The sequence below is a fragment of the Amycolatopsis silviterrae genome (assembly GCF_042684085.1).
GTDB classification, from domain to species: Bacteria; Actinomycetota; Actinomycetes; order Mycobacteriales; family Pseudonocardiaceae; genus Amycolatopsis; species Amycolatopsis silviterrae.
Window position 1 is genome coordinate 75,417 of the sequence record NZ_JBHUKS010000008.1, and the last position, 112,217, is coordinate 187,633.

At 68.8% G+C, this 112,217-nt stretch carries 106 protein-coding genes and 2 pseudogenes (1 of these 108 only partly in view); 62 read left to right on the plus strand and 46 right to left on the minus strand.

The window, feature by feature from the left end; genetic code table 11:
* Positions 1-31: 31 nt before the first annotated feature.
* Complete coding sequence (locus ACFSVL_RS12285; protein ID WP_378303535.1) at positions 32-2,323, minus strand: (Fe-S)-binding protein; 2,292 nt, start codon at positions 2,321-2,323, stop codon at positions 32-34.
* Between the two features lie 169 nt (positions 2,324-2,492).
* Here ACFSVL_RS12285 and ACFSVL_RS12290 point away from each other — a divergent pair, with 169 nt between their 5' ends.
* From ACFSVL_RS12290 to ACFSVL_RS12320, 7 genes are read left to right on the plus strand one after another with little or no spacing between them, the layout of a single operon-like run.
* Positions 2,493-2,819: a DMT family transporter gene (locus tag ACFSVL_RS12290; RefSeq protein ID WP_378303537.1), complete on the plus strand. Its 327-nt coding sequence runs from the start codon at positions 2,493-2,495 to the stop codon at positions 2,817-2,819.
* A complete protein-coding gene (locus tag ACFSVL_RS12295) occupies positions 2,816-3,376 on the plus strand; it encodes a TetR/AcrR family transcriptional regulator (RefSeq protein WP_378303539.1) in 561 nt (186 codons plus the stop codon). The genes ACFSVL_RS12290 and ACFSVL_RS12295 overlap by 4 nt, the downstream gene beginning before the upstream one ends.
* 22 nt (positions 3,377-3,398) lie before the next feature.
* The gene (locus ACFSVL_RS12300; RefSeq protein WP_378303541.1) at positions 3,399-3,824 is read left to right on the plus strand and encodes a GNAT family N-acetyltransferase; all 426 of its coding nucleotides are present in this window, start codon (positions 3,399-3,401) and stop codon (positions 3,822-3,824) included.
* Between the two features lie 55 nt (positions 3,825-3,879).
* Positions 3,880-4,284, plus strand: a complete 405-nt coding sequence (locus ACFSVL_RS12305) for a GntR family transcriptional regulator (protein WP_378303543.1) — start codon at positions 3,880-3,882, stop codon at positions 4,282-4,284.
* Entirely contained in the window at positions 4,281-5,162 is an 882-nt protein-coding gene (locus tag ACFSVL_RS12310) for an ABC transporter ATP-binding protein (RefSeq protein ID WP_378303545.1), read from the plus strand. The genes ACFSVL_RS12305 and ACFSVL_RS12310 overlap by 4 nt, the downstream gene beginning before the upstream one ends.
* Positions 5,162-6,142, plus strand: a complete 981-nt coding sequence (locus tag ACFSVL_RS12315; RefSeq protein WP_378303547.1) for a transporter — start codon at positions 5,162-5,164, stop codon at positions 6,140-6,142. The genes ACFSVL_RS12310 and ACFSVL_RS12315 overlap by 1 nt, the downstream gene beginning before the upstream one ends.
* Before the next feature lie 17 nt (positions 6,143-6,159).
* Positions 6,160-7,302, plus strand: coding sequence for an alpha/beta hydrolase family protein (locus ACFSVL_RS12320; protein ID WP_378303549.1), 1,143 nt, complete (start codon positions 6,160-6,162; stop codon positions 7,300-7,302).
* On the opposite strand, the gene ACFSVL_RS12325 is transcribed toward ACFSVL_RS12320, so the two are convergent.
* Both ACFSVL_RS12325 and ACFSVL_RS12330 read right to left on the minus strand, forming a co-directional pair.
* Positions 7,254-7,757 carry an NUDIX hydrolase gene (locus tag ACFSVL_RS12325; protein ID WP_378303551.1) on the minus strand — a complete coding sequence of 168 codons (504 nt, stop codon included), beginning with the start codon at positions 7,755-7,757 and terminating at the stop codon, positions 7,254-7,256. The genes ACFSVL_RS12320 and ACFSVL_RS12325 overlap by 49 nt on opposite strands.
* A gap of 1 nt (position 7,758) precedes the next feature.
* The gene (locus tag ACFSVL_RS12330; protein ID WP_378303553.1) at positions 7,759-8,298 is read right to left on the minus strand and encodes a YbhB/YbcL family Raf kinase inhibitor-like protein; all 540 of its coding nucleotides are present in this window, start codon (positions 8,296-8,298) and stop codon (positions 7,759-7,761) included.
* Positions 8,299-8,875: 577 nt separating this feature from the next.
* Here ACFSVL_RS12330 and ACFSVL_RS12335 point away from each other — a divergent pair.
* From ACFSVL_RS12335 to ACFSVL_RS12365, 7 genes are all read left to right on the plus strand, one after another.
* Entirely contained in the window at positions 8,876-9,652 is a 777-nt protein-coding gene (locus ACFSVL_RS12335; protein WP_378303555.1) for a DUF4097 family beta strand repeat-containing protein, read from the plus strand.
* Between the two features lie 19 nt (positions 9,653-9,671).
* Complete coding sequence (locus ACFSVL_RS12340) at positions 9,672-9,887, plus strand: hypothetical protein (protein ID WP_378303557.1); 216 nt, start codon at positions 9,672-9,674, stop codon at positions 9,885-9,887.
* On the plus strand, positions 9,884-11,290 hold the full coding sequence (locus ACFSVL_RS12345; RefSeq protein WP_378303559.1) for an alpha/beta hydrolase: 1,407 nt from the start codon (positions 9,884-9,886) through the stop codon (positions 11,288-11,290). The genes ACFSVL_RS12340 and ACFSVL_RS12345 overlap by 4 nt, the downstream gene beginning before the upstream one ends.
* A gap of 187 nt (positions 11,291-11,477) precedes the next feature.
* Complete coding sequence (gene dnaK / locus ACFSVL_RS12350) at positions 11,478-13,346, plus strand: molecular chaperone DnaK (RefSeq protein ID WP_378303561.1); 1,869 nt, start codon at positions 11,478-11,480, stop codon at positions 13,344-13,346.
* Positions 13,343-14,050, plus strand: a complete 708-nt coding sequence (gene grpE, locus ACFSVL_RS12355; RefSeq protein WP_378303563.1) for a nucleotide exchange factor GrpE — start codon at positions 13,343-13,345, stop codon at positions 14,048-14,050. Before dnaK ends, grpE begins: the two co-directional genes overlap by 4 nt.
* Positions 14,051-14,083: 33 nt before the next feature.
* Positions 14,084-15,268, plus strand: coding sequence for a molecular chaperone DnaJ (dnaJ, locus tag ACFSVL_RS12360; protein ID WP_378303565.1), 1,185 nt, complete (start codon positions 14,084-14,086; stop codon positions 15,266-15,268).
* A gap of 5 nt (positions 15,269-15,273) precedes the next feature.
* Positions 15,274-15,708 (plus strand): heat shock protein transcriptional repressor HspR, encoded by a 435-nt coding sequence (locus ACFSVL_RS12365; protein ID WP_037808901.1) that lies wholly within the window; start codon positions 15,274-15,276, stop codon positions 15,706-15,708.
* 505 nt (positions 15,709-16,213) lie between these two features.
* On the opposite strand, the gene ACFSVL_RS12370 is transcribed toward ACFSVL_RS12365, so the two are convergent.
* Entirely contained in the window at positions 16,214-16,780 is a 567-nt protein-coding gene (locus ACFSVL_RS12370) for a TetR/AcrR family transcriptional regulator (RefSeq protein ID WP_378303567.1), read from the minus strand.
* Between the two features lie 83 nt (positions 16,781-16,863).
* On the opposite strand from ACFSVL_RS12370, the gene ACFSVL_RS12375 reads away from it, so the two are divergent.
* On the plus strand, positions 16,864-17,796 hold the full coding sequence (locus ACFSVL_RS12375) for an SDR family oxidoreductase (RefSeq protein ID WP_378303569.1): 933 nt from the start codon (positions 16,864-16,866) through the stop codon (positions 17,794-17,796).
* Here ACFSVL_RS12375 and ACFSVL_RS12380 read toward each other — a convergent pair.
* Positions 17,793-18,452 (minus strand): response regulator, encoded by a 660-nt coding sequence (locus tag ACFSVL_RS12380; RefSeq protein ID WP_378303571.1) that lies wholly within the window; start codon positions 18,450-18,452, stop codon positions 17,793-17,795. The two genes, ACFSVL_RS12375 and ACFSVL_RS12380, sit on opposite strands and share 4 nt — an antisense overlap.
* Positions 18,445-19,503, minus strand: a complete 1,059-nt coding sequence (locus tag ACFSVL_RS12385) for a sensor histidine kinase (protein ID WP_378303573.1) — start codon at positions 19,501-19,503, stop codon at positions 18,445-18,447. Before ACFSVL_RS12385 ends, ACFSVL_RS12380 begins: the two co-directional genes overlap by 8 nt.
* A 134-nt stretch (positions 19,504-19,637) precedes the next feature.
* Here ACFSVL_RS12385 and ACFSVL_RS12390 point away from each other — a divergent pair, with 134 nt between their 5' ends.
* Positions 19,638-20,336: a hypothetical protein gene (locus ACFSVL_RS12390; RefSeq protein ID WP_378303575.1), complete on the plus strand. Its 699-nt coding sequence runs from the start codon at positions 19,638-19,640 to the stop codon at positions 20,334-20,336.
* On the opposite strand, the gene ACFSVL_RS12395 is transcribed toward ACFSVL_RS12390, so the two are convergent.
* Positions 20,315-21,022, minus strand: a complete 708-nt coding sequence (locus tag ACFSVL_RS12395) for a dienelactone hydrolase family protein (protein WP_378303577.1) — start codon at positions 21,020-21,022, stop codon at positions 20,315-20,317. The genes ACFSVL_RS12390 and ACFSVL_RS12395 overlap by 22 nt on opposite strands.
* Before the next feature lie 4 nt (positions 21,023-21,026).
* Entirely contained in the window at positions 21,027-22,205 is a 1,179-nt protein-coding gene (locus ACFSVL_RS12400) for a globin domain-containing protein (RefSeq protein ID WP_378304252.1), read from the minus strand.
* Positions 22,206-22,550: 345 nt separating this feature from the next.
* Here ACFSVL_RS12400 and ACFSVL_RS12405 point away from each other — a divergent pair, with 345 nt between their 5' ends.
* The 4 genes from ACFSVL_RS12405 to clpB all read left to right on the plus strand — a co-directional run bounded on the left by ACFSVL_RS12405 (position 22,551) and on the right by clpB (position 29,212).
* Positions 22,551-23,039, plus strand: coding sequence for a MarR family winged helix-turn-helix transcriptional regulator (locus tag ACFSVL_RS12405; RefSeq protein WP_378303579.1), 489 nt, complete (start codon positions 22,551-22,553; stop codon positions 23,037-23,039).
* A gap of 38 nt (positions 23,040-23,077) precedes the next feature.
* Positions 23,078-25,198 (plus strand): MFS transporter, encoded by a 2,121-nt coding sequence (locus tag ACFSVL_RS12410; protein ID WP_378304254.1) that lies wholly within the window; start codon positions 23,078-23,080, stop codon positions 25,196-25,198.
* A 138-nt stretch (positions 25,199-25,336) separates the two neighbouring features.
* Positions 25,337-26,524 carry an MFS transporter gene (locus ACFSVL_RS12415; protein ID WP_378303580.1) on the plus strand — a complete coding sequence of 396 codons (1,188 nt, stop codon included), beginning with the start codon at positions 25,337-25,339 and terminating at the stop codon, positions 26,522-26,524.
* 93 nt (positions 26,525-26,617) lie between these two features.
* Positions 26,618-29,212, plus strand: a complete 2,595-nt coding sequence (gene clpB / locus ACFSVL_RS12420) for an ATP-dependent chaperone ClpB (RefSeq protein WP_378303582.1) — start codon at positions 26,618-26,620, stop codon at positions 29,210-29,212.
* Between the two features lie 263 nt (positions 29,213-29,475).
* Here the strand turns inward: clpB and ACFSVL_RS12425 are convergent.
* Positions 29,476-30,156: pseudogene (locus ACFSVL_RS12425) on the minus strand (hypothetical protein); the annotation flags it as partial.
* Positions 30,157-30,438: 282 nt separating this feature from the next.
* On the opposite strand from ACFSVL_RS12425, the gene ACFSVL_RS12430 reads away from it, so the two are divergent.
* Complete coding sequence (locus tag ACFSVL_RS12430) at positions 30,439-31,587, plus strand: glycoside hydrolase family 88/105 protein (RefSeq protein ID WP_378303584.1); 1,149 nt, start codon at positions 30,439-30,441, stop codon at positions 31,585-31,587.
* Positions 31,588-31,644: 57 nt separating this feature from the next.
* Here the strand turns inward: ACFSVL_RS12430 and ACFSVL_RS12435 are convergent, their stop codons facing one another.
* Both ACFSVL_RS12435 and ACFSVL_RS12440 read right to left on the minus strand, forming a co-directional pair.
* Positions 31,645-34,827 carry an arabinosyltransferase domain-containing protein gene (locus tag ACFSVL_RS12435; RefSeq protein WP_378303586.1) on the minus strand — a complete coding sequence of 1,061 codons (3,183 nt, stop codon included), beginning with the start codon at positions 34,825-34,827 and terminating at the stop codon, positions 31,645-31,647.
* 240 nt (positions 34,828-35,067) lie between these two features.
* A complete protein-coding gene (locus tag ACFSVL_RS12440; RefSeq protein WP_378303587.1) occupies positions 35,068-35,937 on the minus strand; it encodes a hypothetical protein in 870 nt (289 codons plus the stop codon).
* Positions 35,938-35,998: 61 nt separating this feature from the next.
* On the opposite strand from ACFSVL_RS12440, the gene ACFSVL_RS12445 reads away from it, so the two are divergent.
* The 12 genes from ACFSVL_RS12445 to ACFSVL_RS12500 all read left to right on the plus strand — a co-directional run bounded on the left by ACFSVL_RS12445 (position 35,999) and on the right by ACFSVL_RS12500 (position 45,916).
* Positions 35,999-36,766: an SDR family NAD(P)-dependent oxidoreductase gene (locus ACFSVL_RS12445; RefSeq protein ID WP_378303589.1), complete on the plus strand. Its 768-nt coding sequence runs from the start codon at positions 35,999-36,001 to the stop codon at positions 36,764-36,766.
* A gap of 78 nt (positions 36,767-36,844) precedes the next feature.
* Positions 36,845-37,591, plus strand: coding sequence for an ABC transporter ATP-binding protein (locus ACFSVL_RS12450; protein ID WP_378303591.1), 747 nt, complete (start codon positions 36,845-36,847; stop codon positions 37,589-37,591).
* Positions 37,591-40,029 carry an ABC transporter permease gene (locus ACFSVL_RS12455; RefSeq protein WP_378303592.1) on the plus strand — a complete coding sequence of 813 codons (2,439 nt, stop codon included), beginning with the start codon at positions 37,591-37,593 and terminating at the stop codon, positions 40,027-40,029. The genes ACFSVL_RS12450 and ACFSVL_RS12455 overlap by 1 nt, the downstream gene beginning before the upstream one ends.
* Positions 40,030-40,069: 40 nt before the next feature.
* The gene (gene pyrE, locus ACFSVL_RS12460; protein WP_378303594.1) at positions 40,070-40,633 is read left to right on the plus strand and encodes an orotate phosphoribosyltransferase; all 564 of its coding nucleotides are present in this window, start codon (positions 40,070-40,072) and stop codon (positions 40,631-40,633) included.
* A gap of 92 nt (positions 40,634-40,725) precedes the next feature.
* Positions 40,726-41,280 (plus strand): RNA polymerase sigma factor, encoded by a 555-nt coding sequence (locus ACFSVL_RS12465; RefSeq protein ID WP_378303596.1) that lies wholly within the window; start codon positions 40,726-40,728, stop codon positions 41,278-41,280.
* Positions 41,271-41,828, plus strand: coding sequence for an Asp23/Gls24 family envelope stress response protein (locus ACFSVL_RS12470; protein ID WP_378303598.1), 558 nt, complete (start codon positions 41,271-41,273; stop codon positions 41,826-41,828). Before ACFSVL_RS12465 ends, ACFSVL_RS12470 begins: the two co-directional genes overlap by 10 nt.
* On the plus strand, positions 41,825-42,187 hold the full coding sequence (locus ACFSVL_RS12475) for an Asp23/Gls24 family envelope stress response protein (RefSeq protein WP_378303600.1): 363 nt from the start codon (positions 41,825-41,827) through the stop codon (positions 42,185-42,187). Before ACFSVL_RS12470 ends, ACFSVL_RS12475 begins: the two co-directional genes overlap by 4 nt.
* Positions 42,184-42,486, plus strand: a complete 303-nt coding sequence (locus ACFSVL_RS12480) for a hypothetical protein (RefSeq protein WP_378303601.1) — start codon at positions 42,184-42,186, stop codon at positions 42,484-42,486. Before ACFSVL_RS12475 ends, ACFSVL_RS12480 begins: the two co-directional genes overlap by 4 nt.
* A gap of 62 nt (positions 42,487-42,548) precedes the next feature.
* Positions 42,549-42,821 (plus strand): hypothetical protein, encoded by a 273-nt coding sequence (locus ACFSVL_RS12485; protein WP_378303603.1) that lies wholly within the window; start codon positions 42,549-42,551, stop codon positions 42,819-42,821.
* A 344-nt stretch (positions 42,822-43,165) separates the two neighbouring features.
* Entirely contained in the window at positions 43,166-43,564 is a 399-nt protein-coding gene (locus ACFSVL_RS12490; RefSeq protein WP_378303605.1) for a DUF2784 domain-containing protein, read from the plus strand.
* A gap of 16 nt (positions 43,565-43,580) precedes the next feature.
* Entirely contained in the window at positions 43,581-44,240 is a 660-nt protein-coding gene (locus tag ACFSVL_RS12495) for a TrmH family RNA methyltransferase (RefSeq protein WP_378303607.1), read from the plus strand.
* Positions 44,241-44,938: 698 nt separating this feature from the next.
* Entirely contained in the window at positions 44,939-45,916 is a 978-nt protein-coding gene (locus ACFSVL_RS12500; protein WP_378303609.1) for a glycoside hydrolase family 76 protein, read from the plus strand.
* Positions 45,917-45,920: 4 nt separating this feature from the next.
* Here ACFSVL_RS12500 and ACFSVL_RS12505 read toward each other — a convergent pair whose 3' ends face one another.
* Positions 45,921-46,787: a LacI family DNA-binding transcriptional regulator gene (locus tag ACFSVL_RS12505; protein ID WP_378303611.1), complete on the minus strand. Its 867-nt coding sequence runs from the start codon at positions 46,785-46,787 to the stop codon at positions 45,921-45,923.
* Between the two features lie 148 nt (positions 46,788-46,935).
* Positions 46,936-47,955, minus strand: a complete 1,020-nt coding sequence (locus tag ACFSVL_RS12510) for a LacI family DNA-binding transcriptional regulator (protein WP_378303613.1) — start codon at positions 47,953-47,955, stop codon at positions 46,936-46,938.
* A 131-nt stretch (positions 47,956-48,086) separates the two neighbouring features.
* Between ACFSVL_RS12510 and ACFSVL_RS12515 the strand changes: the two genes are divergently transcribed.
* From ACFSVL_RS12515 to ACFSVL_RS12550, 8 genes are all read left to right on the plus strand, one after another.
* Complete coding sequence (locus ACFSVL_RS12515) at positions 48,087-49,106, plus strand: substrate-binding domain-containing protein (protein WP_378303615.1); 1,020 nt, start codon at positions 48,087-48,089, stop codon at positions 49,104-49,106.
* A complete protein-coding gene (locus tag ACFSVL_RS12520) occupies positions 49,103-50,101 on the plus strand; it encodes an ABC transporter permease (protein ID WP_378303617.1) in 999 nt (332 codons plus the stop codon). Before ACFSVL_RS12515 ends, ACFSVL_RS12520 begins: the two co-directional genes overlap by 4 nt.
* On the plus strand, positions 50,098-50,922 hold the full coding sequence (locus ACFSVL_RS12525) for an ATP-binding cassette domain-containing protein (RefSeq protein WP_378303619.1): 825 nt from the start codon (positions 50,098-50,100) through the stop codon (positions 50,920-50,922). Before ACFSVL_RS12520 ends, ACFSVL_RS12525 begins: the two co-directional genes overlap by 4 nt.
* A gap of 7 nt (positions 50,923-50,929) precedes the next feature.
* The gene (locus ACFSVL_RS12530; RefSeq protein ID WP_378304256.1) at positions 50,930-51,796 is read left to right on the plus strand and encodes a PfkB family carbohydrate kinase; all 867 of its coding nucleotides are present in this window, start codon (positions 50,930-50,932) and stop codon (positions 51,794-51,796) included.
* Positions 51,793-52,428, plus strand: coding sequence for a nucleoside/nucleotide kinase family protein (locus ACFSVL_RS12535; RefSeq protein WP_378303621.1), 636 nt, complete (start codon positions 51,793-51,795; stop codon positions 52,426-52,428). The genes ACFSVL_RS12530 and ACFSVL_RS12535 overlap by 4 nt, the downstream gene beginning before the upstream one ends.
* Positions 52,429-52,446: 18 nt before the next feature.
* A complete protein-coding gene (locus ACFSVL_RS12540) occupies positions 52,447-52,965 on the plus strand; it encodes a hypothetical protein (protein ID WP_378303623.1) in 519 nt (172 codons plus the stop codon).
* Between the two features lie 12 nt (positions 52,966-52,977).
* Positions 52,978-53,721: an SDR family oxidoreductase gene (locus ACFSVL_RS12545; protein ID WP_378303625.1), complete on the plus strand. Its 744-nt coding sequence runs from the start codon at positions 52,978-52,980 to the stop codon at positions 53,719-53,721.
* Between the two features lie 131 nt (positions 53,722-53,852).
* A complete protein-coding gene (locus tag ACFSVL_RS12550; protein ID WP_378303627.1) occupies positions 53,853-54,263 on the plus strand; it encodes a VOC family protein in 411 nt (136 codons plus the stop codon).
* Between the two features lie 4 nt (positions 54,264-54,267).
* Here the strand turns inward: ACFSVL_RS12550 and ACFSVL_RS12555 are convergent, their stop codons facing one another.
* The 4 genes from ACFSVL_RS12555 to ACFSVL_RS12570 all read right to left on the minus strand — a co-directional run bounded on the left by ACFSVL_RS12555 (position 54,268) and on the right by ACFSVL_RS12570 (position 59,077).
* Positions 54,268-54,945, minus strand: a complete 678-nt coding sequence (locus tag ACFSVL_RS12555) for a DedA family protein (RefSeq protein WP_378303629.1) — start codon at positions 54,943-54,945, stop codon at positions 54,268-54,270.
* Positions 54,946-55,110: 165 nt separating this feature from the next.
* Positions 55,111-55,935 carry a YceI family protein gene (locus tag ACFSVL_RS12560; protein ID WP_378303630.1) on the minus strand — a complete coding sequence of 275 codons (825 nt, stop codon included), beginning with the start codon at positions 55,933-55,935 and terminating at the stop codon, positions 55,111-55,113.
* Positions 55,932-58,553, minus strand: a complete 2,622-nt coding sequence (locus ACFSVL_RS12565) for an MFS transporter (protein ID WP_378303632.1) — start codon at positions 58,551-58,553, stop codon at positions 55,932-55,934. The genes ACFSVL_RS12560 and ACFSVL_RS12565 overlap by 4 nt, the downstream gene beginning before the upstream one ends.
* The gene (locus ACFSVL_RS12570; protein ID WP_378303634.1) at positions 58,550-59,077 is read right to left on the minus strand and encodes a MarR family winged helix-turn-helix transcriptional regulator; all 528 of its coding nucleotides are present in this window, start codon (positions 59,075-59,077) and stop codon (positions 58,550-58,552) included. Before ACFSVL_RS12570 ends, ACFSVL_RS12565 begins: the two co-directional genes overlap by 4 nt.
* A 251-nt stretch (positions 59,078-59,328) precedes the next feature.
* Here ACFSVL_RS12570 and ACFSVL_RS12575 point away from each other — a divergent pair, with 251 nt between their 5' ends.
* On the plus strand, positions 59,329-59,754 hold the full coding sequence (locus tag ACFSVL_RS12575) for a PPOX class F420-dependent oxidoreductase (RefSeq protein ID WP_378303636.1): 426 nt from the start codon (positions 59,329-59,331) through the stop codon (positions 59,752-59,754).
* A gap of 390 nt (positions 59,755-60,144) precedes the next feature.
* Here ACFSVL_RS12575 and ACFSVL_RS12580 read toward each other — a convergent pair whose 3' ends face one another.
* The gene (locus ACFSVL_RS12580) at positions 60,145-60,609 is read right to left on the minus strand and encodes a TetR/AcrR family transcriptional regulator (RefSeq protein ID WP_449224373.1); all 465 of its coding nucleotides are present in this window, start codon (positions 60,607-60,609) and stop codon (positions 60,145-60,147) included.
* A 205-nt stretch (positions 60,610-60,814) separates the two neighbouring features.
* On the opposite strand from ACFSVL_RS12580, the gene ACFSVL_RS12585 reads away from it, so the two are divergent.
* The gene (locus tag ACFSVL_RS12585; RefSeq protein ID WP_378303638.1) at positions 60,815-62,332 is read left to right on the plus strand and encodes an MFS transporter; all 1,518 of its coding nucleotides are present in this window, start codon (positions 60,815-60,817) and stop codon (positions 62,330-62,332) included.
* Between the two features lie 524 nt (positions 62,333-62,856).
* Positions 62,857-63,804 carry a cold-shock protein gene (locus ACFSVL_RS12595; RefSeq protein ID WP_449224374.1) on the plus strand — a complete coding sequence of 316 codons (948 nt, stop codon included), beginning with the start codon at positions 62,857-62,859 and terminating at the stop codon, positions 63,802-63,804.
* 245 nt (positions 63,805-64,049) lie between these two features.
* Here ACFSVL_RS12595 and ACFSVL_RS12600 read toward each other — a convergent pair.
* A pseudogene (locus ACFSVL_RS12600) lies at positions 64,050-64,665 on the minus strand (transposase); the annotation flags it as partial.
* A 470-nt stretch (positions 64,666-65,135) separates the two neighbouring features.
* Between ACFSVL_RS12600 and ACFSVL_RS12605 the strand changes: the two are divergent.
* Complete coding sequence (locus ACFSVL_RS12605) at positions 65,136-65,741, plus strand: class I SAM-dependent methyltransferase (protein ID WP_378303640.1); 606 nt, start codon at positions 65,136-65,138, stop codon at positions 65,739-65,741.
* Between the two features lie 50 nt (positions 65,742-65,791).
* Positions 65,792-67,186, plus strand: a complete 1,395-nt coding sequence (locus tag ACFSVL_RS12610) for an FAD-binding oxidoreductase (RefSeq protein ID WP_378303641.1) — start codon at positions 65,792-65,794, stop codon at positions 67,184-67,186.
* A 64-nt stretch (positions 67,187-67,250) separates the two neighbouring features.
* Here the strand turns inward: ACFSVL_RS12610 and ACFSVL_RS12615 are convergent, their stop codons facing one another.
* From ACFSVL_RS12615 to ACFSVL_RS12630, 4 genes are all read right to left on the minus strand, one after another.
* Positions 67,251-67,955 carry a DedA family protein gene (locus ACFSVL_RS12615; protein WP_378303643.1) on the minus strand — a complete coding sequence of 235 codons (705 nt, stop codon included), beginning with the start codon at positions 67,953-67,955 and terminating at the stop codon, positions 67,251-67,253.
* 540 nt (positions 67,956-68,495) lie between these two features.
* The gene (locus ACFSVL_RS12620; protein WP_449224376.1) at positions 68,496-68,900 is read right to left on the minus strand and encodes a hypothetical protein; all 405 of its coding nucleotides are present in this window, start codon (positions 68,898-68,900) and stop codon (positions 68,496-68,498) included.
* 254 nt (positions 68,901-69,154) lie between these two features.
* Complete coding sequence (nagA, locus tag ACFSVL_RS12625) at positions 69,155-70,345, minus strand: N-acetylglucosamine-6-phosphate deacetylase (RefSeq protein WP_378303645.1); 1,191 nt, start codon at positions 70,343-70,345, stop codon at positions 69,155-69,157.
* 52 nt (positions 70,346-70,397) lie between these two features.
* Positions 70,398-70,973, minus strand: a complete 576-nt coding sequence (locus ACFSVL_RS12630) for a SigE family RNA polymerase sigma factor (protein WP_378303647.1) — start codon at positions 70,971-70,973, stop codon at positions 70,398-70,400.
* 197 nt (positions 70,974-71,170) lie between these two features.
* Between ACFSVL_RS12630 and ACFSVL_RS12635 the strand changes: the two genes are divergently transcribed.
* Complete coding sequence (locus tag ACFSVL_RS12635; RefSeq protein WP_378303649.1) at positions 71,171-71,446, plus strand: YciI family protein; 276 nt, start codon at positions 71,171-71,173, stop codon at positions 71,444-71,446.
* A gap of 50 nt (positions 71,447-71,496) precedes the next feature.
* Here the strand turns inward: ACFSVL_RS12635 and ACFSVL_RS12640 are convergent, their stop codons facing one another.
* The 4 genes from ACFSVL_RS12640 to ACFSVL_RS12655 form a co-directional block, all read right to left on the minus strand.
* Positions 71,497-72,495, minus strand: a complete 999-nt coding sequence (locus ACFSVL_RS12640) for a PDR/VanB family oxidoreductase (protein ID WP_378303651.1) — start codon at positions 72,493-72,495, stop codon at positions 71,497-71,499.
* Positions 72,492-73,352 (minus strand): metal-dependent hydrolase, encoded by an 861-nt coding sequence (locus ACFSVL_RS12645; protein ID WP_378303653.1) that lies wholly within the window; start codon positions 73,350-73,352, stop codon positions 72,492-72,494. The genes ACFSVL_RS12640 and ACFSVL_RS12645 overlap by 4 nt, the downstream gene beginning before the upstream one ends.
* Entirely contained in the window at positions 73,349-74,818 is a 1,470-nt protein-coding gene (locus ACFSVL_RS12650) for a flavin-containing monooxygenase (RefSeq protein ID WP_378303654.1), read from the minus strand. Before ACFSVL_RS12650 ends, ACFSVL_RS12645 begins: the two co-directional genes overlap by 4 nt.
* A 75-nt stretch (positions 74,819-74,893) precedes the next feature.
* A complete protein-coding gene (locus ACFSVL_RS12655; protein ID WP_378303656.1) occupies positions 74,894-75,661 on the minus strand; it encodes a helix-turn-helix transcriptional regulator in 768 nt (255 codons plus the stop codon).
* 69 nt (positions 75,662-75,730) lie between these two features.
* Here ACFSVL_RS12655 and ACFSVL_RS12660 point away from each other — a divergent pair, with 69 nt between their 5' ends.
* Positions 75,731-76,792, plus strand: a complete 1,062-nt coding sequence (locus ACFSVL_RS12660; RefSeq protein ID WP_378303658.1) for a zinc-binding dehydrogenase — start codon at positions 75,731-75,733, stop codon at positions 76,790-76,792.
* Here ACFSVL_RS12660 and ACFSVL_RS12665 read toward each other — a convergent pair.
* Positions 76,779-77,672 (minus strand): SDR family oxidoreductase, encoded by an 894-nt coding sequence (locus ACFSVL_RS12665; RefSeq protein ID WP_378303659.1) that lies wholly within the window; start codon positions 77,670-77,672, stop codon positions 76,779-76,781. The genes ACFSVL_RS12660 and ACFSVL_RS12665 overlap by 14 nt on opposite strands.
* 82 nt (positions 77,673-77,754) lie before the next feature.
* Positions 77,755-78,669 carry an aldo/keto reductase gene (locus tag ACFSVL_RS12670; RefSeq protein ID WP_378303662.1) on the minus strand — a complete coding sequence of 305 codons (915 nt, stop codon included), beginning with the start codon at positions 78,667-78,669 and terminating at the stop codon, positions 77,755-77,757.
* 62 nt (positions 78,670-78,731) lie between these two features.
* Between ACFSVL_RS12670 and ACFSVL_RS12675 the strand changes: the two genes are divergently transcribed.
* The 3 genes from ACFSVL_RS12675 (at position 78,732) to ACFSVL_RS12685 (ending at position 80,892) form a co-directional block, all read left to right on the plus strand.
* The gene (locus ACFSVL_RS12675) at positions 78,732-79,553 is read left to right on the plus strand and encodes an LLM class F420-dependent oxidoreductase (RefSeq protein ID WP_378303664.1); all 822 of its coding nucleotides are present in this window, start codon (positions 78,732-78,734) and stop codon (positions 79,551-79,553) included.
* A gap of 104 nt (positions 79,554-79,657) precedes the next feature.
* Positions 79,658-80,689 carry a class II fructose-bisphosphate aldolase gene (fbaA, locus tag ACFSVL_RS12680; protein WP_378303665.1) on the plus strand — a complete coding sequence of 344 codons (1,032 nt, stop codon included), beginning with the start codon at positions 79,658-79,660 and terminating at the stop codon, positions 80,687-80,689.
* Positions 80,690-80,751: 62 nt separating this feature from the next.
* Positions 80,752-80,892 carry a hypothetical protein gene (locus ACFSVL_RS12685; RefSeq protein WP_378303667.1) on the plus strand — a complete coding sequence of 47 codons (141 nt, stop codon included), beginning with the start codon at positions 80,752-80,754 and terminating at the stop codon, positions 80,890-80,892.
* Here ACFSVL_RS12685 and ACFSVL_RS12690 read toward each other — a convergent pair.
* Positions 80,889-81,779, minus strand: coding sequence for an alpha/beta fold hydrolase (locus ACFSVL_RS12690; protein ID WP_378303669.1), 891 nt, complete (start codon positions 81,777-81,779; stop codon positions 80,889-80,891). The two genes, ACFSVL_RS12685 and ACFSVL_RS12690, sit on opposite strands and share 4 nt — an antisense overlap.
* Positions 81,780-81,860: 81 nt before the next feature.
* Positions 81,861-82,778 carry a LysR family transcriptional regulator gene (locus ACFSVL_RS12695; protein WP_378303670.1) on the minus strand — a complete coding sequence of 306 codons (918 nt, stop codon included), beginning with the start codon at positions 82,776-82,778 and terminating at the stop codon, positions 81,861-81,863.
* Between the two features lie 111 nt (positions 82,779-82,889).
* Between ACFSVL_RS12695 and ACFSVL_RS12700 the strand changes: the two genes are divergently transcribed.
* Positions 82,890-84,218 carry an MFS transporter gene (locus tag ACFSVL_RS12700; protein ID WP_378303672.1) on the plus strand — a complete coding sequence of 443 codons (1,329 nt, stop codon included), beginning with the start codon at positions 82,890-82,892 and terminating at the stop codon, positions 84,216-84,218.
* 49 nt (positions 84,219-84,267) lie between these two features.
* Here ACFSVL_RS12700 and ACFSVL_RS12705 read toward each other — a convergent pair whose 3' ends face one another.
* The 3 genes from ACFSVL_RS12705 to ACFSVL_RS12715 form a co-directional block, all read right to left on the minus strand.
* The gene (locus tag ACFSVL_RS12705; RefSeq protein ID WP_378303674.1) at positions 84,268-84,672 is read right to left on the minus strand and encodes a type II toxin-antitoxin system VapC family toxin; all 405 of its coding nucleotides are present in this window, start codon (positions 84,670-84,672) and stop codon (positions 84,268-84,270) included.
* A complete protein-coding gene (locus ACFSVL_RS12710; protein WP_378303676.1) occupies positions 84,665-84,943 on the minus strand; it encodes a type II toxin-antitoxin system Phd/YefM family antitoxin in 279 nt (92 codons plus the stop codon). Before ACFSVL_RS12710 ends, ACFSVL_RS12705 begins: the two co-directional genes overlap by 8 nt.
* Positions 84,944-85,050: 107 nt before the next feature.
* Positions 85,051-86,484 (minus strand): alpha-L-fucosidase, encoded by a 1,434-nt coding sequence (locus ACFSVL_RS12715; protein WP_378303678.1) that lies wholly within the window; start codon positions 86,482-86,484, stop codon positions 85,051-85,053.
* A gap of 178 nt (positions 86,485-86,662) precedes the next feature.
* Between ACFSVL_RS12715 and ACFSVL_RS12720 the strand changes: the two genes are divergently transcribed.
* The gene (locus tag ACFSVL_RS12720; RefSeq protein ID WP_378303680.1) at positions 86,663-88,438 is read left to right on the plus strand and encodes a hypothetical protein; all 1,776 of its coding nucleotides are present in this window, start codon (positions 86,663-86,665) and stop codon (positions 88,436-88,438) included.
* A 33-nt stretch (positions 88,439-88,471) separates the two neighbouring features.
* Here ACFSVL_RS12720 and ACFSVL_RS12725 read toward each other — a convergent pair whose 3' ends face one another.
* The gene (locus ACFSVL_RS12725) at positions 88,472-89,650 is read right to left on the minus strand and encodes a hypothetical protein (protein ID WP_378303682.1); all 1,179 of its coding nucleotides are present in this window, start codon (positions 89,648-89,650) and stop codon (positions 88,472-88,474) included.
* Positions 89,651-89,883: 233 nt separating this feature from the next.
* On the opposite strand from ACFSVL_RS12725, the gene ACFSVL_RS12730 reads away from it, so the two are divergent.
* Both ACFSVL_RS12730 and ACFSVL_RS12735 read left to right on the plus strand, forming a co-directional pair.
* Positions 89,884-90,294: a DUF3151 domain-containing protein gene (locus ACFSVL_RS12730; RefSeq protein WP_378303683.1), complete on the plus strand. Its 411-nt coding sequence runs from the start codon at positions 89,884-89,886 to the stop codon at positions 90,292-90,294.
* Between the two features lie 108 nt (positions 90,295-90,402).
* Positions 90,403-91,296, plus strand: coding sequence for a helix-turn-helix domain-containing protein (locus tag ACFSVL_RS12735; RefSeq protein ID WP_378303685.1), 894 nt, complete (start codon positions 90,403-90,405; stop codon positions 91,294-91,296).
* Here ACFSVL_RS12735 and ACFSVL_RS12740 read toward each other — a convergent pair.
* The 3 genes from ACFSVL_RS12740 to ACFSVL_RS12750 all read right to left on the minus strand — a co-directional run bounded on the left by ACFSVL_RS12740 (position 91,283) and on the right by ACFSVL_RS12750 (position 94,607).
* Positions 91,283-91,771, minus strand: coding sequence for a GNAT family N-acetyltransferase (locus ACFSVL_RS12740; protein WP_378303687.1), 489 nt, complete (start codon positions 91,769-91,771; stop codon positions 91,283-91,285). The two genes, ACFSVL_RS12735 and ACFSVL_RS12740, sit on opposite strands and share 14 nt — an antisense overlap.
* A gap of 68 nt (positions 91,772-91,839) precedes the next feature.
* Positions 91,840-93,024, minus strand: a complete 1,185-nt coding sequence (locus ACFSVL_RS12745; protein WP_378303689.1) for a sensor domain-containing diguanylate cyclase — start codon at positions 93,022-93,024, stop codon at positions 91,840-91,842.
* Between the two features lie 323 nt (positions 93,025-93,347).
* Positions 93,348-94,607 (minus strand): MFS transporter, encoded by a 1,260-nt coding sequence (locus ACFSVL_RS12750; RefSeq protein WP_378303691.1) that lies wholly within the window; start codon positions 94,605-94,607, stop codon positions 93,348-93,350.
* 317 nt (positions 94,608-94,924) lie between these two features.
* On the opposite strand from ACFSVL_RS12750, the gene ACFSVL_RS12755 reads away from it, so the two are divergent.
* On the plus strand, positions 94,925-96,802 hold the full coding sequence (locus ACFSVL_RS12755; RefSeq protein WP_378303693.1) for an FAD/NAD(P)-binding protein: 1,878 nt from the start codon (positions 94,925-94,927) through the stop codon (positions 96,800-96,802).
* Here the strand turns inward: ACFSVL_RS12755 and ACFSVL_RS12760 are convergent.
* The 3 genes from ACFSVL_RS12760 to ACFSVL_RS12770 all read right to left on the minus strand — a co-directional run bounded on the left by ACFSVL_RS12760 (position 96,792) and on the right by ACFSVL_RS12770 (position 99,200).
* Positions 96,792-97,691, minus strand: coding sequence for a glycosyl hydrolase family 18 protein (locus ACFSVL_RS12760; protein WP_378303695.1), 900 nt, complete (start codon positions 97,689-97,691; stop codon positions 96,792-96,794). The two genes, ACFSVL_RS12755 and ACFSVL_RS12760, sit on opposite strands and share 11 nt — an antisense overlap.
* Before the next feature lie 47 nt (positions 97,692-97,738).
* Positions 97,739-98,377 (minus strand): HNH endonuclease family protein, encoded by a 639-nt coding sequence (locus ACFSVL_RS12765; RefSeq protein ID WP_378303696.1) that lies wholly within the window; start codon positions 98,375-98,377, stop codon positions 97,739-97,741.
* Positions 98,378-98,528: 151 nt separating this feature from the next.
* Positions 98,529-99,200, minus strand: a complete 672-nt coding sequence (locus tag ACFSVL_RS12770) for a hypothetical protein (protein WP_378303698.1) — start codon at positions 99,198-99,200, stop codon at positions 98,529-98,531.
* Positions 99,201-99,276: 76 nt separating this feature from the next.
* On the opposite strand from ACFSVL_RS12770, the gene ACFSVL_RS12775 reads away from it, so the two are divergent.
* Together ACFSVL_RS12775 and ACFSVL_RS12780 are read left to right on the plus strand one after the other, a co-directional pair.
* Positions 99,277-100,563, plus strand: coding sequence for an adenylosuccinate synthase (locus tag ACFSVL_RS12775; RefSeq protein ID WP_037808782.1), 1,287 nt, complete (start codon positions 99,277-99,279; stop codon positions 100,561-100,563).
* Positions 100,564-100,769: 206 nt separating this feature from the next.
* The gene (locus ACFSVL_RS12780) at positions 100,770-101,882 is read left to right on the plus strand and encodes a pentapeptide repeat-containing protein (RefSeq protein WP_378303700.1); all 1,113 of its coding nucleotides are present in this window, start codon (positions 100,770-100,772) and stop codon (positions 101,880-101,882) included.
* A 9-nt stretch (positions 101,883-101,891) separates the two neighbouring features.
* Here the strand turns inward: ACFSVL_RS12780 and ACFSVL_RS12785 are convergent, their stop codons facing one another.
* Entirely contained in the window at positions 101,892-102,389 is a 498-nt protein-coding gene (locus tag ACFSVL_RS12785) for an OsmC family protein (protein WP_378303702.1), read from the minus strand.
* Between the two features lie 149 nt (positions 102,390-102,538).
* Here ACFSVL_RS12785 and ACFSVL_RS12790 point away from each other — a divergent pair, with 149 nt between their 5' ends.
* Positions 102,539-103,441: a TIGR03564 family F420-dependent LLM class oxidoreductase gene (locus ACFSVL_RS12790; RefSeq protein WP_378303703.1), complete on the plus strand. Its 903-nt coding sequence runs from the start codon at positions 102,539-102,541 to the stop codon at positions 103,439-103,441.
* On the opposite strand, the gene ACFSVL_RS12795 is transcribed toward ACFSVL_RS12790, so the two are convergent.
* A complete protein-coding gene (locus tag ACFSVL_RS12795; protein WP_378303705.1) occupies positions 103,422-105,059 on the minus strand; it encodes a Na+/H+ antiporter in 1,638 nt (545 codons plus the stop codon). The two genes, ACFSVL_RS12790 and ACFSVL_RS12795, sit on opposite strands and share 20 nt — an antisense overlap.
* Before the next feature lie 949 nt (positions 105,060-106,008).
* Positions 106,009-107,544 carry an amino acid permease gene (locus ACFSVL_RS12800; RefSeq protein ID WP_378303707.1) on the minus strand — a complete coding sequence of 512 codons (1,536 nt, stop codon included), beginning with the start codon at positions 107,542-107,544 and terminating at the stop codon, positions 106,009-106,011.
* A 332-nt stretch (positions 107,545-107,876) separates the two neighbouring features.
* Here ACFSVL_RS12800 and ACFSVL_RS12805 point away from each other — a divergent pair, with 332 nt between their 5' ends.
* Both ACFSVL_RS12805 and ACFSVL_RS12810 read left to right on the plus strand, forming a co-directional pair.
* Complete coding sequence (locus ACFSVL_RS12805) at positions 107,877-108,380, plus strand: nucleotidyltransferase domain-containing protein (protein ID WP_378304262.1); 504 nt, start codon at positions 107,877-107,879, stop codon at positions 108,378-108,380.
* A 56-nt stretch (positions 108,381-108,436) separates the two neighbouring features.
* Complete coding sequence (locus ACFSVL_RS12810) at positions 108,437-109,096, plus strand: hypothetical protein (RefSeq protein ID WP_378303709.1); 660 nt, start codon at positions 108,437-108,439, stop codon at positions 109,094-109,096.
* A gap of 5 nt (positions 109,097-109,101) precedes the next feature.
* Here ACFSVL_RS12810 and ACFSVL_RS12815 read toward each other — a convergent pair whose 3' ends face one another.
* Positions 109,102-109,674, minus strand: a complete 573-nt coding sequence (locus tag ACFSVL_RS12815; protein ID WP_378303711.1) for a TIGR03086 family metal-binding protein — start codon at positions 109,672-109,674, stop codon at positions 109,102-109,104.
* 119 nt (positions 109,675-109,793) lie between these two features.
* Positions 109,794-110,930, minus strand: coding sequence for a glycerophosphodiester phosphodiesterase (locus tag ACFSVL_RS12820; protein WP_378303712.1), 1,137 nt, complete (start codon positions 110,928-110,930; stop codon positions 109,794-109,796).
* 254 nt (positions 110,931-111,184) lie between these two features.
* Here ACFSVL_RS12820 and purD point away from each other — a divergent pair, with 254 nt between their 5' ends.
* A protein-coding gene (purD, locus tag ACFSVL_RS12825) for a phosphoribosylamine--glycine ligase (RefSeq protein WP_378303714.1) crosses the window boundary here: on the plus strand, positions 111,185-112,217 show its 5' portion. The gene runs 227 nt beyond the window's last position; 1,033 of the gene's 1,260 nt are visible here — the first part of the coding sequence; it begins with the start codon at positions 111,185-111,187; its stop codon lies beyond the right edge, outside the window.

The window sequence follows — 112,217 nt, forward strand, 5'->3', positions numbered from 1 at the left end:
ATGCCAGGGGCCGTCGTCAGGGAACAGAACCTCAGTCGTCGCCCTCGGGAAGCGGCGTTCCGGTCGGCTTCTCGTCGGTCGGGACGTCCGGCTTGGCCGACAGCTCCGCGTCCGATTCGTCCAGCGACGGCGCGCCCGAGGCGACCAGCGCCGGCTCCGGCTTGCGCTTCACCGCGGTGAGCAGCAGCTGCGCGACGTCCACGACCTCGACCTTCTCGCTCGCCATGCCGTCGCTCTGGCGCGAGGTGACGCCGTCGGTGAGCATCACGCGGCAGAACGGGCAGCCGGTCGCGATCTTCGACGGGGCGGTGCCGAGCGCCTCGTCCACGCGCTCGACGTTGATCCGCTTGCCGATCTTCTCTTCCATCCACATCCGCGCGCCGCCCGCGCCGCAGCACATCGAGCGGTCGCCGTGGCGCGGCATTTCGCGCAGCTGCGCGCCGGACGCGCCGACGAGTTCACGCGGTGCGTCGTAGACCTTGTTGTGCCGGCCCAGGTAGCAGGGGTCGTGGTAGGTGACGTCCTCGGCGACCGGCGCGACCGGTGTCAGGTGCTTCTCCCGCACCAGGCGGTTCAGCAGCTGAGTGTGGTGTACGACGTCGAACTGGCCGCCAAGCTCCGGGTACTCGTTGGCGAGGGTGTTGAAGCAGTGCGCACAGGTGACGACCACCTTGCGCGCCTTGCGTTCCCGGCCCTCGAACACCGAGTTCAGCACCTCGACGTTCTGCTGTGCCAGCATCTGGAACAGGAACTCGTTGCCGGCGCGGCGAGCCGGGTCACCGGTGCAGGACTCCTCCGAGCCGAGCACGGTGTACTTGACGCCCGCGATGTGCAGCAGTTCGGCCACCGCGCGGGTGGTCTTCTTCGCGCGGTCCTCGAACGCGCCGGCGCAGCCGACCCAGAACAGGTACTCGGCGTCGCCCAGGTCGCCGTCGAAGACCGGCACCTCGAAGTCGAGGTCCTCCGTCCACTGCAGACGGTCCTTGGCGTTCTGGCCCCACGGGTTGCCCTTGTTCTCCAGGTTCTTGAACATGCCGTTCAGCTCCGTGGGGAACGACGACTCGATCATCACCTGGTAGCGGCGCATGTCGACGATGTGGTCGACGTGCTCGATGTCCACTGGGCACTGCTCGACGCACGCACCGCAGGAGGTGCAGGACCACAGCACGTCCGGGTCGATGACGCCGCCGTCGTCCCCGACGAGCGCCTTCTGCGACTCAGCGATCGCGAGGACGTCGATGCCCGCGTACATGTTGTCGCCGGACAAGCCGACCTCGTCACCAGCCATGTCGCGCTTGCCGCCTGCGAGCAGGTACGGCGCCTTCGCGTAGGCGTGGTCGCGAAGCTGCGTGATGAGCAGCTTCGGCGACAGCGGCTTGCCGGTGTTCCACGCCGGGCACTGCGACTGGCAACGGCCGCATTCGGTGCAGGTGGAGAAGTCCAGCCAGCCCTTCCAGCTGAAGTCCTCGATCGCGCCGACGCCGAAGGTGTCCTCGTCCGGGTCGGCCTCTTCGAGGTCGAGCACCTTGCCCTTGCTCATCATCGGCTTGACCGCGCCGAGCGCGACGCCGCCGTCGGCCTCGCGCTTGAAGTAGATGTTGAAGAACGCGCTGAACCGGTGCCAGGCGATGCCCATCGTCATCGTGCGGGCCACGACGATCAGCCAGACCGTGGCGCTCATCAGCTTGATGAAGGCGAACACCGACACCATCGCGGCGCTGGACGGCAGCAGCTCGCTGAGCGGGTTCGACACGAACGCGGCCCAGGTCGGCGTCTCGTGGACGTGCATCGCGGCCTTGCCCGCGCGCACGCCGATGATGCCGATGCCCTCGACGATCACCACGGCCTCGACGAAGTAGGCCCACTTGAAGTTCGAGCCCGCGAAGCGCGACAGCCGGTCGGCCCGGCGCGGGTGGTTCAGCTGCCGGATGATCGCGAGCGCGACGCCGCCGACGACCGTGCCGACGCCGAGCAGCTCCATCAGGAGGCTCCACAGCGACCAGTCCTCGAGGATCGGCCAGCCCCAGGTCGGGACGAACACCTCGCCGTAGGCCTCGAACAGCGCGAGCGACCCGATCAGGAAGCCCCACATGACCAGCCAGTGCCACGGGGCTACCTGGCGGAACTTCGCCATCCGCGTGTGCGCCGCGAACTCCTTGACCAGGGTGATCATCCGCGGCACAAACGGGCCGTTGCGCGTCGCGTCGGGCTGGCCGAGCTTGATCACCCGCACGAAGCGGGCAATGGTCGCGATGAACATTCCCCAGGCGACGATGCCAAGGAGGACGGAGATCCCCCCGAGCGTCAGCTGTACAGCGCCCATCGTCGGGTGCCTTTCGTCCGGTGTGGTGGTGCCGCCGCGCGAGCGCGCCGGTGCCGAGCAGGGTAACGCTTCTTACTGATGGGTAACCGGTCCGACGGTCCCAAGTCCCACCGATGTGGTGCACGCCTCGCTAGCAAGTGGGACGATCGTTCAGGTACTTTGTTGAGCTATGGGTGCTTACTTGTACCTCGCTTTGGCCATCGCCGCAGAAGTGACCGCCACTGTTTCGCTCAAGCTGTCCGAGGGCTTCTCCAAGGTGACGCCGTCGATCCTGGTGATCGTCGGGTACGGGCTGGCGTTCTTCGCGCTGTCGCGGGTGCTGAAGCTCGGGCTGCCGATCGGGGTGGCCTACGCGATCTGGGCCGCGGCGGGCGTGGCGCTGGTCGCGCTGGTCGGCGTGCTGTTCCTGAAGGAGCCGATCAACCTCGCGGTGATCTCCGGACTGGTGCTGGTGGTCGGCGGGGTGGTGCTCATCGAGGTCGGGAGCCAATCGTGAAAATCCAGACCGACGGCCGCAAGGTCCGCGGCGAGAAGCGGCGGACGGAGATCATCGAAGCGACCCTGCGGGTGATCGAACGCGACGGCGTCGCCGGGGTCACGCACCGCACGGTCGCCGCCGAGGCCGGCGTGCCGACCACGTCCACGACGTATCACTTCTCCTCGCTGGACGACCTGCTCGTGGCCACGCTCATCTCGTGCGCGCGCGACATGGCGACCGAGGTGTACTGGATGATCGACCGCGCCCGGTCCCGCGGCAGCCGCGGTGCCGAGGAGGTGGCCGGCCTGCTCGCGGAGGCCCTCGGCCCCCGGCGCGGCCGGACGATGGCGGAGTACGAGCTGTACCTGCTGGCCGCGCGCAAACCCGAGCTGCGCCCGGCCGCGCGGCGCTGGCTGGACGTGCTGACGTCGATGGTCCGGCACGACGACGAGGTCGCCTTCCGGGTGTTCCTCGCGGGGATCGACGGCCTGCTGATCCAGGGCCTGATCGACGACGAGCCGCCGTCCGCGGACGAGCTGCGGCCGGTGGTGGATTACCTGCTCAAACCCGCTTGACGCCGCTGATTACGTTGCGGCCATGAGGACTGTGGGTGCTTACGAGCTGGACGACGACGTGTCCCGGGTGGATCTCGATGTCGTGTGGGAGTTCATGGCCACCGAGGCGTACTGGGCCCGGTGGCGGACGCGGGAGCAGGTCGAGCAGCAGGTGCGGACGGCCTGGCGGGTCGTCGGCGTGTACGAGACGGCAAGCGGTCGTCAGGTCGGGTTCGCGCGGGCGTTCTCCGACGGGGTCGCGATGGCGTATCTCGCGGACGTGTTCATCGCGGCGGACGCGCGCGGCGCCGGGCTGGGCAAGGAGATCGTGCGGGAGATGATCGACAACGGGCCAGGCGTGAACTTCCGCTGGATGCTGCACACGTCGGACGCGCATGACCTGTACCGGAAGTTCGGCTTCGCCGAGCACTCCGAGGGGCGGTACCTGGAGCGCGAAGGGGTCCACTGAGCAGGCTGGTCGACACGGTTCCTCCATTTATCTATAGTGCTAGGTAGATAGATAAATGGAGGAACTAGTGATCGAGTTCCATCTGGACGCCGCGTCGCGGCTTTCGCCCTATCAGCAGCTGGTCCAGCAGGTGCGGCACGCGCTGCGGCTGGGGCTGCTGAACGAGGGCGAGCAGCTGCCGAAGGTCAAGGACGTCGTGGCGCAGCTGGTCATCAACCCGAATACGGTGCTCAAGGCCTACCGGGAGCTGGAGCACGACGGACTCGTCGCGGCCCGCCCCGGCGTCGGCACCTTCGTGACGGCGACGCTCGCCGGACCGCCGCCCGCCGTCGTCGGCTCGTTGCGCCGGGACCTGCAGAAGTGGCTGGTCAAAGCCCGGCTGGCCGGTCTCGACGGCGAGGGTATCGAGGCGTTGTTCACGACTACCTTGCACGGCACCGCCAAGGGCGAAACGGCGTGACGGCCGCACTGGGGGCACGGACGCTGGGCAAACGGTACGGCCGGAACTGGGCGTTGTCCGGCTGCACGCTGGACATTCCGGCGGGCCGGGTCGCCGGGCTGGTCGGTCCGAACGGTGCCGGGAAGTCGACGCTGCTGAACCTCGCGGCCGGGATGCTGACGCCGACGACCGGCACCGTCGAGGTGTGCGGCGGCGTGCCCGGCAGCGGGCCGGAGCAGCTGGCGAAAGTCGCTTTCGTCGCGCAGGAAACGCCGGTCTACCCGGGGTTGACCGTCGCCGAGCACCTGCGGCTCGGGGCGCGCCTCAATCCGCGGTGGGACGACGCGCTGGCCCGGGCTCGGATCGAACGCTGGGGGCTCGACCCGAGCCGGCGCGCGGGGAAGCTGTCCGGCGGGCAGCGGGCCCAGCTCGCGCTCACCCTCGGCATCGCGAAACACCCCGAACTGCTGTTGCTGGACGAACCGGTGGCCGCGCTCGATCCGCTGGCCCGGCGCGATTTTCTGGCCGGACTGATGGAGATCGTCGCCGAGGACGGCGTCAGCGTGGTGCTGTCCTCGCATCTGGTCGCCGATCTGGAACGCGTCTGCGATCACCTGGTCGTGCTCGTCGGCGGCGAGGTGCGGCTGGACGGCGAGGTCGACGAGATCCTGGCGACGCATCGCAGGCTGAGCGGGCCCCGGCGCGACGTGGCCACGCTGCCGGCGGATCAGCACGTCGTCTCCGCGAGCCATACCGACCGGCAGTCTACCGTGCTCGTCCGCACTTCGGAGCCGATTCTTGATCCACAGTGGACGGTCAGTGAACTCGGTCTCGAAGACGTCGTGCTCGCTTACCTGAGCGGCGATGCCGGGCGTCGGCCAGCATTGGCGGCGCTCTGATGATCTGGCTTTCCTGGCGGCAGTTCCGGCTTCAAGCACTCGCGTTGTACGGCCTGCTCGGTGTCCTCGCGGCGATCCTCGTGCTCGTCGGACGGCCGAGCCCGGGCGACGGACCGCTCGCGGCCACTGACGGCCTGCTGTACTACGGCGGGGTCATCGTGCTGTACGCACTGCCCGCGGTCATCGGTGTTTTCTGGGGCGCGCCGCTCGTCGCCCGCGAGCTGGAGGCGGGCACGCATCGCCTGGTGTGGAACCAAACCGTCACCCGGACGCGGTGGTTGAGCACGAAGCTCGCCGTCGGTGCGCTTGCCGCGGCGATCGCGGCTGGGGCGCTCAGCCTGGCCGTCACGTGGTGGTCGAGTTCGATCGACAACGTGGTCACTGATGCGCGTACGTACTCCGTGCGTCTCTCGCCCGCGATCTTCGGCGCTCGTGCCATCGTGCCGATCGGCTATGCCGTTTTCGCCTTCGTGCTCGGGGTTGTGGTCGGCGTGCTGGTGCGCCGGACGCTGGTGGCGATGGCGGCTACGTTGGCGATCTTCGCGGTCGTCCAGCTCGCTGTGCCGTTCTTTGTGCGCCCCCACGTCTTTCCCGCGACTGAGCAAACCGTGCCGATCACCGCGTCGAACATCGCGCGGATGGGGCTCACCAACAAGGGCGAGTTCGAATTGCTGACTGTGTCCGGGCCCAAGGGTGCATGGATGCTGTCCAACGAGACTGTCGACCGAAGCGGTCAAGTGGTCAAGCCGCCGTCCTGGCTCGCGGAGTGCGTTCCGCCGCCCGGCCGCACCGCTAATCGCCCGCTGCCGTCCGAGGAGTGCTTCGCCAAACTCGCCGGAGACGGTTACCGGCAACGGATCGTTTACCAGCCCGCAGAACGGTTCTGGCTGTTGCAGGACATCGAGACGGCGCTCTTCCTCGCGGTTTCCGCGCTGCTGGCCGGGCTCGGCCTCCGCTGGATCCGCACTCGGCTTTCCTGAACGGACAAGGAAATCTCATGAAAAAAGCGCTCTACGGATTGGCGGTTGCTGCCGTGTTGCCGCTCGTGACCGCCGCCGCGGACCCGGCACCGGCGGCGTTGCCCGCGCCGACCGGCCAGTCCCCCGTCGGCACCACCTCGCTGTACCTCAAGGACACCTCCCGCCCGGACCCGTGGGCGAGCGGGGTGAACGCGCGGGAGCTGATGGTTTCCCTGTGGTACCCGGCGAAAACGGCGACCGGGCGGCCTGCCGCGTACCTCACTCCCGACGAATCCCGGCTGCTGCTCGAAGACGGCGGAATCACCACCGTGCCGCCGGACATCCTGAGCCGGACCCGGACCAATGCTTCGATCGACGCTCCGGTCGCGGGACGGCGACTGCCGCTCGTCGTGCTCTCGCCCGGATTCAAGAAACAACGCGGCACGATGACCGCGCTGGCCGAGGATCTGGCGAGCCACGGCTACGTCGTCGCCGCGATCGACCACACCTACGAGAACGTCGGACAGTCCTTTCCGGACGGTCGGGTGACCACTTGCGTCGCCTGCGACTATCCCCGGAGCCTTGAGTTCTGGCAGAAGGTGGAGCGGGGCCGGGCCGCGGACGTCTCGTTCGTGCTGAACCAATTGACCGATCCACGGCCGAAGTGGCGCGGTTCCGCCCTGATCGACCCGTCCCGGATCGCCATGGCGGGCCACTCCGTAGGCGGCGCGAGCACCATCCCCGCGATGCTGACGGACGCGCGCATCCGGGCCGGAATCGACATCGACGGCACGACCGACGAACCGATCCCGGACGGTACGGAGTTGTCGCGGCCGTTCCTGTTCCTCGGCAAGACGGCGACGTACACGCCGGGCAGCGGCCGTCCCGAGGCGATCACCTGGGAGCGCGACTGGAAGCACCTGACCGGGTGGAAGCGCTGGCTGCTGGTGACCGGCGTGGTCCACCAGTCGTTCACCGACCTCGTCGCGCTCGGCGACCAGATCGGCCTCGATTTCGGCGCGGAGCAGCCGGGCGCGCGGACGGTGGACATCACCCGCACGTATGTCCGGGCGTTCTTCGACCAGCATCTGCGGCATCGGCCGGACCCGGTGCTGGACCGGCCGTCGCCGCGCTATCCGGAGGTGCTGTTCTGCTCGGTGGAGCCGCCGGGCTGCCGGTGAACCTGCAGCGCCCGGGCGACGACGTCCCTGATCAAGGTGTCGTCCGGCGCGCAGTTCTCCCGTAGTGACTCCAGGTCCTCGGTGCCGGCCCAGGTGTAGCGCGAGTGCTTGTCCCATTCCAGGACCGGACGCGAGAGGTCACCGTCCACTTCGATCAGGAAGTAGGCACCGGTCACCTTGACGCCGTCGTTGTCCGGCCAGTGGAAGCGGCCGAGGTCGCGGACGATCCGGCGCAGCCGCCATCCGGTCTCCTCGGCGACCTCGCGGGCCAGCGCCTCGACTGGCGTCTCGCCGTCCTCGACGTGCCCGCTCACGACGTCCCACGTGTTCGGGTAGAGACGCCGGTCCGGGCCGCGGAGCTGGACGAACGCGCGTCCCTCGCCGTTGAGGACGACCGCGCCCACCACATCGGGTCGCGGTCGCTCAGGTGCGACCGCGACCCCCGGCTCCGCCACTTCAGCCCTTGTTCTCGTAAACCGGCACCAGCGTCGCCCGGCCCAGGGTGTGGCCGAACAGGTTGAACCCGAGGAACGCGGGCGTAGCGTCCTCCGGCACCTCCAGCGTCTCGACGTCCAGCGCGTGCACCACGAAGAAGTACCGGTGCGGCCCGTGTCCGGGAGGCGGCGCGGCACCCAGGTACTGCTTCACCCCACCGTCACCCTTAAGCGTGATCGAGCCGGAAGGCAGCCCCGACCCGGCGGCGTCTCCGGCCCCGGACTCCAGCGAAGTCACCGAAGCCGGGATGTTGAACACCGCCCAGTGCCAGAACCCGCTGGCGGTCGGGGCGTCCGGGTCGTACGACGTCACCGCGAAGCTGCGGGTGCCTTCCGGGAAGCCTTCCCACGACAGCTGCGGCGACCGGTCCTCGCCGCCGGCTCCGAAGATGCCCGACAGGTGCGGCTGGGCCAGGGTCTCGCCGTCGGCGATGTCCGTGCTGCGCAGCGTGAACGAGGGAACCGACGGCAGGTAGTCGTACGGATTGGGCGGCTGGGGCATGGGTTCCTCCTGATCAACGGGGCTCTCCGGCCGCCAGGTTAGGACCCCGGGTTGAGCGACGCCGCCTCAGGGATGTTTCGGGGTGCGTTCCGTGCGGGTCTCCTTGCGGATCCCACGCCAGTAAGGAGGCCGCGCGAGGCGTACCAGACCACTGACTGTCTACAAAGGACGCCAGAGATGACGAAATGCCCGATTGATGCCTGCATGCCCGTATCTGAAGGTCCGTGAAGGGAACCCTGAGGGAATCAGAGTCCGTGAGGGTTCCCCTCACGGACGGCTAAACCCGCTCCTGCCGACTCGTCGGCTCGCCAAGCGCGGCACCGGCCGTGGCCAGCCCCTTCGACCTGGACAAGAACGAGCCTCAACGGCACCCACGGCGCCGCCTTAAGCTCTGGCATCGGACTCCGAGGCTCGCAAGGAGTCCTTCGCGGACGTGAAGATCCGGCCGCCAGGTCAGGACCCCGGGTTGAGCGACGCCGCCTCAGGGATGTTTCGGGGGGTTTACCGGATGTCCCCGGGGGCCCGCTCCTTCTAACGTCTCTGGGGACAGCCGAGAGTGGTACTGAGGGGAACTGACATGGCACGCCCGCTTCTGGCACTGGCCGGCATCGCGGTGATCGGCGTTGGGGTGGCGATCGGATTCGGCGGGTGGGGGTTCGGGTCCACGGTGTCGCGGGACGCGACGCTGACGCAGGAGATCCGCGGGGTGAAGCTGGAGAACGGGTCCGGCGACGTGCGCATCCGCACCGCGGCCGGCGCGGCTCGCGTGCATCAGACCCTGCGGTACCACTTCAGCGGCGAGCCCGGCGACGCCTACCGCGTCGAGGGCGACCAGCTGGTCATCCTCGACTGCGGACGCAACTGCACCGCCGACATGGAGCTGATCGTCCCGCCGGGCATTCCGGTCACGGGCAGCTCCGACTCCGGCACGCTGGACTTCGCGGGCGTCGGCAGCGTCGACGTCACCGCCGATTCCGGACGGGCGCAGATGCGGGACATCCCGGGGCTGGTCAAGCTCCAGCTGGACAGCGGCGGGACGGAACTGCACAACGTCGGCGAGGTGCGGGTGCACAGCCAGTCCGGCCGGATCGAGGGCGACGGCGTGCGCGGGCCGGTCGACGTCGCCGCGGGCAGCGGGCGGATCGAACTCACGCTGACCCAGCCCAGCAACGTCAAGGCACAGGCCGATTCCGGCCGCGTCGAGCTGACCGTGCCGCGCAGCGGTTCCTACCAGGTGACCGGCAGCAGCGACAGCGGGCACCGCAGCATCGACATTCCGCAGAACTCGGGTCCGGACGCGAAGACGCTCGATGTCACGACTGACAGCGGCAGCGTCACCGTCAAGGCCGTCTGAAGGGGAGAGCAGACACATCATGCGCAAAATCGAGACGCGGCTGCTGGCCGCGGTGCTGGCGGGCGCGGTGGGGGCGTTCGCGATCACCGCGGCGATCGGCCACTCGCCTGAACCGCAGGCCACGACGCCGGTCGCGGTGGTGGAGGTGCCGGTGCAGCAGGGGGTCGTCCGGAACGCGGAGACCGTCGTGCTCCGCACCGCGGCGGAGGACCGGGCACAGGTGCGGCGGGCATGAACCTGGCCGCGGCTGTACTGGCCGTGCTTCCGCTGGTCAGCGCGCCGGCTCCGGCGCTGACCTGGACGCCGTGCGGGACCGAACAGGAACCGACGGCGCAATGCAGTCAGATCGAGGTGCCGATCGACCGCGCCCACCCGGAAACCGGCACCGCGCACATCCCGCTCACCCGGCTGCCCGCGGCCGACCAGTCGCACCGGATCGGTTCGCTGCTGGTCAACCCGGGCGGGCCGGGCGGGTCCGGGGTCGGCTTCGTGCGGTTCGGCGGGCTGGACCCCACGGTCATCGGCTCGGCGCGGAAACCGTTGCGGGACCGCTTCGACATCGTCGGCTTCGATCCGCGCGGGGTGTGGTTCAGCGACCCGAAGATCAGCTGTGACCAGTCGAAGCTGTACGACCCGAAGATCGGGCTCTTTCCCAGCACACGCAAGGAGTACGACGCCTTCGTCGCGCACAACCGCGCGGCGGGCGAAGACTGTCTCGCCAAGACCGGTCCGATGCTCGGGCACGTAGACACGCAGAGCGCCGCCGAGGACATCGACGCGATCCGCGGCGCGCTCGGCGAGCAGAAGATCTCTTGGCTGGGCGTCTCCTACGGCACCGAGCTGGGCGCGGTGTATGCGTCGAAGCATCCGGACCGGGTGCGCACGATGGTGCTCGACGGCGCGGTCGACCACTCCCGGCCGATGCGGCAGGCGATGGTCGAGGAAGCCGCGGCCACCGAGGATGCGTTGCTGCGATTCGCCGCGTGGTGCGATCGCTCGACGGACTGCGCGCTGCACGGCAAGAACGCGCTCGCCCGCTACGACGACCTCGTCACCCACGGCGCGTACGCGAAAGCGTTGGGCCGCAAGGCAACCGGTGAGGAACTGGCCTCCGGCGCGTACGGCTTCCTCTATCTGCCGTCCCAATGGCCGAGCCTGAGCCAGGCGCTGGCGGACCCGGACGCGAGCACGCTCGCCCAGCACTCGCAGTTCGCGGCCCCGACTTACGGCGCGTACCGCTCGATCGGCTGCCAGGACTTCCCGTCGCCGTTCACCGGTCCGGCGGACCTGCGCGCGGCGGCACGGACGATCCGCGCCGTGGCCCCGCACAGCTGGCGGTACACCGAGTACTGGGACCTCTCCGCGGGCTGCACCGGATGGCCGCTGCCCGCGCGGAACCCGCCGCAGCCGCATCCGGTGCACGGCGCCCCGCCGATCCTCGTCGTGGGCGGCGCGCACGACCCGGCGACCCCGTTGCCGTGGGCACGCGGGCTCGCCGCGAGCATCGACGGATCGGCGCTGCTCACGTACCTCGGCGACGGCCACACCGGACTGCTCAACTCCGAGTGCGTGCGCAAGGCCGAGGCCAGCTACCTGGTGAGTGGCGTCACACCACGGCGGGGCGAATTCTGCGGGTGAACCCGGGAACAAGTTCGGGTGGTTGCCCGTTATCCTGAGAGCAAGGTTGAGTGCGGTCGGCTCAAGTCTGAGGGACCGAGTCGAGCGCGAGACCGGCGGAACCTGCTAAGAAGGTACTCAAGAGTGCCTCGAAACCGCAGGTCACGAACATAGCATCAGTACTGGACAGAACACGAGAGGAAGCACCATGGCGCGAGCGGTCGGCATCGACCTCGGCACGACCAACTCGGTCGTCGCCGTCCTTGAGGGCGGCGAGCCGACGGTCATCGCCAACTCGGAAGGCTCCCGTACCACCCCGTCCATCGTCGCCTTCGCCAAGAACGGCGAAGTGCTGACGGGCCAGCCGGCGAAGAACCAGGCCGTCACGAACGTCGACCGCACGATCCGGTCCGTGAAGCGGCACATCGGCACCGACTGGAAGACCGAGATCGACGGCAAGGGCTACACGCCGCAGGAAATCAGCGCCCGCGTGCTGATGAAGCTGAAGCGCGACGCCGAGGCGTACCTGGGCGAGGAGATCACCGACGCGGTGATCACCGTCCCGGCGTACTTCGAGGACGCGCAGCGGCAGGCCACCAAGGAGGCAGGCCAGATCGCGGGCCTGAACGTGCTCCGCATCGTGAACGAGCCGACCGCGGCCGCGCTGGCCTACGGCCTGGACAAGGGCGAGAAGGAACAGACCATCCTGGTCTTCGACCTCGGCGGCGGCACGTTCGACGTCTCGCTGCTGGAGATCGGCGAGGGCGTCGTGGAGGTGCGCGCCACCTCCGGTGACAACCACCTCGGCGGCGACGACTGGGACGAGCGCATCGTCACCTGGCTGGTCGACAAGTTCAAGGCCACCAACGGCATTGACCTGACCAAGGACAAGATGGCGCTGCAGCGCATCCGCGAGGCGGCCGAGAAGGCGAAGATCGAGCTGTCCAGCTCCAACTCCGCCAGCATCAACCTGCCCTACATCACGGTGGACGGCGACAAGAACCCGCTGTTCCTCGACGAGACGCTGTCGCGCGCCGAGTTCCAGAAGATCACCTCGGACCTGCTCGAGCGCACCCGCCAGCCGTTCAACAACGTCATCCGGGACGCGGGCATCGCGGTCGGCGACATCGACCACGTGGTCCTCGTCGGCGGTTCCACCCGGATGCCCGCGGTGTCCGAGCTGGTCAAGGAGCTGACCGGCGGCCGCGAGCCGAACAAGGGCGTGAACCCGGACGAGGTCGTCGCCGTGGGCGCCGCGCTGCAGGCCGGCGTGCTCAAGGGCGAGGTCAAGGACGTCCTGCTGCTCGACGTGACCCCGCTGTCGCTGGGCATCGAGACCAAGGGCGGCGTCTTCACCAAGCTGATCGAGCGCAACACCACGATCCCGACCAAGCGGTCCGAGATCTTCTCGACGGCGGACGACAACCAGCCGTCGGTGCAGATCCAGGTGTTCCAGGGCGAGCGCGAAATCGCCGCGGCGAACAAGAAGCTCGGCATGTTCGAGCTGACCGGTCTTCCGCCCGCCCCGCGCGGCGTGCCGCAGATCGAGGTCACCTTCGACATCGACGCCAACGGCATCGTGCATGTGACCGCGAAGGACCTCGGCACGAACAAGGAGCAGTCGATGACGATCACCGGCGGCTCCGCGCTGCCGAAGGACGACATCGACCGCATGGTCAAGGACGCCGAGGCGCACGCCGAAGAGGACAAGAAGCGCCGCGACGAGGCCGAGACCCGCAACCAGGCCGAGACGCTGGTCTACCAGACCGAGAAGTTCGTCAAGGACAACGAGGACAAGCTGCCCGAGGACCTCAAGGGCAAGGTGAAGTCCGCGATCGACGAGGCGAACGAGGCGCTCAAGGGCACCGACTCGGCCAAGATCCGCGAGTCCATCGAGAAGCTGAACACCGCTTCGCAGGAACTGGGCAGCGCGCTGTACGCGAACGCCGGTGCCGAAGGCGCCCCGGGCGCTGAGGGCGCGGCCGGTGCCGCTGGTGCGGCCGGCGGCGACGCTCCGAAGTCGAAGGCGGACGACGTGGTCGACGCCGAGATCGTGGAAGAGGACGAGAAGAAGTGACCCCCCGCCACTCCGAGACCGAGGGCACTGGCCCCGAGGAACCGGTAGTCGTGCGGGATCGGCGACGGGTGGACCCGCAGACCGGCGAGGTCCGCCCGCCCGCCGCGGAGGAGACTCCGGCCGGTGAGGAGCCCGCGCAGCACGCGGGCCCCTCGCTGGGCGATTCCGTGGACGAAGCCGTTCCGGCCGCGTCCGACGTCGAGAAGCAACTGTCCGAGCGCACCGCCGACCTGCAGCGTTTGCAGGCGGAGTACGCGAACTACCGCAAGCGGGTCGACCGCGACCGCGAGGCCGTGGTGCAGGGCGCGAAGGCGTCCGTGGTCGGCGATCTGCTGCCGCTGCTGGACGACCTCCAGCGCGCGGAGCAGCACGGCGACCTCACCGGCGCGTTCAAGGCGGTGGCCGACAAGCTGGTCTCCAGCCTGGAGCGGTCCGGCCTGGAAGCGTTCGGCGCCGAGGGCGAGGAATTCGACCCGAGCGTCCACGAGGCCGTGCAGCACAACACGTCCCCGGACGTGAAGGGCCCGACGGTCACCCTCGTCATGCGCCGCGGTTTCCGTTTCGGCGACCGGGTGCTGCGGGCGGCGCTGGTCGGCGTGACCGACCACGAGCCCGGCGAGGCTCCGGCGGAACCGCCGGTGGACGGGTCGGTCGGCGGCGAACTGCCGCTCGACGGTTCGGTCGATGAGTCCGGCCAGCAGTAACAATCGGTTTGCAGCGAAAGGAGGAGACACCCGATGAGTGCTCGGGAGTGGATCGGCAAGGACTTCTACAAAGAGCTGGGTGTCTCCTCCGACGCGACCGCGGACGAGATCAAGAAGGCCTACCGCAAGCTGGCCAAGGAAAACCACCCGGACGCCAACGCGGGCAACACCGCGGCCGAGAACAAGTTCAAGGCCGTGTCCGAGGCGTACGGCGTGCTGTCCGATCCGGCCAAGCGCAAGGAGTATGACGAGGCGCGCACGCTCTTCGGCTCCGGCGGCGCGGGCGGTTTCGGCGGCTTCCCCGGTGGCGGCGGAGCAGGTGGCTTCGACATGAGCGACCTGTTCAACCAAGCGGGCGCACAGGGTCAGCAGGGCGGATTCGGCGGCCTCGGCGACATCCTCGGCGGCATTTTCGGCCGTGGCCGGGGCGGTGCCGCCGGAGCGACGGCGAACCGGCCGCAGCGCGGCGCGGACGTCGAGACCGACGTGCGGATCGACTTCCTCGAGTCGGTCAAGGGCGCGACGCTGCCGTTGCGGCTGTCGAGTCCGGCCACCTGCAGCACGTGCGGCGGCAACGGCGCGAAGCCGGGCACGTCGCCGCGGGTCTGCCCGACCTGCAGCGGGTCCGGCTTGGTCAGCCGCAGCCAGGGCGCGTTCGCGTTCTCCGAACCGTGCCAGGACTGCCGTGGCCGAGGCAAGATCATCGACGAACCGTGCCCGGAGTGCGCTGGCGAGGGCATCAGCACCCGCACCCGCACGCTCACCGTGCGCATCCCGCCGGGCGTGAAGGACGACCAGCGAATCCGGCTGGCCGGCCAGGGCGAACCCGGCCGCGGCGGCGCGCAGGCGGGCGATCTGTACGTGCGCGTGCACGTGGCCCCGCACAAGCTGTTCGGGCGCACGGACCTCAACCTCACGCTCACCGTGCCGGTGGACTTCACCGAACTCGCGCTGGGCACCACCGTCACGGTGCCGACGCTCGAAGGCAAGGTGTCACTGAAGGTGCCCGCGGGTACCGCGAGTGGCCGAGTGTTGCGCGTGCGCGGAAAGGGCATCCAGAAACGGGACGGCGCGCAGGGCGACCTGCTGGTCACGCTGGAAGCGGCGGTCCCGGCGAAGCTCGACGACAAGGCACGGTCGGCACTCGAGGCCTACGCCGAGGCGATGAAGGGCCACGACCCGAGGCCTGAGATCACCGAGTTGCTCGAAGGCAGGTGAGGGTGATGTTCGGCGGCAATCCGGGACTCCCGCACGGCGCGGACGAGGACACCCCGGTGTTCGTGATTTCGGTGGCGGCCCAGCTTTCCGGGCTGCACGCGCAGACCCTGCGCTCCTACGACCGGCACGGCCTGGTCTCGCCAGGCCGCACCGCCGGCGGCGGACGGCGCTACTCGCTGCGTGACATCGCCCTGCTGCGGGAGGTCCAGCGCCTCTCGCAGGAGGACGGGGTCAACCTGTCCGGCATCAAGCGCATCATCGAACTGGAGAACCAGGTCGACGCGCTGCAGTCCCGGGTGCACGAGCTGACCGAAGAACTCGCCGCCGCCTACGCGGCCGCCGAACAAGCCGCTGCTGCGGTGCATGCGTCTTATCGCAAGGACCTGGTGCCGCTGCGGCAGACGACCTCGCTGGTGGTTTGGAAGCCTAAGCGCCGTTGAAGGTGTCGTGAGTGGCGATCGCGGTTCTAACCGTGATCGCCACTCACGAGAACCCAAGCCCCTCCCAACCGCCGGAGGGGCTTTTTTCTGCCCCTCCCGGCCCCGCACGGCAGGCATCCTCCTCGGCAGGCCGCGCCCCCCGGGTGGCAGGCCCCCTCCTCGGCAGGTGCCCCGCGCCACCGCGGCGGCAGGCCCAGCGCCGCGGCCTTAAGTCGGCGTCACCGGAGCGGTTGAGACGCGGTCCGCCCAGGCCGAAGCGACCGGCGGCCGGGGCGGAGTTTGTTGTCTGTGAAGGCCTCCTTGAGGGAATCAGATTCCCTCAAGGAGGCCCTCACAGACTTGCAGAAACGTTCACCTGGGTATCAATCGGGCATTTCGACGGTGTCGTCGTCCTTTGTGGACGGTCGGCAGGCTGAGGTCGCGCGGCTTAAGGCGCTGGCATCGCGGCAGGCCCCACATGGAAGGCCCCGCACCCCTCCCGACCGCAGCAGCCCCGCCCACTGCCCTACCGGACCCCCGCCCCCAACTCCCGCAAATCCGCGAACGCCTCGTCCAGATACTCGTCCAACCCCCGCCCAGGCTCCCCGATCCAAGCCTGCGTCGCGTGGTGAAACGTCGCCCACCCGACCTGCGCCGCCAACCGCGCCACCCGATCCTCCACCCCTCGCTCCCGCAACGCCTCCGCCAGCGCCTCCGCGAGCATCGCCGCCTTGGCCAGGTTGCGTTCCCGCAGCGTCGGCGTCGCCGCGATCAGATCGCGCCGGGGCTCGGCGAACGGGAGGTTCCGCTCCATAATCCGCCCGGCCTTCTTAAACGCCCGCAGCAGGATTTCCAACGGCGCAAGACCTTCCGGGGCGGAGGCGACCGACTGGGTGAGGTCCGAGCGCAGGTCGGCTTCCCCGTCGAAGAGCACCTCTCGCTTGTCCGGGAAGTGCCGGAAGAACGTGCGCTCGGTGACACCGGCCCGCGCCGCGATCTCCGCCGTGGTCGTCTTGTCGTAGCCGTTTTCCCGGTACAGCTCCAGCGCCGCCTGCTTGAGGCGACTGCGCGCTTCCGCTCCGGACCGTGGCACGTCGTGAGCCTACCCGGCGGTCGCGCTAGTGACAGTCACTGTCGCTACAGGGTAGAGTCAGTGACTGACACTAAGGAGCTTTCATGCACGTCTTCGTCACCGGCGGATCCGGCCAGACCGGCCCCGCCGTCGTCGCTGAGCTGGTCAGGGCCGGGCATTCGGTCACCGGCTTGGCTCGTTCGGACACTTCCGCCGCCCGGCTGGCATCGCTCGGCGCGACGCCGCACCAGGGTTCGCTCGACGACCTCGACAGCCTGCGCCGCGGTGCCGAAGCCGCCGACGGCGTGCTGCACATGGCGCAGGGCGGCAGCTACGCCGATCCGGACGACCTCATCCGCCGCGACTGCGAGGCGATCGACGCGCTGGGCCAGGCGCTGGTCGGCACCGGCAAACCGTTCGTCAGCACGTCGGGCACCTTGGTCATGAAGGCCGACCAGATCAGCACCGAACTCGACCCGGCCGATCCCGATTCGGTGGCCTACTTCCGGATTCCGGGCGAGCAGACCTGTCTTGGCTTCGCTGACCGGGGCGTCCGGGCCAGCGTCGTGCGGCTGGCGCCGACCGTGCACGGACCGCGCGACCACGGCTTCATCCCGGCGCTCATCGCGGGCGCACGCCGGGCCGGGGTCTCGGCGTTCATCGGCGACGGCACGAACCGTTGGCCAGCCGTCCATCGCGATGATGCGGCGGTGCTTTTCCGCTTGGCACTGGAGAAAGCGCCTGCGGGGAGCGTGCTGCACGGGGTCGGCGAAACCGTCGAGATCAAGAGTGTCGCGGAGAAGATCGCGCAGCTGCTGGATATCCCCACGGCATCTTTGACGTTCGAAGAAGCCGCCGTACACCTCGGGAACCCGTTCCTGGCAAGGTTCTTCTCGCTCGACGTGCCTGCGTCCAGTGCGCACACCCGACAGCTGCTGGCTTGGCAGCCGAACCACCCGACGCTGCTGGAGGACCTGGAGACGGGCGACTACTTCACCCCGGAAGCCAGCGAACGCGCCGAGGCGGTGTGGCGCTAGTTCCGCGCCCGCACCAGGCCGGATTCGTACGCGACGATCACCAGCTGCGCGCGGTCCCGGGCGTCGAGTTTCGCGAGCAGTCGTCCGACGTAGGTCTTCACCGTCGCCATCGAAAGCTGCATCCGCTCGGTGATTTCCACATTGGACAGTCCACTTGCGACTAACGTGAGCACCTCGCGTTCCCGTGGGGCAAGGGCGGCGACGTCCGCGCGCGGCGGGGTGTCCGGGATCCGGGCGAACTGCGCGACCAGCCGCCGGGTAATGGACGGGCCGAGCAGCGCATCCCCCGCCGCGACCACGCGCACCGCCGCGCACAGGTCGGCCGGGTGGGTGTCCTTGAGCAGGAACCCGGTCGCTCCGGCACGCAGTGCGGCGAACACGTGCTCATCGAGGTCGAACATGGTCAGCACCAGCACTCGCACGTCCGGGGCGCGCTCGCCGATCAGCCGGGTCGCCTCGATTCCGTCCATTACCGGCATCCGCACGTCCATCAGCACCACGTCCGGCTTCTCCGCCACGGCCAGCTCGACCGCTTCGGCCCCGGTCGCGGCTTCGCCGATCACGGTGAAGTCCGGTTCGCTGTCGAGCAGCAGCCGGAAACTCCCGCGCAGCAAGGCTTGATCGTCCGCGACGACCACGCGGATCTGGTCAGCCATCGGCGCACCGGAGGGTGGCGGCGACGCGGAACCCGCCGTCCGGGCCGGGGCCGGCGATCAGCTCGCCGCCGTAGAGGGCGACGCGTTCGCGCATGCCGGTCAGCCCGTGGCCGAGCCGGAGTTCGCCGATCGGTGCCGTGCCGTCGTCGGTGACCTGGATCCGGATCTCGTTCGCGCCGACCGCCACGACCGCCCGGCAGCTGGCTGGCGCGGCGTGTTTCACCACGTTCGTCACCGCCTCCTGCACGATCCGGTACGCGGCCAGCGCGACCGGTTCGGGCACCCGCGCGGTGCCGAGGACGGTCAGCTCAACGTCGACACCGGTCTGTCGCGCGCGTTCGGCCAGCTCCGGCAACGCGGTGAGCGGGTCCGCCGGGGTCTCGTCGGCGTCGTCGCGCAACACGTGCAGCAGCCGGCGCATCTCGCCGAGCGCCGCGCGGCTGGTCGCTTCGATCACCCGCAACGCGTCGCGCGCTTCCTCCGGCCGGCTGTCCGCGACATGGTTGGCGACGCCCGCTTTCACCGCGATCAAGCCCATCCCGTGCGTGACGACGTCGTGCAGTTCGCGCGCGATCCGGACGCGTTCGTCGACCAGGATCCGGTGCTCGCGCTGCCGTTCCTGACGCGCCGCTTGCGCCCGCTGGGACCGGACCGCTTCGGCAAGCCCCCAGGTAAGCAACGCCAGCGGGACGCCGAACGCGTACCACCACTGCCCGACCACCGCGGTCGCCGCCGACACGACCGCAAGCCCGGCCGCCGCAGGCAAAGCGCGTGGCGGGCGCACGAGGTACAACACCGCGGCCGCGCCGACGAAGGGATCCCAAAGCAGTCCGAAAGCCGCTGCGGCCGCGGAAACAACCACCGTGCCGAGCAAGAGCGGCACCGGAGCCCGGCGGCGCATCAGGACCGCGGCGGCGATGAGCGTCGCGATCACCGCGGACACGGGCAGCCGCCAGGGCTCTTCGTCGAGCAGCAGGTTCCCGGCGAGCCCGACGTCCGCGACGAGGAGACCTGCCGCCAGCGCGACGTCGCTCACTCGCAAAGGGGACATAGCACCACGTTAGCCAGTGTGGCGGGCGCGCACATCGTGCTGTGGTGGGTCATCCCGTGGTTTAGTTCCGTGGCGTGGAACTGTCCGCCCCGGACCGATGTGCGCGGCGTATCCGGCCGGGCACGGTGAGCGGCATGTCGACCTTTCCCGGCCCTCGCCTCGGCGGAGCGGCGCTCGTCCTCGGTCCGGTGCTCGTGCTCGCCGGCGTGCTGCTGCGCCTGCCGTACCCGTTCTTCTTCCCGCACCAGCTAGCCGCTTCCGTGCAGCATCCAATCCAGATGACCGCTGCGGGTGTCTGCTTCCTCGCCGGTCAGGTGGTGCTTCTCTTCGCAGTGTCCACAGTGGTCCGACAGATCGCCGTGAAGCAGCCGCGCTGGGCGGCGTGGTCCGGCGCGCTCGTGCTGATCGGCCTGGCGGAGCGGGTCTTCCACGCTGGATTCGACCAAGCCGCAATGGATCTCGCTCACCATCGCGGAGCCGACTACGCGACCGCCTTCGTGGCGGAGGCGTACGGCGACCTGCACCTGTTCAGCTTCTTGTCGTTCACGATCATGTTCGGCTGGCCGCTGCTCGGTTTCGCGGCCTATCGCGCCGGAGTGCTCGGCCGGGTGCGCTCCGTAGCCCTCGCCGCCGCGACCGTCATGCCGCTCGGGGTCCTGAAAGGAACGACGGCGTGGTCGATCGTCGCCGCCGTCGGGCTGTGCGTGGCTTTCGTGCCGTCCGGGATCCGGCTACTGGCGCAAGCCCAGCAGACGGATCGCCGCACCGTCGGCCTCGCGTGTCTTGGCGCGGTCGCGGTCGGCGCGCTCGGTTACTTGAGCACGCTGGGCTGAAGATGCTCCTCGAAGAACGCCATGACGCGGTGCCAGGCGTCCGAGTCCGAAGGCGCGTGATAGCCCATCCCGGTGACCTTCGCGAGCGCGGCCAGCGGTGCGGGCCGGTAGTGGTTCGCGAAGCCGTGCCCGGCGTCCGGATATTCCTTGACGTCGTGCGGGATTCCGCGTTCGGTGAGCGCTGCGTCGAGCTTGGCCGCCGCACCGCGCAGGGAGAAGTCCTTGCCGCCGAAGCTGCCGACGATCGGGCAGGCACCGTCCAAAGCGGACAGATCCTTCGGCAGCGCTCCGTAGTACGGCGCGGACGCGTCGAAGTCCCGGGAGGCGGCCACCAACGCGAACCCGCCGCCCATGCAGAAACCGACGACGCCGACCTTGCCGGTGGCGTCTTCCCGGCCGGCGACGAGCACCCGTGCCGCCTCGATGTCCGCGAACGCCCGGCCCTCGCGGGCGAACAGGTCCTGGAAAGTCCGCTTCACGCAACGGATCATGCCGCCGCGCGAGTACAGATCGGGGCTCAGCGCGAGATAGCCCGCGGCCGCGTACCGGCCGGTGATCTCGCGCGCGTCCTGGTTCAGCCCGAGCACGTCGTGGATCAGCACCACGGCCGGGAACGGCCCGTCGCCGGACGGCACCGCCAGATAGCCGCCGATTTCCCCGTCCGCCACCGGAATCCGGATGTCCATGGGTTCAGTCCGCCGTGAACGGGTCGTGTTGGATCTGGTCCAGCGCGCTTCCGGCGACCAGCATCCGGGACACCGTCGCGCGGATCATCGCGGGCGAACCGGACACCAGGATGTCGTGGTCCGGCCACGCGCCGTACCGCGTGACCGCCTCGGCGAGGGTGCCGTGTTCGCAGCCGGGCAGGTGGTCGCCGCGTTCGACGACCGGGGTGATGGTGAGCCACGGGTTGGTCGCCGCGAGCGCGCGCAGTTCTTCGAGGTCGTAGAGGTCTTCGCGGGTCGGCCCGCCGTAGAACAGCCGGGTCTTCGGGTTTTCGCCCCACAGCGCGAGGTGGTCGAGGATCGCCCGCAGCGGCGCGACCCCGGTGCCGCCCGCGACCATGAGCACGCCGCGCGACTGTTCGCGGTTGACGGTCATCCGGCCCAGCGGCGGGCCGAGCCGCCAGACGTCGCCCGCCTGCGTGTGGCTCACGATCGCCCGCGACACCCAGCCGCCGTCGACCGCGCGCACGTGGAACTCGATGCCGCCGTCCTCGCGCGGCGCGTTCGCCGGCGACAGATACCGCCACAGCCGCGGCCGCTGCGGCACCTCGACGCTCATGTACTGGCCCGGCGAGTACGGCACTGGCTGGTCCGGGATCACCCGCACCAGCGCGAGATCCCAGGTGAGCCGCCGGTGCTCGACCACGGTGGCCGACCACGACGCCGGGTTCTCGTCCGCCGCCGCGGCCTCCTGCATCGCGCGCGCGACGATGGTGAACGCCTCCGCCCACGCGCGCTCGACCTCTGGCGTCCACTCCGGGCCGAGGTGGTTCTTCAACGCGGCCAGCAGCGCGGTGCCGACGGCCTCGTAATGCTTGGGGGCCACGCCGAACTTGCGGTGGTCGCGGCCGAGCTGGCGCAGGAACGGCAGCAGGTCGTCCGGCCGGTCCACCATCTGCACGACGCGGGCCAGCGCGCGGATGATCCGCCCGCCCTGCACTTCCATGTTGATCGGGAAGAAATCGCGCGTGGCCGGCGCGAGGGTGAAGAGCATCCCGTAGAAGAACTGCGAAATCTCCGGCGCGTACGGCTCCGATTTGGCCCAGGTGTCGCGGATGAGCCGCACCATCGCGACGACGGCCGCGGGCGCCTGCCGGGGCGCGGCGGACGTGCGCGGGAGCGGGCTGATCGAATCGGCTGTCATCGGGCTGTCGTCGTTCATGGGTCGGGACCGGAGGCCGGGGGGCTGGGAGGGGATGGTCACGAGAGCAGGGCGGCCGCGGTTGTCGGATTCGGCTCGCGCGTCCGCGCGGGGGAATTCGCCACTCCTGCTCCTCGTTGTCCTTGGACGTGCTCGCCGCGTCGGCATCGCGGGACGTCTGGTCCGCAGAGTAGCCGCACTGAGGCGGATTGCCCGCATCGTTGCTCCGGTCGGGTTACCGGCCGGTCGGGACGTGGGGCAGCTCACCGATTAGATAGTTGCCCTACGCAACCTTCAGCTTCTAAACTTGTAGAATACAAGCAAGTGGGCACGGGCCCAGGAGGAACCATGAGCGTCGGCGACGATGTGCGGCTCGAACTGCTGCGGGAGCTGAAGGCGTCCGCCCAGCTCCAGCACCTGTGGATCATGCAGGCGTGGCAGAGCGAGCCGGGGCTGCACCCGGCCTCGGCGATGCTGCTGTCCGACCTCGCCAAGCACGGCGAGGCACGCCCGTCCGAGGTCGCCAAGCGCAGGCTCGTCGACCTGTCGGTGATCAGCAGGCAGATCGCCCAGTTGCAGGCCGCCGGGCTGATCCAGCGCCGCCCCGCCCCCGAGGACGGGCGCGCATCGCTGATCAGCGTGTCCGAGGCCGGTCTCGCCCAGCTCGAACTGTGGCGCAAGAAGTATCTCGAGTTCTTCGAGACGGCATTGGGCGGATGGGACGAGACCCGGATCGAGGGCCTCACCTCCCAGCTCGCCGAACTGAACGAAGGTCTGCGCGCGACGCTCGGCCCGTCCGGGTACTGCGCCGGCCAGGCCCCGCACGCGGGAAAGTGAAGTAGCGAATAGTGGAAACCACCGCATCCGGGCAGCCGATGGAGCACCGGGAGATCCTCAAGGCCTTCACCGGGCTGCTGCTGGCCCTGCTCGTGGCGTTGCTGTCGTCGACCATCGTGTCCAACGCGCTGCCGACGATCCTCGCCGACCTGCACGGTTCGCAAAGCGAGTACACCTGGGTCGTCACCGCGACCCTGCTGACCTCGACCGCCACCACCCCGATCTGGGGCAAGCTCTCCGACCTGTTCAGCAAGAAACTGCTGTACCAGATCGCGATCGTCGTCTTCACCGTCGGTTCGGCGCTGGGCGGGATCGCGCAGTCGATGCCCGAGCTGATCACCTACCGCGCGTTGCAGGGCATCGGGCTCGGCGGGCTGCAGGCGCTGATCCAGGTCGTGATCGCGGCGATGATCGCGCCGCGCGACCGGGGCCGCTACACCGGTTACACCGGCGCGGTGTTCGCCGTCGCGACCGTGTCCGGCCCGTTGATCGGCGGGCTGATCGTGGACTCGCCGCTCGGCTGGCGCTGGTGTTTCTGGGTGTGCGTGCCGCTGGCCGTGGTCGCGTTCATCGTGCTCGGCCGGACGCTGAAGCTGCCGGTGCTCAAGCGCAAGGTGCGGATCGACTGGCTGGGCGCGACCCTGCTGGTCGGCGGCGTCGCGCTGCTGCTGATCTGGGTTTCGCTCGCGGGCGGCAGCTTCGGCTGGGTTTCGTGGTCGAGCGCGGCGTACGTCGGCGGGGCGATTGTCGCGCTGGCGCTGGCGGTTCTCGTCGAATCCCGGGTCGCGGAGCCGGTGGTTCCGCTGCGGCTCTTCCGCAACCGCACCTTCACGCTGTCGGTGCTCGCCTCGCTGGCGGTCGGCACCGCGATGTTCGGCGGTTCGGTCTTCCTCGGCCAGTACTACCAAATCGCCCGCGGGTTCTCGCCGACGCACGCCGGTCTGATGACGCTGCCGATGGTGCTGGGCCTCGCGGTCGCGTCCACCGGAGCCGGACAGGTCATCTCCCGGACCGGGCGCACCAAGCCGTTCATGGTCGCCGGCGGGGTTTCCCTGCTGGCCGGGCTGTTCCTGCTGTCGACGGTGGACCACGCGACGAACCTGACGCTGATGGGCGTCTACCTCGCGCTGGTCGGCCTCGGGCTGGGCTTCCTGATGCAGAACCTGGTTTTGGTAGTCCAAAACACGGTCGCGATGAAGGACATCGGTTCGTCGTCCTCGGTCGTCACGTTCTTCCGGTCACTCGGCGGCGCGGCGGGCGTGTCCGCGCTCGGTGCGGTGCTGTCCGCCCGGGTGGCCACGAACATCGCGAACTCCCTGTCGCAGATGGGCATTCACAGTGGCGGTGCGGTTTCCGGTGGTGGCGGCACGTTCGCCATCGGGTCGCTCCCGCCGGCGCTGCAGCCGGTAGTGCGCGGGGCCTTCGGCGACGCGACCGGCACGGTGTTCTTTGTCGCGGGCTGCATCGCCGTGGTCACCTTCCTCGCGGTGCTGTTCATCAAGGAGGTGCCGCTGCGCCGGACGCTCGACGCGGACACTCCGGCACCGACTGCGGCTGCCGTCTCGGTCGAGGCAGTCGCTGTTGCCGAAGCTCCGGTCGAGGTGACCACCGTGCTGCGCGGCCGGGTTCTCGACGCGAGCGGTCAGCCAGTGTCCGGTGTCGTGCTCACGCTCACCGACATGGCGGGGCGTCAGGTCGACGTCGGCCGTACGGGACGTACCGGTGCGTACGAACTGTCGGCGGACACCGTGGGCGAGCATGTGCTTCTCGCGACAGCGGGTTCGACGCGGCCCGCGGTGTCGACAGTGCGACTTAACGGCAATGCGCGTTGGCACGACTTGCTGTTGGACAGTCAGGGTGCGATCTCGGGCCGTGTACGCGTGGCCGGTCGGCATGCCGCAGTGGCTGGAGCGGTGCTGACGCTGACCGATCGTCTGGGCATTGTCACTGCAACGTACATTGCAAGCGGCGATGGCACGTACCGATTCACGGGAATCGAACCGGGCGCCTACACGCTCACTGTGTCGGCTTACGGATATACGCCACATGCGGAACCGATGATGGTTGGGGACGGTGCGGCGGCACAGCACGATGTCGAGTTGAGCGAGGCTGCCGAGCGAGAGTTCGTTAGGCACCAAGGAACACTCAGCGTCGACTAAAGGGGCTCGTGAGTGTTTGTCGCGGTTAGAACCGCGATAGACACTCACGAGCTTTCTACTGGGAGTGGCATTTGCCGCCAAGCGATGCGCCCTCCCGGCCCTGCCTCGTCCCCCTTCCCCAGAGGTAGCGTCGAATAGGTGACGCGAAGCAGGGTCGCGATGTTGCTGGCAATGGGGATCGACAACTTCGGTTCCGGACTTTTCCTTCCGCTCGCGCTGCTTTACGTGACGAGAGTGATCGGTGTCCCGCTCGTCGAAGCAGGCACGGCGGTCACTTTGGGCACCACGGCAGGGCTTCTCATGCCGCCGCTGGCCGGACGGCTGGTGGACCGCGCTGGCCCGCGAACCGGAGTTCTTGCGGCGCAACTGTTGCAGGCTGCCGGAATCAGCGCGTATCTGTTCGCGCACGGCATCGGCGGCGTTGTCGTGGCCGCCATCATGCTTGGTGCCGGGCAACAATTGTTCTACAGCTGCCTGTTCGCGCTCATCTCCGAGGTCGCCGGAGACGTGCCGAAGGACCGGCCGTTCGCCGAAGTCGGGATGGTGCGCGCGGGCGGCTTCGGGCTCGGCGGGCTGATGTCGTCCGTGCTGCTCACCTGGTTCGGCGATCGCGGCTACGGGATCGCGCTCGTCGTGGACGTCCTCACTTTCCTGGCCGCGGCGGGCATCGTCGCGGCGTTCATCCCTCCCGGCCGCCGGTTCGCCCCCGTGGCCCGCGTCCGCAGCGGCGTGCTGCGCAACCGCCCGTACCTGATGTTGATCCTGCTGAGCGGCCTGTTCGGGCTGTCGCTCGACTTCTTCCTCATCGGCACCCCGGTGTTCGTGCTCGACCGGCTGCACGCGCCGACCTGGCTGCCCGGCGCGATCCTGTTCCTGCTGACCGTGCTGACCAGCGCCGGCGGCACGGTCGCGCTGCGGCTCACGCGCGGGCTCAGCCGGATCAGCGCGATGCGGGCCGGGTCCGCGCTGTTCGCCGCGTGGTGCCTGGCGAGCGTCGGCGTGCTGCTGGTGCCGAAGAGCTGGCAAGTGCCGTACCTGCTGGCCGCCACGCTCGTGTTCGCCGCCGGTGACCTGGTCTTCGGCCCACGCTCCGGCGCGCTCGCCGAGGCCGCCGCGCCTGCCGAAGCGAAGGGCCGTTACCTCGCCGCGTTCCAATACGCGTTCACTGTGGCTCAGGTGCTCGCTCCAGCGATCGTGTCGTTGTTTTCCGTGGCGGCGTGGTTACCCTGGGTTTTGGTCGGGGGTTGCGCTTGCCTCGCCGCGCTCGGGCTCGGCAGGCTGGGACCGAGGCTGCCCGCGGCCGCGGTGGCACCAATTCAGAGTTGAGCGGAACAGACTCAACTTTGCTGACGTTATACCTGTCGACGGGCCTTGGTCGGGCCTGTCACCAGGTATTTCCACGAACGCATGAGGTGAGGGATGGACGCTTTCAACCCGACCACGAAGACCCAGCAGGCGATCTCGTCCGCGGCGCAGGCGGCCACCGTGGCCGGCAACCCGCACGTGTCGGCCGCCCATCTGCTGGGCGCCCTGCTGGCGCAGGGTGACGGGACCACCGCACCGCTGCTGACCGCGGTCGGGGCGGACCCGGAGACGGTGCACAAGGAACTCGAGCCGATCATCAACGGGCTGCCGTCGGCGACCGGTGCGACCGTGTCGACCCCGCAGTTCGACACGCCCGCGGTCAAGTCGCTCACGCAGGCGCAGAAGCTCGCCACCGAACTCGGCGACGAGTACGTGTCGACCGAGCACCTGCTCGTCGGCCTCGCCACCGAAGGCGCTCAGGTCGCGGACCTGCTCAAGCGGCACGGCGCCACGCCGGACGCGCTGCGCGAGGCGTTCGCGAAGGTGCGCGGGTCGGCCCGGATCACCAGCGCGGATCCCGAAAGCACGTTCAAGGCGCTGGAGAAGTACGGCGTCGACCTGACCGAGCGGGCGCGCGCGGGCGAGCTTGACCCGGTCATCGGCCGGGACACCGAGATCCGCCGCGTCGTGCAGGTGCTTTCCCGGCGCACCAAGAACAATCCGGTGCTGATCGGCGAACCGGGCGTCGGCAAGACGGCGATCGTCGAGGGGCTCGCCCAGCGGATCGTCGCGGGCGACGTGCCGGAATCGTTGCGCGGCAAGCGAGTCGTCGCACTCGACCTCGGGTCGATGGTCGCCGGCGCGAAGTTCCGCGGCGAGTTCGAAGAGCGGTTGAAGGCGGTCCTCAAGGAGATCACTGACTCCGCGGGCGAGGTCATCACGTTCATCGACGAGCTGCACACCATCGTCGGCGCGGGCGCGACCGGCGAGGGCGCGATGGACGCGGGCAACATGATCAAGCCGATGCTGGCCCGCGGTGAGCTGCGGATGGTCGGCGCGACCACGCTCGACGAGTACCGCCAGCACATCGAAAAGGACCCGGCGCTGGAACGTCGTTTCCAGCAGGTGCTGGTCGGCGAGCCGTCGCCGGAGGACACCATCGCGATCCTGCGCGGGCTGAAGGAGCGGTACGAGGTGCACCACGGGGTCCGGATCACGGACGCCGCACTGGTCGCCGCCGCGACGCTGTCGGACCGCTACATCACCGCGAGGTTCTTGCCGGACAAGGCGATCGACCTGGTCGACGAGGCCGCGTCGAAGATCCGCATGGAGATCGACTCGCGTCCGGTGGAGATCGACGAGGTCGAGCGAGCCGTGCGGCGCATGGAGATCGAGGAGATGGCACTGTCCAAGGAGGACGATGCTGCCTCTCTCGAACGGCTCACCGCACTGCGTGCCGAACTGGCCGAGAAGCGCGAGGAACTCACCGCTCTGACCGCTCGTTGGCAGAACGAGAAGGGATCGATCGAGACCGTCCGTGACCTGAAGGAACAGCTGGAGCAGCTGCGCGGCGAATCGGAACGCGCCGAGCGCGATGGTGACCTCGGCAAGGCCGCCGAGCTGCGCTATGGCCGGATTCCGGTGCTGGAGAAGGAGTTCGAGGCCGCGATGGCCGCGAACGAGGCCAGCAAGCAGAACGTCATGCTGAAGGAAGAGGTGGGCGCGGACGACGTCGCCGACGTGGTCAGCGCGTGGACCGGCATCCCCGCCGGACGGCTGCTGGAAGGCGAGACGGGCAAGCTGCTCCGGATGGAGGAGGAGCTGAACCGCCGCGTCATCGGCCAGGACCAAGCGGTCCAGGTCGTCGCGGACGCCGTCCGCCGGGCACGGGCTGGAGTCGCTGACCCGGACCGGCCGACGGGTTCGTTCCTGTTCCTCGGCCCGACCGGCGTCGGCAAGACCGAGCTGGCGAAGGCGCTGGCGGAGTTCTTGTTCGACGACGAGCGCGCGATGCAGCGCATCGACATGAGCGAGTACTCCGAGAAGCACTCGGTGGCCCGCCTCGTCGGTGCCCCTCCGGGCTACGTCGGCTACGACCAGGGCGGCCAGCTCACGGAGGCCGTCCGGCGCCGCCCGTACACGGTGGTGCTGCTGGACGAGGTAGAAAAGGCGCACCCGGACGTGTTCGACGTGCTCCTGCAGGTCCTCGACGACGGCAGGCTGACCGACGGCCAGGGACGGACGGTGGACTTCCGCAACACCATCCTGATCCTGACGTCGAACCTCGGCTCGCAGGCCATCGCCGACCCAGCCCTCGACGAACGCCAGCGCCGGGACGCGGTGATGGAGGTCGTGCAACGCCAGTTCAAGCCGGAGTTCCTGAACCGGCTGGACGACATCGTGGTGTTCCACGCGCTCGGTACGGAGCAGCTGACGTCCATTGTGGACATCCAGGTCGCGCGGCTCGCGAAGCGCCTCGCCCAGCGCCGTCTGCACCTCGAGGTGACCGACGGTGCGCGGGAGTGGCTGGCGCTGAACGGGTTCGACCCGATCTACGGTGCGCGTCCACTGCGTCGGCTGGTGCAGTCGGCGATTGGGGACCAGCTGGCTAAGCAGCTGCTGTCGGGTGAGGTCCGGGATGGGGACACCGTGCGGGTGGACCTGCCGGAGCTGGAGACCGGAGACACGCTGAAGGTGTCGCGGGTCTGACGCTCGCCCGTCCCGCCAAAACGAAACCGCCCGGCCGCTGGAAACGCGGCCGGGCGGTTTTCACATCAAGAGGAGGCGTCCTCAGGCCGATCCGATTCCACCGGCCGAGGCGGCGGAACCTCACCCCGGCCAGGCGGTGTCCGCGGCGCGGGCGGCGAAGGCTGCCGCTCCGTCATCCGGGTGTCCGCCGGAGAAGGAGCCGTCGTGTCCACCGCGCGAGTATCGACCGGCCGCGTCGCCTGAGTATCCGCCGGCGAAGGCGCCTGGGTCCCCGCGGCAGGCGTCCAGGACCGGTTCGAGTCGTAGTCCTCGTCGAACGGGTCCACGATGTCCGCGATCTCGCCCAGATCCCGCAGCAACCGCTCCAGCCGCGACGGCCCGGCCCCCGGCACCACACTCGCCAGGACCCACTCGTTCTCCAGCCAGGCCACCCCGACGTCGCCGCCGAGCTGGTCAGCCGCGTCCACCAGGTCCTGGGTGATGACCTGGCGCGCCCCCTCGGAGTCGTCCGCGAAGGCGTAGCGCTGGCCGATCGGCCCGAGCATCTCCGGCATGTTCTCGCGCTGGAACGGCACGCTCGACAGCCACATCTCGACCGGCACCCGGTGCGTCTTGTTGCAGCGCACAGCCACGACCACCGCGGGCACCTGGCCCTGGGACTCGATGTCGAAGATGAACACCGGACGGCGGCCGTCGGAGGTGAAGGTGGAGCCCGCGACGACGTTCACCGCCGCGTCGGCGCCGAAGTAGCCGATCGCGCCCCCCGACCACTGCCGGGGCAGCCGTTCGTCCTCTTCCACGAACTGCCACCCGCGCAACTGGGCCCAGCGCTGCCGTTCACGGTTGCGCGAGCCTTCCCTGGCCCGGTCCGCGAAGAGCAGGCCAAGCCCCGCCACCAGCGCGACGGCGGCGATGACGAACCAGATCCACGCCGAGATACCCACGCCGGTCAGGGTATCGCTGCCGAGCCCCGCTCCCGGGACGGCCGCACCGTGTCGGCGCGCCCCGTTTGGCCGGAACCGGGCAGGTCAGGTCGACAAATCGGCTAATCGCCGGGTTCAGGTGTCCATTCCGGACCGGTTCCCGCTGACCGAGGGCCCGGCTGCGCCTATCCAGCGAAACCAGCGGACATCCCCGGACAGGATCCTTGCCGGACCGGTCCGCGGCCGGGTAGAGGTCGTTCGACACCCTTTCCCGCCGCCGCCGACAGCAGGAAGGACACCGGCATGTCCGTGTCGAGAAGATCGGTACTGGCTGGGACCGCGGCGACGCTCGGGGCGCTCGCGCTGCCCGGGACCGCGGCGGCACTGCGGGCGCGCGACTGGTCCCGCGCCGTCATCGACTCCACCATGAAGCGCTACACCCCGGCGTCTATCGGCGGCTGGAGCTACCCGCTCGGCCTCTACCTCTACGGTCAGTACCTCTTCTACCGCCGCACCAAGGAACGCAAATACCTCGACTACGTCGTCGCCTGGTACGACCGGTTCATCACCGACGACGGCATCTCCAACGGCTTCACCAGCCTTGACTCGATGCGCGCCGGCCAGATGCTTCCGTTGCTGTACAACGAAACCGGCAACGCCAAGTACCGCAAAGCCGCCGACCAGCTCCGCAAGCGCTTCGAGACCTACCCGCGCACCAGCGACGGCGGGATGTGGCACGCGGTCAGCCGCAAGGGCCAGCTGTGGGGCGACGGGGTGTACATGGCGCAGCCGTTCCTCGCGTTGTACGGCAAGGTTTTCCACGATCCGAAGTACTGCTACGAGGAGTCGGCCAAGAACTTGTCCGTCTACTTCGGACACCTGAAGGAGCCCGCGAAGGGCCTGATCTACCACGCCTACGACGAAAGCGGCACCCAGCCGTGGGCGACCGGGCCGGGCAAACACTCCAGCTTCCACTGGGCCCGCGCGATCGGCTGGTTCGGGATGGCGGCGATCGACATCCTGGAGGTACTGCCCGCCGACCATCCCCGACGGCCGGAGCTGATCGAGATCGTCAGGTTCCTCGCGGACGGCTACCGCCGGTATCAGGATCCGCGGACCGGCCGGTGGTATCAGGTGGTCGACCACGGCGGGGACGCCGGAAACTGGCTGGAGACGTCCGCGTCGTCGATGTACGCGTTCACCGTCTCCCGGGCGATCGAGCGCGGCTACCTGCCTGCTTCCTACGCCCCGGTCGCGCAGCGCGGGTACGCCGGGGTGCTGCAGAAGGTGTCCGTCGGCGCCGATGGGCTGACGAACATCGCCGATATTTGCGAGGGCACGAACGTCGGCGACCTGAAGTTCTACTTCGCGCGGAAGCGGCTGACCAACGACTTCCACGGGCTCGGCGCGTTCTTGATCATGAACGAGCAGTTCACCCGATACCGCTGCTGACCGTCCGTGAAGGGAACCCTGGGGGAATCAGATTCCGCCAGGGTTCCCCTCACGGACTTATGACTCGCCAGTCGGGTTGGCGGGCTTGGCCAAGGGGCCTGGAGACCACAGGCCGGAGTGCGTAACCGACTGCTGGTGCAGCGCCGCCGAAGCAGGCAATGCGTTCGTAACCTCAGGCGTCACCTCGTATAGCGATCCCCAGTCCCGGTCGACGTCGCCTTCCAGGTACGTCGGCAACGTCTCCATCTTGGTCGCCGGATCCATCCACACGAACGGCCCGCCGCCCGCGGGCGAGGACCAGTAGTGGCCGACCGTCCGGAGGTCGTCGCCAGCGCTGATCCGGTACTTCGGCACCTCGGCGATCCCGTTGTGGATCGACGACGGCCGCAAGCACGGGTGCTGCGCCGCGGCGGCCCATTCCAGGAACACCGGGTCCTTCCCGACCACGTCGGTCATCTTCGCGATCTTCGGCGCCCGCGGCGCGCTGAACGCGAACCAGCCGTCACTGCCGAGACCGCGGCCCTTCGCCACGATCCGCACCTGGTCCGCGCCCGCGGGCACACTGACCCGCGCGTCCCGCCACTCGGTGTTCTTCTTCTTGGCTTCGAGCTTGTCGCGGCTGAGCACCTCGAACCCGCCGGGGGTGTTCTTGCCGAATTCGGCGGTCAGCGAGTTCGGGTCCTCGGCCTTGCCCACGAGGGAAACCACGATCGGCACCGAGCCGTCGCGCGCCCGTTCCGGGATCGAGTACCACTGGGTGCGCAGGTCGCCCGCGCCGTCGCCGGACTGGTGGTAGCTGCCCCAGATCGGCGCGCCGTCCTTGCCGAAGCCGTACGGCGGATTCCACTTGTCTTCCTTCGGCACTCCGCCGTTGGTCACGAAGCCCTGCTGGGTGCTGGTGAGCCAGTCGTTCGGGCTGGTCCGCGCGTCGGTGGGGGGCTGCCAGCCGGGCGCGGCGGTCTGCGGCTGCTGCGGCGCGGCTTCGAGAAGCCCGGCCTTCGGTTCGCGCTCGACCTTGATGTAGTCGGACAGCCCGCAGCTCTGCCCGGCCAGCTGGCGGATGTTGTCCGCCCCCATGTTGTAGGTGTCCCAGCGCTTCTGGATGCCCTTGGCGATGCTGCCGATCTCGAACAGCACGAGGATCGCGCACACCGTCGACAGCGGCGCGAGCCCGAGCCGCAGCGCCCGGCCGCGGTTTTCCAGGTCGGACTTCGCCACCGGGGCGGGCGGCACGAACGGTTCGTGCTCGTTGTGCTTCATGTGCTCGATCGCCGCGATCGCCAGCGCGACCGCCGCCGCGACCAGCGCCATCGTGCTCAGCTTGATGCCGAACACCTGCGGCGGCAGGTCGAACCACGGCACACCCCACGCCGAGACGTACCACCAAGCGTTCGGCCCGGTGGAGGCCAGCGCGACGATCACCATCAGCCCGGCGAAGAACGCCGCTCGGTTACGGCGCGACAGCAGCACAGTCGTACTGGTCGACAACGCGGTGAGCGCGGCGAGCGGTCCGCCGACCGCGACGAGCATGCCGAAGTGGTGCGTGTGCTTGGTCGGAGCCACCGCGAGGACCACAAAGGACAGTGCGCTGATGCCGAGCAGCCGGCGGCTCGGGCCGAGCGCCGCGCCGCGGATGTTGCCGCGCCGCAGCAGCACGACCGCACACGTCGCCAGGCAGAGGAAGATCAGCAGCACCGGGAACCGGCGCGTCATGGAGCCGTCCGGGCCGTTGCTGAACAGCATCGAGTACCGGTCCAGCTCGTCGTACCAGGAACCGGTCGGCCCGAGCGACGACCGCAGCCGCACCGATTCGAGCGCGCCGCGCAGGGTCTGGTCGCAGAAGATCAGCGCGAGGATCACCAGCCCGGCGGCGGCGATCGGCGCGAGCACCGGCACCCAGCCGAACTGACGGGCGTGCCGCAGCACGATCTTCGCCAGCGGTTTCAGCCCGACCACGAACGGCAGCACGGCCATCAGCCCGTGCGGATTGACCGCGACACACAGCGCCGCGACGGTCAGCCCGATCGCCGCCGGGCCGAGCCGCCGGGTCGCCACCGCGCGTTCGACCGTGCAGATCGTGATCAGCGACAGCAGCGCGACGATGTTTTCCGGGCGCAGGCCGTTGTCGTAAGGCAGCCAGAACGCGAGGAAGACCGCGCCCGCCGCCCAGCCGGCCGCGCTGCTGGTCCGCACCTGCTTGCCGAGCCGGGGCAGCACGCCGCGGCTGATCAGCATCCAGCAGGCGACGCCCATCAGCAGCGACGGCAGCCGCATCCACGGGGTGAGCGAACTGACCTTGGCCATCGCCGCGTAGACATCGACGAACCACGCCATCGGCGCGTCCGGCGCGGCGAACCATCGGTAGTACTCGCCGACGTATCCGGCGTCGCCGCGGATGCGCGCCATGGTCGTGAAGTAGCCGTCGTCGGCGGTCATCGCGCCGATCAGCCACCAGACGACGAGCGTGCCGAGCACGGCGACGTCCAGGAATTTCAGCTTCCACCAGCCCCGCGCGGCGAACCGGGGCGCGCGGCGGCCGGAGAGCCGGTCCAGGCGGTACAGCGCGAGCACCGCGCCGATGAAGCAGAGCACCGACAGCACGATCGCGGCGAGCTTGATGCCGGTCGCGGTGCTGGCCCAGCGGTTGTCGACCTGCGCGGAAACGGAAAGACCCTGCGTGGAGTCCTGATTGGTGAGGTCTGAGTAGAAGCCGGTGAGCTGCGGGCGGCGGTCGTCGGTGGAGTCGGCCAGCCGGGTCCCGCCGACGGACGCGGTGGTGTGCTTCGGGTCGGTGTGCACGGTGATCGTGCAGTCGCCCTCGCCGATCGACGCCGCGCCGAGCTGCTGTCCCTGTGAGGAAAGCGTGAGCTTGCCGTCGCCGACCTGCAGGGCCATGCCGGTGACGACGCCGATGCCGGAGTTGGGCGGGTTCGTGCTGAACAGCACGGCACTGCCGTCGGTACGAGCGTCCAGCGCCCGCGCGGTCGCGCACGGGACCTTCGCGTCGAGCGAGATCGGTGCCTGCGCGGTCAGCGGGGCGGTCACCGCTCTGGTGCCCTGGGCGGTCGGCCAGTCGAGGGTGGTTTGCTCAAGCGTGACGGGCAGGAACGGGACAGCGATCGCGAGGATCGCTCCGGCGATTCCGAAAACCGCAGCGAGCAACCGCGCCCGACGCCCGGCTTTGCTTGTGCCGGTAGCTATCGGCGCCTTTTCGGCGGCTACGGATTCGAGGTCGACCACGCCCCGCAGGTTATCCAAGCGGAAACGGGCCTCCCGCTGGGGACTCTCCCGGGGGCGGCCCCACCTGGTCGAGCCGGGATTCCCGCCGCGAATAACCACGGTGGGTAAAGGAAACCCGGCCCTCCTTACGGCGAACGGGTGAAGCTGACTGGCCCGCGACGGCTCGTCTCGCGGGCGGTTTCACGATCCGGGAACGGTCCGGACTCGGTTTCCGGAACCGGACTCGCCGAGGCCGTGAACTTAGCCGGGCGAGAAGGTGAACGGCGGCCCGGAAACTGTCCATCCGTTGTCGATGACCGGATTGCCCAGCACCTCGGTACGCACGTGCTGGCTCCGCGTAACCGGAACACCCACAGTAGAAGCAGTGCTCGCCCGAGCGGCCGCGATGTCCGCCGCCGACAGTTCGCCGTGGAAGCGGTCGGTGCGCTCGGCGGTCGACTGGCTGGTGGCCGCCAGCGCGTGTACCGGGCCGAGGTCGCCGGACACGCTGTGCCGCTCGGTGGACTCCAGCCGCGTCACGTCGAGCGTGCCGGTGAACTGGCCGAGCACGCTTTCGTCCGAGTTCGCGACCACCGAGCCCACCGGGCCGAGGTCGACCGCGTCGGCCGAGGTGCGTTCGACGCGGGTGCCGCTCATCAGGTCGCCGGAGAACCGGCCGGCCAGACCAGTTTCGGCACCGGTCTTGCTGCTGGACAGCGCGTCGACGCCTTGGGGCAGCTGGACGCCGTGCCGCATCGACTGGTCCAGACCGCCGACGTGCGCGTCGTCGAACGGCCGCGTGTGGTGCACGTCGAGGTCGTTACCGGTGAACGCGCGGCCCGGCTCGCCGAGGCGCAGGTCGTGCGTCTGGGACTGGCCTGCGGTGTCCGAGGTGAGGGTCTGGTGCAGCTTCGACGCGGCGGACGCCGGCAGGTCGCGCGTCGCGATCGTCTCGTCGCGGTCGAGCTGGAGGTCGGAGGAGGAACCGTGCTGGTGCAGGTCGAGCGGCAATCCCCCGCGCGGGGTGTCCGCCAGCGCCGAAGCCGGGCCGGCGAGCAGTAGAGCGAGGGGCGCCGCACCGGCGGCCATCCGGGGCAGATATCCGGGCGTCCGCTTGGTGTGCTTGCCCATGCGCCGGACCATACTGCGCCACCAGCGCAAACGCAGCTGAAAAACGGGTAGCTTCACCCACATGACCACCACCGCCATGATCACCGGAGCCACCGCGGGCATCGGCGCGGAATTCGCGCGCCGGCTCGCCGCCGAGAAGCACGCCCTCATCCTGGTGGCCAGGAACGAGGAACGGCTGACCGCGCAGGCCGGGCAGTTGCGTGCGCAGTACGGCGTCGAGGTGACCGTGCTGCCCGCCGATCTGTCCGAAGTGGACGGCCGGAGCCGGGTCGCCGAGCTGCTCGAAACCCAGCCGGTCGACCTGCTGGTCAACAACGCCGGCTTCGGGCTGAGCGGCGAGTTCTGGGAGATTCCGGCCGACGAGCTGCAGCGCCAGCTCGACGTCAACGTGACCGCCGTCCTGCAGCTGACCAGGGCGGCGCTGCCGGGCATGGTCGAACGCAAGCACGGTGCCGTCATTAATGTCAGCAGCGTCGCTGGCTTCTTCTCTGGACGAGGCTCGACGTATACCGCCAGCAAGAACTGGGTCACGTCGTTCACCGAGGGCATCGCGATGTCGCTCCCGGCGGGCGTGCGGATGATGGCGCTGTGCCCCGGCTTCACCTACACCGAGTTCCACGAGCGCGCTGGCCTGCGGCGAGAGGGTCCGAAGGCGTTCTGGCTCGACGTGGCCCAGGTGGTCGACGAAGCGCTCGCCGACCTGCGCCGCGGCAAGGTGATCTCGGTGCCGAGCTTGCAGTACAAAGCCCTGGTCGGTCTCGGCGGACTGCTGCCGCGCCCGGTGCTGCGCAAGCTTGCCGGCGGGTTCGGCAACCGCCGCCGCACCTGAGGGGTAGGGACAGCCCTACCCCGTCCCGGCAGGTGTGCCCCAGGGTGTTTTCCCCCGACAGCCCATAGCGTTTTCCCCATGGCGACTGGGGAAGCGGTGCGGCTCGAATCCGTCCGCAAGGAGTACGGCCGGGTCACGGCACTGGACGGGGTGAGCCTGTCCTTTCCGCGCGGCGGGTTCACCGCGGTGATGGGCCCGTCGGGCTCGGGCAAGAGCACGTTCCTGCACTGCGCGGCCGGACTCGACCGGCCGACCAGCGGTTCGGTGCTGCTCGACGACCAGGACCTGGGCAAACTCTCCGAGACCCAGCTGACGAAACTGCGCCGGGACAAGGTCGGGTTCGTCTTCCAGGCGTTCAACCTGCTGCCCGCGCTGACCGTCGAGCAGAACGTGGTGCTGCCGCTGCGGCTGGCCGGTCGCCGGCCGGACCGCCGCCGGGTCGCCGAGATGCTCGCGCACGTCGGCCTGAGCGACCGCCGCAAGCACCTGCCGGGCCAGTTGTCCGGCGGCCAGCAGCAGCGGGTGGCGATCGCCCGCGCGCTGGTCAGCCGCCCGGCCGTGCTGTTCGCGGACGAGCCGACCGGTGCGCTCGATACCCGCACAGCCGGGGAAATCCTTGGCCTGCTTTCGGAATCGGTGCGCGGCGGGCTGACCGTCGTGATGGTGACGCACGATCCGGTCGCCGCGTCTTACGCGGACCGGGTGGTCTTCCTCGCGGACGGCCGCGTCGCCGGTGAGCTGCTCCGGCCGACCGCCACGGCGGTCGCGGAACGCATGACGCACCTCGGCGCTTGGGCCGACCGGATGCCGGTGGGCGGGTTCTGATGTTCAGCCTTGCCTTGCGCACCTTGCGTTTCCGCACCGGCGGGTTCATCGCCGCGTTCGTGGCCGCTTTCCTCGGCGCGGTGATCGTGTCCGCGTGCGCCGGTCTGATGGAGACCGGAATCCGGTCCGCCACGCCGCCGCACCGGCTGGCCTGGGCGTCGGCCGTCGTTGCCGGACAACAGGATTTCGAGCTTCAGAAGCATTCCGACAAGCCCAAGACGCAGTCGGTCTCGCTGTCCGAGCGGGTCCGGCTGGACCGCTCGCTCGCGGACCAGATCCGGGCCACTCCCGGAGTGTCCACAGTGGTCGGTGAGGTGAACTTCCCGGTATCGCTGGGAAAACGTCCGCTGACCGCACACGGCTGGGAGTCCGCTCGACTCCCGGGCCCTGCTCCGCGTGCCAACGAGGTGGTGCTGCCCGCCGCTGCTGGCGTGTCGGCTGGTGCCACGGTTGACCTTGCGGTGCAGGGCACGATGCGCCAGTACCGAGTCGCGCGGACGACCGATCAACCGGACGCGTTCTTCGCCGACGACGTGGCCGACCAGCTCTCCGGGCACCCCGGCAAGGTCGACTATTTCGGTGTGGTCACTGACAATCCCGCCGCTTTGGACCTGGGTTCGAGCGTTTCCGTGCTGACTGGGGATGAGCGCGGACTCGCCGAATTTCCGGAGGCGCAAGCGAGCGGCGGCCGGCTGATCCCGTTGTCCGGGGTCGCGGGCGGACTGTCCATTTCGGTCGCGGTGTTCGTCATCGCGAGCACGCTGATGCTGTCGGTGCGCCAGCGGCAGCGGGAATTGGCTCTGCTGCGCGCGATCGGCACGACGCCGCGGCAGCTGCGTCGCATGGTGCTCGGCGAAGCGCTGGTCATCGGCGTGCTCGCGACCGGAGTCGCGGCCGCGCTGGGCCCGGTGTTCGGCCGATGGCTGTTCGGACAGTTCACCTCCGGTGGCTTCATTTCGCCCACCGTGCAGTTCCACCAGGGCTGGATCCCGATGATCATCGCGGCGGGCGCGACCCTGCTCGCGGTCGGGATTTCCGCGCTGGTCGCCGGATTCCGGGTCGGTCGCATCCGGCCGACCGAGGCGCTGGCCGAAGCTTCGGTGCCGCGCCGCTGGCTGACGCCGGTGCGGCTGATCGTGGCCATCCTGTGCTTCGGCGGCGGGACCGCGCTGGGCATCGTCACGCTCGCGGTCATGACGGGACCCATCGCGGCGAGCACGTCGGGTCCGGCGGTGATGCTGTGGGCGATCGGCGTCGCGATGATCAGCCCGGGCGTCACGAAGCTGACCGCGATCGTGTTGCAGGGTCCGTTGCGCCTGATCAGCGGCGTCACCGGCTGGCTGGCGATCACCAACACGCGCAACGCGGCCACCCGGGTGGCCGGCGCGGTCACGCCGATCATGCTCGCCGTCGGCATCGCGACCGCCAACATCTACCTGCAGACCACGACCTCCGCCGCTTCGGCGCAAGCCTTCTCCGAAGACCTCCGCGCCGACGCGGTCGTCGCTGGCCCGACCGGAGTTTCTCCCGAGGCGATCGACCGCGTCCGGCACGCGGACGGCGTCGCCGCGGTCTCGACGTACGTGAGCAGCCGGGCGTTCATCACCGCGCCGTTCGACGAGAACCAGACCAAGAAGGGCTACCCGGCACTCGGCCTCACCGACCCGACGACCACCGCCGCCACCGTCGTCCGCGGCAACCTCGCCGACCTCACCGGCGACACGATCGCGCTGCCGGATACCGCCGAGGTGTCCCGGTCGGTCGGCGATTCCGTCACGCTCCGTCTCGGCGACGGGACCGACCGGACCCTTCGCATCGTCGCGATCGTGAACCAGCGAGCCGAGGCCGAACAGCTCCTACTGCCGGCTGACCTACTCGCCGCACACACCACCGCCGGCCTCCCGAAGCAGGTGCTCGTCCGAGCCGCCCCCGGTGTCGACCAGGCCCGTCTGACCCGCGGCCTGACCGCCGCGACCGCCGGTCTCCCGGTGTCCGTCGGCGACCGGAACACACTGGCCGCCGCGAACGCCAAGGCCGACGAGACCGGTGCGTGGGTGAACTACCTGCTGGTCGGCATGATCGTCGGCTACACGGTGATCTCCGTGGTGAACACCCTGGTCATGGCCACTTCACGGCGGCGGCGGGAGTTCGGCCTGCAGCGGCTCGGCGGCTTCACCCGCGGCCAGGTGCTGCGGATGGCCGCGGGCGAGGGCGGCCTGATCGCGGTGATCGGCGTCCTGCTGGGCACCGTGGTGTCGGCCGGCGCGATCGTGCCGTTCTGCCTCGTCGCGACCGGCCGGGTGCTTCCGGACGGGCCAGTGTCGATCTACCTGGTGATCGTCGCGACCGCGGTCGCGCTCGCGCTGATCGCCGCCGTCCTCCCGGCATGGGTGGCGACGCGGACGCGTCCGGTGACCGCCGTCGCGACCGGGGAGTGACGCGCGGAAGTTGTCGGTGGCGTGTGTAAGACTCTCGGCCGTGGCGTACCCCGGGTTGGATCAAACTGCGAAACTCGAACTGGCCAGGCTGGTCGGCGAACTGGCCGTCGTGCACGGCAAGGTCACCTTGGCCTCGGGCAAAGAAGCCGATTACTACGTCGACCTCCGGCGGGCGACCCTGCAGCACGCGGCCGCCCCGCTCATCGGCAAGCTGCTGCGGCAGCTCACCGCTGACTGGGACTACGTCGCGGTAGGCGGGCTCACCCTCGGCGCGGACCCGGTGGCGCTGGCGATGCTGCACTCCGCCGCGGCCGAGGGCGTCGTGCTCGACGCGTTCGTCGTCCGCAAGGCGATCAAGGAGCACGGGATGCAGCGCCGGATTGAGGGCGTGGAGGTGCGCGGGCAGCGGGTGCTGGCCGTCGAGGACACCTCCACCACCGGCGGCAGCGTGCTCACCGCGGTCGAGGCGCTGCGCGAGGGCGGGGCCACCGTCGTCGGCGTGGCCACGGTCGTCGACCGCGACACCGGCGCGCGGGAAGCCATCGAGAAGGCCGGGCTCGAGTACCGGTACCTGCTGGGCAAGGACGACCTCGGGCTCAGCTGAGGGTCCAACCGAGCGAGAGTGAGCACAGTCACTCACAATGCGTGCGTGACGAATGCCCGCCCCGCGGTGTCCCCCTGACGGAAGGGGGTGCCGTGACCACGACCAGTGTCCCGCTCGACGACGCCACCCTCGTCAGCCGTGCACGAGACGGCGACGTGCGCGCGTACGAGCAGCTCGTGCTGCGTTATCAGGGCCAGATGTTCCGGCTCGCCCTGAAAATGCTGCACCACCGCGGCGACGCCGAGGACGTAGTGCAAGAAGCGTTCCTCGGCGCGTGGCGGAAGCTCGCGCAGCTGAACGACGACAACGCGTTCGTCGGCTGGCTGTACCGCGGAACCACTAACCGCTGCCTCAACGTGATCCGGGCGCGCCGCCCGCAGGCCGACGTCGACCTCGACCTGGCCGAATCGCCCCGGCGCGACACCCAGCCCGAACACGCGGCGCAGGTCAGCGGTCAGCTCGCGGCGCTCGACGAGGCGCTTTTGACGCTCACCCCGCAGCAGCGGGCGTGCTGGCTGCTGCGTGAGGTGCACGGCCGGTCGTACGACGAGATCAGCGAGATCGTCGGCGCGAACCCCACCGCGGTCCGGGGGCGCATCGCCCGGGCCCGTGCGCAGCTGGCGGAGGTGATGAAGCCGTGGAGGTGAACCAGGACTACGAATTGCCGTGCGGCCGGGAACTGGAGACGGTCTGGGAGCACCTGGACGAAACCGACGACCACCAGGCGGAGTGCGTCCACTGCCGCACCGCGCGGGAAAGCCTGCTGGCCCTGCGCTCGGCGACCCAGGAGCTGATCGACGAGCCCGACCCGACGCCGCCGGACCTGGTCGGCCGGATCATGTCGGCCGTCCGCGCCGAGGTGCGTCGCGGCCAGATGCTGGACCTCGCCGCGGCCGAACCGGGCTCCGTCGAGGTAAGCGAACAAGCCGTCGCCGTCGTGCTCCGCTACGCGGCGGACTCCGCCGGCGACGTCCGCGCCCGCCGGGTGCGGGTGCGCAAGGTCGGCGTCGACCCCTCGGGCACCGCTCAGGTCGAAGTAGAACTCACCCTCACGACGCGTCTGGGGAACACCAGCGGCGCGGACACGTTGGCCCGCGTACGAGAACTGGTGTCCGCCGCCGCGACCTCGCGGGTGGGTATTTCGTTGGTCAGCCTGGATCTGCTGGTGGAAGACGTATACGAGGACGGGGAATGACCGCCGAATACGTGATCGCCGCCCCGGTGATCGCGAGCGTCGCCGCCCGGGCGGCCGCCGAAACCGCCGGAGTCGTGCGCTTGGAACCCGGCCTGCTCGGCTTGGCGACCGCCTGGACCCGTGCCGCCCGGCAACGATGGAAGGGCCTGGAACCGGCCCCCGCCGACGGCGTCCGGGTCCGCACCCACGAAGACCGCCTGACGGTCGAGGTGGACGTGATCATCTCGGGAGCCGACCAAGCCGCCGCTGTAGGCCGCGCCGTGCAGCGAGCGGTATTCCGGGAAGTCCTCGCGCAGACCGGCCGCTCCGTGGACGCCGTCCGAGTGTCCATTTTGGACATCGAAATGGAGCGGCAGTGACCGACCCGCGTTCGCTCGCCGGAAGACTCGCCGACGCCCTGTCGACGGTAGACGGCCTCCGTCCCGCGACGAGCGCCGCCGCGGAGATCAGCTGGCTCCCGACCGATCCCGCTGGTGGGTCGGTAGATCTGACCGCGGAGTCGGTTGAGGTCCGGGTGGTGGCCTTGCGGCTGCCGCTGCCGCCGTTGCTGTCGGCTGCCGAGGATCGAGTACGTGAAGTGCTTGACGGGACGGAGTGGTCGGGTGCGCGTATCCGCCTGGTGGTGACGGACATCGACGGGGCCGCGTTCACTGGCTGAACGCACTCTGCGACTTTCCCGCGCCGGTATCGTCGGCTTCGACCCACGGGACGGGAGTGCGGATGATCCGGATCCAGGTGACTAACAAGGACGACAAGCCCCGGAGCTGGAACGTCGAGCCCTATGGCGACGAAGTCGTTCTCAGTGTTGATGACGTGCTCTCGATCGAGTTCGCGCACCCCGCTGACGTGGCCTTTGAAGTGACCCTCTACCCGGACTCCGAGGTCGTCTGGACGACGGTGGGCCCCGACGGCACGGCCCTGCTGCCCGATGACCTCAAGCTCAACGCGGTCACCCTCTGGCCGGGCTCCGGCGGCACGGGCTCGCCGGACTGACGGGCCGAAGCCGGCCGACCTGGTGGAAAAGCTGTCGCTGCCGGTGCCGTCGCTGGTGATCTGCTCGGCCCGGTTCGCTTTCGTGTTTGTCAACCGCTTTTCCACCCGCTTTCTCCGACGATTCGCTCGCTGTCCGCGTGCACGGAACGAAGTCATTTACGCCGCGTTAGGTCTCTCGTGGCGGACTTGTCCGGCCGGTCTCCTACCCGGAGTGATCGCTCCGCTACCTGCTGGGTGAACCGTTGCTCCGGTGGGTCGAACATCACATCGGGTCCCCCTATTTCCCGCTCCCGGTGCGGTAAATCGGAGTAACGTCGCTGGTAGGTGCACTGAAGGGGGCGAAGGTGGACACGACGGTCGCGCATGTTCTCGCAGACGTCACCGTGGCGGTGCACATCCTCGCCCTGCTCTTCATCGGCTTCGGCGGCTTCCTCGCGTGGCGGTGGCCGAAGGTCATTTTCGTGCACATTTTCTTCGCGGTGTGGGGTGTGCTGGTCAATGTCACGCCGATTCCGTGCCCGCTCACCGCGCTGGAGGATTTCTTCCGGCATCAGCAGGGCCTCGGCGATCTGCCCGGCGGGTTCAACGCGTATTACCTCTATGGCACGGTGATCCCGCGCTCGCTGCTGCCGGTGGTGGTGGCCGTGGCGCTGGCGGTGCTGGTGATCTCGTACCTCGGCGCGTATCTGCGCTGGCGGCACCGCCACGACGACAGTCCGGCGCACGGCGTCAGCCTCGGCTGAGCGACAATCGTCCTTCGTGACGACGGAACAACCCGAAGCGGGTCCCACCGAGTGGGTGAACCGCGAGGAGGTCGGCGTCGGTCCTTGGCCAGGCACCTGGCCAACCGACCCGCGCTACGACCCCGAACTCCTGACCAACGGCGACCGCCGCAACGTGGTCGACGCCTACCGCTACTGGCGCCGCGAGGCAATCGTGTCCGATGTGGACACCCGGCGGCACCCGTTCCACGTCGCGATCGAGAACTTCCAGCACGACCACAACATCGGCACGGTCGTCCGCACGGCGAACGCCTTCGCGGCCGCGGAGGTACACATAGTCGGCCGCCGCCGCTGGAACCGCCGGGGTGCCATGGTCACGGACCGCTACCAGCACCTCCGCCACCACGAGGATGTCGCAAGCCTGCTGGACTTCGCCACGGCCGGGGGCTTGACCGTGGTGGCTGTCGACAACACCCCCGGTGCCGAGCCGGTGGAAACCGCGGTGCTGCCCCGGGAGTGCCTGCTGCTGTTCGGCCAGGAAGGCCCCGGCCTGTCCGAAGCAGCCCAGACCGACTCGGCGAAAGTGGTATCCATCGCCCAGTTCGGCACAACAAGGTCGATTAATGCGGGCGTCGCGGCCGGCATCGTGATGCACGCGTGGATTCGTCAGCATGCGGACTTGGCCAAGGCCTGGTGACCGTGCCTCGCGGTGGGGGTCGTGAGTGGCTATGCCGGTTCTAGCCGGGATAAACACTCACGACCCCCGCCCCGACGCCAGCCGGACAGTTCTCCGGAGACGCGCCTCCGGAGTTCGTTTGTCCGGCCGGGAAGTGTCGTGGAGAGGCAAGTTTCCCACCGTGCAGGCAGAATCGACCTATGACCGCCGATTCCGCCGAGCCCGCTGATTCCGCTGCGCACAGGGACTCTGCCGCGCGCGGCGATGCGACAGACTCCGCTGCTCACGCCGCGGCAGCTGAGCGGCCCGAGGCCGCGGAACAGCCCAAGGCCGCCGGGCGGGCCGAGGCTGTGGCGCGGCCCGAGACGTCCGAGCGGGCCACGGCAGTTGAGCGGCCTGAGCCGTCTGGGCCAGCCGAAGCTGGGCGGCCCGAGTCGGTTGGGCAAGCCGTGGTGGCTGAGCGACCCGAGACGACTGGGCGTTCCGCGCCAGTCGAGCGCGCGGCAGCCGCCGGGCGTGCCGCACCAGCCGCCCGCACCTCGCCAGTCGCCCCTGCCGAGGCAGTTGAGCGCACCGCAGCAGCCACCGCTGCTGAGGCAGCCGAGCGGGCCACGGCAGCTGACCGTGCCACCCCCGCCGTCCGTGCCGCAGCAGCCGAGCGAGCCGCGGCAGCCGCCCCTGCCGAAGCAGCCGCCCGTGCCGCGGCGGCAGAACGTGCGGTGTGCACCAGGCATCTCCGCCGCCTATGGGCGATCCCCGGCACAGCGCTCGGCCGCAGCGGCTGGCCGCCCACTGTGAGCCAGCGGTTGCACTGGCACTGGAACTACTGGTGGCAGGCCCACCTCCTCGACAGTCTGGTCGACGCGCAGCTCCGCGAACCCACCGACGAGCGTGCGCGGCTGATCAACCGCTTCATCACGACGGTGCACCGACGCAACTTCGGCTCGTGGGTCAACGACTACTACGACGACATCGCCTGGCTCGGACTCGCCCTGCAACGAGTGCGCGAGCTATCCACAGGACGCAATAAGTCCACAGTGGACGAAGCACTCGAAGCCATTGACAAGCGGCTGCACGAAGGCTGGACAGAAGACCTTGGCGGAGGAATTTGGTGGCGGCGCGGCGACTCCTTCAAGAATACCCCCGCGAACGGTCCGGCCGCCATCTTCCACGCCCGGTCGGGTGACGGCGAGCGTGCGCGGGAAATGACGCAATGGCTCACCGATACGTTGGTAGACCCCAAAACGGGGCTCGTCTGGGACGGGATCCGCGCGGACACCGGCGAAGTCGTCAAGCATATTTTCTCGTACTGCCAAGGGGTTTACCTTGGTGCCTGCCTGGAACAGAACCGCCCGGAAGATGCAGCGCGCACCATCCGGGCGGTAGAAGAACACATGTCGCCCGAAGGAATCCTGCCCGGCTCGGAAGGCGGCGACGGAGGGCTGTTCTCAGCGATCCTGGCGCGCTACTTGGCACTCGCGGCGAAAAACCTGCCAAGGCCAGAGGCGGAGACGGCGAAGAACCTCGTGCAGAAGTCGGCAGAAGCATGCTGGAACGGGTCAGCACAAGAGAAAACCGGACCACTGTTCAGCGCGGAGTGGTCGAAGCCCGCAGAGAACCCGCCGAACAAAGCGCAGCGAGACCTATCCGTCCAAATTGGAGGGTGGATGTTGCTGGAAGCAGCAGCATCCCTATAGAAACTCAGCAGCCGCACGAAGCCCGGTGCAGGAACCGAGGCGCGAGGCGGACCGACTCCGGACGACGCTCCGGCTCCCGGCAGCGAGCGAGCAACAACTGCACCGCTCGGCGGCCGATCTCCGAGATCGGTTGCGCCATGGTCGTCACGCCGGGGGAAACCGTGCGCGCCCAGTCCATGTCGCCGTAACCGACCACCGCCAGCTCCGACCCGATCCGAATCCCGCGCCGGTGCGCTTCCCACTGCACGCCGATCAGCATCGCCTCGCCAGCGACCACCAGGGCAGTCGGCGACGGCCAGCCGTCCAGGAGTTTGGCTGCGGCCCGAGCCGCGCCGCCCGCCGTGGATTGGCCGGACGCGACCAGTTCCGGGTGATAGCGCAGCCCGGCGCGGCCCAGGCCCAGGCGGTAACCCAGGGCGCGTTCTTCGCTGACGGTGGTGCCCTCGGCACCGGTGATCAGCGCGATCCGCCGGTGCCGTCGCGATGCCAGGTGTTCGACCAGCGCGGACATGGCCTGGAAGTTCTCCGACCCGACCTGGTCGACGTCGTTGCGGCCGGCGACCCGGTCGACCAGCACGGTGGGCACGCCAGTGCGCACGAGCCCATTGACCACGGCCTCGTCACCGGGGGCGGGCACCAGCAGTACGCCGTCGACCCGGTCCGCCTGCAGCGCGCGCAGCACTTCGGCTTCCTCGCGCGCCGAATCGCTGGTGTCGGCCAGCAGCAGGTCGCAACCCGCCCGCGCGGCAGCGCCGCGGATCGCACGCAGCAGCTGGTCGTGGTACGGGCTGGCGTGCCTCCCCAATGCCACCCCGAACCGATGGGTGACCGGCAGGTCCCAGTGGGAGACCTCCGGCGCCAGAACGGTCATTTCTCATGGCCCTCGTCGTCGGTACCTACCCAACAGTAGCCACTGTCGGGCCGCCGACGAGAGGGTCCGAGACGATCGGGTCCCGAGAATCACTGAGGTGAGTGAACGAAGCACCTGCTTGGTTACACCGGGCAGTCAAGACCGGGGCCTACGCGCACCCGCAGGAAGCCCGGTGCCGCAGGGTCGGGGGCAACCGGACAGTCTCGGCGGGACGGCCGGGATCCGCCAGTCGAGCCAGCAGCAACTGCACCGCCCGCTTGCCGATTTCGTCGATCGGCTGGGCCATGGTCGTGAGCGGCGGGTCCACGAGATCGGCCCACTCGACGTCGTCGTACACCACCACCGGCAGGTCCTGGCCGATCCGCAGGCCCCGTCGCCGCGCCTCGTGGAGGACGCCCACCATCATGCTGTCGTTGGCCACCACCAAGGCCGAAGGCGGTTCCGGCAGCGCCAGCAGCGTGCTCAGCGCCAGCCCGCCGCCGTCGCGGGAGGACTGTCCGCACGCGACCAGGTCGGGCGACCAGGTCAGCCCGGACCGGCCGAGGCCGAGGCGGTAGCCGAGGACGCGTTCGTCGCTCGTCGTCAGGCCGGGAGCGCCGGAGATCATCCCGATCCGGCGGTGGCCGAGCGACGCCAGATGCGCGGTCAGCGCCGAGGTCGCCTGGATGTTCTCCGCGCCGACCTGGTCGATGTCGGTCCGGGTGGTGAGCCGGTCCATGAGCACGGTCGGCACGTCCAGCGACACCAGTTCGCCGAGCACCGACCCGTCGCCGGGCGCGGGCGTGATCAGCAGGCCGTCGACCCGTCGCGACCGCAGCGCGCGCACCACGTCCCGTTCGGTGCCCGCGGTGTCGTGCGTGTCCGCCAGCAGCACGGTGTATCCGTTTGCCGACGCCTCTCGCTCGATCGCGTGCATCAGCGCCGCGAAGTACGGGTTCGCGACCAGCGAGATCGCCATCCCGATGGACCGCGTACCCCCGGTGACCAGCGAACGCGCGATCGCGTCGCCGGTGTACCCGGTGGTTTCGATCGCGCGCAGGACCGCGGCTTTCGTCTCCTCGGCCACCGCCCGCGTGCCGTTCACGACGTGTGAGACCGTCGTGATCGACACGCCCGCCATTTCGGCGATGTCGCGCTGGGTCGGGCGGGCGGAGCGGGATCGCGGCATGTCTGTCCTTCATCAAGAGAGCTAAACCAGGAGCGTCGGCAAGCGTTTGCGCAAACGCTTGCGTCAACCCCCGAGTCTGTCTACCTTCCCGTCCATCGGCAAGCTCGCACCTCGATTCGGAGGGCATCCCCATGAGACACCGGAGTCTCACCGCACTCGCTCTGGCGGCCGCTGTCGCGGTCTCCACCGCCGGGTGCACCGTCGAACGCCACTGGGGCGGCAGCTCCAAAACCGGCGGTAGCGGCAAGGCCAAGGTCGGCCTCGTCACGAAGACCGACACCAACCCGTACTTCGTCGAACTGCGCAACGCCGCGTCCGCCGCGGCGAAGGCCAACGGCGCCGACTTCCATGCGCTCGCGGGCCAGTTCGACGGCGACAACGACGGTCAGGTGCGGGCCATCGAGAACCTGATGCAGCAGGGCGTCAACACCATCCTGATCACGCCAAGCTCCTCCACCGGCGTGCTCAAGGCCATCAAGGACGCTCGCGACGCCGGCATCCTGGTGATCGCCCTCGACACCGCGACCGAACCGCCGGACGCGGTCGACGCCACCTTCGCCACCGACAACTTCGCGGCCGGCGAGCAGCAGGGCGCGTACGTCAAGGCGGCGCTGAAGGGCGCGGACCCCAAGATCCTGATGGTCGACGGCACCGCGGGCAGTTCGGTCGACACCCAGCGGCACGGCGGGTTCCTCAAGGGCATCGGGCTGAAGGACGGCGCGCCGCAGATCAAGGGGCACGCCAACGCCAACGGCGACCAGAGCCTCGCCCAGCAGGGCATGGAGAACCTGCTCCAGCGCACCACCGACCTCAACGCGGTCTACACGATGAACGAGCCGATGGGCCGCGGCGCGTACGCGGCGCTCAAGGCGCGCGGGCTCAACAGCCAGCTCACTGTCGGCTCGATCGACGGCGGCTGCGAGGGCGTGCAGAACGTCAAGAATGGCCAGTTCGCCGTCACCGTGATGCAGTTCCCGCGGAAGATGGCCGAACAGGGCGTGCTCGCGGCGGTCGAGTACGCGAAGACCGGGAAGAAGCCGAGCGGGTTCGTGAACACCGGCTCGACCGCGATCACCGACCACCCGATGCCGGGGGTGCCGAGCAAGGACACCGCCTGGGGTCTGCAGAACTGCTGGGGAGGCGGGAAATGACGACCGCGACGGCAAAGACGGTCAACAACCGCGAGCGCGAGACGCTCGGCGAGTTCTTCCTGCGCGCCCCCGCGGTCGGCCCGGCGCTGGCGCTGGTCGTGGCGGTTCTGGTGTTTTCCTTTGCCACGGACACCTTTTTCGACCTGGACAATCTGTCCACAGTGGTCCAGCAGTCGCTGGTGGTCGGGACGCTCGCGCTCGGCCAGACGCTGATCATCCTGATCGCCGGCATCGACCTCTCCAACGCGTCGTCGATGGTCGTGGCGACGCTGGTGATGGCGAAACTGGCGGCGGTCACCAACGTTTTCTTCGCCCTGCTGGCCGGGGTCGTGCTGACGGTCGTCGTCGGCCTGTTCATCGGCACCCTGGCGACGCGGATCAAGCTGCCCGCCTTCATCATCACGCTCGGCACGTTCACCGGCCTGACCGCGGTGGCGAAGCTGATCGCGGGCGGCCAGGCGGTTCCGGTGTCCGACGGGCTGCTCACCTGGCTCGGCACGAAGCGGTACCTCTTCGGCGGCATCCCGATCACCTACGGCATGACGCTCGCGCTGCTCATGTTCCTCGCCGTCTGGTACGCGCTCACGAAAACCGCGTGGGGCAAGCACGTTTACGCGGTCGGCAACGCTCCGGAGTCCGCGCGGCTGTCCGGGATCAAGGTCAACCGCACCGTGCTGTCGGTCTACCTCGTCGCCGGTCTGTGCTTCGGCATCGCCGCGTGGCAGGCACTCGGCCGCACGCCGAACGCCGACCCGAACCAGTTCCAGCTCGGCAACCTCGACTCGATCACCGCCGTGGTGCTGGGCGGCACGAGCCTGTTCGGCGGCCGCGGTTCGGTGCTGGGCACGCTGTTCGGTGCGCTGGTCGTCGCGGTGCTGCGCTCGGGATTGACGCAGATGGGCGTGGACGGCAACTACCAGGACCTGGCGACCGGCGCGCTGCTGATCGCCGCGGTGGTCGTGGACCGGATCGCACGGAGGCAGCAGCAGTCATGACTTCCTCGAACGAGCAGCAGCCCACCCTTTCCGCGCGCGGCCTGGTGAAACGCTACGGCCGGGTCACCGCCATCGACGGTGCCGATTTCGACCTTTACCCCGGCGAGGTGCTCGCCGTGGTCGGCGACAACGGGGCCGGAAAGTCCAGTCTCATCAAGGCGTTGTCCGGTGCGGTGGTGCCGGACGCCGGGGAGATCAAAGTGGACGGCAAGACGGTCCACTTCAAGTCCCCGCTGGACGCCCGGCACTACGGAATCGAGACGGTGTACCAGGATCTGGCGGTCGCGCCGGCGCTGGACATCGCGTCGAACATGTTCCTCGGCCGGGAAAAGCGGTTGAAGGGACCGTTCGGCATCGGGTTGCGCAAGCTCGACAGCGCGGCCATGCGCACCGAAGCGCAGCGGATCCTCGACGACCTCGGCATCAAGGTCAAATCCATTACCCAGCTGGTGGAAACGCTGTCCGGCGGGCAGCGGCAAGGCGTCGCGGTGGCGCGCGCGGCGGCGTTCGGCACCAAAGCGGTGATCATGGACGAGCCGACGGCCGCGCTGGGCGTCGCGGAATCCGCGAAGGTGCTGGAGCTGATCGGCCGGATCCGCGACCGCGGCCTGCCGGTGGTGCTGATCAGTCACAACATGCCGCACGTCTTCGAAATCGCCGATCGGATCCACGTACACCGGCTTGGCAAGCGGGTCGCTGTGGTGACGCCGAAGACGCACAGCATGAACCAGGTCGTCGGCCTGCTCACCGGTGCGTTGAAGCTTGACGAGAACGGCGAAGTCGTCGAGGTCGCGTCCACGACGCACGCCGGGTTGACCTGACGTGCGAGTGCTGCTGGCGGGGTTGTGCACCGTCGATGTCGTACAACGGGTCGAGGAATTCCCGGAGCCGAGCGAGAAAGTGCAGTCGCTGCAGGTGGACGTCGCGGCCGGTGGGCCAGCGACGAACGCCGCGGTGACCGTCGCCGCGCTCGGTGCCGAAGCGACTCTCGTGACGGCTCTCGGTGCGCACCCGCTAGCCGCACTCGCGCGCGCTGACCTGGAAGCCTGTGGCGTCGACCTGGTCGACCTCGCACCACAACGCACGCAGGCACCGCCGGTGAGCGCCGTCGTGGTGCGAGACGGCGACGGCGAACGCACCGTCGTCTCCCGCAACGCCGCCGCCGACAAGCCGCTGGAACTGCCTGACCTCGCACCGCTTTTTGACGGTGTAGGCGCGGTTCTCGTCGACGGGCACCATCCCGAGCTGGCGCTCGCGGTCGCACGGGAAGCCCGCGACCGCGAGGTGCCGGTAATTCTCGACGCGGGCAGCTGGAAACCGGTACTGGACCAGTTGCTGCCACTGGTCCACGTGGCAGCCTGTTCAGCGCGGTTCCGTGCTCCCGCACCGGATTTGGCCGAACGCGGAGTGTCAGTGACGATCACGACGGCAGGCCCGGAACCGGTCGTCTGGAGCACTACGGAAGACTCTGGGCAGGTCCCCGTTCCGCTCGTAGAGGCGCGGGACACGCTGGGGGCCGGCGATGTGTGGCACGGTGCGCTCGCGTACGCGGTGGCGGCACGGGACAACGCGGTCCCTGACTGGATCGGCTACGCGAACGCGGTAGCCGCGGAACGGGTTCGGCACGTGGGTCCGCGTTCGTGGACCGGGCCGGTCGGGGAACTGGCGAAGAGCAGAGAAGAGGGAGTGCGATGACGGCGTTCGAGGATCTGCTGGCGCGGGCCGAGAAGCTCGCCAAACCGCGGGAACGGCACGTGCTCGGCATCATCGGCGCGCCCGCCTCCGGCAAGACCACGCTGGCCTGGGCGATCGCCAACGCACTCGGCTCGCGGGCCGCGGTCGTCGGGATGGACGGCTTCCACCTGGCCCAGGTCGAGCTGCAGCGGCTCGGCCGCACCGACCGCAAGGGCGCGCCGGACACCTTCGACGCGGCCGGCTACGTGCAGCTGATCCGCCGGCTCGCCGAGGGCCGCGAGACGGTGTACGCGCCGGACTTCCGCCGCGAGATCGAGGAGCCGATCGCCGGCGCGGTCGCGGTCGCGCCCGAGGTCCAGCTGGTCATCACCGAGGGCAACTACCTGCTGCTGCCGGACGACCCGTGGAGCGGCGTGCGGCAGTACCTCACCGAGGCCTGGTTCCTCGCCCCGGACGAACCGGAGCGGATCGAGCGGCTGGTGTCCCGGCACCGGCGCTACGGCCGTTCGCTGGTCGAGGCCCGGCAGCGCGCGCTCGGCTCGGACCAGCGCAACGCGGACCTGATCGCGAACACCCGCGACCGGGCCGACCTGGTGCTCGAGAACCTGCCGCTGACGAATTTCGCCCTCTGAGCAGGCCCTGAGCAGGTGATGTTCGAGGACCCGGCCACGACGGACCCCTACGCGGGCGCGGTCACCTGGGACCGGGCGGGCGAGGCCCGGATCGCCGTGCTGTACCCGCCCTACATCCCGCTCGTGCGCACGCACCTGAACGGGCTGCGGACGCTGGTCGACCGGCGGCTGTCCGAACCCGGCGAGCAGGTCGTGGACCAGCGGCTGGCGCTGCTGGTCGAGCGGATGCGGGAGGCCAGCGGCGAACCGCAGCTCGAACCGGAGGTGCTCGCGGAGGTCCGGACTCGGCTGGAGTGGGCGTTGTCGGTGCTGCCGGAACACGGCGGTGTCCTTGAATTGCACACCCCGATGCACCAATGGTGGTGGGGACGCGCGCTGCTCGACGTGTGCACGGCGATCACCGCGCTGCTCGGGGCGTGGCTGCAGGGCGAAGCGGTTGACGGGCAGCACTGTCCGGACGACGCGACGTGGTGGATGTGGATGGCGCAGATGCGGTGGCTCGACGCCCAGTTCGTCGAGCCGCTCAAGCCTGGCTGACAAGGAGTTCTCGTGGGGGTTTTGATCGTCACCGGTGGCAGCCGGGGCATCGGCGCGGCGATCTGCGAACTGGCCGCCACCCGCGGTTACGACGTGGTGGTGAACTACTCCGGCGACCCGGCCCCGGCCGAGGAGGTCGCCGAACGGGTGCGGGCGCTGGGGGCGCAAGCGCTTGCGCACCGTGCCGATATCTCCGACGAACAGCAGGTCAGCGGCCTTTTTTCGGCGGCGGCCGAGCTGGGCCCGCTCGTCGGCGTGGTGAACAACGCGGGCATCACCGGCAACACCCCAGGCAGGCTCGACGAGCAGCGCGTCGAGACCGTGCGCCGGGTACTGGACATCAACGTCACCGGCGTTTTCCTGTGCTGCCGCGAGGCGGTGCGCCGGCTGTCGACGCGCTACGGCGGGTCCGGCGGCGCGATCGTGAACATCTCGTCCACCGCCTCGCGGACCGGGTCGGCGGGCGAATGGGTGCACTACGCGGCGTCCAAGGCGGCGGTCAACACGCTCAGCTTCGGCCTCGCGCAGGAGGTCGCCGACGAAGGAATCCGGGTCAACGTCGTGTCGCCCGGCCTGGTCGAGACCGGGTTGCACGCCGCGGCGGGGATGCCGGACCGGCCCGAGCGGTTCAGCGCGGTGATCCCGCTCCGGCGCGCCGGCCAGCCGAACGAGATCGCCGCGGCCGTGCTGTGGCTGTTGTCCCCGGAGGCGTCCTTCACCGTGGGCGCGGTGCTCGAGGTCGGCGGCGGCCGCTGATCCTCCCGGACTGTGAGACGCCCGGAGACGGCCAGATCACGATTGACCCCGGAAGTCGGTGAACTCGTCCGTCGCGCTTGTCCCGGTGTGCCAGTCTGGAACGAGGGGTTGAAAGGACGGCCGCGAAAGTCATGCCCAAGCTCACGTCTGTGCACCATCTGGCGCTCACCGTGACCGATGTGGACCGAAGTGTTCCCTGGTACGTCCGGGTGCTCGACCTCGAGGAAAGCCATCGGCGCGAAGACCCGGAAACCGGGGTCCGCAAGGTAGTCCTGCGTTCGGCGGGAGACGGTTTCTCCGTGGTGCTGGTCCAGCATCCGGTCGCGGTGCGCCCCGCGTTCGACGAAAGACGCACTGGTCTGGACCATGTCGCGTTCTCGGTGTCGTCGCGCGCCGAGGTCGCCGAGTGGGAGGACCGCCTGCAGGAGTACGGCGTCTCCTACCTGCCCGCGACCGAATCGCAGACCTTCGAGGGCTCGGCGGTGATCGTGTTCCGCGATCCGGACGGCATCCAGCTGGAAGTCTGGTCCGACCCGGCGTGAAAACTCAGGCGTGCGCGTCGTCGGGTTCGTCGACCGGACGCCGCATTTCCTGGCGGTAGCGCAGCACGCCGTACGCGGTGCCGAACACGAAGAACGCGATGCTCACCCACAGCGCCGCGGTCTTGACCCACGGGATGGCGTCGAGCAGGCCCGCCCCGTAGTAGCCGAGCAGCACCAGCGTCGGCACCCACAGCAGCCCGCCGACGGTGGTGGCGAGCAGGAACCGCCGCGAATCCATCCGCGCGGCACCGGCGATGAGCGGGGCCAGCGTGCGGATCCACGGGATCCACCTCGCCGCGACGATCGCGAAGAATCCCTTGCGGTCCAGGAACTCCTGCGCGCGTTCGAGGTTGCGCCGGTTGAGCATCCGCCCGCCGCGCCGGGCGATCAGCTGGGTGCCCGCGCCGCGGCCGATGTAGTAGCCGATCTGGTTGCCGAACACGGCGGTGAGCAGCGCGGCCCCGGACAGCAGCCACGCGTTCAGGTCCGATCCGTGCTGCGCGAGCACCACGCCCGCGCCGAACAGCAGGGAATCGCCCGGCAGGAACAGCCCGATGATGAGCGCGCACTCGATGAGCACGAACGACAGCACGATGACCCAGACGAGCACCGGGCCGGCGGTGTCCAGCCAGCTCAGGCCGATTCCCGCGGTGTGCGCGGGCTGGGCGGCGTCGAGGTTCACGCGAAGAGCCTACGTGGCTGGGACAGGCTGCAGTACGCAACCATCAAATCCTCCGCATTCGGTGACTTTGGGTATTCCTGGGGTAACCAGACTGTTCACCCTTTTCGCCCTTAACAACGAACAGGCCGCCCGGAACAGTTCCCGGGCGGCCTGTCGCGGATTTCTCTAGAACTGCGGCAGGGACTCGCCCTGCACCGCCTCGATGTCCAGCTCCACCTTGACGGTCGTGCCGATCGCGGCCACGCCCGCTCGCACCATCGCGCTGTAGTTGATCGCGAAATCGTTGCGGTGCAATTGCGTTTCGGCGTGGAACGCGGCACGCACGCCGCCCCACGGGTCCGGGCCGTGGCCGGTGTAGCGCAGGTCGAGGGTGACGTCCCGCCGTTCGCCGTGCAGGGTGAGCACGCCGCGCAGCGCCCAGTTGTCCGTGCCGAGCTGGGACAGCCCGGTGCTTTCGAACGTGATGAGCGGATACGCGTCGACGTCGAGGAATTCGGCCGAGCGCAGGTGGTCGTCGCGCATCTTGATGCCGCTTTCGATGCTGCCCGCCTTGATCTCGGCGTGCACCGTCGAACGCTCGATCGGCCGCGCGACCTCGATCCGTCCGGCGACGTCCGGGAACCGCACCTTGATGCTCGCGATGCCCATGTGCCGCGCGGTGGCGACCACCGACGAGTGCATCGGGTCGATCGTCCACGGACCCTCCGGCGGCAGCTCGACCGCGCCGGAAACCGGCACAAGCGCGATGTCGCCGAGCAGCCCGGCCCCGTCGGAGCCGATCTGCACGGTCCTGGCCAGCGGCGTGTACCCGGGCGCGGTGATCACGGCGGTGTAGACGCCCGGGGGCAGCGGGTCAGTGACCACTGCCCCCTTCGCGTCCGTGACCTGCCGCGCGACCTGTCGTCCGTTCAAGTCGGTGACCGTGAGCACCGCGTTCTCGACCGGCCATCCGCCGTTCGAGCGCAGCTGTGCGCGCAGGCCCCCGCTCATGACCGGTCGACCAGCTCGTCGAGCGCCTGGTCGTAGCTCAGCCGCACGTCGTGCTGCGCCTCGCCGTCGTCCAGCGTCACCTGGCTCGTGGCGGGCGGGTAACCGCTGGCCACGACCGTGTAGGAGCCGATCGGCAGGTCGCTGACCACATACCGGCCCTCGCTGTCGGTGCGGGCCACCGCCGCGACGTTGCCGTTCGCGTCGAGCACGGTGATCCGCGCGTCCGGCACGATCCGGTCGCCCTCGGTGCGCGCGACGCCCTGGAGCAGCACCGCGCCGGCGAGTTCGACGTCGTGGCGCAGCACGCCGCTGTCCGGCACCGTCAGCGTGACCGCGACCGGGCGGTAGTGCGGGCCGCTCGCGACCAGCGTGTACTGCCCGGCGCCGACGCCGCTGAAGGTGTAGACGCCGTCCTCGGCGGTGATGAACGCGCCGTTGACCTCGCCGCGCGAGTCAGTCAGCGTGACCGTCGCGTTCGCCAGCGGGGTCGCGGTGCCGATCGAACGGACCACGCCGGTCAGCTCGCCGGACCCGGTGAGCGTGACGTCGAGGTTCGCCGGGTTTCCGCCGACCACCACGCTGGAGGCCTGCGGCTGGTGCCCGGGAGCGGACACGATCAGCACGTACGTTCCCGGACCCTGGGTCGGGATCGAGTAGCTGCCGTCGCCGTTGCCGGTCGCCCGTGCCACCTGACGGCCCTGCTGGTCGATCAGGGTCAGCGCGGCCGCGCTCACGTGGCTGCCGTCCTGGCGGCGCACGTGGCCGGTGACCGGGACGCCGCCGGTGGTCATGCCCAGTTCCGCGTCGGCCACCGAGTTGGTGATCGGCATCGGCCGGGCGTCAGCCACCGCCTGCGCGTCGCCGTGGCCGTTGGTCAGGGCGTGCCTGCCGCCGACACCGGCGAGCACCGGCTCCTTCGGGGTCTCCTCGAAGAGCGATCCCGTCTTCAGCTCCGCGGTGTCGTCCGCGGCCGGGACCGGAGCGGTCTCGTCCAGGTCCAGCAGCGCCTCGCCGCCTTCGACCGCGGCCGCCGCCGGGTTCATGCCCGCGAGCGGGATTTCCTTCATGAACAGCAGCACCAGCGTGGCCAGCAGCGCGACGCCGCCCGCCACCCAGAACACGGTGGTGATGGAGTCGGTGAAGCCGATCAGGATCGGCGTGCGCACCGCTTCCGGCAGCGTCTGGATGACGCTCGTGTTGCTCGACAGGTCGCCAAGGTTGGCGCCCGCGCCCGGAGGCATGTGCCCGCCGAACGCCTTGGTGATGTTGCCCGGCAGCACGTTGAACAGAATCGTCAGGAACACCGCGACCCCGGCGGTACCACCGATCTGGCGGAAGAACGTGGCCGACGCGGTCGACACGCCCATGTCCTTGCGCGGGCCCGCGTTCTGCACCGCGATGATCAGCGTCTGCATGCACTGGCCGAGGCCGAGGCCGATGATCAGCGCGGCCACCAGCGGGTGCCAGATCGGGGTGTCGTACTTGACCATGGCGAAGAAGAACGCGCCCGCGGCGATCAGGATCGTGCCGACGACCGGGAAGATCTTGTAGCGCCCGGTCTTCGAGGTGATCCGGCCGGAGATGATCGAGCTGGACATGATGCCGACCATCAGCGGCAGCATCAGCAGACCCGATTCGGTCGGCGTGTAGCCCTGCACGACCTGCAGGTACTGCGGGATCATCGTGATCGCGCCGAACATCGCCACACCGACGATCACGCCGCCGATGATGGCCACGGTGAAGGTCGAGTTCTTGAACAGCCGCAACGGGATCAGCGCGGCGTCCTTCATCAGCTTCTCGACGACGATGAACAGCACGATGCCGACGCCGCCGATGATGTACATCCAGATCGACTTCTGGTCGCCCCAGCCCCACTTCTGGCCCTGTTCGGCGACGATCAGGAACGGCACCACGGCGATGACCATGGTGAGCGCGCCCCACCAGTCGATCTTGTGGTTGTGGCGGTTGTGCGGGACGTTCAGCACCTTCGCGACGACGAACATCGCGACGATGCCGATCGGCACGTTGATCAGGAACACCCAGCGCCAGCCGTGCAGGCCGGCAAGCGTGTCGAAACCGGCGAAGAAGCCGCCGAGCACCGGGCCGAGCACGGTCGAAATGCCGAACACGGCGAGGAAGTAGCCCTGGTAGCGCGGGCGCTCCCGCGGCGGGACCACGTCGCCGATGATCGTCATGGCCAGCGACATCAGACCGCCGGCGCCGAGACCCTGCACCGCGCGGAACGCGGCCAGTTCGTACATCGAGGTCGAGGCGGTCGCGGCCGCCGAACCGACGACGAAGATCGCTATCGCGGCCAGGTAGAACGGCTTGCGGCCGTAGATGTCGGAAAGCTTGCCGTAGATCGGCGTCGCGATGGTCGACGTGATCAGGTACGCCGTGGTCGCCCACGCCTGCAGGTCGAAGCCGTGCAGGTCGTTGGCGATCCGGACGATCGAGGTGCCCACGATCGTCTGGTCGAGCGCGGCGAGGAACATGCCGCACATCAGGCCGCTGATGATCGTGACGATCTGGCGGTGAGTCAGCCGCGGACCGCTCTCGCCGTCGTCGGCGGGCGCTCCCCCTCGCGACTGAGGTTGTTTTTCAACGGTGGACGTCATGCGTTCGAGGCCCCCTTGGCCTGTCCCGCCGCCGTGATTTCGGACAGCGACGGATTGTTCTGTTCGATACCTGTGTTGAGCCGCGCGAGAAGCTTGTTGAGCGTCTCGCGCTCCTCCTGGCTCCAGTCGCCGAGTACTTCGGCCAGCCACCGGGCGCGGTGCTTGCGGTTTTCGTCGAAGACGCGGAGGCCTTCGGCGGTCGGGGCGAGCAAGCAGGCGCGGCCGTCCTCGGGGTCGGCCTGCCGTTCGACGAGTCCGTGCTGCACGAGCGAACTGGACTGCCTGCTGATCGTGGAGATCTCGGAGTGCAGGAACTCGGCCAGCTTGCTGGTGCGTTGCGGACCTTCGTGGACGAGGCAGAAGAGGATCGCGTACGCGGCCCTTTCAATCCCGTCCGGACCGTGCTTGGCGACCTGTGACTTCGCCTTGGTGATCAAGCGCATGAACCGGACCAGCTCGTGTCCGAGCTGGTCGGCAAGGTCGAGGTCGGCCTCGGGCCTGACGGCGGAGTTCTGAGGTGCCATGTGGGTCTTCCTTGGGATGGTGCAAACCATTGGTTGGCGACTGCAACTAGTTGCCTCAAGCAAGAGTGTGCCCGTACGGCGTATTTCGCAAGCGGCCGACCCATGGTTGTGTCACAAGACACTTTAGTTGCCGCATGCAAGCAGATTTCAACCGGAGGGGTATCGTCCGGTTTCTCCCGATATGGGGACGCCCCTGGTCACTGGTGGTTTTGGGCGGGAACAGATCCTGCTCGCCGGGGTTTCATAGGGGTATGACTGACGACACAGCGCTCTACGACCTCATCGCGGCGAGCAAGCAAGGCGTCCTGGCGACCCTGAAGCGAGACGGCCGTCCTCAGCTGTCGACGGTGACGCATTACTTCGATCGCGACGCGCGGCAGCTGCGGGTGTCGATCACGGATACGCGCGCGAAGACGAAGAACATGCGCCGGGATCCGCGGGTGAGCTACCACGTGGCGGCGTCGGATGGATGGTCGTACGCGGTGGCGGAGGGGCGGGCGGTGCTGTCGCCGGTGGCGTCGTCGCCGGAGGACGAGGCGGTGGAGGCGTTGATCTCGCTGTACCGGAAGGTGGCGGGCGAGCATCCGGACTGGGCGGAGTACCGGGCGGCGATGGTGGCGGATCGGCGGCTGGTGCTGACGGTGGAGATTGAGCGGGTTTACGGGCTGTCTCGCTGAGGGGTTCGGCTGGTTTTGAGCCTGGGGGTCGCGGATCTCTGTCGTCCGGGTCCCCAGGTCTGCGTGGGCACTTTCGGGGACTGCGATGGCGGGGGCTTAAGGCGGCGTCGCGGGTGCCGTTGAGGCTCGTCAGCTGAGGTCGAAGGTGCCGGTGCAGCTCTTGGCGGGTCCGGGTTGGCGCGGGGCTGGGTCGTCCGTGAGGGGAACCCTCACGGACTCTGATTCCCTCAGGGGTCCCCTCACGGCCCTCCGAAGGTGGTTATTCCGCGATTCTGGCGTCCTTTGTGGACGGTCGGCCGGCCAGGGCTGCGAGTCTCAGGTGATGTGACACGGACTCTGCGCATTCCCCGGGGTTTCCGTGCGGGCTTGACGTCTGCGGGTGGAGGCCGCTCAGTCCTTCCTCACTCCCGCCGCGACCGCCGCTTCGGCCGGCTCCCCAGCCTCGATCCGCTCCGCGATCTCGTCGATCCGTCCCAGCAGGCTTTCCGTCGCCTCCTCGCCCAGTGCCGCGCGCATGTAGAGGCCCTCGCCGACCAGCAACACCAGCTCCGCCGTCAGCGGATCCTCGACGTGTTCCAGCATCAGCTCGCGGGCGCGCCCGGTGCAGCGCCGCGTCACTTCCGCCGCGACCGGGTCGTTGAGTACCAGCCGGATCGCGGCCATCGTGGTGCGGTGCAGCGCCAGGTCGCTCGTGACGTCGGTGATCGCCGAGCGCAGGTAGTACCGGACCACCCCTTCGGGTGCGTTGCGCGCGCGTTCGAGGTCTTCGTCGGTCAGCCGGTCCAGCCGCTCGAGAAGACCGTCGCGCAGGGCGTCCTTCGAACCGAAGTGGTAGAGCAGGCCGCCCTTGGACACCCGGCGTGCGCCGCGACGGAGTCGAGCGTGATCTCGGCCGGGCCGCGGTCGGCGAGGATGACCTCGTACGAACCGAGGATGCGTTCACGTGCTGAAGGCTTGGGCATCGCCTTGACTATACCGTCCAGACGGTTTACCTTCTACCTCAGGAACGAAACTGTACCGTCTGGACGGTAAAGACGGTTCAAGAAAGGAAGAGTGCGCCATGGTGCGGCGCGGAGGCCAGTGGTGGGCTTTGGCAGTTCTGGTGCTGCCGGTCCTCTTGATCAGCGTGGACACGACAGTCCTGGGCTTTGCCCTGCCCTACCTCAGCGAGGATCTCGCGCCCACGGGCGCGGAACAGCTGTGGATCGTCGACGTCTACTCGTTCGTCCTGGCCGGATTGCTGGTCTTCATGGGCACGCTGGGCGACCGGATCGGCAGGCGGCGGCTGCTGCTCATCGGCGGTGCCGCGTTCGGCGCGGCCTCGGTGCTGGCGGCGTTCGCCACGTCGCCGATGATGCTGATCGTCGCGCGGGCGCTGCTGGGCGTCGGCGGCGCGACGCTGATGCCGTCCACGCTGTCGCTGATCCGCAGCATCTTCACCGAGGACCGCACGCGGCGTACCGCGGTGGCGGTCTGGAGCGCGGCGTTCTCCGGCGGGATGGCGGTCGGCCCGGTGGTCGGTGGCTGGCTGCTCGAACACTTCTGGTGGGGTTCGGTCTTCCTGATCAACGTGCCGGTGATGGTGCTGCTGCTCGTCGCGGGCCCGCTGCTGCTGCCGGAGTTCCGCGACCCGAACCCGGGCCGCTTCGACCCGTGGTCGGCGCTGCTGTCGCTGGGCACGATGCTGCCGGTCGTCTACGGCGTGAAGATCGCCGCGACGTCGGGCATCACCTGGTCGGCCGCTGCCGCGATGGCCGCCGGGCTCGCGCTGGGCGTGGTGTTCGTGCGCCGGCAGCGACGGCTCGCGCAGCCGATGCTGGACCTTGCGCTGTTCGCCAACCGCAAGTTCGCCGGTTCGGTGATCACGAACCTGCTCGGCGTGTTCGCGCTGGTCGGCTTGCTGTTCCTGCTGCCGCAGTACCTGCAGCTGGTGCTCGGCCTGACCCCGCTGGTCGCGGCCTTGTGGATGCTGCCCGCGACGGTCGCCGGCGTCGTCGGCGCCCTAGCGGCGGCCTGGCTCGCCCGCCGAGTCCGCGTACCAGTCCTGATCAGCCTCGGCCTGCTGCTCGGCGCGGCCGGCTTCCTGGTCCTGACCACCATCGGTGCCGACGCGGGTTTGGCCGCAGTCGTAGTGGCCTTCGTCCTGGTCGGCGGCGGGGTGGCGCTGTCCGAGACCCTCACGAACGACCTCGTGATCTCGGCCGCCCCGGTCAACCGCGCCGGAGCCGCGTCCGCGATCTCGGAAACCGGCTACGAGCTGGGCGGCGCACTGGGCACCGCCCTGCTGGGCAGCCTAGCCACGGCGGTCTATCAGTCGGGCCTGCCCGCCACCACGCCCGCCGCAGCCCACGACACATTGGGCGGCGCAGTAGCCACCGCACACGGCCTACCCGCCGCCGAAGGCGCGGAACTGCTGACCACCGCCCGCGAGTCCTTCGTGACAGCGCTGCACACGAGCGCGTGGGTCGGTGCCGCGATCCTCGTGTACACGGCACTGCAGGCGTACTTCCTGTTGGGACGCCGCCGAACCCGCCCACAACCCGCCCAACCGGAGGAGCCCGCGATGTCGTCCATGTGACCCACTCGCCACACGCGGCCCAGGCTGGGTTCCGTCGCCTCCGGCCTCGCTGCCTCGCTGGAGGTGTCGGAGGCAGCCAGCCAGGCAGGAAGACCGCCCGTCTGACGGCAATCCGCGCTGGGCCGGGGCGCGGGACCGGTGCGCGCCTGGCAGGAACGGCCGCGCGCTTGGCGACGATCTGTGCGGGGCTAAGGGTGCGGAGTCCGGTGCACCCGGCCAGGGCAGGGACTATCGCGCGGTTGGCGGCCACCCACGCTGGGCCGGAGTGCCGTTCGCTCGGGCCACCTGCCGGGCGGCCGGTGCACCGACCTGCGACGGTGCCCGGAACTGGCCTGCTTCGCGCCGTGATCGGATTGGGTCGAGTCCCGGCCCTAAGACCTGGTCTCAAAACTCGGCGTGTCGCTAGGTGAACCAACGGCCCGCCCCTGGCTCCGCACCGCCTGCCTGTGGGCCCGGCCCGACGGACCGGAGGTCTGTCAGAGAGACTGGGGGCCAGTGCCCGCCCTCTCGATCTGGAGACTTTGATGCCGCAAGGGACCGTCCGCTGGTTCGACGCCGAACGGGGTTTCGGCTTCCTCGCGCCCGAGGACGGCTCGCCGGACGTGTTCGTGCACGCCTCCGAGATCGTCGGGGACGGCAGCGCGAAAGTGCTCCGCGAGGGTCAGGCCGTCGTGTTCGAGGTCGGCGAGAACGACCGCGGGCCCCAGGCGCTGCGCGTTCGCGTCACCGCCGATGCGGCCACCGGCAGCGCCGTGGGCCTGCTCGGCACCGTCAACTGGTACGAGCCGGGCAAGGGGTACGGCTTCGCGTCGCCGGACGGCGGCGGCGCCGACATCTTCGTGCACAGCTCCGCCATCGTGACCGGCGGCGTGGTCACCGAGGGGCAGCGGGTGGCCTTCCTGATCGTCGAAGGCGAGCGCGGCCCGCAGGCCGGGCACGTGATCCCGCTGGGAGCAGGGGCCGGCTCACCCGCTGCGGCTGGTATCGCGGACGGTGCCGACGGCACGGTGGCCTGGTACGACGAGGACAAGGGCTTCGGCTTCATCAACCCCGACTCCGGCGCCGGGGACGTCTTCGTTCACGCCCGGGCACTGGCCGAGGGGCTGACGTGGCTCGCGGAGGGCGACCGCGTCGCCTACGAGGTGGTTAGTGGAGACAAGGGCCCGCAGGCCCGCGACGTGCAGCTGGTCCGGGGTGCTGAGCCCCAGACGGCGCCGCGGCGGTCGGCACCTGCCGCGGCCGCAGGGCCGGCTGTGCGGGACGCGCCCGTACGAGGCGGCGAGGGCGTCGTCGCGCGCTACGACGACGACCGCGGCTTCGGCTTCATCACCCCGGACGCAGGCGGCGACGACCTCTTCGCCCACGCGTCCGTGATCATGGGGTCGGAGCCGCTGCGGAAGGGCGACCGGGTCCGGTACGCGGTGCGTCAGAGCGACCGGGGCCCGCAGGCCGACCGCATCGAACGCCTCTGAAGAGGCGGCCCCGCCGATGGCTGATCACTTCCCGACGAGAGCGCTCGTTCATCCCCGTCGATGATGCCGTCAGCAACGCGGCCGCAGCCTCCTCCAGGAGATCGATCTCCCTCGTGGTGACGGGGGCCCCGTGCCGACCCGAGGACCTGCTCCGCGCTCAGAAACTCACCAGTCACCCCATCCAACGACACAGAGCTACCGACGTATCCCAAACGAGTGAATGGATGCGTTAGCTCGATCTTGATGAGCCGGCGGACGTTGATCACGGTGCGGGCCAGCGTGAGTAGCGCCAGCGTGGTGCGTTCGGTCCGGTCGTAGCGCAGCCCGAGGCGTTTGAACCGCAGCAGCCAGGAGATGGTGCGTTCGACAACCCAGCGGACCCGGCCGAGGCGGGGCTTGCCCTCAATCCCGCGCCGGGCGATACGGACCTCGATACCGCGGCGGGTCAGGTAGCGGCGGCAGCGGCGGTAGTCGTAGCCCTTGTCGGCGTGCAGCTTGTCCGGTCGGCATCGTGACAACATGATGTGCGGCGGTAGCCCGTTCGCGTCGCACAGAACGTGGTACTTGGAGCCAGCTTTACTCCGGTCAGTGGGGCTGCGGCCGGTCAGCTCGCCCCCCTTCGACCGCACCGACACCGCGTCGACGCCACGCGGTGTGCCCGGAACCGCATCCGAGCTGCTCGGGTAGGTCTTGCCAGCGGCAGCCGGTGTCGAGCACGAACAAGATCCCCTCTAGCGCGGCACGGTCATCGATCCGGGGCCGCCCACCCGGACCGCGCGCCGCTGGTCGGGACGGGATCAGGGGTTCGATCAGCTCCCAGAGCCGGTCTTCGACCCGTCGCTGCTGTGTCGTCTTCGCCACGACTGCCCACGATCGACGACCAGGACCGGCAGGTTACGCAGTGACACACCCTTAAGTTTTGAGACCAGGTCTAAGCGGCAGGAGGAGTGGAAGCGGTGCGGCGTCGAGTAGCTGGTGGCGACCGTTCTGAGCCGGATTCTGTTCCCGTGCGAGGGAACGCTGGCTGGCGAGCGGTCGGGGCGGAACCCGAGTGCGCCTGGTCGGGGACTGTCGCGACTCGGCCTCGGGGCGGCGCGGTTCGGCACCCTCCGGGGCGGGTTCTGTTTCCCCTGCCAGGAAACGAAAATCTCCCCCCTGTGCAGCCTCCCACCGATCCCAATCAGCCCGGCCGCACTCCCGCCGAAAGCATTCCCCGCCTCGCCACCACCAGCTCCCACACGCCGAACAAACTCCAGTTTTGCGGTTCCAGCAAAGAATCTTGCCGTCAGCCGCGGCCAGCGGAATCGTGAGCGGTGGAGGTGGTCGCGAAAATGGTTCCGTCCGGAAAACCCGAAGCACAAGGCCAGCCGCAGGACGCGCAGGCGTGGGAGGACCTCTACCGCAGCCGGGAGCAGCTGTTCAGCGGTGAGCCGAACGGCGTGCTGGTCACCGAGGTCGAGGGGTTGCCGCCGGGGCAGGCGTTGGACGTCGGGTGCGGCGAGGGTGCCGACGCGCACTGGCTGGCTTCACGCGGATGGCAGGTGACGGCGCTCGACATCTCGCGGACCGCCCTGCAACGGGCCGCCGCCGCAAACGCCGGGATTGCTTGGGTGTGTTCGGATCTGGCCGCCAGTCCGGTTCCGGCTCGGGCGTTCGACCTTGTCAGCGTCCAGTATTTCCCGCTTCGCAAGGACAGCCAGGTGTTGCGGAAGCTGCTCGACGCGGTCGCGCCGGGTGGGACCTTTCTCTTCGGCAGTCATGATCCACGTGATCTGGCACCGGAGCACAGCGGCTACTGCCAGCCCGACGACATCGCGCAGGTCCTTGGCAACGAGTGGACCGTCCTCGTCAACGAGAGCCGGCCGCGGGTGAGTCCAGCGCCTCCGGGGACCGGGCACACCCGCGACACCGTCCTGCGCGCCCGGCGGACCAGCTAATATCGGAATTAATATTCCGCACTGCGGAGATCCCGGTTTACCATGCGGAGATGAGCAACGACGCCCTCCTCCAGCGGCTTCGGGACGACCTCGGCCCGGCCGCGGTGCTCACCGACGCTGACGTCACCGACGCCTACGCGCGCGACATGATGCCGCTCGCTCCCTCGGGAAAACCGTTGGCGGTAGTGCTTCCGGCGGATACCGCGGGAGTGCAGGCGACGGTCCGTGCTTGTGCCGAGGCGAGAGTCCCCATCGTGCCGCGCGGGGCGGGTAGCGGGCTTTCCGGCGCGGCCAACGCGATCGACGGCTGTGTCGTGCTGTCGCTGACCAAACTGAACGAGATCGTCGAGGTGGACGCGGGCAACCGGCTCGCCGTCGTGCAGCCGGGCGTCGTCAACCTCGACTTTCGGTCCGCCGTCGAGAAGCACGGCCTGTTCTATCCGCCCGACCCGTCCAGCTACGACTGGTGCACCATCGGCGGCAACCTCTCCACCAACGCGGGTGGCCTTTGCTGCGTGAAGTACGGCGTGACCACGGATTCGGTGCTCGGGCTGGAAGTCGTGCTCGCCGACGGATCGCTGCTGAAAACCGGCCGCCGCACGGTGAAGGGCGTCGCGGGGTACGACCTCACCAAGCTGTTCATCGGCAGCGAGGGCACGCTTGGCGTCATCACTCAGGCGACTGTCTCGCTGCGGCCGCTTCCGCAGGCCCCGGCCACTTTTGTCGCCGGGTTCACCACCACCGAGGCGGCCGGCGAAGCGGTCGCGCGGGCGGTGCGCGAGGGGCTGGTTCCGTCGCTGCTGGAGATCATGGACGCGGCGTCGATCAAGGCGTCCGAGACCTACCTCAACACCGACCTCGGCGCGGGCTCGGACTGTCAGGCGTTGCTGCTCGGCCAGTCCGACGCCGGCGGCGAGGCGGCCCGTCGCGAACTGGCGTTGCTCGAACAGATCTGCACCGACTGCGGTGCGGACCTCGTCTACGCCACGGACGACCTCGAAGAGGGCAAGATGCTGCTGCAGGCCCGCCGCGTCGTGCTGACCGCGTTGGAGACCTACGGCGTCTGGCTCACCGACGACGTCAGCGTGCCCCGCACCCGGATCGCCGAGCTGATCCGCGGCTGCGAACGGATCAGCGAGAAAGTCGGGCTCAAAATCGCCGTCGTCGGGCACGCCGGTGACGGAAACATGCACCCGACCATCGTGTACGCGCCCGATTCCGAGGACGAGTTCGCCCGCGCCCAGCAGGCGTTCGACGAGATCCTCGACGTCGGCCTGTCGCTCGGCGGCACGGTGACCGGCGAGCACGGCGTCGGCAAGATCAAGCGCGAATGGCTCGCCCGCGAGATCGGACCGGTCGGGATCCGCGTGCACCGGCAGATCAAACAGGCCCTCGACCCAGAGAACCTCTTCAACCCGGGTTCGATGTTCTCGATGACCGACTGACCCGGAAAACGACGAAGCGGCGTCCGGGAAAGTCCGGACGCCGCTTCGGGTTTGGCACTGAGAATCAGTCGCGCACGCGCGGAATCTGCTGCGTGACGTCAGCCGAGTTGTCGGCCGCGGCCGCCTTCTTCTCACGGCGGCTCTTCAGGTACTCGATGGCGATCGGCACGACCGAGACCAGCACGATGAGGACGAAGATCGCGTCGACGTTGTCCCGGATGAAACCGATGTTGCCGAGCAGCGAACCCAGCACGGTGATGCCCGCGGCCCAGAGGATGCCGCCGATGACCGTATACGTGAAGTAGCGCTTCGGGTCCATCCGGCCGATGCCGGCGATCCAGGTGATGAACGTCCGCACGAACGGCACGAACCGTGCCAGCACGACGGCCTTCGGACCGTGCTTCTCCAGGAAGGTGTGCGTCTTGTCGACGTACTCCTGCTTGAAGAACTTCGAGTCCGGCCTGCTGAACAGCTTCGGCCCGACGAAGTAGCCGAGGTAGTACCCCGCGACGTTGCCCACCAGCGCGGCGACCGTGACCAGCACGCACACCAGCCACAGCGGGGCCTTCAGCGTGCCGTTCGCGATGAACAGGCCCGCGGTGAAGAGCAGCGAGTCGCCGGGCAGCACCGGGAAGATGCTGCTCTCGATGAAGATGATCAAGCACAGCACGGCGATCACTGGCGCCGTCAGCCCGTTCAGCAGATGCTGCGGGTCCAGCCACGACGGCAGCAGGGACATGGTGGTCACTGTGTTCTGGGCGAGAATCACACCGAAAACGGTACAGGGTGACTCGCTGTGGCCTCACCGGGCAAGGAATCGCAGGTCATCGGTGTGGGATCGGAGTGAAGAAATCGGCCCGGGAGTGCCTGCCGGAGGCGCCCGTCCGGGCAATTCCGGGCAGGCGCGGCGGGCTGGTGGGCACCGCGGACTGGCGAGGGCAGCGGTTTGGCGAGGACAGCGGGCTGGCGGGTGCCGTGGGCTGGCGGGGCAGCCGTTTGGCGGGCTAGCGGGTACAGCCGTTTCGCGGACTGGCGGCGCGGCAGTTTGGCGAACTAGAGGTGCTCAGCGGCTTGACGGGTTGGCAAGGCGCGGCGGATCGGCGGGCTGACGAGGAGCGGCGGGCACAGCGGTTTGGCTGGGCGCAGCGGGTTGGCGAGGAGCGGCGACTGGCGAGGCACCGCGAGCGGGCGCGGCGACTGGCGAGGGCTGGCGCGGTGAGGTGCCGCGGGGCTGGCGAGGTGCGGCGGGTGCAGTGGGCTGGCAGGCGCAGCCGTTGGCGGGCTGGCGGCGTGGTGCCTCGGCGCGGGCTCAGATCAGCGTGAGCAGCCCGATGACGGACCCGGCGGCAAGACCGAGCAGTACCGCCAGCAGCAGGACCCAGTGCGCGGGCAGCGGGCCGCTCTGGGCTGCCTGAGCGGGGCGGCGCAGGGTCGCGTCGTTGGCTCCGACCGGCGGGATCGAGCCGGTGGTGCCGGGCGAGGTGTGGTCGGCCGCGTCGAGGGCGGCGCGTTCGCGGGCGAGCGAGTCCGCGCCCGCGCCGGACAGCAGGCCGTAGTTGGGCGGCAGTTCGGTGGTCGGGCCGGTCTGTGACGAGGCGGCGGGCAGTGCGCCGGACGCCTCGGCGGGAGCGCCGAAGGATCCGGGCGGGCCGGAGCCAGGGGTGCCCGCGGCGAAGGAGCCGGTGCCGGGCGAGCCGGTGCCCGAGCTGGGCATGCCGGGGCCACCGGAGGTGCTGAAGGAGCCGGTGCCGGGGGCACCCGAGCCGAAGGATCCCGTGCCCGACGTTCCGGGCTGGCCCGCGCTAGTCTCCGGAGAAGCGGCATCCGAGCCACTACCAGGCTCTTCGACCGGGTTCGGCAGGACGTGCGGAGCGAAGACGGCTTGTGCGCGCAGCGCGTCCGCCAGTAGCCGTTCTGGGTCTTTCGGCTCGCTCATCCGCTCCGTCCGCCTGTCGAAGTACTAGGCCGTCACGTACTCAAGGTAGCCCGGCCCGCCTCGGCTACCCATTCGCCCCGGTGCAGGACCCGGGACGGGCGCAGGTCGTCGTCCAGGATCACGGCGTCCGCGGCCAGGCCGGGGCGCAGCGCACCGGTTCGGTCGGCGATGCCGAGCAGTTCGGCGGGTCGCGCCGAGGTCGCCCGGACCGCGTCCAGTACGTCGAGTTTGGCGCCCTTCACCAGGTTGCGGAAGGCGTTGTCCATGGTCAACGTGCTCCCGGCCAGGGAACCGTTGTCCAGGGTGGCGACGCCGTCGTGGACGTCGACCGCCAGTCTGCCCAGGGTGTAGCGGCCGTCGGCGGCGTCGGTGGCCGACATGGCGTCGGTGATCAGCACGGTCCGGCCGCGGCCCGCGTGCTGGGCGGCCAGCCGCACGACCGTCGGGTGCAGGTGGACTAGGTCACAAATCAACTCGACCGTCACGCGTTCGTCGTCGAGCAGCACACCGACCGGGCCCGGCTCGCGGTGGTGCAGCGGGCGCATGCCGTTGAACAAGTGGGTGGCGACCGTCGCGCCGGCGTCGATGGCAGGGACCAGCTGGTCGGCGACTCCGTCGGTGTGGCCGATCGCGGCGATCACGCCCGATTCGGCCAGCTGCCGGACCGCCTTGACGCCGCCGTTCAGCTCTGGCGCGAGGGTGACCATCCGGATCGCGCCGTGGCCGGCGCGCAGCAGCTTCTCGACGGTGCCGGTGTCCGGTTCACGCAGAGTGTCCGGATCGTGCGCGCCGCACCGGGCCCGCGAGATGAACGGGCCCTCCAGGTGGATGCCCGCGAGGTCGCCCTCCTGCACGAGTTCGCGCAGGGCCGCGATCTGCTCGGTGAGCAGGTCGATCGGGTCGGAGACCAGGCTCGCGAGCATGGTCGTGGTGCCGTGGCGGCGGTGCGCGCGGACCGCGGTGCGGATCTCGTCCGGGTCGAGCGTCGAGAACGAGCCGCCGCCACCGCCGTGGCAGTGGGTGTCCACGAAACCGGGCACGACCAGCGCCCCGGCGACGTCCACCGTCGCGGCGTCCGGGCTGCTCGGGGGCGTGCCGGTGCCTACCGCGGCGATCTGCCCGCCGGACACGGCGAGCCAGCCGTCGTCGAGTACGCGGTCCGGGGCCACGACGCGGCCGCCCGTGATGACGAAGTCTCCGGCGTGCTTCACGCGGTCCAGCATATATTGGTCTGGACCAGAGAGGGCCGACCAGCGCGAGATTGGTCCGCCCAGGTCACTGAGGCGGCTGCATTGCCTTCTGCAACGCCTCCAGCGCCCGGCTGGCGGTTGACTTCACGGTGCCCTTCGAAATGCCCGCTGCTTCCGAAATCTCCGCTTCGCTCAGCCCGCCGTAGTAGCGCAGCACGAGCACCTCGCGCTGGCGCGGCGGCAGCTTCGACAGCGCGTTGACCACGGCCTGGTGCTCGCTGGAGAGCATCGCGAGGCTTTCCGCGGACCGGGCGTTCACCGCGTGCGGGGGCACATACTCGCGCGCGGTCTTGCGGCGGCGCAGCACGCTGCGCGATCCGTTGACCACCGCGGTGCGCAGGTAGCCCACCGCCGCCGCGGCGTCACGGAGCCTGCCCCAGTTGCGGTGCAGGCCGGTGAACGCCTCCTGCACGACGTCCTCGGCCGTGGCCGGCTCGTCGACCAGCAGGATGGCGAGCCGGACCAGCCGCATCCGGTGCTGCCGGTAGAGGTCTTCCAGGTTCAACGGGGCAGCCGGCGGCTGCGCCGGGACCGGCCCGTCCATGGTCCGCAGGTGGCCGAGGGTCGCCTCGACGCTGCGTTCCGCGTTCCCCTCCAGCATGTATCCCCGCCTGTCCTCGACGTGTCCGCTCGGGCAGGCCCGTTGGTGCGCGATAGGCACAGCGTGCACACAGGTTCCGACCCGTGCCTAGCCTATCGGGTTGGCACTGCGCTGCCACCGCTCGCATGGTGCGTCCGCCCGGCGGTCACCGGTAGCGTTTGCGGCGTCACTGTCGTGCTCACCCCGGGAGTAAGCGCATGGCCTGGTACCTCGTCGAAATCCGCTACGTCCAGGAGAAGCTGGCCGACGTCCGGCCGCGGCACCGGGACTACCTGAAAGAGCACGTCGCGGCAGGCCGCGTGGCGGTGGCCGGTCCGCTCGCGGACAACACCGGCGGGCTGGTGCTGTGGCAGGCCGAGGACGAGGAGGCGCTGGCCAAGCTGATCGACAACGATCCGTACGCGCTCGAGGGCGTCGTGGCCGAGCGCACCGTCCGCGAGTTCAAGCCGGTGTTGGGGGCCTGGGTCCAGTAAGGCTCGTGAGTGTTAAAACCGGTTCTAACCGGGATAAACACTCACGACACCTACAGCTCCAGGACGGCGGGCCCGCGGTCGACGCAGATCCGCACTCGCCCGCCGTCTTCGGCGGCCACCTCGCAGGTCCCGCAGAACCCCTGGCGGCACGAGTACGGCACGTCGGGCAGCACTTCGCGCACGACGTCGAGCGTGGAGCGGTCGGCGGGCACGTCGAGGGTGCGGCCGCTGCGGCGCAGCACCACGCGGAACGGCTCGCCGTCCACGATCGGCGGCGGCGCGAACCGTTCGTAGTACACCGCGGCGGCGTCCGTGCTGGCCAGATCGACGCGGACGCTGGTGATCATCGGCACCGGGCCGCAGCAGTACACCGAAGCCCCGTCGGGCATTTCCTCCAGCAGTTCCGCACCGGACGCCGGGATGCCGAACTCCTTGTCCGGCCGGATCCGCACCCGCTCGGCGGGGAGTTCGTCGAGGAACGGCATCGATTCCCGGTCGCGGCCGGTGTAGACCAGCCGCCAATCCGCGCCGCTCGCCGCCGCGCGGTGCACCATCGGCAGGATCGGCGTGATCCCGATTCCGCCCGCCACGAAGTGGTACGCGGGCGCGGTGACGAACGGGAAAGCGTTGCGCGGCCCGCGGACTGTGACGCGAGTTCCGGCAGTGAGCGAGTGCACCTCGGCGGACGCGGAACCGAGGTACCGCACGGCAATCCGGTAGTGCGACAGGTCTGAGGGCGAGCCGCACAGCGAGTACTGCCGCACTTCTCCCGAGGGCAAGATCAGGTCGATGTGCGCGCCTGGACGCCAAGCGGGCAGCGAACTTCCGTCCGGGCGCACGAGCCGGAGGCTCACCACCCCGGCGGCCTCGGTGCGCGCGGCCTCGACGACCAACGGCAGCCGGCGGTCGACTTCCCGCACCGGCGGACGCCGTCGGCCGGAAAACTCCGCCAGCCGCCGATAAGCCGCGCCGACCGCGACCAAAGTGGACATCAGCGGGTCGCGCCTGCCGCTGCTGTCGAGCCGGGGCGGGAACTGCGGTGCGGTCATCGCGGTGCGTCGGCGGCCTGCGCAGCGGGCGAACTCGCCAGGTACGCGACCGCCTGGTCGGTGTTGCCGGTTTCCGTGGGGTGATAGGACTTCCGGAAGTACGGCCGGATCTCGCGCAGCAGTTCGCGCGGTCCGGGCAGCAGCCCCTGGCGAGCGGCGCGCCGGTAGGCCCGCCAGCTGGTGCGGCCGGGGCGCGTCGGGTCGTTCTTCATCAGGAATCGGGTTCCGCGCAGGAAAACCCACGCCAGCACCGGCGTCACCACGAGCATCGAACGCACCCGCCGACCGTAGCGGCCGTCGAGGTGGCAGAACAGGTCGTACGCCACCGAGCGGTGCTCGACTTCCTCGGCACCGTGCCAGCGAAGGAGATCCAGCATCGTCTCGTCGGCTCCGGCCGCGTCGAGTTCCTTCGCGTCGAGGATCCACTGGCCGAGGAACGCGGTGTAGTGCTCGATCGCGGCGACCAGCGCGAGCCGTTCGATCAGCCATTCCCGGCTCGATCCGGCCCGGTCGCCGAGCAGGCGCCGGAACATCCACTCCATCTGCGCGATGTAGGGCCGCACCGAAACCCCGGCGGACTCCAGGTGTTCGGCCGCGCCGTCGTGCGCCTCGGCGTGCATCGCCTCCTGGCCGATGAACCCGAGCACGTCCTCCTTGAGCCGCTCGTCGCGGATCAGCGGGACGGCCTGTTTGAACACCTCGACGAACCAGCGTTCGCCCTCGGGCAGCGCCAGATGCAGCACGTTGATGCTGTGCGTGGCCTGCGGCTGCCCGGGAATCCAGTGCATCGGCAGCTTGGAGAAGTCGAACTCCACGTCGCGCGCGTGGAGCACGATCTGTTCGTGGTCGGCGCTCATGACCGGCCGCTCAGCTCGTAGTCGCTCGGCTCGACGCGCCGCGTCTCCAGCCAGTACCGCCACGTGAAGCCGGGCCAGATCGTCCGGTTGACGCCCTTCGCGTCGAGGTACCAGCTCTTGCAGCCGCCCTGCGTCCACACGCCCTTGACGAGCTTTTCCTGGATCTGCTCCTGGAATTCGTCCTGCACCGACGGCCGCACGTCCAGCGCCGCCGCGCCGCGCGAATCGGCGAGCCGGATCGCGTCGACCACGTAGCGGGACTGCGATTCGATCATGAACACCACGGAGTTGTGGCCGAGTGCGGTGTTCGGGCCGAGCAGGAAGAACAGGTTGGGGAACCCGGAGACGGTGATCCCCTTGTGCGTCTGGATCCCTTCGGTGGCCCAGGATTTCGCGAGATCGCGGCCGCCGACGCCGGTGATGTCGAGGTATTCCAGCGCGTCGGTCACCTTGAAGCCGGTGCCGTAGATGATCGCGTCGACCTCGTGCTCGACCCCGGCGGTGTCGACGATGCTGTGGGCGCGGACTTCCGCGACACCGTCGGTGACCACGTCGACGTTCGGCCGGTCCAGCGCGGGGAAGTAGTCATTCGACAGCAGGACGCGTTTGCAGCCCATCGTGTAGTCGGGCGTGACTTTCCGGCGCAGCGCGGGGTTTTTGATGCCCTTCGCGATGTGCCTGCGCCCGATCACCTCGGCGGCCTGCATGAGCTTCGGATGCCCGTTGAACCCGATCGCGCGGGCTTCGAGCATCCAGTACAACGCGTTGCGGTACAGCCGCTGCGCGCCGGGAACGCGCTTGAACAACTGCTTGCTCCAGCCCGGCATCGCGTGGTCCGGCTTCGGCATGATCCACGGCGGCGTGCGCTGGAACAGCGTCAGCTCGCCGACCTCAGGCGCGATCTTCGGCACGAACTGCACCGCGCTCGCCCCGGTGCCGATCACCGCGACCCGCTTGCCGGTCAGGTCGAACTCGTGGTTCCACTGCGCCGAATGCCAGGTCTGGCCCTTGAACTTGGCGATCCCCGGCAGTTTCGGGATCTGCGGAATGTGCAGCCCGCCGACGCCGGCGACGAGGAACTGCGCGGAAAACTCGGTGCCGCCCTTGGTTTCCACCGTCCAGCGGCGTTCGCCCTCGTCCCAGTGCGCGCCGGTGATCTCGGTGCCGAACCGGATCCGGTCGCGCAGCCGGTATTGGTCGGCCACGCCCTTGAGGTAGTCGAAGATCTCCGGCTGCGGCGAGAACGACCGGCTCCAGTCCGGGTTCTGCGCGTAGGAGAACGAGTACATGTGCGACTGCACGTCGCACGCGCAGCCCGGGTACGAGTTGTCCCGCCAGGTGCCGCCGACCTCGTCGGCTTTCTCCAGGATCACGTAGTCCCGGATGCCCGCTTTTTCGAGCTGGATCGCCTGGCCGAGCCCGGAAAACCCGGTGCCCACGATCACGACCTTGAACCGCTCGGTCATCTTGTCGGCCTCCGCTGCGCTGGGGGTCTGGCAGCGTTGATGTTACCTCAGGTAACAGTTACTTCAAAGTACTTCCTACTCGCCAGTACCGTCTGGCAGCTGATAGACCACCAGCGTCTGCTCCGGTCGCTCGGCCACGTGGAACGCGGCGTGCGTCGCGGTGACCACGCCAAGCCGGGGGTGTCGAAAGCGCTTCTGGCCTGCGTGGCTGAACTGGATCTCGTAGTGCGGCCACCACTCGCGCACCTCGGGGCTCGCCTCGGTCAGCTCGGCCACGAGCCGGGTCACGCGCGGGTGGCCGGGGTGCCGTCCGGCGATCGCCCGCAGCCGGGCCAGGATGTTGCGCGCCTCCTGCTCCCAGTCGACCAGGACCTCGCGGGCGACCGGCTCGGTGAACATCCAGCGCACGACGTTGGCCCCCGGCGTGATGTTCCGGAACAGCTCCGCGGCGGCGTCGTTGCAGGCGAGCAGGTCGTAGCAGATGCCGGTGACGTACGCGGGGTTGTCGCCCAGCAAGGCCGGGACATTCGCGACCTCCGGCGCAGCCTCTTCGGGCGCGTCTTCGGGCGTCGCTCCGCCGTCGGCGAGGCGGCGCAGGTGTTCCTGCTCGGCGCTGGTCAGCCGCAGTGCCCGGGCCAGCGCGTCGAGCACCTGGTCGGACGGGCGGACGTCGCGGCCCTGTTCGAGATAGGTGAGCCAGGTGGCGCTGATGCCAGCCAGCAGGGCCAGCTCTTCGCGACGCAAGCCGGGCGTGCGGCGGCGTCCGGTCGACGGCAGGCCCGCGTCGGCCGGGGCGATCCGCTCGCGGCGGCTGCGCAGGAAGGTGCCCAGTTCGACGCTCACCCTAGAACCTCCAGTACCAGAATAACGCGATTCTGGATACCAGCTTAAGCGCGCGCGAGGCTGGGTCGCATGCGAGCTTGGACGGTTGATTCACAAGGCCTGCGCCTCTCTGAGGTGCCGGAACCCGCTTTGCAAGGCGGTGGCGTCGTCGTGGAGGTGCTCGCCGCGCATCTCCCGGCGTATACGAACGCGGTGGTGACCGGGGGTCGCGGCGGGTTGCCGGTGCCGCTGGTCCTCGGCCCCTCCTGCATTGGGCGCGTGACCGACGTAGCGCCGGACGTCTTCCACGTCGCGCCCGGCGACATCGTGCTGGACACCTCGCTGCTCGACGCGGGCGGCGGTGACGAGATCCTGGTTGGCTGGGTTGGCCTTGGCGCTTCCGGCGGCACCGAGCGCACGGACCGCATGCGCGAGGTGTGGCGCGACGGTGTCTTCGCGGAGAAAGCGTTGTGCGCCAAGGAAACGATGCTCAAGCTGGCCGGTGCGGAGAACTATCCGGAACCGGCCCGCCTGTCCTTCCTGCCGTGGCTCTGCGTTGCTGCTGCGGGACTGCACACCGCGGGTCCGCTGGCTGGCCGGGACGTCGCGGTGATCGGTGCGACCGGTCAGATGGGCGGTGCCGCGGTGCTGCTGGCGCTGGCGGAAGGCGCGGCGACCGTGACGGCGGTGGGGCGCAACAAAAAGGCGCTCGACCGACTGGCTGAACTCGGCCCGCGCGTGCGTACCCACCAGCTGACCGGCGATCGCGCGACGGATGCGGCGGGAATCGGCCCGGTGGACGTGGTCCTCGACGCGCTCGGGGCCACGCCGACCGCGGACGCGACCATGGCCGCCTACGACAGCCTGCGGGTCCGCGGCACCCTGGTGCTCGTCGGCGGGGTACGCCAGGACCTGACCATTCCGTACGGCGACTTCATGCACCGTCGGCTCACCTTGCGTGGCTCGTGGATGAGCGACGACGAGACGGTGACGACGGTGTGGAACCTGATTCGCTCGGGCGCGCTGGACCTGTCGGCGGTCGAGCTGCTCACGGTCGGCCTTGACGACCCGGAAACCGCTCTCGACCTGGCGGAACGTACTTCAGGGCTGAGCTTTGTGGCCCTCGTCCCCCGCTCCTCTAGCTGCGCTTAGTAGCCGCGCGTCCGCCGTGGCCGTTGACCGACGACTCGAACGCGCCGCGTTCTTCGACGTCCTTCAGCGCGGCCCGGTCCGCCGCCGGCACCCGGCTCCGCGCGCCGAATTCGACGATCGGCGGCAGGAACGAGCGCAGCAGCTTCAGGCCGCCGACCCAGCGCGGCACGTGGATCGTCCTGGCGCGGCGCAGAATCCCGGCCTCCAGGTCGTCGAGCGCGACGTCCAGCGGGTACGTCTTGCCGAGCAGTCCCGGCATCCCGGAACGCAGCTTGCCGAACACCGGGTGCGCGTCGGCGCTTTCGACCAGGTCGGTGCGGATCCAGGTCGGGTGCGCGACGCCGACCTTCACGCCGAGGTGCGCGACCTCCGCGCGCAGGCTGTTGCAGAACGCTTCGACGCCCGCCTTCGCGGCGGCGTAGTTCGCCATGCCGGGCGCGTGCGTGATCGCGGCGAGCGAGGAGATGCCGAGCAGGTAGCCGCGGCGTTCGATGACGTGCGGGAGCGTGACGCGGAACGTGCGCCACACGCCGAGCAGGTCGACCTCGATCACCCGCTCGAACGCGTCGCGGTCCACCGAGCGCACGAAGCCGGCGGTCGCGATGCCGGCGTTGGCGATGACGATGTCGATGCCGCCGAAGTGCTCGACCACGCCCGCGGTGACGCGCTCGAGGTCGTCCCAGCTGGTGACGTCGGCTTCCCAGGACTTCGCGTTCGGCCCGATCCGCTTGGCGACCGCTTCCTGTTCGGCTGCTTCGAGGCCGACGAGCGCGACCTTGGCTCCGCGCGCGGCGAGCCGCTCGGCCAGGCCGGCTCCGATCCCGCGAGCGGCTCCGGTGATGAGCACGACCTTGCCGTCGACCTGGTTCTGCTGAGCCACGGTGCCCTCCTGAGCCGGTTTTCGCCTGTCCGGAGGGCACCGTACAACAACCTACCCGCAGTAAGCTACTACTCGGTAGGTATCAGTTCGACGCTTCGCCCAAAGCGGTGAGTTCGGCGTCGGTCAGGTTCAGCTCGACCGACGCGAGCAGATCGACGAGCTGTTCGGGGTTGCGCGCACTGGCGATCGGCGCGGCCACGGTCGGCTGCTGACGGAGCCACGCGAGCGCGACACTGGCGACCGAAGCTCCATGTGCGGCGGCGATTTCGTCCAGCGCGGCGAGCACTCGTTCGCCGCGCGCGTCGAGGTATTTCAGCGCTCGCGGGGCACGCGGCGAGTCGCCCGGCTCGTCCTTCGAACGGTACTTGCCGGTGAGGAATCCCATGGCCAGCCCGAAATACGGCAGCGTCGCCAGGTTCTCGCGGGCGACCAGCGGGGCCAGATCTCGCTCGTAATCCCGCTCGACGAGGTTGTAATGCGGTTGCAGGGCAACGTATCGGGCGAGACTGTTCTCGTCCGAAATGGACAGTGCGGAGGCGAGCCGGTCCGGTTCGTAGTTGGAGGCCGCGATGTAGCGGACCTTGCCCGCGCGCACGAGCTGGTCGAACGCGGCGAGGGTCTCCTCCAGCGGGGTGTCGGGATCGTCCTTGTGCGCGTAGTAAAGGTCGATGTGGTCGGTTCGCAGGCGGCGCAAGGATTCTTCGACGCCCTCGGCGATGTTCGCGGCGGCGAGGCCAGGCCGCTGCTCCCCGGCGCCGATCTTGGTGGCGATGACGAGGTCGTCGCGGCGGCCGCGCTTGGCGAGCCAGTTGCCGATGATCGTTTCGGAACCGCCACCGCCGCCATAGGTGTTGGCCGTGTCGAGGAAGTTGCCGCCGGCCGCGGTGTACGCGTCGAGAACAGCGAATGACGTGGGTTCGTCCGCTGTGTGGCCGAAGACGTTGCAGCCGAGGTTGAGGCCGTGGATGTCCAGTTCCGTGGAGCCGAGCTTGGTCATGCTTTCGAACCTAATCCGGCCGCGGCGGGAGGAAAACCGGGTTCCCGTGCGTTGGGCGGGGCATGGCTATCGAATTGGGCAAGCTAGGCGTGTGGCGGATGTCGGCCCAGGTGGACGGCGCGTTCGCCGCCGAGGTGGAGAAACTGGGCTACGGCACGATCTGGCTCGGCGGTTCGCCCGGAGGCGACCTGGCGATCGTCGACGAGGTGCTGGACGCGACCGAGCGGATCAAGGTCGCCACCGGGATCGTCAACATCTGGGCCGACGCGCCCGAGAGCGTCGCACAGGCGTTCCACCGGATCGAAGGAAAGCACCCGGGACGCTTCCTGCTCGGGGTCGGCGCGGGCCACCGCGAGCACACGCAGGAGTACAAGAAGCCGTACGCGGCGCTGGTCGAATACCTGGACGCGCTCGACGCGGCCGGGGTGCCGGAGGAATCGCGCGCGCTCGCCGCCCTCGGCCCGAAGGTGCTCGAACTCGCCCGCGACCGCACCGCGGCCGCGCACCCGTACCTGACCACCCCGGAGCACACCCGGGCCGCGCGGGAGATCCTCGGCTCGGCGGCGCTGCTCGCGCCCGAGCAGAAGGTCGTCTTCGACACCGATCCGGAGCGGGCGCGCGAGACCGGCCGCAAGACGGTGCAGTTCTACCTCGGCCTGTCCAACTACACCGCCAACCTGCGCAAATACGGCTTCTCCGAGGAAGACATCGCCGGGAAGGGCAGCGACCGCCTGATCGACGCGCTCGCCGTCCACGGCGACGCGAAAGCGCTGGCCAAGGGCCTGCGGGCGCACCTCGACGCGGGCGCTGAGCACGTCAGCGTGCAGGCGCTGGACGACGATCCGTTCCCTGCCTACCGGGCAATCGCGGCCGAGCTGCTCTGAATCGCTCCAGTCGGTTTCGTCTCGTGTGAGGTAGGACCGGTCGGCCCGGCCGGTCCACCTCGTACGATGCCGCTGTAGAAGCCAGTCGTCTCGAGGAGGAACCGATGCCCATCGCCACCCCCGAGGTGTACGCGGAGATGCTCGACCGGGCGAAGACGAACGAATTCGCCTACCCGGCCATCAACGTGACCTCGTCGGAAACCGTGAACGCCGCGATCCGCGGGTTCGCCGAGGCGGAGAGCGACGGGATCATCCAGTTCTCCACCGGCGGCGCGGAGTTCGCGTCCGGGCAGAAGGTGAAGGACATGGTTGTCGGCGCGACCGCGCTGGCCGAGTTCGCTCAGGTGGTGGCGGCGAAGTACGACGTCAACGTCGCCCTGCACACCGACCACTGCCCGAAGGACAAGCTGGACGGCTTCGTCCGCCCGCTGATCGAGATCTCCGCCGAACGCGTCCGCGGCGGCGGGCTGCCGCTGTTCCAGTCCCACATGTGGGACGGTTCGGCCATCGATCTCGACGAGAACCTGCAGATCGCGCAGGAACTGCTCGCCAAGGCCGCGGCGGCGAAGATCATCCTCGAGGTCGAAATCGGCGTCGTCGGCGGCGAGGAGGACGGCGTCGAGGCGGAGATCAACGAGAAGCTGTACACCGCCGAGGGCGACTTCCTGAAGACGATCGACGCGCTCGGCGCCGGCGAGAAGGGCCGCTACCTGCTGGCCGCGACGTTCGGCAACGTGCACGGCGTGTACAAGCCGGGCAACGTGAAGCTGCGCCCGGACGTGCTCAAGGGCGGCCAGGAAGCGGCGGCGAAGAAGCTCGGCCTGGACGCCGGCTCGAAGCCCTTCGAACTGGTCTTCCACGGCGGCTCGGGCTCCCTCCCGGAGGAAATCCGCGAGGCGGTGTCGTACGGCGTGGTGAAGATGAACGTGGACACCGACACGCAGTACGCGTTCACCCGCCCGATCGCGGACCACTTCTTCAAGAACTACGACGGTGTGCTGAAGATCGACGGCGAGGTCGGGAACAAGAAGGTCTACGACCCGCGCAGCTACCTGAAGGCAGCGGAAGCCGGCATGGCGGCCCGCGTCGTCGAGGCGACGCGGGCCCTTGGCTCGGCTGGCAACAAGCTGGGCTGACGAGGTTTGCTGAGGAAGGCCGTCTCGATTTTGGTCGGGGCGGCCTTCCTGCTTTTTGGCGGGTGTCGAACGAATACCTCTGGGTCGAGAACAACGCGGACGGTTTCCGCATGGCACTCCAAGCGAATTCCGCCGGCGGCCTGTTCCTCATCAGCACCTCGCCGTGCGTGTGGCCGAACGGGACGCCGATCCCCGAGACCTAGTGCCCCGGCTCGCGCAAGAAATCCAACGCCGCCGCGTCCACCTCCGCCGGATTCGATGCGCTCAGGAAGTGCTGCCCGCCCTCCACGATCTCCAGCCGCGCGTCCGGCGAAGCCGTGAACATCCGGATCTCCTCCTCGGCATTCGCCACCGAATAGACCTGGTCCGCCGTGCCGTGCAGCCATCGCACCGGGCAGCGGACCTCGTCGAGCCTGCCGTGCAAGCCGTCCCGGTCTCGCAGGTTCACGGTGCTGACTCGCAGCCGGTGCCGTCCGGCGTCACCGGAGTAGTTCGTGCGGTAGGCGGCCAGCCAGAATGCACGGTCCTCTTCGGACAGTCCGCCCATCGCCGTGCCGAACACGCCGTCGACGAATTCGTCTGGCACGACCCAGTCCTCGCCGACCGGAGCCGCGAGGAGGTCGATGACCGGCGTGTTGAACGCGATCCCGTCCCAGCAGCCCAATTCCTGGCTGCGCGGGCTTTCGAAGTCCATCGACGTGCCCAGCAGGAGAACGCCGCGCACGACGTCCGGGGCGAGCAGCGCCATCCGGACCGCGATCCAGCCGCCCTGCGAGGTGCCGAGCACGTGGGCCTCTCGGATGCCGAGGGCTTCCAACACCTGCAGGTTCGCGATCGCGCTGTCCCAGTAGGTGAAGTGCTGGTACCCGGCTCGCGTGCGGCCGTGTCCGTACGGTTCCAGGGCGAGCAGGTTCGCCGCGGACGTCAGGGCCGGGTCTTCGAACTGCGCGCGATACAGATCTGCCGAGGTCGTGTACGAGTTGATCAAGACCAGCGTGGGCAGCGCGGGGTCGTACGGTTTCGCGAAGGTGCAGCCGATGGTCGACCCGCCTAGGTGCGGGATCTCGACGGTCTGCTCGGTCTTGCTCATGGACCAACTCCTCGGTCAGGGAACGCTGCTCCCAGAGTGTCCACGATTTGGCATGCTGTCGAATGATAATCAGACATCGAATTATGTGTTCATAACATGGTCTCGATGGGCCCGGACGCGAGCCCGGGTGCGCGCTTCGAAGAAGTCGCCGAGATCGATCGCGGTCTCCTCGACCAGGCGGGCGCGCGGGTTGTCGGGGTCCCATCCGGCGTAGAGCGGCACCCGCAGCGGTTCCGCTTCGCCGCGGATCGGGATCGCGAGCACGTCTGGCCCAGGATCGTCGGTCAGCACCGCGATGCCCCGGCCCGCGACGGCGAGCGCGGCCGCGATGGCGGGCTGCCGGACGACGAGCGGATCGGCGAGCTGGCAGCCGGTCCGGGCTACCTCCTGGTCGAGCAGGCGGCGTGCGGCGCTGTTCGGCGTGAGCAGGACGAGCGGGTGCCGGACCAGGTCCTCGACCTTGATCTCCGGCAGGCGCGCGAGCTCGTGTCCCGGCGGGACGTGGGCCCAGATGAGCGCCGAGGAGATCGCGCGCCGCTGCCATCCCGGCCGGGGCACGCCGGTCGACACTCCCAGGTCCGCACCCCTTGCCGCGGCGGTGTCGAACACGCGGAACGGCTCGGCTTCGTCGCAGTCGAGGAGCGGCGTGGACGTGCCGCGCGCGACGAGATACGGCGCGACGACCGACGAAATCGTGGCGGGCGGCGCGATCACGTGCAGGATTTCGCGGGTCTGGGCGGCCTCCTGCTGAGTGCGTCCCACGACGTTCTCGGCGAGCGTGAGCAGATCGGTCGCCCGGTCGTAAAACCTGGCCCCGGCCGGGGTTGTCCGCAGCGACCCCTTGCCTCGCACCAGCAGCCGCACGCCGAGGCTGTGTTCGAGCCGCTGGATCTGCCGCGTCATCGCCGGCTGCGTGATGTTGCACCGGCGGGCTCCCGCGGAGATCGAGCCCTCCTGGACCACCGCGACGTACGAGGCGAACAGCGTCAGATCCACCATGTCTAGGCAACATACTCTGATGTGGAAGTGTCATTGGACAGCATGGTCGTGGGTAGCTCACGCTGACTGGACGGCTCGCTCGGAGCCGTCGTCCGAAAGGGACTCACCCGCATGACTGTCACTGGCGATACCGCACGTCGGGCCGCGCTTGGCGCTTTCGTCGGAACCGCGATCGAGTGGTACGACTTCTACCTCTTCGGCACCGCCGCCGCCCTCGTCCTGCCCACCGTCTTCTTCCCGCAGGCAGGTCCCGCCGTGGGCCTGCTGGCCTCCTTCGCGACCTTCTGGGCGGGATTCCTGTCGCGGCCGTTGGGCGGGATCGTGTTCGGGCACATCGGCGATCGCCTCGGCCGCAAGAACACCCTCGTGGTGACGCTGATGATCATGGGGATTTCCACCGTCCTCACCGGGCTGCTCCCCGGCGCGGACCGATGGGGCGTGGCCGCGCCGATCCTGCTGGTGGTGCTGCGAGCCGCACAGGGCTTCGCGGTCGGCGGCGAATGGGGCGGCGCCGTCCTCATGGCGGCGGAGAGCGCCGGGCGCGGCCGCGGCATCCGGTCGGCGATGTGGGTGCAGCAGGGATCGCCCGTCGGCAACATCCTCGCGACGACGGCGTTCATCGTGGTCGGCCTGATCGACAAGGACGCGTTTCTCTCGTGGGGATGGCGGATTCCGTTCCTGGCCTCCGCGGTGCTGGTGGTGGTCGGGCTGCTGATCCGGCTGAAAGTCGAGGAATCCCCCGAGTTCGAAGCGGCGGCCACCGATCGGCAGATCGTGAAGGTGCCGATCGCGGAACTGCTGCGGCACCACTGGGCGAAGCTGGTCATGGGTGTTCTCGCCTGTGCACTGGGCATCGGCGGCGCGTACTTCACCTCGACGTTCATGCTGTCCTACACAACCGGCCAACTCGGCGTGGACCGGCAAGTGATGCTGCTGATCCTCCTCGGCCCGGTCATCGCCCAGTTCGGGTGGCAGCCGATCGCCGCCCGCCTCGCCGAACGGATCGGCACCGCGCGGTTCATGGTGCTCAACCTCGGTGCCGCGATCGTCCTCGCCTTTCCCGCGTTTTTTGTTGTCTCCGTGGGGAATCCGGTCGGGATCCTGCTGGTGTTGATCGCGGTGATGATCCCAACCGCCGGCTACTACGCGGTGCTCGCCGGGTTCCTCGCCGAGGCGTTTCCGGTGCGGATCAGGTACACCGGGATCTCGGTGGCTTATCAGCTGTCGGCGACGCTGATCGGCGGGACGACTCCGTTGGTTGGGCAGCTCGCTCTCACGCTTGGGGGTGGGAGCTGGGTCGCGCTGGCGGTGTTTTATGTCGTGCTGATCGGTTTGACCGTCGTTGGGGTGCTTGGGGTGGCGGCGCGCCGGACCACTGTTGATCAGTCGGCGGACTGTTCGGCTGCACTGGCCGAGGTCCCTCCGGCACGTAGATCGTGACTACGCGACGGCGTACTCGGCGACGGCTGGCAATCGAGGATGCAGCTGCTCAAACAGCTATGACCTCGACCATGTTGCCCAAACCTTTGAAGTCATCTGCGTTGCGGGTGTAGAGCGGCAGTTCTCGCGAGGACGCGATGGCGGCGATCATCAGATCCATCCGGCGAGGCCGAGGGTCTCGCTTCGCCGCGAGAACGAGCGCAACCAATGTCCCGTAGCGGGCGGCCGCCTCACTGTCGAACGGCAGCGGTGCGAAGTCGACGATGGCGGCGCCGAGCTTCTCGGTGCGCGCCGCACGAACGGCGGCATCCTTCGCCATCGCCACCCCTTGATGCAGTTCGGCCATGGTGACCGCGGTCAGTTCCGGGATCTTGGGCAATGCCGACGGGTCTAGGAAGCCAAGGTCAATATAGGTGCAGGTGTCGAGCACGCCTGCCTCGCGGCGTTCAGTCACGAGGTCGCTCCCACGCGTCGTCGAGACCTAGACGGTCCTCGGTGCCGAAGAACTCGTCGGCTTCCCGTCGTAGCGAGGCCGCTTCGACCGCGGGCAACCGTCGATGCCGCTCCACCAACTCCTCGGCAGTAAGGCGACGCCTGCGCGGTATCGGTCGCAACTCGGCCACCTCGACGCCGTTGCGGGTGACGTAGTAGATCTCGCCCGCCTCGACGGCGTCCATAACGGCAGCGGAGTTGTTGCGGAACTCCCGCTGAGTAATCACCTTCACGGCTACCAGTGTAGCCATATGTAGCGCAATGAGCTACACCCGTTGGTTCGGGTGCCTCCGATGTCGGCAAAACGCGCTATGGCGAGTCCGTGTCCGGAGCCAATCACCTACCAATCCGTCACCGTGAGCACCGCCGGAAACTCCTCCCCGAAGTCATCCATCCGCCGCGCCGGCAGCTCGATCACCACCCCATCCGCCGTTCGACTCCACGGCAGTGGCCGGGAATGCCCGCCCAGCAAGCGAATTCGCGAACGGCCTCCGATCGGCACATCCCCCGGCACGAGAAGTCGCGCGCCAGGCCAATGGAGTGGGATCAGGTTGAACGCGCCGCGCGTGCGGGTGTAGCAGAGGTCGCCGTCCATGGCTCGTTGCCAAGGCGTCGAACCGTAGATCGCGCGGCCGTTGATGCGTAGCCATCGGCCCATGTCGAGGAGGCGGGTGCTCATCCAGTCCGCGATGGTGCCGTCCTCGCGGGGGCCGATGTTGAGCAGCAGGTTGCCGTTCTTGCTGACGACTTCGGCTAGCAGGCGAATCAGCTGTACCGAGGATTTGATCTTCGCGGGGTCCTCGTTTTCGTTGTAACCCCAAGACTTTCCAATGTTCAGGCACGCTTCCCACGGGTCGGGGCGCAGGACGTACTTCTTGTTATCCCCTTCTACCGTCACGAAATCCGCGTGTGACGCCTCGAAGCGGTCGTTTGCCAGGACGCTCTTCGGGCGTGGGCGGTCGGCGGCGTTGCGATAGTAATAAGACAGGATTTCGTCGCTGCGCCAATCCCACGTCTTCGGCCGGAAGATCGGGCCGCCGCCGAATTCGTGGTAGCCCTGGCCGTCTGCCCACAGGATGTCTGGATCGTACTGGTCGATGATGGTTTTCAAGTGCGCGTGCTCGTATTGTGTCACGTAGTCGGTGACTGGGCGGTATCCGGTGTAGGCGATTTCTTCGCCGGTGTAAGGGTTTCTCGGCGCGGTGCCGAGCGCGGGGCTGTAGAACTCGCCCAATGAGTAGTAGAGGCCGCGTTTGAGCCGGGAGTGGGCGGCGGCGGAGAACAGTTCGCCGACTAGGTCGCGGCCTGGGCCTAGGCGGACGGAATTGCGGTCTGACACTGTGTTGCGGAACAGTTGAAAACCGTCATGGTGTTTGGAGATCAGGACGAAATACCGGGCACCGGCTTGTTCAAAGAGGCGTACCCAGGAGTGCGGGTTGTAGCGGCGGGCGGTGAAGCGTGGGATGAACTGGTCGTAGGCGAAGTCCGCGCCGTAGGTTTTCAGGTGGTGGTCACGGGTTCCGGTGCCCCGCGCGGGATCCGTGACGTTCATGGCGTAGAGGTACCACTCCGCGGCATGTTTGGCGTCTCCCCAGGCCGCGGCCGAGTACGCGCCCCAGTGGATGAAGATGCCGAATTTGGCGGAGGGGTACCACGGGGTGGCGGCGGGGGCGGCTTGCGCGCGGGTCGCGGTGAGGCCGAGCAGTCCGGCGGCACCGGCCGCGGCGAGCATGCTGCGGCGGCTGATTCCTGCGTGGTCCATGATCGCATCCACTCCAGTCATCAGATGTCTTGGTCTTCCAGGGGTACCAGCTCCGCCAGCGTCAGGGCAAGGATCCTGTCTGTGCGGGACAGCTGTTCACAAGCATGAATGCGGTTGACGCGGTCTGGAGCAGTTCTTATTCTCGGGCAAATACATCAGATCTATTCTGATCATTATGGAGGCCGCGGGCATGGGCGCAGCGTGGGAAACCAGTCGGCGGACGGTGTTGCGCGGCGGGGTCGCGCTCGCGGCTCTGGCGGCCACCGCCGGGACAGCGTTCGCGAAACCCGCTGGCCGACGGCTGCCGTTCCTGCTCGACATGGTCCAGAACAACCCCGGCGAACCGCTGTTTTCCAGTCGCTTCAATGATCCGGCGACGCTGAAGAGCTACGGCTACGACGGTCAGGTGATCAACGAGTTCATCCCACCGCAGACCGCGATCACCTTCGATTCGTTCGATCAGCGCATCTTTCCTGCTGGCTCGGAGGGGCGAGCCTGGGTCGAAGCGGCGGCGAAGAAGATCGACGCACACATCGCGCGAGCGCACGCGGCGGGTATCGCGGCGTATATCTTCACCGACATCATCGTGCTGCCGAAACGCCTAGTCGAACTGTATGGCGAGCAAATTCTCGACAGCAAAGGCCGGATCAGCTTCGACCGGCCGCTCACTCAGCAAATCCACCGGCTGATGCTGAGTGAGATCTGCGCACGGTTCCCTGGCCTGGACGGAATTGTCGTCCGAACCGGCGAGACGTACGTGCAGAATGTGCCGTTCCACACCGGGAACAACCCGATCACCAACGGTGCCGCGAGCCATCTGACCTTGCTCGGCATCCTGCGCGACGAGATGTGCGTACGCGCGAACAAGCGGGTCTTCTACCGCACCTGGTCCACCGGCAGCGACAAGCTGACCAGCGACCCGGACTTCTACCGGCAGGTGACCGACCAGGTCGAGACGCACGAGAAGCTGGTCTTCTCGATCAAGCACACCGAGAAAGACTTCTGGCGGACAATTCCGTTCAACCGGACCATCGGCGTCGGCAAGCACCGGCAGATCATCGAGGTGGAATGCCAGCGCGAGTACGAGGGAAAAGGCGCGTTCCCGAATTACGTGATCGACGGTGTGGTCAACGGCTTTGAGGAATTCCGCACCCCGTCGCGCACCGGTCCGATCGGGCTCGCCGAAGTCGTCGACAATCCCATTATCGCCGGGATCTGGACCTGGTCGCGCGGCGGTGGCTGGCGCGGACCTTATCTGCAGAACGAATTGTGGTGCGATCTCAACACCTGGGTGATCGCCCGGTGGACCCGCGACACCAGCCTCGGCGAGGAAGGCGCGTTCACCGAGTACGCGACAACGAGGCTCGGCTTGCGCGGCGAGCAAGTCCGCCGCTTCCGTCGGCTAGCGCTGCTGTCGGCGGCCGCTGTGCTCCGCGGGCATTACAGCGTGGTGCACCCGATGGGCCGGCTGATGTGGACCCGCGACCAGTTCCTCGGCGGCTCCGACAAGGACCTGACCAGCGATTATGCCGCAATCGTCGCAAAGGGCCGGGTCGAACCGGTGCTCGCAGAGAAGGCCTTGGCGGCTCGGATGTGGGACGAAATCGTGGCACTGTCCGGGACGATCCCGCTGCGCGACCACGCCGACCGGACGTACCTGAGAGTGTCCGCGCGCTACGGCCAGTCCTGGCACCGCGTGGTGCATCACGGCTGGGAAGTGATGCTGCGCGGCTACGCCGGCGACCAGAACGGCAGGTACGACAAAGCCGCCATGCGCTATCACCTGGCCCGCTACGACGCGGAATGGCAACGCTGGCAACGACTCGCCAAAACCGAACCGTCCTGCGCGACGCTGTATCAGCCGTACAGCTTCGGCCCGAAAGGCCCGGACGGCTTGTACAACGCCGATCCGGACCACGGCATCAAACCGGCCACGGATCACTACCGCAAGCTGCTGTCCAGCTAGGCCCTGTCCAGCGACAACAATTGCGAACACCCATCACGAGGAGGGCAGCGCCGTCCTCCGCCGCGAAGCCCACCACTCCTTAGCCGGACCAGCCCCAGCCCACAACGCGAACAACGCCGCCACAGCCACCAACGCCGTCCAATACGCCACCGGCGGCGCCGACTCCGTCTGCACTTCTCCGAGCAGCCAAGGCCGCAACTGAGCCTGCACCCAGAACGCGCCATACCCCAGCACCGTCACCAAAACCGCCCCCGTCACCGCAGGCCAGGGCAGCAGGAAGGCCAGATCCACCGCGATCCCGACCGCCAGCAGATAGAACGGCACCGTCGACACCGGGAAGCCCAGCGCCAGCAGCAGCGGCCACATCACGCACCGGTACGCGACATACGCGCCGGCCACGGTCAGCCCCGCCCAGCGGTGTCCGACGGTCTTCCTCGCCAGCACCAGGATCAGCGCCGAAACCCCGATGCCCCACAGCGGATACACCCACTCCGGGATCGGCATCGTGAAGTGCAGCACCGCGGACCGGTCGACCGGATGGCCGATCTGGTCGGCGGCGAAGGACAGCAGCGTCGGCTCGGCCTCCGGCGTGCCGCGTTCCCACGCGCGCAGGCCGAGGATGCCGTACTCCTGCTGGCCGTTCGGGAAGAAGGTGTTCTCCAGGAAGAACGCCCACAGCGCCAGCAGCACCCCGGTGCGGAACCGGCCCGGCGGGGCCAGCCGCAGCCAGCCGAGCAGGACGCCCGCCTGCATGATGCCGGTGCCGAGGTACAGCATCATGTGCGACGGGCTCCACGCGGTCAGGTCGAGGCCGTTCACGCGGTGGTTGATGACGTCGAGCGGCGCGGCGACCAGGAACACGATCAGCCCGGCCTGCATGAGCCGCAGCGAGCGCCGGTCGCAGCCGAGGCCGGTGTAGCTGTGGATCGCCACCAGCACGACGATGATCACCGTGCCGACGGTGTTGATCAGGTGCGGCGGCGCGAGGTCGTCGCGCAGCCACTTGAAGTGCCACGACATGTCCCACGACGACCCGACCAGCTTGAACGCGAACGCGGTCAGCCACATGCCGTAACAGAACCGCAGGACCCAGGCCGGAGTCGGCTGTCCCGGCGCGCCGCGGTGCCAGTGCGTCGCGAAGAAAAGCCTGGTCTTGCCAACGGGTCCACGCGGGACCGCCGGTCCGGCGACGTCCTCAACCGCCTTCGTCATAGGCGTCATCATCCCCTGCCGCAAGACCCGCTGGTCGCGGAAGGGGCAAAAACCCGGGTTCACCCCTACGGGTGGCGGATTTGCCTGCCCGCGGTCCGGCACGGCAGGGTGTCGGCCCATGATGCCGAAACGCGCCGTCGCCGCCGTGCTGATCGCCGCCCTCGTGCTGGCCGGCGGAGGCGTGCTGACCAGCCTGTTCCTCTGACCCGGGACACCGTGGGCACAATGGCGGCATGACGCACAACCTGCTAGGCCCCGAGCCCACGCTGCTGCCCGAGCACACCGACGCGCAGGCCGCGCTCGACTCCGGTACCGATCCGACCGCCGTGGCCGCCGAGCACCCCGACTACAGCGAGGCCTGGGCCGCGCTGGCCGAGCGCGCGCTCGCCGGCGGCGAGACCGTCGCCGCGTACGCCTACGCCCGCACCGGCTACCACCGCGGCCTCGACCAGCTGCGCCGCGCCGGCTGGAAGGGCTTCGGCCCGGTGCCGTGGGCGCACCGGCCGAACCAGGGCTTCCTGCGCGCGCTCGCCGTACTCGGCACCGCCGCCGGCCAGATCGGCGAGACCGAGGAATACGAGCGCTGCAAGACGTTCCTCGCCGACTCAGACCCGGCCGCGGCCGAGGCGACCGGACTGAAATGACGCGCACGGGCCGGTCCCGCCCCGAAAACCGGGGCGGGACCGGCCCGATTTCCACCTTCGGGTGACAGCTTGAGGTGTACGCATTTGGTGACACCTACAACTGCGGTCATGCGAGGCACGGCCATGCTCACCCCCCGGATCCGCACCCTCGGCACCGCGTTGCGCGAGGCCCGGATCGACGCCCGTTTCGGACTGCGCGAACTCTCCCGGCGCATCGGCACCAACCCGGCGCTGGTGTCGAACTGGGAGCTGGGCCAACGGATTCCCGCGCTGGAGGACGTCGCGGGCATCCTCGGCGCGCTCGGCATCGTCGGGCAGGAGAAACAGCGGATCCTGCAACTGGCGCGCGGCACCGCCGAACCGGGCTGGGTCGCCCGCGGCAAGCAGTCCGACCCGGACCACCTCGGCGGGCTGCTCGCCTGCGAACGCGCCGCGACGTCGGTGGTCGAATGGCAGCCGCTCGTCCTGCCGGGGCTGCTGCAGATCCCGGATTACGCGCGGGCGCTGTTCCTCGGCGACGGATTGCCGCTGAAGGACGCGGAACGCCAGGCGGAGATCCGGATGATGCGCAGGCCACTGGTGGTCGGCCCCGGCGCGGTCCCGTGCGAGGTGCTGCTGGGCGAGACGGCACTGCGCAATCCGGTCGGCGGGCCCTCGACGATGGCCCGGCAGCTGCGATTTCTCGCCGATCTGATGGCGACGTCCGCGAAGCTGACGGTCCGCGTCGTGCCCTCCTATCGCGGCGGGCATCCCGGGCTGGCCGGGCGGTTTTGCGTGTACTACGTGGATATCGGCGATCCGATCGTCTACTTCGAACACCAGCACGCGGGAGCCTTCCTCCTCGACGAGGGGGTCGACACCTATCGCGGCATCGCCGACCGGATCCGCGCGCTGTCCCTGGATTCCCGCGCGTCGGCGACGTTCGTGCAGAACACCGCGCAGTACTTTCGGGAGATCGCGCAAGGGAATGAGCCGGACGAACCGAGGATCACCTTCGATTAGGCGGCAGGTCGGTCGCGAACCGCAGTTCGCTCTGGAGCAGGTTCTCCGACTTCGCGAAGCCGTGCCGCAGATAGGCCGGGATCGCGCGATCAGAGGAGTGCACGGTCACCCGCTCCAGCCCGAATTCCGCGCCCAGCCGCAGGGTTTCCTCGATCAGGAGTCCGCCGAGTCCGCTGTCGCGTGCTTCCGGCACGACGTACACGCATTGCACGTCGCCGCAGATGCGCGAAAAGTCGTGCGGCGTCGGCACTCTCGGGGTGAGCGCGAGGAACGCCATGCCGAGCACCCGCTCGTCGTGCACCGCCACGAGACAGCGATGGGTGTCGGCGTGCGCGCGGGCCCAGGCGGCGAAATCGCGCACGAATGCGGTCCGGTCAACCTCCGGTGCGCCGTCTTGTTCCGCCACCCAGCGCCAGCGCAACGCGGCGACGGCGGGGAATTCGGCGGGGCGGGCGAGACGGATTTCGGGTGCCATTTCCGAGTTCTCTCGCGGAGAATGGGCCCGGCCGGCCGGGGGAGGAGGCCAGCCGGGCCCGAGGTCCGTCAAGCGACCGCCGCCAGTTCCCGGGTTGGCGTTACCGAACCGACCACCCGGTTGCGGCCGCTGTCCTTCGCCGCGTAAACGGCGGCATCGGCCGCCGCCATCACTTCCTCGATACTTGTCCCGTCCATCGGGAACGAGGCGACGCCAATCGACGCGGTGCGCTGTTCGATCGTCACTGCCTCGCCTTCGTTCGTCCGCGTCGGGATCACCAGCTCGCTGATGCGCTGCCGGATCCGTTCCGCCGTCACGATCGCGTCTTCCTTCGACGTCGCGGGCAGCAGCGCGACGAACTCCTCACCGCCGAACCGGCCGACGAGGTCGTGCGCCCGGGTCTCCTGTTTCACCACGGCGGCAACGGCTTTGAGCACGTCATCGCCCGCGAGGTGGCCGTAGGTGTCGTTGATCCGCTTGAAGTGGTCGAGGTCGATCATCAGCGCACCGAAGCTGCCGTTCTCGCGCTCGGCACGGGAAATCTCGCGCTGCGCACCGTCCTGCCAGGTGGTGGCGTTGAGCAGCTGCGTCTTCTGATCCGTGGTCGCGAGTTCCTCAAGCCGCTTGATCAGCATCGACCGCTGCAGCACGTACAGCGGCAGGATCACCAGCACCGACAGCAGCGGTTCATTGCTCAGCACCATCACCAGCAGGCCGCCGACGCACAGGGTCGCCAGCTCCAGCAGGTTGTCGTCCATCGTGCCGAGGCAAGACTCGGGCGTCGCCTTCGCCGGGTCGGTCAGGTACAGGCCAAGGCCGGTCAGCGCGGTGTTGACCAGGAAATAGCCGAGCGCGCCCGCGACCACGGTGGTGACGGTGTGGCCCGCCGCGAGACTTCCGGCCAGTGCGGCACCGAAACCGGAAAGAATCATCGTGGTCGCGTTGGCCGCGACGCGGTGCGCCTCGCCGGGGCGCGTGCCGTTCCAACTACGGAACGCCAGGTAGACATAGATGATCACGCCCAGTGCGGCCACCAGCTGCGGCGGCACGAGCAGCGCCGCCGGAAGCAGCCACACCGAGGTCACGGTGATGTGCGGGCCCTGGCTCAACATCCGGCGCTGCCGCTCGATCTGCCGCGTGACCTCGGTCTGCGCGATCGCCAGACCAGCGAGAATGCCGAGAATACCGAGCTGGCCCAGGCTGACCGGGAACACCAGCGCGCTCACCACGGTGAGCACCGCGGTGACGGCCATGCTCGTCAGCGTGACCGCGACCCACTGCCGCGGCCGAGTCCAGAGCGACCACCGGGAAACCGCATCGCGCAGCCCCAGACCTGAAAATTCCCCCAATGTGACCATTCTTCCCCCCGGGTCTTGCGCGGATCTCCAGTGACACTCGCCTTACTCACAGTTTCAGACCGTTTGCCGCCTGTCCACAAGGGCCTTAGGTGTGTACATTTTTCCCGAACACGCCGGATGAAGGGTGACCAGCGATGCGCAGCAAGGAACAGTGACCGCGTAGCAGCACCGCAAGGTCGCGCAGGTCAGAGCCTCACGCGCGGGGCATGCCGGGGTAATTAGGCATGTTCGGCGCGTGTGGCTTCCTTCGCTGACCCCTCTTCGGCCTGCCTGGAAACGCTCCGCTGCCACGCGATCGCGAGCGGAATCGTGATGAGCAACCCGGCCAATCCGAAGATTCCGACGGTCGTCTGCGCGCTCACGTGGTCCGCGATGATGCCGCCGATGAGCGGCGACACGCCCATCGTGGTGGTCAGCCCGGTGTTCGAAAGCCCCATCGTCTGCGCCCGGCTCTCGTCCGGCACCGCGACCGTCAGCGAGGCCGTCGCCTGCAGCAGCGCGATCGTGCCGAAGCCGCCGGAGATCACGAACAGGATCACCGAGACGACCGGACCCGGCTGCAGGAAACACAGCAGCAGCGGGACCGCGGCGAGCGCGGTCATCGGGCCGATCAGCTTCGGCCGGATCCCGGCGGGCACCCAGCGCGTGTAGATGAACGTGAAGATCACGCTGCCCACCGGGTCGGCGGCGAGCAGGAAACCGATCATTTCGGAGCCGCCGCCCGAGGAAGCGACGTAAGGCGCGGCGATGCCTTCGTACACCGGCATCAGGCCGGCGAGCCACGTAAAGACCATCAGGGAACGCAGCGCGCTGGTCGCGAAGGCGACTTTGCCGCCCGCGCTCAACGACGAGAGGAACGGCTTGCGCTTCTCCCCGCTGGCCGCGGCCGGGCGGTACTTCAGTCCGAAACGGAGGAAGAGCGCGGAGAGCACGAAGGTGCCCGCGTCGAGCACGAGGGCGAGACGGGCGTCCATCGCGAGCAGCAGCGCGCCACCGCCGGCGAAACCGAGCAGCTGCGCGGACTGCACCGTCATGCTGCGGATGCCCATGCCGACCACGAATCGGTCGCCTTCGAGCACCTGCGGCAGCAATGCAAGCTGGGACGCCTTAAACGGCGGATTCAGTAGTGAAACGCAGCCAACGAGTACGCATAGTGCCCAGAACGGCAGCCCGGGAATGGCTACGCACAGGATCAGCACCGCGCGCATGAGGTCGACCGTGACCATCACGGTGCGGCGCGGGAAGCGGTCGGCGAATCCGGTGAGGAAGATGCCGCCCAGCAGCGAGGGGAAGAACGTCAGCGCGTACGTGAGGCCGGTCAGCGTCGCGGAACCGGTGTTGGCGTAGACGAGCACGGAGAGCGCGACCCGGGCGAGCTGGTCACCGGCGATCGACAGCAGTTCGCCGAACCACATCGCGCGGAACTCGGCGACTCCGAACACCTCGCGGAACGTGACCCGGTCTGGTGCTGTCGTCATGCGTGTTCTCCCCGCTGCTGTGTGCGGACTGTGCCGCACTAGTGACCAACGGGTGACCCTAGATCCTCCTGGTCACGGGCCGGTCACACGAAGTGAGTTGTCAAGCTCAGTGTCTCGTGACTGTTGGTGATTCTCTAGGTTCTTTCGCCGGTATCCGACAGGTCACGATCAGTTCGCCACGTGTCCAAACGATAGCGCTCCGCACTCCCCGCCGGGGTCAGTTCGATCTTTGTGGTTTGTGTCACCCTCGATCGTGTCGACCGTCCGCACTGTGGAACGGCCGCCGTCCGGCCACCCAGCCGCGTAGCTTCGCCCGGGTGACCGCTCTCCCGACGTTCACGCTCGCCATCGTGGGCGCCGGACCTCGCGGGGTCGGCGTCCTCGAACGGCTGTCCGCGAGCGCCGCCGAACTGCTCGGCGACCGGCGTATCGAAGTCCACCTCATCGACCCGTTCCCGCCCGGCCCCGGCCGCGTGTGGCGGTACGAGCAGTCGCCGCTGCTGCGGATGAACTCGATGCCCGAAGACGTCACCGTGTTCACCGACGACACCGTCCGGATCGACGGTCCGGTGCGTTCTGGGCCGTCGCTGATCGAGTGGGTGCGGCAGGTGCGTGCGGGGACCCTGCCGTATCCGGTGCCGGACGACGTCCGCGCCGAGTTCGAGACGCTCGCCTCCACGGATTTCCCGACCCGGCGGTTGCAAAGCCGGTACCTGGAGTGGTTCTACCGCAAGGTGGTGGCTGAATTGCCGCCCGGAATCACGGTGGTCGAGCACCTCGCCACGGCCGAAAGCATCGATAACGACGAGACAGTGCGGCTTTCCGACGGCACGACCGTGCCCGCGGACGCCGTGGTGCTGACGGTCGGCCACCTCGACGCGGTCCCGGATTCTCGCGAACGCGAACTGGAGGCGTTCGCCGAGCAGCACCAGCTGTCCTACTACCCCGCCGGATACACCGCGGACGTCGACTACTCCGCGGTGCCTGCTCAGGAACCGGTGCTGGTGCGCGGTTTCGGGCTCGCGTTCGTGGACTTGATGCTGTTGCTCACCGAGGGCCGCGGCGGCCGGTTCGAGGAGTTGCCGTGTGGCGGCTTGCGTTACCGTCCGAGCGGTGCCGAGCCGGTGCTGCACGTCGGTTCCCGGCGCGGCGTGCCGTACCACGCGAAGACCGGTTACCGGCTGCGCGGGAAACCGTTGCAGCTGCCCAGATTCTTCGATCGGCGGGCCATCGACAGGCTGTCCGGTCCGCTCGATTTCCGCGCGGACGTGTGGCCGCTGATCGCGAAGGAACTGGCCTGGGCGTATTACACAGAGCTGTTCACCGGGCATCCGGATCGCGTGCGGACCGATTACGCGGTCTTCGCGGACAAGTTCGCCGACCTGCCCTGGGGAACGTCCGAAATGGACGCACTGATCTCGGCCGCGGTGCCTGCCTTGGAAGACCGGCTGGACCTGGACCGGCTGGACCGGCCGTTCGCTGGCCGTCGCTTCGATTCCGGTGCGGAATTCGGGAAAGCGCTGCGGAAGTACATTGAGTCCGATCTCGCGCGACGGGCGGATGTGCACCACAGTGCGGACCTCGGCGCGTTCATGGCGCTGCTGTCGGTGATTGGCCAGCTGCCCGCGCTGCTCGCGACCGGACAGCTGACCGCCGCCTCTCAAGTGTCCGATATGGATGGCTGGTTCCACGGGTTTTTCTCTTACTATGCAAGCGGTCCGCCGCCTCGTCGGCTCGACGAACTGCTCGCCCTCGAAGACGCCGGTGTCGTCTCGTTCCTCGGTGCCGATATCTCGATCGAAGCCGACGAGACCGCTGGGACGTTCGTCGCGTCGAGCGCCAGCCACCCGGACACGGTCGCCGCGCGCACGTTGATCGAGGCGCGGCTGCCGAACGCGAGCGTTCCGCGCGTGTCCGACCCGCTGTTGCGCAGCTTGCGGGACACCGGTTCCCTGGCTGAGGAAACCGTGCCGGATGTCGACGGCGCGACGTTGCCGTCCGGGCGAATCGCCACGACGCTCAACGACTTCCGTCTGGTCACTGTGGACGGATCCACGCATCCGACACGGTTCGCGGTGGGCCCGCACACGAGCGTCCGTTCCGCGGGTGCGTTCACGAGGCCGCGTACGAACGCGGTTTCATTCCGGCAGAACGACGCTCTGGCAAGGGAAATCCTGCGGCTGGCTAACCCTTGACCGTCGGCGCGATCTGCTGCGCCCACTCCCACGGTGCCCCGGTGTCGCCAGGCAGCGAGTTGAAGTACTCCCAGCCGTCGATGCCGCCGAAGTCCGGGTACTGCCGCACGAGGCTGCCGACGGTGTTCTTCAGCGTCGGCATGTCGACGTAACCGTTGCAGTTGGCGGGATTCGTGACCGTTCCGGCGACGACCTTGCTCGCTGGAACGACGCCGTGGCTGACGATCTGGTCGTAGCCCGAGGTGTCCGCCAGCGAACCCCAGCCGCAGTAGAACTGGGCGTTGAACCAGGAAATCTGGTCGCCGCGTTCGCGGTAAAGCCGGTCGTAGTCGAGACCGGAAAGCCCGCCTCCGCCGCTGAGTTCCGTCGCGACCGGGGCAAGGGTGATCAGGAAGTCCGGCCCGAAGTCGGTGCGCAGCGCGTCGATCACCCGGTTCAGCGCGTCGTTCGACATCTGCTCCTCGACGTCGAGGTCGATGCCGGACAGCGCATGGTCGCGGATCAGGTTGCGCAGCAACGGATAGTAGGTATCGAAGTCCTGCTCCAGACGCTGGAAGCTGCCCTTCGCGGCGCCACCGACGAACGCGAGCGCATGCACGCCTTTGCTTTGCATCGTCGCGAGATCGGCCCACATCTGGGCGAACTTGGGGTCCGACGGCGGATCGTCGTTGAGCGTCATGGTTCCGCCGTCGTTGAGGTGCACGGCTCCGACGATCACGTCGGTGACGCCGGTGTCGTGGTCGGTGAGCCCCAACGGGGAGATGTAGGACCCGTTTTGGTGCGTCGTTTGGTAGTAGACAACAACTCTGCGCCCGCTCGCCGCCGACGCCGAGGTCGCTCCGCAGAGCACCAGGAACACCGCCAGCACCGCCGCCGTGATCTTCCTCATGGTTCAGACCATAAGGCGACGGCGGTGCCCGCGGTAGGGTCGTGAGGTCAGCAGCGGCCCAGCATGTCCGTCAGCGCAGACTTCTCCGCCGAATTCACGGTGAGCTTGAACTTGGACTTGACCGCCACCCACATCTTGGCGTAGGTGCACCAGTAGCCGGTGGACGGCGGCTTCCACTGGTCCGGCGACTTGTCGCCCTTCTCCTGGTTCACGTTGTCGGTCACCGCGATCAGCTGCGGGTCGGACAGGTCGTTGGCGTAGGCCTGGCGCTGGTCCTGGGTCCAGGACGAGGCGCCGGTGCGCCACGCGTCGGCGAGCGGCACCACGTGGTCGATGTCCACATCGGACGGAGAACTCCACGTGGCGCCGTCGTACGGCGAGGTCCACTTACCCGACGTCGGGTAGCAGTCCGAGCCGACCTGGACGTTCGTGCCGTCGCGCTTGAGGACCATCTCGCGCGTGTTGCAGCTGTTGCCCTGGTCGATCCAGTGCGGGAACTTGTCGCGGCTGTAGCCGTCCTGCGAGCCGTCCGGCTTCACCGTGAGACCGGCGAGCTGGCTCTTCGCGGTGTCCGCCGACGGGATGCCGGGCGGGGTGGCGCCGGCGACGCCGACGGTGACTGAGCCGAGCAGCGCGACGCCGGCCAGCACGGTCAAGGAGTTGCGAACTGTACGAGTGGTCGGCATATTGCTGCCTCCCCAGTCGGGTGCGGGACTGATTCACCTTTGACCACGAAAGTGGCGTGCGCAACACCGTCAGGTGACAGGAAAACGACCTTCGGTGAACAGAAAGTCACCGTGGGTCCACGCGGGACCGAACTCCTCCCGGCGTTCCGGGTCAGCCGCGGACCGCGCGAAGATCGACAGTGTGCCGGTACCAGGTCCGCCGGGTGATCTCCCGCTCCTGCGGCACCCCGTCGATGACCAGCGAAGACGTCGGCACGCAGCCGAGCTGGAAGGCTCGCCCGCGATACGTCGAGGACCGCTTCACGAACTTGCCGCGAGTGATGCGAGCGGTGACCCCGGAGTCGTCCGGCGCGACCTCGATGCCGGAAACCGAGCCGTCGAAAGCCACCTGTTCGTCGCAATACGCCTGGCCCTTGACATCGCGCAGGGTCGCGTGCCCGAGGAGCACGCCGCCGGTGTCGTCGCGGACGAGGGAGATCTCGGCGTCCTCGCCCTTCCACGCGAGCGCGAACGCCTCGTCCGGGTCCGAAGGCAGCCGCCAGCGCGTGGCGACGCGAGAGCCGGGCTCAGTGGCCACGAAACCGACTGACACGCCCGGGAGGAGTTCGCGGCGCATGAGACGCACCACCACGGCGGCGAGGTCGGCGTCGGTGCCCAGCACCACGAGCCGGTCGTGTTCCCCCAGCAAGGGGTCGATTTCCGCCTTGCCGGGACGGGGTCCGGCGTGCACCAGCGGGACGTCGCCGAGCCGCGCGGGCAGATCCGCCGCGGCACCGCAGGCCACCACTATTCCGCGCACTCCGGAGTCCTCCGTTAAAGTCATGCACCGGCATTTACCAGCGCCACCCGTGCCCCCGTCCGGGAGCACTATTCCTATTGCCGAACACCTGGAGTGTCACATGCCGGCCATCGTGCTGATCGGTGCCCAGTGGGGGGACGAGGGCAAGGGCAAGGCCACCGACCTGCTCGGCGACCGCGTCCAGTGGGTCGTCCGCTACCAGGGCGGCAACAACGCGGGCCACACGGTCGTGCTGCCGAACGGCGAGAACTTCGCGCTGCACCTCATCCCGTCCGGGATCCTGACGCCGGGCGTGACGAACGTCATCGGCAACGGCGTGGTCATCGACCCCGGCGTCCTGCTGGACGAGCTGGCCGGTCTCGAGGAGCGCGACGTCGACACCAGCAAGCTGCTGATCTCGGCCGACGCGCACTTGATCATGCCGTACCACGTGGCGATCGACAAAGTCACCGAGCGCTACCTCGGCAGCCGCAAGATCGGCACCACCGGCCGCGGCATCGGCCCCTGCTACCAGGACAAGATCGCCCGCGTCGGCGTCCGCGTGCAGGACCTGCTCGACGAGAAGATCTTCCGCCAGAAGGTCGAGGCGGCACTGGAGTTCAAGAACCAGGTGCTGGTCAAGGTCTACAACCGCAAGGCGCTCGACGCCGACCAGGTCGCCGACGAGGTGCTTGCCGCGGGCGAGAAGTTCGCGCACCGCATCGCCGACACCCGGCTGCAGCTGAACCAGGCGCTGGAGCGCGGCGAAACGGTGCTGCTGGAGGGTTCGCAGGGCACGCTGCTCGACGTCGACCACGGCACGTACCCGTTCGTCACGTCGTCGAACCCGACCTCCGGCGGCGCGAGCGCGGGCTCCGGCATCGGCCCGGGCCGCATCACGACCGTACTCGGCATCCTGAAGGCGTACACGACCCGCGTCGGCTCCGGCCCGTTCCCGACCGAACTGGACGACGAGTCCGGCGAGTACCTGCGCAAACAGGGCGGCGAGTTCGGCGTCACCACCGGCCGCTCCCGGCGCACCGGCTGGTTCGACGCGGTGATCGCGCGCTACGCGGTGCGGGTCAACGGGATCACCGACTACTTCCTGACCAAGCTGGACGTGCTGTCCGGCCTGGAGAAGGTCCCGGTGTGCGTCGGCTACGAGGTGGACGGCTTCCGCACCTCGGACATGCCGATGACGCAGACCGACGTGCACCACGCGGTCCCGATCTACGAAGAGCTGCCGGGCTGGTTCGAGGACATCTCGAACTGCCGCACCTACGACGAACTGCCCGCCAACGCGCGCGCTTACGTCGAGCGGATCGAGGAGCTGTCGGGCGCGCGGGTGTCGGCGATCGGCGTCGGTCCGGGGCGCGAGCAGACGATCGTGCGGCACGAGTTCGCCTGAGCTGATGCGTTTGCCGGTCGCGGTTCGATGAGAGCGGCATGACCGACGAAGCTGATGCCGGGCCGGGTCGGCCTGAGCGGCCTGGCCGGGCTGAGCGGCCGGACCGCGCTGACCGGGTTGACCGACCTGGCCGGGCTGGCCGGGTGCAGAAGCTGCCGGAGCTGCGGTGGTGGTGGGTAGCCGCTGCCGCCGCGGCGACAGCGGTCGTGATCGCGCTGGCCACCTGGCTGCTGGTGGGCCAAGTGGCGACAGCGCCGACGTCGGACGCGGCCCGGGCCGAACTGGACGCCATCCGTACGGCGCTGAGCCTCGCGGTCGGCACGGGCGGCGCGTTCGCGCTGTGGCTCGCGGCCCGTCGGCAGCGGTCGACGGAAATACAGATCAAAGAGACGATCGCCGCCACCGCCGAGGACCAGCGCCACCGGGAGCGGGTCCAGCTCGCGACCGAGTTCGACCTGACCGAGCGGCGCATCACCGAGCTGTACGCCAAGGCGGTCGAACAGATCGGTTCGGATAAAGCGCCGGTTCGGCTCGGCGGGTTGTATGCGCTCGAACGGCTGGCCAATGCGAATCCGACGCTTCGGCAGGCCGTCGTCAATGTCATCTGCGCGTATCTTCGGATGCCGTTTCCGAAGCCTTCGTGGGATTACGACCGGTCGCGGGCGGCCGCGATGAAAAGCGGCATGTCGGAGACCGAGCGGCAGGAGCGCGAGGAACTGCAGGTACGGCTCGCCGCACAGGAAATGCTGGCGGATCATCTCCGGGAGGCGGACGGCTCGCCGGAGAAGTGGGGTCCTCTCGATATCGACCTGAGCCGCGCGGTCTTGATCGACTTCCGGCTTGAGCGATGCTCCGTCGGCAAAGCCCGGTTCCACGGAACCCAGTTCTTGGTGGTGGCCAGGTTCGACAAGACCGTCTTTGGCGGCGAGACCTGGTTCTATCAGTCCGATTTCGACCAGCTGGCGAGCTTCTCCGGGGCGAAGTTTCTCGATCGGGCCATCTTCACGGGTGCCCGGTTCGGCTGGCACCTCCTGGCGAGAGGCGCGCGATTCCTCGGCGGAGTCTGGCTTTATCACTCGGAGTTCCGCGGTAGGTGCGATTTCCGCGACGGGGAGTTCTCGCAATTCATCCAGTTCGACGAGCAGGCGAAGCGCGGCAAGCCGAGTGGCGATGCGACGTCGTGGGACGAATTTCCCGGTACCCGCTTCAACTTCCGAGGTGCCAAGATCGGGCAGCTGGCGGAGGAGCCGACGCTGCCCGACCGGTGGAACGTTTCCGCTGACGGGATGACCTATCGCGGCGAACTGGATCCGTCGTAACGGACGTGCTCAGCGAACCGTTGTGGTGACTGGGGTTTGGTTGCGGAACAGGTCGAGCACCGGGCAGTGCTCGTCCACCGCGCGGCGGAGTTGTTCGTAGACGTCCGCCGATGCCGGGCCTTCGAGTTCCACGGCCACCCGCACGTCGCTGAAGCCCGGCCGGGTCGACTGGTCGAAGCCGAAGAAACCGTGCAGGTCCAGGTCTCCGTCGACGGTCACGCGCACCGTGTCCAGCGGGATGCCGAGGCGGGCTGCCCAGAACTGGTACGTGATCACCTGGCAGGACCCCAGCGCGGCCAGCGCGTACTCGACCGGATTGGCCGCCCGGTCGGTGCCGCCGAGGGCGGACGGCTCGTCCACGATGAACGCGTGTTCGCGCACGCGGACGTCCACCACGGTCGCGGTGTTCGCGACCAGCGCGTGGTCCACGCTGAACGACACCGCCGCGTTGTGCCGGTCCGCCTGCACGGCTTGGCGGGTGCCGTCGATGACGTCGGTCAGAGACATCGGTCCTCCTGGGTCGTCGGGCGTCCAGGGTGCGGGTCTCCCGGGCATCCAGGCAGGGGCTCTCGATGATTGGGAACTCGGCTGGCACAAAGCCGCGTTGTTGTTTCGGCTGGTGAGAAACCGGTGGTGCGCCTGAATAATTTGAAGGTATGAGCGTCGGACTGACTTTGCCCGCCCTTCCGCAGGCGAAAATCACGGTGACCGAAGTGCTGGACCAAGCGCGCGAGGCCGAGGAGGCGGGCGCGGCGTCGATCTGGGTCGCCCAATTGCCGTTGGGCCACGACGCGCTGACGGTGGCCGCGCTGGCCGGCCAGGTGACGTCGCGAATCGAGATCGGCACGTCCGTGGTGCCGATTTATCCGCGGCATCCGCTGGTGCTGGCGTCCGCGGCGCGTACCGCGAGCGAGGCGTCCGGCGGGCGGTTCACCCTCGGTATCGGCCTAGGCGCGAAGAACTTCCTCGAACCCGTCTACGGCACGCCGTACCCGCCGCCGGTGCGGCACCTGCGGGAGTACCTGACCGCGTTGCGCGCGTTGTTCGCCGGGGAACAAGTCGACTTCACCGGCTCGACGGTGGAGGTGCACCTGTCCGAGCCCGCGCCGGAGACGCCGATTTCGGTGGTCGTCGCGGCGATGGGTCCGCAGGCGTTGCGCGTGACGGGGGAACTGGCCGACGGCACGCTGCCGTATCTGGCCAGCCCGCGCGCGCTCTCGAACCTGATCGTGCCCGCGCTCGGTCCGGGCAAGCGGGTGATCGCGGCCGTCCCGGCCGTGGTGACCAGCGACGTCGAGGCGGTGCGCGAGGCCGCGGCGCGGGAACTCGGCTTCTACGGTTCGATCCCGTCGTACCAGCGGGTGCTCGCGGCGGGCGGCGTCGACAGCGCGGCGGACTTGGTGCTGATCGGCGACGAGGAGACGGTCGCCGCCGGCGTGCAGCGCTACTTCGACGCCGGCGCGACCGACGTGCTGCTCACCCAGACCGCCCTGCACACCGACGAGGACCGCCGGCGCACGTGGCGGCTGACCGGCGAACTCAACTCATCCGGTTCGTAAGGGTCGTCGTTACGGACATTTCCTCCAGATCGAGTTCCCGCAGGACCTTCTGCAGGACGTCGTCGTCAAGGCGGCCGGCGCGGTTCTCCTCGATCATCGCCGCACGCTGGGTGATGAGGAGTTCCCGCCGCGCCTTGGCGAACTGCGCCTGCGGACTGTCCCGGCGCTCCTCGCCGGACAGCGTGATCGCGGCCTGCGCGAACCGGAACCGGGTGTCCACGACGCGTTCCAGCCGTTGCTCGAGCCGTTTCATCTTCTCCGGTTCGATGTCTAATGTGGACAGTTGATCGCGGGCGAGTTCGCGCAGCCGCTCGTGCGCGGCCTTCTGCGCGACCTCCCGGGCAGCCAGCTCCTCGGCCTGATCACGCGCGTCCTCGTCCGGATCCTGGACCTTGAGCAACCGAATCAGCGGCGGCAACGTGAGCCCCTGAATCAGCACGGTCCCGACCGCGACGGCGAACGCGAACAGCTGGATCTCCGCGCGCCCAGGAGTGTCCGCGGGAACACCGGACGCGGCAGCGATCGTGACGACGCCGCGCATCCCGGTCCACGAGATCACCGCCAGCGATCGCCAAGCCGGTGGATCGTGCTTGGTGCGTCTGAGGAGTTGCAGCGACCGGGGCAGGTAGCTGGACAGGAACACCGCGGGAATCCGGACGAACATCGTCGCGAGCAACACGACGATCGCCGACAACGCGAGCGTCCCGTTGTCCCGCGCGGCATGCTGCGCCCCGTCGAGCACGAACGGCAGCTGCAGCGCCATCAACGCGAACACCAGCGCTTCGAGCATGACGTCGATCGACGCCCACACCGACCGGTCCTGCACCCGCGTCGCCGGCGACGCCCGCAACGACCGGTGCCCGAGGAACAGCCCCGCCGTGACGACTGCCAGCACTCCCGACCCGCTGAACTCCGAGCCGAACGGATGCAGATGCTCCGCGGTGACGTACGCCGCGAACGGCACCACGATCCCGAACGCCGACTCGAGCAGCGGATCGTCCAGCCTTGTGCGGATCAGCTCGACGACCCCGCCCGCGGCCAGCCCGACGAGAATGCCGACCACTGTCGCGACGGCGAAGACCGCGAACCCGTGCCCGAGCGATCCGGCGGTCCCGACCACCGCCGCGAGCGCCACCTTGTACAGCGTGAGCGCGGCAGCGTCGTTGACCAGGCTCTCGCCGGTGAGCACCGTCATGACGCCCCGAGGTAGCCCGAGCCGCCGCCCGATCGCGACGGCCGTCACCGCGTCCGGCGGGGATACGACCGCCCCGAGCACCAACGCCGACGCCCACGGCAGATCAGGCAGCAGCAGGTGCACCACGAACGCGATCACGAACGCGGTGGCCACGACGAGCAGCACCCCGAGCGTGATGATCGGCCGCAGATTCGCACGAAAGTGGGAGATCGAACTCTCCAGCGACGTCGAGTACAACAGCGGCGGCAACACGACGGTCAGGATCAGCTCAGGCTCCAGCTCGACCCGCGGAACGCCCGGAATCAGCGCGATCCCCAGCCCGACCACCACGATGAGCAGCGGCGCGGAAAGGTTGAACCGCCGGGCGACCGCGGTCAGCCCCAGCGATCCGGCGAGTACGCCGACCAGCGTCAAGGTCTCCATGCTTCGCATCTTGACTCACTGAATCCGACGGGGCGCGGATGGTGTGGGTTCGTGTCGGGACTCCCTTCGCGGTGGGGTGGATGGGTGGGGTGTGGCTGCCGGGGTTTCGCGTGGGTGTGGTTGGGCGCGGACTGGTTGGTGGTTGGGATGGGCGAGGCGGCTTGGCATCGGTGAGGTGGTGGTTGGCGGGTGGGGCGCGGCCGCCGGGGGTTCGCGTGGGTGTGGTTGGGCGGGGTGGGCGCGGCCGCTGGGGTTTTGCGTGGGCTTGGCTGGTTGGTGGATGGGCCTGGTGCCGACGAGGCAGTGGCTGGCGGGCGGGTTATCGGTTGGCGGTGTGGCATCGACGCGAGGTGGCCGCGGGTGTGTCGGATGGGCGCGGTCGGGCGAGGCCTACGCGCGGAGTGATTGATGGCTGGGATGGGCGAGGAGGCTTGGCGTCGACGCGGTAGCGGTTGGCGGGCGGGTTATCGATCGGTGGTGTCGCAACGACTCGGGGATGCCGTGAGTGCTTGCAGTGAGGCATCCGTGTGGGCGGCTGGTGGACGGGGTGGTGGCCTGGTGTCGAGGCGGAAGCGGCTGGTGAGCAGGTTTGTCGGTAGGTGACGCGGGGCGGCCGTGGGTGTTTTCGGGTGGGCGTGGTCAGGGTGAGGCGTACGCGCGGGGCGGTTGGCAGATGGGCTGGCATCCAGACGGAAGCGGTTGGCGAGCTGGTTGTCCGCAAGTGGCGTGGCATCGATGCGGTGCGGCCGTAGGGTTTCGGGCGGTCGCGGTCGGGTGAAGGTGCCCGCGCGGGGCGGGCGGGGCCTGGCGTCGATGCGGTGGCGGTCGGCGGGCTGGCTACCGGTCGGTGGTGGCATCGACGTGGTGGCGACCCGAGCCGCTGGGCGTCACCGTGGCGGTGGTTGTGGCGTGGGCGGGGACCGGGCGGTCGTCTCCAGGACGCGCGGGGTTAGCCGAGTTCCTTTAGTTCCTTTTCCACCGCGGCTAGTTCTTCCGCTGATCCTTGTACCTTCGGGCCGGTGAACCACTTCCGCGCTGACACGGCCCACCACAGGGCGGCGCCGCCCAGTACTACCAGGAAGGCGATTGGCGTGTAGTTGAACGTGTCGACCGTGATGGGGTTTGCTTGGGGCAGCATGAAGAGCACGAAGATCACCACGACCCACGCCGTCGCGACGATGCCGATTGGTTTGCCCCAGCGGCCCAGGTTCCATGGGCCCTTCTCGAAACTGTCGCCGCGGCGGACGCGCAGGAAGACGGGGATCACGTATGCCACGTACAGGCCCACTGTCGCGATTGACGTGACTGCCGCGTAAGCCGTCGCGCTCCACAGGTACGGCAGGGCAAGCACCAGTGCGCCGCCGGCGGCCAGCCATACTGCGTTGGTCGGCGTTTGGGTTCGTTTGTTGATGCTGTGCCAGATCTTCGAACCCGGGATCGCGCCGTCGCGGGCGAAGGCGTAGATCATGCGGGAGTTCGCTGTCACTGATGCCATGCCGCAGAACAACTGGGCGCCGATGCAGATCAGGAGCAGGAATTTGCCCGTGACCGCGCCGGTTGCGTCGATGAAGATCTGTGCTGGCGGGACACCGGTGGCCGAGTTGACCGCGCCGTCGTAGTCCTGGATCGCGAACGTCAGGCCGATCAACAGGATCCAGCCCGCGACCAGCGACACGAGAATCGAGTTGATGATTCCGCGCGGGCCCGCTTTCGCGGCGTTCTTGGTTTCCTCGGTCATGTGCGCCGAGGCGTCGTAGCCGGTGAGAGTGTATTGCGCCAGCAGCAAACCGAGCAGGAACACATACGGCGCGGAACCCCAGCCGGTCTGGTTCACGAAGCTGCCGAATACGAACGACGCTTCCTGGTGCTTCGCCGGAACGAACACGAGCACGCCCACGATCACCAGCACGCCCAGCAGATGCCACCACACGCTGACGCTGTTCAGCACCGCCACCACGCGCACGCCGAAGGTGTTCAGCACCCCGTGCACCACGAGAATGATGGCCAGCAACAGAATCGTGTGCCCCGGTGTCGCGCTGAAGCCCCACTGCAGGTCGAGGAACGCGTTGAGGAACAGGGCAGCGCCGAAGTCGATGCCAGCGGTGACCGCGATCTGCCCGATCAGGTTGAACCAGCCGGTGAACCACGACCACGCCGGACCGTTGCGCGTCGCCAGCTTCGCCGCCCAGTAGTAGAGCCCGCCCGCGGTCGGGTAGCTCGAGCACACCTCCGCCATGCCGAGCCCGACCAGCACCACGAACAGCCCGACCAGTGGCCAGCCCCAGATCATCGCCGCCGGTCCGCCGGTCTTCATGCCGAAGCCGTAGAGCGTGAGGCAGCCGGACAGGATCGAGATGATCGTGAACGACACGGCGAAGTTCGAGAACGCCGACATCGTGCGTTTGAGTTCCTGCGCGTAGCCAAGCGCGTGCAGGCGAGCGCTGTCTTCGTCGGGTTGGCCGGTCTGCTGGTCGGAGACATCCATCGGGCACCCACCTGAAAGGTATGCGGACAGACCATTGAGAGTGCGCAGAAGTTAGCCCCCGGCGTTCGCGGGTGTCAAGGTTTCGCTGGTGGCTGGGCGGAAGCTCCTCCGAACGGCGCAGGCCGGTCCGGGTATCGGTGATCGACATGCCTCTAGTATGTCGAACAAGTGTTCGAGATTGCATCACTCGAACCGGTCGTCTGTTGAGCTGTTAGCCGAGTGCTTGGAGTAAGGGGAGAGCCGTGACGAGCAGTCGGTTCCCTACGCCCACGCATCGCAGTGTCCTCGAGGAAATCCTGGCTGAACTCGCTGGCGATCCTGGCGTGCGTGGAGTGTTACTCGGCGGCTCGGTAGCCCGCGGCACCGCGCGGGCCGACTCCGACCTTGACCTGCTGGTGGTAACTGTTGCGGAGGACAGTGTTGCCTCGTGGCGCTCTCGCGCCCGCCGGCTGCCGGTCGACTTCCTTGTGCACACCGCGGACCAGTGGCGGGAGCACTTCGCGCCCGACCGAGTCGGTGACGAGTCCTGGGGCTACGCGTTTCTTGACGGAGTCGTCCTCCATGACCCCGAAGGCGTCGTCGCGCACCTCGCCGCGAGTGTCGTTGATATCCATGCGCGCTATCGCGTGCCGATGTCGATCAAGTCGCACTATGCCTCGCTCTGGGACCATGTCCGTCCCAAGATGCTGGCGGTTCTCCGGCGGGACGATCCGGTCGAGAACGGCTGGGCCAGTCCCGTCCCGGATCCGCGAAATCCTCCGTGCGGCACCGAGAGCGGCGCTGCGACTGCACATCGAGCTGATCGGCGAACTGGAAGCTCACCTCGGAGCCGGTGATGGGCGCACGAACAGGACAGGGACCGGTCCCGGCGGCGGTATGTGAGTTTGTCCAGATGAGACGGCGTCTTTTCGGGCTGGCGGGTGTGGTCCTCGTCGGCGCGGTCGCGTGTGGCGGGCCGACGTTGGACCGGGAGGCGGCTATGGAGTCCGCGCTGCCGGTGGAGAAGGACGTCCCGGGCTTCGTCGCCAGCGGCGGTATCGATGGCCCATTGCGTGGTCCGCAGGGCATGCAGATGGGACGGATCGCTCTCGCTGGCGACAAGTTGGCCGCGCAGTGCCGCACCTACGGGGCCGAGGGCACCGGCTGGGCTTGCGACGGTCTCGTCGGGCTGGGCACCGTGGGGTTCGAGGACGTGAACAACGTCGAGGCCCGGATCGCCTCGTTCGTGCTCGCCTACGACGGCGAAGGTTCGGCTGAGACGGCGTGGTCCAAGCTCGTCGACGCGACCCGTGCCAACCTGCACGAGTTGAGCCCACGGCAGGGTTCCGATCCGGCGGAGGGCGACCAGAGCCAGTCCTTCACCAGCGAGGTGGGCACGACAGTGGTGGCCCGCGTCGGCTCGGTAGTCGTCCTTGCGATGAGTCATTACGCGGACGGATATGCCACTAACTTGGACACCGCCGAGCCAGTCAGCCCGGCGCATCCGGCGGATCCCATTCGGACCTGGGCCGACGTTCAGGCTCGCAAGGCCGCTGCCGCGCTCGCTGGCTGAGACGGCTAAGGGCGACGTCCCAGATAGGCGGCCAGCCGGGGGTAGACCTCGGCGTCGTCGGAGACCGGCACGACTGGCCCGAAGGGGCCCTGTTCGCTGCGTGCCTCTGGCGGCGCGAATTTCTGGAACGCTTCTAGGGCCAGCGCGGCAAGGTCTGGATCGAGCGCGTCGACCCGTCCGGTGGCCTGCGCGAGGTCCCAGGAATGCGCGGTGAATTCATGGGTGTACGCATCGAGGGCGACTCGGCCCGGCAGTGTCGCCCAAGGCAGCGTGACGTCGCGGTCGAGCAATGCGTCGTCGGTCCACACGCGCTCGACCTCGCCGCGGGCCTTGGCGAAGGTGCTGGCCCAGTCGTCGTCGGCGATACCGGTGACGACGTCCGGGAAGCCGCTGGCGTTGCCTCCAGTGCCGACGTCGGTGAGCTTGTGCAGGACTCCGACAACGTGTCCGAGCAGCGCGCGGACGTCGTAGTCGGCACAGGGGGTGCGGTTGGTCAGGTCGTCGGGAGTCACTGCGGTGATCTGGTGCTCTGCTTGATCGAGGGCTCGGGAGAAGGTCTCGCGCGGGTCAGGTGCCATGCCGGAGAACGTACAAAGCACCACCGACAATTTTCGCCGCGACCGGACCCGAAACGGCCCGCCGGCGACGCGAACGTCACCGGCGGGCCGGGGAGAAAACCTAGTCCAGCGAAGGGAAATCAGCGTCCGGTGAAGTCCCGGACGGACTCCAGTGCGGTGTCCGGCTGGTCGGCGAAAAATCCGTCGACCCCTGCCTTCAGGAACGCCGCTTCCTCCGCGAACACGTTGCCGAACGCGCTCGGGCTGGCCGACGAGCGCAGGTTCGCGGGCAGGAACGGGTTTTCGTTGCGGAAGGTGTAGGGCTGCACCTCAAGCCCGGCGCGGTGCGCGTCGGCGATCAGCGTGGTCGGCTTGCCGAGGTTGTCCTGCGCGTCCCGCGGGATGATCTGGCCCTTCTCCGGGCCGAGGTACTTCGCGTACTTGGCGATCTCGCGCAGCCCGGCGGGCGTGACCAGGTCGGCGTAGGTGCGCTTGTCGCCCTTCGCCACGAAGTCGGCGGGCGCGCCCTTCGCCTCGGTCAGCTGCAGCAGCGGCACCCGGACCTGCTTGTGCAGTGCCTGCAGGTTCGACACCTCGAACGACTGGATGATCACCGGCGCGTTCGGCCGGTTCAGGCCGTTGCGGTTGAGGATCGACACCAGCTTCGGTTCGGTCGGGTTCCCGATCGAGCTGAAGTAGGTCGAGTGCTTGACCTCCGGGTAGGTGCCCAGCGTGCGGTGCAGTTCATGGCCGAGCCGCCGGGTCAGGTCGAGCACTTCCTGGTAGGTGGCGATCCGGTAGCGGCCGTCGTAGAGCTGGTTGTTCGGCCGGTTCTGCGGGATCCGCTCCTTGGCGTAGAGCGTCTTCAGCTCGGCGAGGGTGAAGTCCTCGGTGAACCAGCCGGTCATCTTGGTTCCGTCGATGACCTTCGTGGTCTTGCGCCCGGCGAATTCCGGGTGGGCCGCGACGTCGGTGGTGCCGCCGATCTCCGGCTCGTGCCGGGCGACGAGCTGGCCGTCCTTGGTCGGCACCAGGTCGACGTCGACGTAGTCCACGCCCATCCGGTAGGCGAGTTCGTACGACGCGAGCGTGTGCTCCGGGCGGTAGCCGGGCGCTCCCCGGTGTCCGACGATCACCGGGCCATCGTGCCGGGGACCGTGCGCGGCCGCACCCGCGGCCGTGTCCTCGCTCGCGGCGGCCGGTCCGATCGCGAGGCCGGCGACGCCGAGCAGGGCCAGGCCGGACAGGGCGAGCACGCCGAGGCGTTTGCGCTTCATGGGGGGGGGACCTTTCTCTACCGGGCGATCCGCAGCTCGCCACGACTACCGCGTCACCCTCACCGCCGCAAGCGTCGCGCGCGCGGCACCAGCCGGACGGGCGGTTGACAACCGGGTAAACGGTGGATGGCGTCCGTTTTCGGGCAAGGTTCCGCAGGGCTGGGCGCGGACCGGACCAGTCGCGCACCTGGTCCGGACCGGGGTCGCGGACGGCGCGCTGCCGCGGCGCGACCCCCACCGTTACTCTGTCCGGCGTGCGCGTACTGGTAATCGGCTCCGGCGCCCGGGAGCATGCACTCGTCCTCGCGGTGGCAGGCGACCCCGCGGTCACGGCGCTCGCTTGCGCCCCCGGCAACGCCGGCACGACCGCGGTCGCGGAGCAGCTCGGGGTCGAGCTGGCCGAGCCGGAGGCCGTCGCGGCCCTGGCCAAGGAGTGGAAGGCCGACCTCGTCGTGGTCGGGCCGGAGGTGCCGCTCGTCGCGGGCGTCGCCGACGCGGTGCGCGAAGCCGGCATCGCCTGCTTCGGGCCGTCCGCAGCGGCCGCGCGCATCGAGGGGTCGAAGGCGTTCGCGAAGGACGTCATGGCGGCCGCGAAGGTGCCGACGGCCCGCAGCGAAGTCGTCGACACCCCCGCGCGTCTCGACGCCGCGCTTCAGCGCTTCGGTCCCACCTGGGTGGTGAAGGACGACGGTCTCGCCGCTGGCAAGGGCGTGGTCGTGACCGAGGACGTCGAGGTCGCGCGCAAGCACGCGCTGATGCTGCTCGACGGCGGCCACCCGGTGCTCCTGGAGTCCTTTTTGGACGGTCCGGAGGCCTCGCTCTTCTGCTTCGTCGACGGCCGCACCGTGGTGCCGATGCTGCCCGCGCAGGACTTCAAGCGCGTCGGCGACGGCGACACCGGCCCGAACACCGGCGGCATGGGCGCGTACGCACCGCTGCCGTGGGCACCTGCGGACCTGGTGGACGACGTCGTCGCGCGGGTTGTGCAGCCGGTGGTCGACGAACTCGCCGACCGGGGCTGTCCGTTCTCCGGCCTGCTCTACGCCGGTCTCGCGCTCACCTCGGAAGGCCCGCAGGTGATCGAGTTCAACTGCCGCTTCGGTGACCCCGAGACGCAGGTTGTGCTGGCGCTGCTGCGTACGTCGCTGGCGACGGTGCTCAACGCGACGGCGACCGGGAAGCTGGCTGAGCTGCCGCCGCTGGAGTGGTCGGGCGGGGCTGCGGTCACCGTCGTGATCGCAGCTGACGGGTACCCGGGCAAGCCGCGCACTGGGGATGTCATCACCG

Bases quoted from the DNA above. Each gene is read 5' to 3' on its own strand.
- ACFSVL_RS12285 (WP_378303535.1), bottom strand. From the start codon at position 2,323: ATGGGCGCTGTACAGCTGACGCTCGGGGGGATCTCCGTCCTCCTTGGC.
- ACFSVL_RS12290 (WP_378303537.1), top strand. From the start codon at position 2,493: ATGGGTGCTTACTTGTACCTCGCTTTGGCCATCGCCGCAGAAGTGACC.
- ACFSVL_RS12300 (WP_378303541.1), top strand. From the start codon at position 3,399: ATGAGGACTGTGGGTGCTTACGAGCTGGACGACGACGTGTCCCGGGTG.
- ACFSVL_RS12305 (WP_378303543.1), top strand. From the start codon at position 3,880: ATGGAGGAACTAGTGATCGAGTTCCATCTGGACGCCGCGTCGCGGCTT.
- ACFSVL_RS12315 (WP_378303547.1), top strand. From the start codon at position 5,162: ATGATCTGGCTTTCCTGGCGGCAGTTCCGGCTTCAAGCACTCGCGTTG.
- ACFSVL_RS12320 (WP_378303549.1), top strand. From the start codon at position 6,160: ATGAAAAAAGCGCTCTACGGATTGGCGGTTGCTGCCGTGTTGCCGCTC.
- ACFSVL_RS12330 (WP_378303553.1), bottom strand. From the start codon at position 8,298: ATGCCCCAGCCGCCCAATCCGTACGACTACCTGCCGTCGGTTCCCTCG.
- ACFSVL_RS12335 (WP_378303555.1), top strand. From the start codon at position 8,876: ATGGCACGCCCGCTTCTGGCACTGGCCGGCATCGCGGTGATCGGCGTT.
- ACFSVL_RS12340 (WP_378303557.1), top strand. From the start codon at position 9,672: ATGCGCAAAATCGAGACGCGGCTGCTGGCCGCGGTGCTGGCGGGCGCG.
- ACFSVL_RS12345 (WP_378303559.1), top strand. From the start codon at position 9,884: ATGAACCTGGCCGCGGCTGTACTGGCCGTGCTTCCGCTGGTCAGCGCG.
- dnaK (WP_378303561.1), top strand. From the start codon at position 11,478: ATGGCGCGAGCGGTCGGCATCGACCTCGGCACGACCAACTCGGTCGTC.
- dnaJ (WP_378303565.1), top strand. From the start codon at position 14,084: ATGAGTGCTCGGGAGTGGATCGGCAAGGACTTCTACAAAGAGCTGGGT.
- ACFSVL_RS12365 (WP_037808901.1), top strand. From the start codon at position 15,274: ATGTTCGGCGGCAATCCGGGACTCCCGCACGGCGCGGACGAGGACACC.
- ACFSVL_RS12375 (WP_378303569.1), top strand. From the start codon at position 16,864: ATGCACGTCTTCGTCACCGGCGGATCCGGCCAGACCGGCCCCGCCGTC.
- ACFSVL_RS12380 (WP_378303571.1), bottom strand. From the start codon at position 18,452: ATGGCTGACCAGATCCGCGTGGTCGTCGCGGACGATCAAGCCTTGCTG.
- ACFSVL_RS12385 (WP_378303573.1), bottom strand. From the start codon at position 19,503: ATGTCCCCTTTGCGAGTGAGCGACGTCGCGCTGGCGGCAGGTCTCCTC.
- ACFSVL_RS12390 (WP_378303575.1), top strand. From the start codon at position 19,638: ATGTCGACCTTTCCCGGCCCTCGCCTCGGCGGAGCGGCGCTCGTCCTC.
- ACFSVL_RS12395 (WP_378303577.1), bottom strand. From the start codon at position 21,022: ATGGACATCCGGATTCCGGTGGCGGACGGGGAAATCGGCGGCTATCTG.
- ACFSVL_RS12400 (WP_378304252.1), bottom strand. From the start codon at position 22,205: ATGACAGCCGATTCGATCAGCCCGCTCCCGCGCACGTCCGCCGCGCCC.
- ACFSVL_RS12405 (WP_378303579.1), top strand. From the start codon at position 22,551: ATGAGCGTCGGCGACGATGTGCGGCTCGAACTGCTGCGGGAGCTGAAG.
- ACFSVL_RS12410 (WP_378304254.1), top strand. From the start codon at position 23,078: ATGGAGCACCGGGAGATCCTCAAGGCCTTCACCGGGCTGCTGCTGGCC.
- clpB (WP_378303582.1), top strand. From the start codon at position 26,618: ATGGACGCTTTCAACCCGACCACGAAGACCCAGCAGGCGATCTCGTCC.
- ACFSVL_RS12430 (WP_378303584.1), top strand. From the start codon at position 30,439: ATGTCCGTGTCGAGAAGATCGGTACTGGCTGGGACCGCGGCGACGCTC.
- ACFSVL_RS12440 (WP_378303587.1), bottom strand. From the start codon at position 35,937: ATGGGCAAGCACACCAAGCGGACGCCCGGATATCTGCCCCGGATGGCC.
- ACFSVL_RS12445 (WP_378303589.1), top strand. From the start codon at position 35,999: ATGACCACCACCGCCATGATCACCGGAGCCACCGCGGGCATCGGCGCG.
- ACFSVL_RS12450 (WP_378303591.1), top strand. From the start codon at position 36,845: ATGGCGACTGGGGAAGCGGTGCGGCTCGAATCCGTCCGCAAGGAGTAC.
- ACFSVL_RS12455 (WP_378303592.1), top strand. From the start codon at position 37,591: ATGTTCAGCCTTGCCTTGCGCACCTTGCGTTTCCGCACCGGCGGGTTC.
- ACFSVL_RS12475 (WP_378303600.1), top strand. From the start codon at position 41,825: ATGACCGCCGAATACGTGATCGCCGCCCCGGTGATCGCGAGCGTCGCC.
- ACFSVL_RS12485 (WP_378303603.1), top strand. From the start codon at position 42,549: ATGATCCGGATCCAGGTGACTAACAAGGACGACAAGCCCCGGAGCTGG.
- ACFSVL_RS12505 (WP_378303611.1), bottom strand. From the start codon at position 46,787: ATGACCGTTCTGGCGCCGGAGGTCTCCCACTGGGACCTGCCGGTCACC.
- ACFSVL_RS12510 (WP_378303613.1), bottom strand. From the start codon at position 47,955: ATGCCGCGATCCCGCTCCGCCCGCCCGACCCAGCGCGACATCGCCGAA.
- ACFSVL_RS12515 (WP_378303615.1), top strand. From the start codon at position 48,087: ATGAGACACCGGAGTCTCACCGCACTCGCTCTGGCGGCCGCTGTCGCG.
- ACFSVL_RS12520 (WP_378303617.1), top strand. From the start codon at position 49,103: ATGACGACCGCGACGGCAAAGACGGTCAACAACCGCGAGCGCGAGACG.
- ACFSVL_RS12525 (WP_378303619.1), top strand. From the start codon at position 50,098: ATGACTTCCTCGAACGAGCAGCAGCCCACCCTTTCCGCGCGCGGCCTG.
- ACFSVL_RS12535 (WP_378303621.1), top strand. From the start codon at position 51,793: ATGACGGCGTTCGAGGATCTGCTGGCGCGGGCCGAGAAGCTCGCCAAA.
- ACFSVL_RS12540 (WP_378303623.1), top strand. From the start codon at position 52,447: ATGTTCGAGGACCCGGCCACGACGGACCCCTACGCGGGCGCGGTCACC.
- ACFSVL_RS12550 (WP_378303627.1), top strand. From the start codon at position 53,853: ATGCCCAAGCTCACGTCTGTGCACCATCTGGCGCTCACCGTGACCGAT.
- ACFSVL_RS12560 (WP_378303630.1), bottom strand. From the start codon at position 55,935: ATGAGCGGGGGCCTGCGCGCACAGCTGCGCTCGAACGGCGGATGGCCG.
- ACFSVL_RS12565 (WP_378303632.1), bottom strand. From the start codon at position 58,553: ATGACGTCCACCGTTGAAAAACAACCTCAGTCGCGAGGGGGAGCGCCC.
- ACFSVL_RS12570 (WP_378303634.1), bottom strand. From the start codon at position 59,077: ATGGCACCTCAGAACTCCGCCGTCAGGCCCGAGGCCGACCTCGACCTT.
- ACFSVL_RS12575 (WP_378303636.1), top strand. From the start codon at position 59,329: ATGACTGACGACACAGCGCTCTACGACCTCATCGCGGCGAGCAAGCAA.
- ACFSVL_RS12585 (WP_378303638.1), top strand. From the start codon at position 60,815: ATGGTGCGGCGCGGAGGCCAGTGGTGGGCTTTGGCAGTTCTGGTGCTG.
- ACFSVL_RS12595 (WP_449224374.1), top strand. From the start codon at position 62,857: ATGCCGCAAGGGACCGTCCGCTGGTTCGACGCCGAACGGGGTTTCGGC.
- ACFSVL_RS12605 (WP_378303640.1), top strand. From the start codon at position 65,136: ATGGTTCCGTCCGGAAAACCCGAAGCACAAGGCCAGCCGCAGGACGCG.
- ACFSVL_RS12610 (WP_378303641.1), top strand. From the start codon at position 65,792: ATGAGCAACGACGCCCTCCTCCAGCGGCTTCGGGACGACCTCGGCCCG.
- ACFSVL_RS12620 (WP_449224376.1), bottom strand. From the start codon at position 68,900: ATGCCCAGCTCGGGCACCGGCTCGCCCGGCACCGGCTCCTTCGCCGCG.
- nagA (WP_378303645.1), bottom strand. From the start codon at position 70,345: ATGCTGGACCGCGTGAAGCACGCCGGAGACTTCGTCATCACGGGCGGC.
- ACFSVL_RS12630 (WP_378303647.1), bottom strand. From the start codon at position 70,973: ATGCTGGAGGGGAACGCGGAACGCAGCGTCGAGGCGACCCTCGGCCAC.
- ACFSVL_RS12635 (WP_378303649.1), top strand. From the start codon at position 71,171: ATGGCCTGGTACCTCGTCGAAATCCGCTACGTCCAGGAGAAGCTGGCC.
- ACFSVL_RS12640 (WP_378303651.1), bottom strand. From the start codon at position 72,495: ATGACCGCACCGCAGTTCCCGCCCCGGCTCGACAGCAGCGGCAGGCGC.
- ACFSVL_RS12645 (WP_378303653.1), bottom strand. From the start codon at position 73,352: ATGAGCGCCGACCACGAACAGATCGTGCTCCACGCGCGCGACGTGGAG.
- ACFSVL_RS12650 (WP_378303654.1), bottom strand. From the start codon at position 74,818: ATGACCGAGCGGTTCAAGGTCGTGATCGTGGGCACCGGGTTTTCCGGG.
- ACFSVL_RS12660 (WP_378303658.1), top strand. From the start codon at position 75,731: ATGCGAGCTTGGACGGTTGATTCACAAGGCCTGCGCCTCTCTGAGGTG.
- ACFSVL_RS12670 (WP_378303662.1), bottom strand. From the start codon at position 78,669: ATGACCAAGCTCGGCTCCACGGAACTGGACATCCACGGCCTCAACCTC.
- ACFSVL_RS12675 (WP_378303664.1), top strand. From the start codon at position 78,732: ATGGCTATCGAATTGGGCAAGCTAGGCGTGTGGCGGATGTCGGCCCAG.
- fbaA (WP_378303665.1), top strand. From the start codon at position 79,658: ATGCCCATCGCCACCCCCGAGGTGTACGCGGAGATGCTCGACCGGGCG.
- ACFSVL_RS12690 (WP_378303669.1), bottom strand. From the start codon at position 81,779: ATGAGCAAGACCGAGCAGACCGTCGAGATCCCGCACCTAGGCGGGTCG.
- ACFSVL_RS12695 (WP_378303670.1), bottom strand. From the start codon at position 82,778: ATGGTGGATCTGACGCTGTTCGCCTCGTACGTCGCGGTGGTCCAGGAG.
- ACFSVL_RS12700 (WP_378303672.1), top strand. From the start codon at position 82,890: ATGACTGTCACTGGCGATACCGCACGTCGGGCCGCGCTTGGCGCTTTC.
- ACFSVL_RS12720 (WP_378303680.1), top strand. From the start codon at position 86,663: ATGGGCGCAGCGTGGGAAACCAGTCGGCGGACGGTGTTGCGCGGCGGG.
- ACFSVL_RS12725 (WP_378303682.1), bottom strand. From the start codon at position 89,650: ATGACGAAGGCGGTTGAGGACGTCGCCGGACCGGCGGTCCCGCGTGGA.
- ACFSVL_RS12730 (WP_378303683.1), top strand. From the start codon at position 89,884: ATGACGCACAACCTGCTAGGCCCCGAGCCCACGCTGCTGCCCGAGCAC.
- ACFSVL_RS12735 (WP_378303685.1), top strand. From the start codon at position 90,403: ATGCGAGGCACGGCCATGCTCACCCCCCGGATCCGCACCCTCGGCACC.
- ACFSVL_RS12740 (WP_378303687.1), bottom strand. From the start codon at position 91,771: ATGGCACCCGAAATCCGTCTCGCCCGCCCCGCCGAATTCCCCGCCGTC.
- ACFSVL_RS12745 (WP_378303689.1), bottom strand. From the start codon at position 93,024: ATGGCCGTCACCGCGGTGCTCACCGTGGTGAGCGCGCTGGTGTTCCCG.
- ACFSVL_RS12750 (WP_378303691.1), bottom strand. From the start codon at position 94,607: ATGACGACAGCACCAGACCGGGTCACGTTCCGCGAGGTGTTCGGAGTC.
- ACFSVL_RS12760 (WP_378303695.1), bottom strand. From the start codon at position 97,691: ATGAGGAAGATCACGGCGGCGGTGCTGGCGGTGTTCCTGGTGCTCTGC.
- ACFSVL_RS12765 (WP_378303696.1), bottom strand. From the start codon at position 98,377: ATGCCGACCACTCGTACAGTTCGCAACTCCTTGACCGTGCTGGCCGGC.
- ACFSVL_RS12770 (WP_378303698.1), bottom strand. From the start codon at position 99,200: ATGACTTTAACGGAGGACTCCGGAGTGCGCGGAATAGTGGTGGCCTGC.
- ACFSVL_RS12775 (WP_037808782.1), top strand. From the start codon at position 99,277: ATGCCGGCCATCGTGCTGATCGGTGCCCAGTGGGGGGACGAGGGCAAG.
- ACFSVL_RS12785 (WP_378303702.1), bottom strand. From the start codon at position 102,389: ATGTCTCTGACCGACGTCATCGACGGCACCCGCCAAGCCGTGCAGGCG.
- ACFSVL_RS12790 (WP_378303703.1), top strand. From the start codon at position 102,539: ATGAGCGTCGGACTGACTTTGCCCGCCCTTCCGCAGGCGAAAATCACG.
- ACFSVL_RS12795 (WP_378303705.1), bottom strand. From the start codon at position 105,059: ATGGAGACCTTGACGCTGGTCGGCGTACTCGCCGGATCGCTGGGGCTG.
- ACFSVL_RS12800 (WP_378303707.1), bottom strand. From the start codon at position 107,544: ATGGATGTCTCCGACCAGCAGACCGGCCAACCCGACGAAGACAGCGCT.
- ACFSVL_RS12810 (WP_378303709.1), top strand. From the start codon at position 108,437: ATGAGACGGCGTCTTTTCGGGCTGGCGGGTGTGGTCCTCGTCGGCGCG.
- ACFSVL_RS12815 (WP_378303711.1), bottom strand. From the start codon at position 109,674: ATGGCACCTGACCCGCGCGAGACCTTCTCCCGAGCCCTCGATCAAGCA.
- ACFSVL_RS12820 (WP_378303712.1), bottom strand. From the start codon at position 110,930: ATGAAGCGCAAACGCCTCGGCGTGCTCGCCCTGTCCGGCCTGGCCCTG.